We start from the raw sequence: 115,343 nt of genomic DNA, 5'->3' as shown, positions 1-115,343 counted from the left end.
CTGATTCAATTAAAAGTTTGTCTCCTGTTTCATGGCCTAAAGAGTCATTTATTTTTTTAAAATCATCTAAATCCAAAAACAGTACTGCCGCTTTCTCGTTATTTCTTTGTGCTTCAATAAGTAATTGCGACAAACGATCAAGTGCTAAAAAACGATTTGGGAGTAAAGTTAGACTATCGTAATACGCTTGATGTCTAATTATTTCATCTGATTTATGCTGTTCTGTAATATCTCGAATAATAACCATTAACTGGTTATGTTCTGTTATTTTATTTATTCTTGCTTCAAAAAAAACGAGCCCATGGGGCAAAGCTAGCTCGTATTTAAAGCTCATCATCTGCTCTTTTTCTAATACAAGGCTGATATAGGTTTCAAATTTTTTGGCTACATCTTGAGGGAGTACATCACCCATTTTTTTACCAATAAATTGCTTTGGCTTGGTGTAGAGATCGGTCTCATTACTGGCATGATACTCAATAATAGTTCCATCATTTTCCATCAAGAAAAATAAGTCAGGAATTGCTCCAAAAATAGTTTTTAGCATATGCTCATTAAATGACGCATCTGCTTGTGCCTTTTTAACCTCAGATAAATCAATATCAATACAGTACATTTGTTTTGTATTATATTGATTTGTAAACATAACATGGCTGGAAAAAACCGATACATTGTTTCCATCTTTGTCTTGTAAGATAATTTCAGATGCTGGAATTTCTATATCTTTTTTTACCCAATCACTATGTGCGTTAATAACTAACTCACACATTGGCTCTGGAATTATAAGGTCTTCTATTTTTTGTCCTATGGCTTCTTCTTTGGTATATCCATAAAGTCGCTCACTGCCTTCATTCCAATAAATAACACGACGTTCATTGTCATAACCTTGAACAGAAATAACATTTACCGCATCAAATAACTGATGCAAATAGTCGTTAATTACAAATTGATGGGTTAAGTTTGAAGTCGGGTTATCTAATTTCATTTTGAGGCTATATCCATAAATAATTTTATTTAATAATAGAGAAATACTAAATAATAATTAAATTTAATTTTAATATTAAATTTCCATGTACATTATATACGCCATTATACAAAACAAAAAAAGAGCCGAAGCTCTTTTTTAATAATTGTTAACTATATTTAAACGCTATAAAAACTGAATTTATTTTTTTGTCACATCATTTGGATGTTCCACGCCAATCCATGCTTTGAATAGTGCTTTTTGCTCAGGCGTTGCCTCTTTATCAGCAACTACTTTTTTAGGCTTATCAAAATCTTCTGATAATACTAATGTTAAGCTTTCAAGAGCATCGCGACGAAGATAGTCAATGGTTACTTTATCGCCTTTTTTAAACGTTTCTAAGCTGGTTTTTAAATCTTTACCTACGTGATGTTTGTTTATAGCGACAATTTTATCATCGGTAGTTAAACCTGCTTTCCACGCACTGCCACCACGGCGAACGTAACTTAACGTAAGTAACTCGCCTGTGTTTTTAGCGGTAGCATCAATGCTTGCAAGCGCTTTTGCTTTTTCAGGACGTTCAAATTTCAAGCCTACTTTAGTAAGTAAGTCGTCAAAGTTAATACTTGCAGGCGACTCAACATTTTCTTGCCACCAGCTTGAGTAATCACGTCCTGTTAAATCTTTTAAGATATTAAGTACATCTATATCTGTAAAACCAGCTGGCATTTTATGATTGTTATAAAGTGATTTGTGAACGTCTCGGTAACTTATTTTACCTTGGCTTTTTTCTAGCAAGTCGATATCTAAAACTAATGAAAGTAATGAACCTTCTGAATAAATATTAGTGCTGTAGTTACGTGCATGATCGCCACCTTGGTTAATCCATTTATCAAAGCTTGTTTCGCTTGCGCTTTGCACTTCACGGCCCGGTGTTTGTAAATGACGATTAATGGTTTTACTCATCACTTTAAAAAATTCATCTGTGGTTTCAATACCAGAGCGAACCATTAAATGATCTTCAAAATAACTTGTTGAACCCTCTGCAATCCAAAGCAGTTTAGAGTAATTCATATTAGTGTAATCGTACGGCACTAAACCTTGAGGGCGGTATGCTTTAACATTCCACGTATGAACAAACTCATGCGCAGCGGTGCTAATAAAGGCTAGGTAATCTTCGCGGCTACCAAATCTATCGCGTGGACGTTGAATAATTGTTGAGTTTAAATGCTCTGTTGCACCACCAGCACCCGACGTAGCGTGTACCATAAATACATAACGTTCATACGGATAGCCATCCCAAATTACATTACCAGTGGCAACTAATTTTTTAAGATCGGTAAGCATTTGCTCTACATCGTAGTTACCGTCGCCCCATATAACTAAATCGTATTCACGGCCATCTACTTCAAATGTGTGTAGTTGGTTAATACCCGTTTCGATTGGAGAATCAACAAGTACGTCGTAATCTGCTGCTTTAAATGAATTTTTGCCTTTTAAATTATCCATACCCGATACAGAGCGCCACTTTTTAGGCACTTCTAAATTAACGGTTACTGGCTCTTGGCGAAATGATTCACTAAACATAAAAAAGCCTGATGCATCTATAAATGCATGGCTGTCGTCAATGTGGCGAGCGCGCTTACCAAGCTCATTTGCATACACCTGGTAGTCAACATTAACTTCTGTTGGCTCATTAAGGTGTACACGCCATGTACTGTGATCAATTTTTTCCCATTTTAACTCTTTGCCATCTTCATCTTTAGCTTTGAAGTAACGAATGCCATTGGCAAGGTTTAGCATTTCATAGCGACCCGTTCGCCATGCAGGAAGTTTTATATCAAGATGTGCTTGCGCTGTTTTTGGAAACTCAACACTTACATCGCCTAAATGATGTTGTGGTTGCGAAATTTCTAAAGAATAATTTACATCGGCAAATACAGGTGCTGAACATGCAGCTAAAATAGATAGGGCTAATAACTTTTTCATAGAAACTCTTAGTGGAAACTTAATTGCCTGCAAGACTAGCAAGCCCCTATTTAAAAGTGAATTAAATACGACAAATTGCCCCGTATACGAGTTTATACGTAGTAGCTTATTAAAATTTCTAAGTTTTTTACTAGATAACTACACATAATAAAAATTTGTTGTAAACTGAAGATAATAAAATTAATTTGATGGCGGTACGCTTAGGTGTCTGAAAGATCTAATCCAACAGATAAAAAACTCAAACAAGCAATTGATGCTCGTATGGCTATTGAGAGTGCACGCAAACATCAAGTGGATATTTTGTGCGACTTTGCAGCTAAACTTTCGCTAAGCTGTAAAGGGCTTGATATTGAGTTAGATAATCGCCTTGCTAAATTTAGAAGTGCACTCAATAAAGGTATGAGCTTTGAAGACCTCTCCCCCCTTGTTAGTGAAACTTTGATATTACTTAAAAATCAAGAATCGATTCAGCAAGCTCAGCAACGTGATTTATTCAACAGTGTACAAAATGCAGGTAAACAGTTACAAAAAACTAAAGGTTTACCTGACGATACTCGCAGAGCCCTGAGAAATTTACTCGATCAAGAGATTAATAACGTTCAGTCAACCCATGGTTATATTCCGCTACTTGATCAACTTATTCTTTTTTATCATGAAGCATTGCTAACTAAGCAAGACCCTCAAGCCGATAATCAGCGCCCTGTAAAACAAGCTCGTGCAAAAAAACTACTTGAGCTAGCTAATGAACTTATACTTGAAGAAGAAGCTACACTACAAATTAATAGTATAAAAAATAATATTACAGAAAGTGACACAATCGATGCATTACTCGATGTTGCGATTAACATAATTGAAGTCGTAGTAAAAAACATTAGCAAAGAGCGTAAATCTGCACAAAGCTTTTTAGTTTCATTAAATCAAACCCTCGAAGATCTACATAATTCTATTGTCTCTACTAGTAGACACTCAGAATCGATGAGTATTGAGTTTGATTCGTTGAATAAAAGCATTGAACTAAAAATTAAAAACCTCAACGAACAAACACAAAAAGCAACGTCAATCTCATCTTTAAAAGAACTCGTAGATAACGAATTAAAATCACTAAGCGAAGATTTTCTAGCAAAAGAAAAGTTAGAACGAAAAGATAGAGAAATGCTTAGCACTAGCTTTAGTGAAATAAACAAACGAATTGTTACTTTAGAAGATAAGTTAACAACGTATAAAAAACGCTTAAACGAACAGCGCTTTAAAAGTTTACTTGATGGGCTTACAAAACTGCCTAACCGAGCTGCATTTGATGAACGTTACAGTCACGAAATGCATTTGTTTAATGTGCAGCCATCAGATGTTACGCTTGCGGTTATTGATGTTGACCACTTTAAATCTATCAATGATAGATTTGGCCATACCGCAGGTGACATTACCTTACAGGTCATATCAAAAGCGTTGCAAAAATCGGTAAGAAAGTCCGATTTTATAGCGCGTTACGGCGGTGAAGAATTTGTATTGTTAATGCCAGGTGTATCGCTTGAAAACGCAACATTACCTCTGGATAAAGTAAGAAAGGTAATTAAAAATATACCTTTTAAATTTAGAGAAAAACAAATTGAGATCACTATTTCGGTAGGTGCAACTCAGTTTAAAAAAGGCGATACTCTGTTAAAGGCATTTGATAGAGCAGATGATGCTCTTTACGAGGCCAAAAATTCAGGACGAGATAGACTTTGTACCAGTAAATAATGTCATAGCCATTATAAATTTTATGACAAGTAGTTTTTTACGATTTAGCAGTAAGGAGAACGTCTATGTTAATACAGTTAAACCCAACTGGGGTTTTAGATTTACTGTCGCAATTAGAAGTTGATTTATTAGAGCAATCTTCTGCTAGTGAGCGTTATAAGTTATTTAGAAACTGCGTACTAGCAGTGCTTAATGTAGGTAGCCATACCGACGAAAGTAGCGATATATACGACAAATACAAAGATTTTGATATTCGTTTAGTAAGCCGCGAGCGAGGCATTAAAATTGAGCTTGAAAACCCACCCGAAACCGCATTTGTTGATGGCGAAATAATTACCGGAATTCACGAGCATATATTTTCTGTTATTCGCGATATTTTGTTTATTTGTCAAAAATACGAAAAAGATTTAAAAGAGCAAAAAGCCATTACTCATATGGTGTTCGATATGCTCAGAAATGCAGGTGCATTGCGTGTTAATAGCGAGCCAAGTATGGTTGTATGCTGGGGCGGACACTCAATAAACGAAGTTGAATATAAATACACAAAACAAGTAGGTTACGAACTGGGCTTACGTGGATTAAATATTTGTACTGGTTGTGGCCCTGGTGCCATGAAAGGCCCAATGAAAGGTGCCACTATTGGCCATGCAAAACAGCGCAATACCAATAACCGTTACTTAGGCCTAACAGAGCCAAGCATTATTGCTGCAGAGCCACCAAACCCTATTGTTAACGAATTAGTTATTTTACCTGACATTGAAAAGCGCCTTGAAGCTTTTATAAGAACAGCTCACGCTATTATCATTTTTCCTGGTGGCGCAGGTACTGCAGAAGAATTGCTATATTTATTAGGCATATTACTGCATCCAGATAACACCAAACAATGTTTGCCTGTAATTTTAACTGGCCCTAAAGAAAGTGAAGCGTACTTTAAAGAGCTGTGTGAATTTGTTGAAATGACGCTTGGTAAAGAAGCATTAGATAAGTTTGAAGTTATTATTGATAATCCTGAGTTAGTTGGGCAAAAGCTAAGATCGGCTATGGCCAATGTTCGTGATTACCGTAAAAGCGAAGGCGATGCCTACTACTTTAACTGGACGTTAAAAATCGATAACGATTTTCAACAACCTTTTGCACCAACACACGAAAATATGGCAAGTCTTGATTTACATCTTGATCAACCAAAGCAGTTATTAGCGGCTAATTTACGCAGAGCTTTTTCAGGTATTGTAGCTGGAAATGTAAAAGACGAAGGCGTTAAAGCCATTAAGCAAAACGGTCCATACATTTTAAGTGGCGAGCCTGCCCTTATGGAAAATATGGATACGTTATTACAAGCATTTGTTGATCAAGGCCGTATGAAACTCCCTGGCAGCAAATACATTCCGTGTTACAAAATAAAAGCATGAGTTTTATAGTTTGAAACCCCATTTACTTCTTATTGATGCGCTTAATTTAATTAGGCGCATTTACGCCGTTGACGCTAATCAAAAACATCACAGCGATGAACAAATGATACAAACGTGCTGTGCACGTGTAGCTCATGCGTGTAAAAAGCTTTTAGATACAAGTAATGCAACCCATGCGATTGCGGTATTTGATGGTGACAAAAGCTGGCGTTATCATTTTTATAAAGACTACAAACACTCCCGTGCCCCAATGCCTCAAGTGCTAAAAGATGCCTTAGAGCACTTTAAAACCGCAATAGAAGAAACCGGTATTGTTGTATTTGAGCCTATTAACGATGAAGCCGATGACATTATTGCAACGCTTGCGTTTAAAGCATCAAATAATCAAATAGCTAATACTGTTGTCTCTACTGATAAAGGCTTTTTACCCTATATAGGCCCCTACATTACAGTTTATGATTACTTTAAAAAACTCTATTTAGATGAGACAAGTATAAAAGAGCGTTTTGGTGTTGAGCAAAATAAACTCGTTGATTTTTGGGCTTTGGCTGGTGATAAAACAAATGATATTCCGGGAGTAAAAGGAATAGGTACTAAGTCTGCGCAGCAAATAGTTAATAACTATAATTCAATTGAGCATGCGGCCGAAGATGAGTCTCTAAGCCCGAGTATTAAAGCAAAGTTAGCCGCTAATATGGATATGTACGTAATCTCAAAGCACTTGGTTAGTTTACGCACCGATATAAATTTAGGCTTTAGTTTAAAGCAGTTAAGACTTAATTAGTCGCAAGTTAATAGCCTCTAAACATTACAAAACGTATACTATTATTAGTTACCGGAGTCAGAGTAAACCATATTGAAAAAATTTATCCGATATTTAATCTTAGGTTTAGGGCTATATGCACTGATAGCAGCCTTGGTGATCACTTTTTATAAAGACGATCCTCAGGCTATGATCTGGCAAGACCGAGAAGCTTTTAATAAACGTTATATCGAAAAACTATCACTTGAGCAGCCAACAACACTAAATACTGTGCTTGATTATTTAGGCAGCCCCGACCTTACTTATGCCAAACGAGATGGTGAACAGGTATTTCAGATTGTTTTTTACCGCACACAGCATAAAACATCTGACGGTATAACCACTATGGATGAATGTACTGGGTTATTATTTAAAAATGGGCAGCTATTTTTATGGGGTCCTAGTGCATATAATAAATATCAAGAACAAAATTAGGTGAAGGTTTAATGGATGAAGCTGTTTCAACTACTTTAGAGCAGCTGCTTAATAATACGCAGCTGTTTTTAAGCTATTATAACAATAAACAAAAATGGACAGCCTTATACCCCATGGCAAGTAAGCTAGCTGAGCAATATAGAGTGCTCTATAGCGAACAGCCATTCGCATTACAAGCTCGTTTAACACTTTATAATCCTAATTATTCTTATGCCACCAACTTAGTTGTTAGCCAGAGTGTAATAACCGCTGCACTTTGTAAATCTCAACACTATAACAATGCCCTAAGCGAGCTATACATAGCGGCTTCACTCATTGAGCATTTATGTGTTGGAGCGCAATTAAACAAGCTCTGTGAGCAAACACCTTTTCAAGACTCTGATAAAAACATATGGAAAATGCGTCATCAGTTAGCTGCTAAAGTAATGTTATCCAGTGGCGATTCTGCCAAACCCGTTACGCAATTATTAGCTAAGTTAAGTAAATATAAACAAGCATTGGTAAGTGCTCCTAAAATAATGCTTTACGATGGGGGCATAACACTAATTGCTTTAGCAAATATTATTAGTATGAACATTACTAGTAATACGGCTAATAAACACATGAGTTTATTTAAAGCACTTACTGACTTGTACATTCGCACACCAAATTTGTTTGCACTGCAGCTAATCAAATCACTTATAGCTCATTTGGGGCCACTGTTACCGGGAAGCCGCGTTTTTTATGCCGAGCAAACCATGATTTATTTAGCGACTGATGCGCAGCAAAAACATATTTTAATTAGTACCGCTAATCCAAATAAATTGGCTTGGTTTAGCGTTAAAGCAACGCTTAACGACAACCCAAAACAATGGCATTGCGCTGATAAAACCATTAGCTTCAAAGTGTTTAACAGTGAACATGTTAAGTCAAAAAGTGTGGTTGACGTTGATAAAGCACAGTCTTTACTTGAACTAATAAGTAATATTAAGTCACAGCACGAATATAGCTATAAAGGGCTAAGCCAGCTAATGGCGGCTCACCCTCAGGTAGTTGCTAATTTATGTGAGGCAGTAAAACCTTATAATAAGGAGCATCAGGCCGCTAAAGACTTAAAGCATAGTTTATCGATGGTCGGTTATTATAATGCGCCTGCGATAATTCAAAGAGTTGTTTTTGAGCAATTAGTTAATGTTACCCCACACCCTCTGCAAGCCTACGTTACTAACAGATTAAATGGTTTAGTGAAAATAATGGCCTTATTAGTCAGTAAAAATAAACATGACCAGTTTGAACACATTACATTACCTTTATATGCTTATGCTCATTTTTTATTAACGCAATGCAGTACACAGCTTTCTCGTAAAACGCTGATTGACGACACACCAAATAAAACATTGAGTGCCCCTATTTGCTCATTTTTTGGTGTGGATTCAATTAATAACGAGCAACTAACGCAACAGCTTACTCATTTATTAAGTGACAACCCATGGACAACGGCACTTTTAGAAGCAGAGCAAACACCTAAAAAACACTTAACTGATTCTCATAAACTCTGGATCACACTTAAAATTGTTGCACAGAGTGTTTTTAAACCAGAACTTGCGCTAACAGCGTGGCAACTGCAAACATTAAACGAACAGCTGAAAATACTAAATTGGCAAAACCCAACTGATTTTAATCAAAAATTAGAATCTCTCGCGTTATTTAATAGTATTTAATTTATGGGACCCTATTTAACGTCTTTATACCCATTATAACTTTGGTGTATACCCAGTATTTCTTGTATAAACTAGCAAAATGGGTGATAAGTTGATATAAATGCGCCCTTAAATTTTCAAGCACGTTCACATAAATGATCTAACAAGCGATTATCCTCTCAGGGTAATAATTTATGTGCAAATCAAACTCTTTAAAGGAAAAGTCAATGGCCAAACAAACCATCACAGTGATCAAAGGCGACGGCATCGGTCCGAGCATTATCGACTCAGCACTTGAAATATTAAAAGCCGCAGGTTGCGACTTTGATTATGAATTTGTTGATGCTGGCCTAGCTGCACTTGAAAAAACAGGTGAGTTACTTCCACAAGACACGGTTGATACAATAGCTAGAAACAAAATCACTCTTAAAGGCCCATTAACAACGCCTGTAGGTGAAGGTTTTACGTCTATTAACGTAACACTTCGTAAGCAATTTGGTTTATACGCTAACGTACGCCCTGTTAAATCATTTGTTGGCACTAAAGCACGTTACGACGATATTGATATCATTACTATTCGTGAAAATACGCAAGGTATGTACTCAGGTGCAGGCCAAATAGTAAGTGAAGACGGTAATGAAGCAGAAGCAAAATCGATAATTACGCGTGAAGGCGCAGAAAAAATCGTAACTTTTGCATATGAGCTAGCGGTACGTGAAGGTCGTAAAAAAGTAACTGCTGTTCATAAAGCTAACATTTTAAAATCAACATCTGGTTTGTTTTTAAAAGTAGCACGTGAAGTAGCTGAGCGTTACCCACAAATTGAATCAAATGAAATGATTGTTGATGCAACGTGTATGAAACTGGTAATGACACCTGAAGAGTTTGACGTAATTGTTACGACTAACTTATTTGGTGATATTTTATCTGACCTTTGTGCTGGTTTAGTTGGCGGTTTAGGTATGGCTCCAGGTGCTAACATTGGTGAAGACGCTGCAATTTTTGAAGCTGTACACGGTAGTGCACCAGATATTGCTGGCAAAAACCTAGCTAACCCAACATCTGTAATTTTAGCGTCTATCCAAATGCTTGAGCATTTAGATATGGGTGATACAGCAGAGCGTATTCGTAGTGCTGTTGCTGATGTAATTAAATCAGGCGACCGTACAACTCGCGATTTAGGCGGCAGCCACGGTACAACTGATTTCACTCAATCAGTAATTGACCGTTTATAATTAATATTTGTTATTAATTTAAAAAGCCCGCTAATTTAGCGGGCTTTTTTTTATTTGCTAGCTGCGCTTTATCCTAGGTAAGCATAAAAGTAATAACACTAATAAACCTGCCAATGATCCGCCACTTGAACCCGAACTACTTTGTTGCTTTTGCACTGTAAGAGATAACTCTTTAGCAAAAGTGTCATTTGTTTGAGTGTCAGTAACATTCAACGTTACACTAAATGCCCCGCCAGTTTGATAAGTATGCCTTGGGTTTTGTAAGTTTGATACCGCACTGCCATCACCAAAATCCCAACTGTAAGTATAACTATTAAAGCCGCCGGTTACTTGCGCATTAAATTGAGCGCTTAAATCATTTACTGTAACGTTTGCGTCTATGCTAAGCGGAACAGTTGCCGTTACATCAACCGCTTTAGTTTGCTCCGTGCCTTCGTTATCTGTCACTGTAAGCGTTACTTGGTAATCACCAGAGTATAAATAATTATAAGTGAGCGATTGCGTCGTTAAAGTACTTCCATCCCCTAGCTGCCAATTATAAGTATACGGTGCGACTCCACCTGTAAACGAAGCTTGAGCTGTTAATATTCCTTGGTTTATTTCATATTCAATTTCATTTACAGATAATGGCTCAGCTAATGTAACTTGAGCTACAGCTACTTGCTGTGAAGTATCATTACTTGCCATAAACTCAACGCTATAGGTGCCATAATCTTGGTATTCATGAGTAGGCGTTAACTCTGTGCTTGAGCTACCATCGTCAAAATTCCACGTAAATTTATCCGCAGGCGTGAGTGCAAAACCTTCTACATTAAAATTAACGATTAAACCTGTTTTGGTAAAATTAATACCTTTAGTAACATCGTAATTAAGCTCTACTTCTATATCTTCACTATCAGCTGACTGGCTTATAATATTAAACCCAAAGCCAACCTGTGGAAGCACAACGCCCGATGACTGTTGCGCTGAAAAACTATAGTCGGTTTTATCAGTAAACTCTGTAATAGCTGATAAATCATCATCACCTAACCCAGCTCGCTGTGGATATAAACTAAAAGCAGCATCACGAATTTGAATTGCTGAAGCAGCCGGAGTTTGCGTACTGCCTTTATTTATCGAGCGCTGATCAGCATCTACCACTAATGCAAAACCACTACCTGGATGCTCTGTCGTGTTGTTATCGGCTTGAGATTCATTGCTATACCACAATAATAATCCCGGTGAGTACTGCTCTGCTTGCAAACTACTGTCAACACCTGTGTATGAACGCAATTGTAAATAGTAATGTGATGGCGATGCATATGTGTAACTACCTATTTTTTCAAAGCCATTAAACTCGGTGTTAATTTGATCTTGTGCATTATTTTGCCAAATTAAGGTATCACTTTGCACAATACGCATATCATCCACAACAAAACCATAATAATGTGTGTTCGCATCTGTTATGTATTCAATTTTTAGATCAATCATTTGCCCAGCATAAGCTGATAAATCAAACTCATGAGTTAAATAGCCGTTAGGCTGCTTAGCATCACTATTAAAAAATGAATCACCTGATATATACGGACCAATGTCACCATAGTATGGGTTTATTGCTTGGGTATAATTACTAGCAATAGGCTCCCCATTTACTTTTACCTGTACTAAATCATAGTCGCGCTCAATACTGTAATAAGCAATAAAGCTTAAAGTAAGTGCCTCAGTTGTGTTTGGTAGCGTTACTGTATTAACTAAGCTGTTACTAACATTGTCGCCCGTATTTGAATAGTATTGAAAATCGCCTTCTACTGGCGTTTTAAATTTTTCGAGTCGAGATGGCAGTGTTATTTTTATTTGGCTTTGTAGTTGTGAAGTACTCGCAGTATTAATTAATGTTTGCTGTGCGTTAGCATCTATCGCATCCATATCAAGCGTGAGCTGATTAACCCAATTACCCTGGTATCGATTTTGTAAATATTCAAGCGCATAAGGGCTAAACATAACAGGCTCAGAGCCTCGTGGAGAACCTGCCCAACTTCCTGTCGACATAACTGACCAAGACGCGACAGGCTCACCTACCGTGTTAGATTGTAAGTCGTATTCATCTAATAATCCCAAGTCATGCCCAAACTCATGCACCACCACGCCAATCCCAGCATCAATTGGATTAATTGTGTAACCAGAGAGCTTAATACTGCTGCCTGCAATCTCGCTCGGCCCGCTATTTTCATCAAATACATAGTAGCGGTGCGACCAAATAGCATCAGTGCTTAGGTAACCGCCACCTGCTTCCTCGCCAATACTTGAATGAAAAATCATTACATGGTCAATAATGCCATTGGGTTCGTTAATAATTCCATCGCCATCTACATCATCTAAATCAGTTAAATCATAGTCCGTTAAATTAATATTAAACTTTGCAACCGCCTTCTCCACAGCCTCTTTGACTAAAGCGGGCGCATTTTTATCACGTGTACTGCCTTGGCGTTCACCATATATTTTTGCATTGTTATCAGCGGTTACCCAGCCATATACCTGCCCGTTAAAGTTTAAGCTATTACCAGACGCTGCTTTATAATAATCAGCAGCCGTTGATATGCTTTGTCCATCAGGGCCCGCATAACCTTCAGTATTAAAAAGCATTTGCTGATAGTGTTCAGTTGAATAATCAGCGTAAAACATATCTGTGTCCTGCTCTACAAGTCGATTATCGTCATGATTGAGGTCAGGAAAATCAATTAAGATAGCTAACACTTTTACATCATTAACGCTTTGATCAGGCACTAACGACGTTGAAAAAGCGGCTTGTTGTTTATTTGTGTTTGAAAAATCCGTAGAGGAGGATTTAAATTGCCTAAAGCCATTTTTAATTGAGTGATTGGCAACTTCTTTGTTACTCATATATGACTTAAATGAACTATCTAACTCACTAGAGGATATTTGGTCTCTTTTTTTAAGCCAATATAAAATACGTTCTTCGTTAGTTATACCAACATCATGCGGGCTTAAATTATTAGCCGCTACTATAGGGCTTAATAGCGTAGTTAAAAGCGCAATTAACGTCACTTTTTTCACTGTATTTTCCTCAAACATAATTATGTAGTAATCATACCTAATAATAGAAATTTAAACATGCGATAAAAACATATAGTTAACATGTGCAATAAAAGTTAATGGTCTTTCACACTCTTTTATAACTAAAATCAAACACACAACCTAAAACGCATAATTTCTGCTAGATAACTCAGTTAAATACAGTATTTCTGAAGATTTAAATTAAAAAAAGCTACAAAACGAATTTAAAATGCAAAAAGCCACTTTCGAGGTTGACATAAGGGTTCAAAACCCTTAAAAATAAACCTATACAGAATTTTTAATTTAAAAGCAGTGTTTTGCTAAGTAGAGTAAAAACTATGAACACACAAATTAACCTTTTAGTCGTACTCGTACTGGTCTTAGTTATAAGCCCAGCGGGGATGTATTAAAAGGTGATACTGCTTTTTAAAAACCCTCGCACTACGCGGGGGTTTTTTTATGCATAAAAAAAGCGCACAGAGGAATGAGGATGAGTAAACAAGAATATAATGGCTCTGAACTAGTAGTTCAGGCATTAAAAGAGTTAAAGGTAAAATACATATTTGGCTACCCCGGTGGTTCGGTTTTAGACTTATATGATGCACTTTTTCAGCAAGATGATATTGAGCATATATTAGTACGTCATGAACAAGCTGCCACACATATGGCTGATGGTTATGCTCGTGCTACTGGAGACGTTGGTGTTGTACTTGCAACCTCAGGCCCTGGCGCTACAAACTGTATAACGGGTATTGCAACGGCCTACATGGATTCAATTCCTATGGTTGTATTATCAGGCCAAGTGCCTACAAGTTTAATTGGTGACGATGCATTCCAAGAAACTGATATTGTTGGCTGTTCTCGCCCTATAGTTAAACACAGCTTTAACTGTAGAAGTGCTAAAGAAATCCCAACAATCTTAGCTAAAGCCTTTTATATAGCCAGTACAGGTCGTCCTGGGCCCGTTGTAGTTGAGCTTCCTAAAGATATGCTTAACCCTGCTATAAAGTTTGAATACGAATTTCCTAAAACAACAGAGCTAAGAACATACAGCCCTAATACTAAAGGGCATTCAAAACAAATTCGTAAAGCGGTAACAACTATTCTAGAGGCCAAAAAACTGGTTATCTACTCTGGCGGTGGTATTGTTATTTCAAATACGTCAGAGCAATTAACGCATTTAGTTGAATCGTTAAATGCACCCATTACCAATACACTAATGGGGCTTGGCGGCATATCAGGTGTACATCCAAACTTTGTAGGTATGCTAGGCATGCACGGTACGCTTGAGGCCAACAAAGCAATGGCAAACGCCGATGTGATTTTAGCGCTTGGTGCTCGTTTTGATGACAGGGTAACTAATAACGTTAAAAAGTTTTGTCCAAATGCCACAATTGTACATGTAGATGTAGATCCAACTTCAATTTCAAAAACAATCAAAGCGCATATACCGGTTGTAGGTTGCTTAGCAACAGTACTAGAACAACTACAAACGGGTATTGATAAAAGCCCAATTAAAATAGATCGCAGCGCGCAAGAAGATTGGTGGCGCCAAATTATCAGCTGGCGTGAACAAAAATGTTTAAGCTACAACACAGATGGCGACAAAATTAAGCCACAAGCCGTAATTGAAGCTGTTTATAAAGCCACTAATGGCGATGCTTACGTAAGTTCTGACGTTGGTCAGCACCAAATGTTTGCAGCGCAATATTACCCATTTAAGCATCCTCGTCAGTGGATAAATTCAGGCGGCCTAGGCACTATGGGCTTTGGCTTACCTGCTGCTATGGGCGTAAAATTAGCCTTTCCGGATAAAGAATCTGTATGTATTACGGGTGATGGCTCTATTCAAATGAATATTCAAGAGCTATCTACCTGCTTGCAGTACAACCTAGCTGTAAAAGTTGTATCACTTAATAACCGCTCTTTAGGTATGGTACGCCAATGGCAAGATATGGTTTACGGCGGTCGTCATTCATCATCTTACATGGACTCACTGCCTGATTTTGTTAAGTTGGTTGAAAGCTACGGGCATGTGGGTATTAAAGTAAACACACTTGATGAGTTACAACCTGCAATCGATAAAGCTATGAGCATAAACGATCGTTTAGTCTTTTTAGATATTCTTGTAGACGAGAAAGAACATGTATACCCAATGCAAATCAAGTTAGGTGGCATTGATGAGATGTGGTTACGTAAAGGAGTAAAAGCATAATGCGTCGGATTTTATCTATTCTATTAGAAAACGAACCAGGTGCACTGTCACGTATTGTTGGGCTTTTTTCACAACGTGCATACAACATTGACAGCCTAACTGTTGGCACAACTGATGATCAGTCGTTATCACGTATTACCATTACCACCATGGGTGATGACAGAGTGGTTGAGCAGATCACAAAACAAGTTAACAAATTAGTCGACGTGCTTAAAATTATCGATTTAACAGAAATGAGTCACATTGAGCGAGAGTTATTGCTTGTTAAGGTATTTGCTCAAGACGAGACGACTCGTGCAGCGGTTACCCGCGTAGTTGATGTGTTCCAGGGTGTTATTTTAGATATGGGCCGACAAAGCTATAGCCTGCAACTAGTGAGTAGTACAGACAAAATAGAATCGTTTTTAGACACACTTCGTCATGAAACCGATATTATTGAAGTTGTACGTTCTGGTGCTGTTGGCATTGGCCGAGGCGATAAAGCCTTAAAAGCATAAATTTATAATATAAAGGCATCAGTTGATGTCTTTATTAAACATAAAAAAAAAGAGCTAAATAGCTCTTTTTTTATTTTAATTCGTTAAACCTATTAAGGGTTTACTTGGTCTTTAAGACCTTTACCTGCTTTAAAGCTTGGGATAGTTGCCGCTGCGATTTGGATCTCAGCACCCGTTTGTGGGTTACGGCCAGTGCGAGCTGCACGTTCTTTTACTGAGAAAGTACCAAAACCAACTAATGCTACTGAATCACCTTCTTTTAAAGAAGAAGTTACAGCACCTGTAAACGCGTCAAGAGCACGAGTAGCAGCGGCTTTAGAGATTTCTGCATCAGTAGCAATTTTTTCAACTAATTGAGCTTTATTCATTGTTAGATTCCTATTCGTTATTATTTTGCCTTCGCAAAACCTATCTTTATGCATTTTTAAAGAGTTAGCAACAGCAAATTGCATTTTTTGCTTAAATTCTTAAAAAATGAGTAAAATTTAAATAATTCTCGGTAGAATACAGCGTGTTGGGTTAACAAAGACTTAATTTGAGTACAATTTTGGCGCAAGTTAAGCAACTGGGTAAATAAGCTATATTTTTTCGATAACTAAGGTCACTTCCCCGACCTCGACTCCAAACTTAACAATAGATGTGCGGTTTATCAAGCGCGATTGTGTAACCAGGTACATCCAATCGTCAAAATTCACTTCTAAAGTACTGCCATCGTATGGAAGCTCTACATCATAATTCCAATGAAATACGCTGCCGTCACTTTTGCCTTTTGCTGTACCTATAACATCAGCTGCTGTCCCCGTTAAACTATTGTCTTCATTTAACGTTATTTTCCAGATTCGCTTTTGGGTTTCGCCATCATCATAAACAAAGTCTTCTTCAATAACGCCCTGGTTACCATCCCAAGTCGCATTCATATCTACGACAAGCTTTCGGGTCAATTCGCCTTTAAAGTCTTGTACAACACCATAGGCTTTCAAATTTCCGCTAAAAAACGTTTTAAAGTCGAAATTTGGCGATGTATTTTTATAATGTTCAACATTTGGTGCCGAACAGCTAATTAAAAGTAGAGCCGAGAGGCTCATAACAGCTGCTTTTAACGTGTTTAATATGTTCATATTAATTCCCTAATAATTGCTTTCGTAATTTTGGTTCAGAGGTTTTTTCATCAAGCCAAATAGCTAAAAAGTCACTCGAAAATTGAGGTTCATCAATTTCACCCATTTTTTCATCATTATGATAAAAAGTGCTCATACCTTGCTCATTTGTCACTAATGTTAGTGAGTCACCCTTTTTTATATCAGGCCAAATAGACAACAATTTACTGTCGTATTTATCTGCCAGCCCTGTTTTTCCAAGATGTTCCCACTGCTCATTTGTTGCTTTTACTATTTCTTTAGCGTCAAAGTCACGTAAATAGGTAAGCTTAAACTTAACAGGATGTGTTCCTGCGCTGTAATTACCTGAAGGGGTAAATAGCACAGCGTCATATACATCCCAAAATAAATACTCCATTCGTGCTTCGCCTACTTTATTAAATTGTGTGTTAGCTAAAACAATTGAAGTGGTAAGCAAATAAAAAGTAACTGCCTTTAGTAAAAATTTCAAAATAAGCTCCCTTTGAGTCAATGGGTAATGTTACGAAATAGAAATTGTGGAAGATCAGCGATTGATAAATAACTTGATTTTTTGGTTTATGAAAAGAATAACAGTAAACACTGTAGACCAAAGCGCCCCGTAAACGAGCCAGAATTGCCATAAAGGTAAACCTAAACTTATTACTCCAAAGCGCGCTCCAGCCCAATAACTTGCTGGCGCAAATGCCATACATACCAAAAAGGCCTGCCAAAGCTTTAATTTACTCAAAAAAACCATTGAGGTATTTAAAGAAAGTAGTAATGCAGCCCATAAAAACACGAGCCATAGAGGGAAGGGATAAACTTTAAATTCTAACAAGCCTAACTTTACCGCTATAAATTCTAACAATAGTGCTAAAGGTAGGGCTTTAATTAATAGTAAGGAGTCTTGTTTTTTCTGCTTTGACAAACAAAACATTAAAACAATAATCAAGCCACTAAAAAGTAGCGAATTGGCTTCAAGCAGCAATGATAAAAACCACACTGCTTGAAATAGAACAAAATTAGTAACCGAGCGCAATATCATCGTTATCACTAGTAAAACGAGGTTTACGCGCCATTAAATGTACCGTACTTGTTGCTCTGGCTCTAAACGCACCTTCACAATAAGCAAAATAAAATAACCATAAACGATAAAAGCGTTCATCAAATTTAGAGCGGTCTAAATCAGGCCAACTTTTTATAAAACGAGTTCGCCAATCTGCTAATGTTCGTGCGTAGTGAGCGCCAATATCATTAACAGTATGAATAACCATATCGGTATTATTTTTAATCTGCTCACTCATTTCGTTAAGCGATGGCAAACATCCGCCCGGAAAAATATACTGCTGGATAAAGTCAGAGTTTTTTAAGTAGTGCTTATAACGCTGATCGCCAATAGTAATTGCTTGAATAAGCATGGCGCCATCGTCTTTTAGGAGCTCACCACACTGAGTGAAAAAGCTCGGCAAATAATCATGACCAACCGCTTCTATCATTTCAATAGAAACAAGCTTGTCGTATTTACCTTTTAGTAGTCTGTAATCGAGCTTAAGTAATGTTATTTTACTTTCAAGACCAAGTTCAACAATCTTGTTAGCTACATAATCATGTTGCTCATCAGATATGGTTGTTGTTGTTACATGGCAATCGTAATGTGTGGCAGCATATATAGCAAATGCCCCCCACCCTGTACCAATTTCAATTACTGAATCATTTTTTTGAAGCTCAACTTGCTCACAAATGCGTTTAAGCTTGTATTGCTGAGCCTCTTCAAGTGTGGCTTCTTTTGTAGGATATACAGCACTTGAATAGAGCATTTCTTTACTTAAAAATGATTCGTACAAATCATTACCTAAGTCGTAATGAGCAACAATATTTTTCTTAGAACCCGATTCTGAATTTTTGTTTTTTATGTGATTAAACCGGTGTGCGATATTACTAAAAAATGCGAATTTTTTTTCAAACTCATCAAGTTGCTTTTCATTTATAGCAAATATCTCAATGAATGAAGTTAAGTTGTCACAAGACCAATGTCCCAAAATATACGCTTCGCCAGCGCCAACGCTTCCAGATAACGCAAACGCTTTATACATAGCTTTATCATTAACTGTTACTGTTGCTTTTAACGCAGACGATACATCACCAAAAACTGTACGCTCATTTCCTTCAATTAAAACAACTTGACCTGTTTCAATTGACGAAAAGGCTTTAGTCACTAATTTTTTATATATATTAGTTAACCAACTAGTGCTTTGTTCGCAATTTAAGCTCGACACTTTATCCATTAAAATACCTATTAATTGTCCTGACTACCTATGTGCTTTATGGCTTACCTGAGTGACCTAAAAAAGGCACTCGCTTTATAAACAACTTTAATGCTTGATAATAAATACCTTTGAAAATAGACCATGTCATGGCCGGAAAACGTTTTAACAACTTATTAATCTCTTCGTTAGTGAGTTCTTTACGTTTCAAGCGAAGTGTTGCATCAAATAATAACTCTTCATTTTGCTTATTTTCAATGTGTATCAATGTTTTATCAGGCGATTGTTTAACATGCCAATGATAGTTCATATCTAGATTCATAAAAGGTGATACGGAAAAAACCTTCTTAAAGTTCACTTTTTTTTCTAAAGGGACTAAATAATAATGACGTTCGTTCCATGGTGTATTACTCACTTCAGCTATCATGTACTTAAAATGGGTGTCGTTGTGGCCAAAAAAGTAAAAATTAACAGGACTAAAATACACACCAAAACAACGAAGCTGCCCTAGCATGTAAATATGAGAAAAGGTTTCAGTAATACCTAAATTGGCAAGTTGATCATGCGCACGCTCAATAAGAGGTCGTTTAGCAAGTTGTGAAGTGTCTTTAAGATAATCAGCTTCATTAAATTTTAACGCCTTTAAGCCTGACGTACCTAGGTGTTTATGCACACCATTTAGCTGTTGAGGATTATTTAAATCTACCCACATCATATACAAAGGGTAACTGAAACGATGTTCTTTAACAGCAAAACGGCGATGTTTTACATCGCCTAAATACACTGCACTAGTCAAATTCGACCCCAAGTTGCTTGGCTACATCTACACCACTGTGTACGCCATCTTCATGGAAACCATTGTACCAATAAGCACCACAAAAATAACTATTGTTTTGTCCATCAATACTGTGTTTAAGTTTTTGAGCAGCAATTGACTCTTGGTTAAATACAGGGTGATGATAAGTAAACTCGCGCAAAATTTTACTTTGGCTTATTCCTTCAAGATGATTAAGCGTTACACAAAACTGTGTATCCGATTGTATACCTTGCAAAATATTCATTTGGTAGGTAACAACAGCTGCTTTATCAGTGTTGTTATTAAGTAGGTAGTTCCAACTTGCCCATGCCGCTTTTCTATCTGGTAAAAGGTTTGTATCGGTGTGCAGCACAACTGAATTCTCAGTGTAAGCTATTGCACCCAATACTGACTTTTCTTGCTCAGTTGCATCACCAAGTAGTGCAAGCGCCTGGTCTGAATGACAAGCAAATATTACTTTATCAAACTTACTTAATTCACCATTGGCAAACTCTATTGTTACTTCATCATTTTGACGCGTTACAGATTTAATATCTGTATTAAGTTTAATTTTATCAGCAAAACCTCTGATCAGTGGCTTAATATACTGACGAGAGCCACCTGGTACTACATACCACTGTGGTCTGTTTGTTACATCTAAAAGGCCATGATTAAAGAAGAACTTAACAAAAAATTCAACGCCTACATTTTCCATTTCTTTAATACTGGTAGACCAAATAGCCGCGCCCATCGGAAGGATATAATGGTATTTAAAAAAGTCATTAAAGTGATTGTCACTAAGCAGTTGCCCTAATGATTGATCAGATTGGTAATCATCTTTTTCATGTAGTGCTTTACACAGTTTGTTAAACCTAACAATGTCGTACAATAATCGCCAAAACTTAGGTCTAAAAATATTACGACGCTGTGCAAACAGGCTTGTAAACGTATGGCCATTGTATTCAAAGCCAGTGGCTTCGTTATGAACACTAAAGCTCATTTGCGTTGTTTGTTTATCTACACCAATACGCGATAGTAACTTTTCAAAGTATGGGTAAGTTCTGTCATTAAATACAATAAAGCCAGTATCTATTGCGTATTTTATGCCGCATACATCAATATCAACCGTTGCAGTGTGGCCACCTATATAATCATTTTTTTCAAATACGGTTACATCGTAATGTTTATGAAGCAAATGCCCACATGTTAAACCAGATACACCAGTTCCTATTATTGCTATTTTTTTCAACGGGCTAATCCTTTTGCGATTTTAAGCCAAATTGGGAGTGGTAAAATACGTAATGCTTTTAATATAAGCGTAAAACGGTACGGAAAGTGAACATCTTTTCGGCGCTTATGTATTCCCTTAATCATATAGTCTGCGGCTTTTTCAGCGGTAACGGCCATAGGCATCGGGAAATCATTTTTATTAGTAAGCGGAGTTTTCACAAAGCCAGGGTGAACTAAAGTCACATCAACATCATCTAAATCAACAGCTAAGCTTTTTGCTAAGTAACTTACACCCGCTTTTGATGCACCATAAGCTTCTGAACGAGGTAGCGCAAGATAGGTAACACTTGAGCTGACCAAAACAAGCTGACCACCTGAATTTATTTTAGGAAGTAGCGCCTCAAGGCAATACCCCATAGAGAGTAAATTTACGTTTATTACACGCTCAAACAATGCACTATCAAAGTTTCGTGCGTCATCTATATATTCACAGTTACCCGCGTTTAAAATAACACGGTCAAAATGAGGAAAGCCAATAGTAGACTCTTTAATGTCTTGTAGATTAGTTGCATCAAATTTACATGCTTGAATATTGTCGTATTTAGCAAGCTCAGCGAGCTTTTCACTATTACGGCCACAAGCGATAACAGTGTCTCCCAACTGCGCATATTTAATTGCTAACTGCTCACCAATACCAGAAGTAGCACCCGTTATAAGTGTGATCATAATTAACCTGCCCTTTTATCAATTAGCTTTATAACACTACCAAGTAAAGGAATATGTTTGTACAGCAACTCGCCCACATTAAAGTAGTCTCTGTGCTTGATAATTTTGCCATTTTCAAAAATAAGCTTGCTATGACCTTCTACCGAAATAGTTTTACCTGATGAAAGCTTTGGATGTGCATAGTGCATAGTCCAATAAATAAAAGCATTGTTGCCGCTATTAAACGAATCGCTAATATCAAACTGACAATGCTTAACATTGCTATATAAGTTAGCAAAGTACCTGCGCAATTCTACAATGCCATTAATTTCATGCATTGGGTCTATAAACTGTATGTTGTCACAGTAAATATCACTCAATAAATCAAGATTAGTGCTATCAAGCTGTTGGTATATTTCAACAAATTTATCTACTGGTAACTGGTTATCCATATCACACCTTAAATGCAGCAAGTGCACGTTCTCGTGCCGCTTTATGATCAACTATTGCTGGCCAGTAACATTCCTTATCTTTACCTATTGCGGCTAAATAAGTGTGTGGAAAATGAATGTGTTTATCTGGCACGTTTTCAAGCTCTGGCAAATACTTACGGATAAACTTGCCAGTTGGATCAAAGCGCTCGCTTTGTCTGATAGGGTTAAAAACTCTAAAGTAAGGCTGAGCATCACACCCGGTACTTGCAGCCCACTGCCAGCCACCATTATTTGAGGCTAAATCGCCATCAATTAGGTGCTGCATAAAAAAGCGCTCACCTTCGCGCCAGTCTATTAATAAATGCTTAGTTAAAAAGCTCGCAACAACCATACGTAAACGATTGTGCATCCAACCGGTTTGCTTTAGTTGTAGCATTGCAGCATCTACTAACGGGTAACCTGTACGCCCTTCACACCATGCTGTAAATTCATTTTCGCTTTTACGCCACACTACGGCGTTATACTTTTCGTTAAAGTTATCACCGCGCGAAAGCTTCGGAAATTCAGCAATTAAATGCCTGTAAAATTCGCGCCAAACAAGCTCGTTAATCCACGTAAACGTTTTACTTTTTGACGTAGTTAAAATATCAGGATAACGCTGCTGAATATTAATAAGCAGCTGTTTTGTGCTTACAATACCAAGTGCTAAATACGGGCTTAAACCTGATGTGCCTTTTACGCTGGGTATATCACGCTGATCATCGTAGCTTGTAAGTTTGTCACATATAAAGTTATCGACCACAGTAGAAAGTGTTTCGTCGTCAACCGGCCACTTATCTGAGCATCCATCACTTTTTAGTAAGTCGCTTTCATCAAATTTTATTGAATCAGAAGTTAAAGGCCATTGAGGCAAACTAAAGTGTGTATCTTGATACTGCTTTAACCATGCTCGCTTAAATGGAGTAAACACTTTATACATTTCATTACTTTGGTTTTTAACCGTTCCGACAGGTGCAATTAAATCACCTTCGTACAAAGTAAAAGCAATTGAAAGCTCATCGCATTCGTGCATAATTGCTTTATCGCGGTTTACTTCATTAAGCTCATATTCTGTATTAGCAATTACGTGTTTTACATCGTTTGATTTACAAAAATCAATAAGCTCACGCGTACAATCAGAAAAGCTAGGCGCTTCAATAACATGTAAAGTAATGCCGTAATCAGCAAGCTGAGATTGAAGATAAGTAACTCGGCGCTTGAGTAAGTCAATCTGAATGGGCGCAGTTTGGTGTTGTTGCCACTGTTTTCCAGACACAAAAAAAATGGCGTGTTTAGCGCCATTATTTAGCGCTTGAATTAACGCTTCGTTAGAAAAAAGGCGCAAATCGCGCCTAAACCAAAATAATGTATCCATTAAATACCAAATCGTAGTTTTAAATCGTGAGGGTAAGGGTTAAAAAACACTTGTTTTTCAAGGTACTCATTTGGGTGAACCTTCAAATGATGTTTTAACAAGGTAAGTGGTACATACAATGGCACCAATCCTTCGCGGTATTCATCTATCGCATCACGAAGTTCTTGTTTTTCAACCTTCGATAAATCATTTTTAAAGTAGCCTTGTAAATGCATTAGGGTGTTGCAATTATTTCTGCGAGAAGCTGGCTTTTTAAGACCCGTCATCAAACCTAGGATATATTCATCAGCAACTGCGTTTATATCGTCACCTACATAAGTCCCCAGCAGGTTACCCAAATCACGATAAGCTTGATAGTTATGAGCCATCAACAAGTACTTATACTGAGAGTGAAATTGAGTAAGCTTATGAACCGTAAGCGGCTCTTGTACTAATTTTTGCCAGTTTTTAAATACGTAAATTCTCATTACAAAGTTTTCACGTAAATGCATGTCGTTTAAACGTCCGTTTTCTTCACATGGCAATAATGGGTTGTGCTTCATTATTTGCTCAGCAAAAAAACCAACGCCTTCTGAGGTATTACCTGTTCCTGCTTCATTGTATATTTTAATGCGCTCCATGCCGCAACTTGGGCTTTTTGCACAAAATACAAATCCGCTTAATTCTTTAGCTTGTTCAGTTGCAACTTTTTTACCATATTCAGTAAGTTGTTGGCCTACTTCGCCGGTGCCATCTGGGCGGCATACTTTAATAGTATCGCCCACTTTAACCTGGCGAATAGTTGGACGAGGTATCGGTAAACCAACAGCTACTTCCGGACAAAACCGTGTGTATTCAACGTGTTTACCTAGCTCATCCATACAAAAATTTGACTTTTTATGTCCTGTGTCAAATCTAACTTTTTCGCCTGCTAAGCAGGCGCTTATACCTATTTTTATTATATCTGTATGCATATATTCTCTTAGTAAATCAAATTACCTATTGGATTTAGTAACTTGCTGAAGCCCTTATTAAAATGTAGCGCACTACTGACAACTGTAAAGCATAAACATCCATCTTTCGTTAAAGGTGTATGTTGATGACTACCATCTTGCCAAATAAAGTCGCCTGGTACGTAATTACCATCTTCATCACTAAACTCACCATCTAGTAGTAAAGTAACTTCAAATCCGGTATGTGTATGCTCAGGAATTTCGCCACCGGCATCAATATGTAGCAAGCTAGAACGCAGCGCACCATCATCAAGCGAAACGCGAGATCGTGCCAGTTTACCAACTTGTGTAAATTTGCTATGAGAAATACGTGTTAAAGCACGTGGAAGCTGATAGTTATGCTCATTCACTTTAATAGATACAGGCTCTACTTCGTAAACTTCATCAATAGAATCATCAGACATGATCATATCGAGAACATTTAGTTCAAATTCTTCAAGTAAATCAGATTTCTCAGTTTGAGGTTTCTCAAATTGAGCAGGCTCTTCACTAAATAATGCATTTGCATTACTTGCTTCAATTTTAGCTACTTTAGCTTGGCACACAGGGCACATGTCTACGTGAATAGAAACGGCTAAACTCAATGATGTAGCAAGTGATGCATCGCAATACTGTGTCAGTAAAGTTTCACTCGGGTGATGTTTAATCATGCTGATCTCCCATTTCATTACGTAATTTTTGCAAGGCCAAACGTAACCGTGATTTTACCGTGCCTACTGGAATATTAAGTTGATGTGCAAGTTGCTCTTGCGACATATCTTGAAAATAAACGCCTCTTACCACTTCGCGTTGAGCAATTGGTAATTTGTCTAAATAACGCTTAATTTGCTTATCTTCTAAATGATCACTGTATTCGTGATGCGTATCTTGTGAGTCGTTTAGTAACGGCCAAATATCTTCGCTTATATTTTCTTCTTTATTACTTTTCATTTTACGAAGCATATCGAACGAAGCGTTACGCATAACGGTATAAACCCACGTAGTCGCAGCGCCTTTTTCACTATGATACAAATGTGCTTTACGCCAAACAGACGTTAATGTTTCTTGCACAAGCTCCATGGCTTGGGCTTCAACACCAAACTGCTTAATTCCAAAGCGTTTAATTTTTGGCGCAAAGTATTCAAATAAATATGAAAACGCTTTTTTGTCGCGTGATTGCGCAACATCTATAAGCGCTTGCATGAGCTCTTTACTCGGCGTTTCTGGCATGGCAGTGTACTTACCTGTATTAGGTTCACAACGTGGTGACTGTTGTTGACTTACCATAATAATTTATCCCGTTATTGCTTTTGTATTAAGTAATACGGGCAATAATTAATTTAGGATCATAAAATTTAGGCAAATTCGTTATTAATCACAGTATGGAGGAAATTCAGTAAGTTATCAAAATTCGTTTCAAACGCAAGTTGCTGTTTTTTCTCAATAGAAACAGGTAGGAGTTCAAGCCAACGTGCTGCAATCCATGGAAGCTTGTCAAAATGAGTTTTCTTGTACAACAAATTAAGTTCCGGATTACCTTGAAACACGTTTTTAAGCGCATCGTGTAATAGGTAATGTTCACCAATTTGATTGTTAGAATCTTTGTACCAATACGGCGTATTACAAGGCGATACTAAGCCGTGACGTAATTCGTCTTCGTCTTGATAAACATCATTAATTTGCACATTTTGCGATGCAAATACATCAATTAATAATACATCGTTATCGTCTTGGTCAAAATCAATAATATCAACAAGGCAACCTTGCGCGCTTATATTAAAAGGCGTGTCATGCTCAAACGTACAAAGCACAAACCCTGTATTATTTTTTAATGCGGTTTTAACCATATTTAAGTAGCGAGGCTCAAATATGCGTAATCGCGTATAACCTTCAGGTAACATAAAAATGGGTAATGGAAAAATCGCACGTTTCATAAAGTCTACTTATTTCAAACACTCTGCCTTTATTTACGTGCGCTTTTGCTAAGTCGATCAGCTTTGTATGAATCGAATTAATTACCAGCTATATAATTGGCTAAAGATTAAACCAACCTCCCATAGCTTTAAACACTTGAACCGAGTAATAAGCGCTAATCATACTGACTACGGGTGCTAACATTAATGCAAATAATCCAAGTTCACTGCTCATCGTTTTAATCCTTTAAATAATTTATTTTACGTTTTTTATACTAGTGTCAGTATTTTTAAGCGTTGTGCTATCTGTTAAAACGGGCTCATCTAATAACCCCTCTAAAACAGTTTTAGCATCAAAATAAAGCGTTTCCTTTAGTGATTTTTCAAGCTCGATTGTGGTTTGCTTAACATAGCTTGCTACACTTTGAGTTAATATATCAGTTACATCTAGGTCCACTTCTACTGCATGTACTTGCGCAGAACCTAATACTAATAAACTTGCCATAGCGATTTTAATTGAATGTTTCATAATGGTATTCCTTGTTTGTGTATTGTTTAGACGTAGTTATATACTCAAGGGTTGTGCCAACATAAAAATAAATCTTAACCAATTGTAATTAAAAAACTTTACACGCATTACTTTAATTTAAAAAATTCATCTCTCGTTAATTTAACCATTTAATTTAATTTTTTGACTACTTTTTAGTTAATAAATAAAAGGATTTAAAGGTATTAATACCGTCACACTAAATACATTTAGCGTTTATAAAAACGTCATATCTACCCGCTAAAGTGCACACCACTATAAATAATTCAAAAAGTGCAGTATGACTCTTTCATCACGTCGAAATTTTTTAAAAACCTCAGCAGCAAGCATATTTACCGTCGCAGTATCGAGTGCCATTACAGGTTGTGCTCAAACATTAATAAACAAACCTCTATCGGCTATTGAATTTAAACACGGTGTAGCAAGTGGCGATCCGCTTAGTCATGCTTTAATAATTTGGACACGTGCAACCACTGCTCAATCAAATTTTGAAGTTACTGTTGCTTGGGAACTGGCAAGTGACTCTCAATTTAAAAACATTATTCGTAGCGGGCGCGAACAAACAGATAAAAGCCGAGACTTTACAATAAAAATAGACGTACAAGAACTTGCTCCAAACACAGAGTACTTTTATCGTTTTATAGGTTTGCAAACACAAAGCCCTATTGGCCGGGCTAAAACACTACCAATAAACAATGTTGAACAAATAAAAATGGCTGTTGTTTCGTGCTCAAACTACCCTGCTGGGTACTTTAATGCCTACACAGATGCCGCTAAGCAAAAAGATTTAGATGTAGTACTGCATTTGGGAGATTACATTTACGAATACCCAATGGGCGGATACGCTACCGAAAATGCTGAAAAAATTGGCCGCCAATTAGCAGCCGATAACAGCGGTGAAATTATTACCCTTAGCGACTATCGTAAACGCTATGCTATTTACAGAACAGACCAAGGCTTACAAGCACTTCACGCTGCAGCGCCTTTTATCGCAATATGGGATGATCACGAAGTTACTAACGATACCTATAAAAGTGGTGCTGAAAATCATACCCCAGATGAAGGTGACTTTTTTAAGCGTCGCGCAGCAGCTATTCAAGCCTATTACGAATGGCTGCCAATTAGACCGCCTATGGGCGAACAAAGCCCGCAAATATATCGCACCTTCGATTTTGGTAATTTAATAAGCTTGCACATGCTAGATACGCGCGTAATAGCACGCGATAAACAACTCGCTTACAGCGACTATAAAAACCCCGAGACCAAGCAAATGGATGTTGCGCGCTTTGCCAGTGATTTAAATAATCCAAAAAGGCAGTTACTAGGTAACACACAACTAAACTGGCTTACGAGTGCAATAACTAAATCAAATGCAAAGTGGCAAATATTAGGCCAGCAAGTATTGATGACTAAAATGTGGCTACCAACTGAAATATTCTCGCAATCCGATCGCACTAAAATACCGCAGGTGTTAAAAGAGCTTGTTGCCATTAAAAAAGCCGTGTTAGCAAATAAAGCGGTAACACCCGCGCAACTCGCACGCGTAAATACTTTAATGCCTTACAATTTAGATGCGTGGGATGGTTATCCAAGCGAGCGCGAAGCATTATACAAAAGCGTTACTGCATTAAATAAAAAGTTAGTAGTGGTTGCAGGTGATACGCACAATGCGTGGCATGGCACATTAAAAAATGCAAAAGGCGAAAGCGTAGGAGTAGAGCTTGCAACACCTGGTGTTACATCCCCGGGTATGGAGCATTATTTAGCGCTTAATACAGCACAAGCAAAGCAGATGGCTGACTCGCTTTCATTGCTAATAAACGACTTAAACTATTGTGACTTATCACACCGTGGATATATGTTACTGACGATTACTAAAGAGCAAATCACAACCGATTGGCGCTATATAGATAACATAAACTCCCCAAGCTATAACATAGTTAACCAGCATCAAAGTGTTTATAAAGGCTAATACTTTTAGAAAGAAGGTAAATGTATTATTTACCTTCTTGTATATTTTATAAAACGTGCTTAATTACAAGTATAAAGAAGCGTCCACGAAGCATCACTTCCTGGAAGGCTATTTGTATACCAATTTGCGCTGTATGCATTGCCTTGATATTGCATTTTATCGTCGGTGTTATTGTGAGTAAACGGGCCACCTGAGTAATCTTTGTTCACCCAATTAGGGTATGTATTAATGCCATTACAATCGGTTGAACTTACAACACTGCATCCATTTGTATCAACACTTGTACCAGCGGGTGTATCTGGGCACTGATCAATATCATCATTCACACCATCGTTATCCGCATCGCTTTGTGGCTCAACTACTTCAACAACACAACCTATATTATTAACAGTTTCACCTGCAGGTGTATTAGGGCATTGATCAACACTATCGCTAATACCATCACCATCACTGTCAGTTACTGCACAACCAATACTATCAACCGTTGTACCTGCGGGAGTATTATTGCACTGATCAAGGCTGTTACTTACACCATCCCCGTCGCTATCTAAATCAACATTGCTACTACCACCACCCCAACCTTGAATGATCTCTTTAACTTTAGTGCCTGACGCGGTTAGTGAATTCCAACTACCGCCTGGAGTAAATAACGATGCACCTTCGTTTTTATCGTTTAAAGCCCAGTTAGCGTGACTAATATTGTTTGTTTTAAAAAATGCCATCCATGCATCGGTTTCATTGATATTAACACCACCATTGCCATCAGCATTGACTGTTCCCCACTCTGTGGCGAATAGTGCAATGCCGTTATCGAGTGCTGTTTGTGCTTTATTTCGATACGATTGACCATGCGTGCCAGCATAAAAATGCAGAGTGTAAGCAATATTGGCACGATCAATTGGGTTTTGTGATGCCACATCAACATCTTGCGACCACGTAGGCGTTCCAACCACAATTAAGTTATCAGGATCGATTGCTCTAATTTTATCAATAACTGTTTCTGCGTAAGGCTTAATATCGTTAACCCACGAGATTTGTAACGGCTCGTTATAAATTTCATAAATAACATTGTCGTACTGCCCATATTTGGTAGCTACGTCTTCAAAAAAGCGAACTGCAGTTGCTTGATCGGTATGTGCTTCATGGCTATGAAAATCAATAATAACGTACATATCCTCAACAATAGCTGCGTTTACAACAGTATCAAGACGGCTCATATTGCCCTCCCAATCAAAGTTCAAACTACCACCAGTACTCTTACCATGACCAATAGCTGCACGAATTAATGTTGCATTAAATTCAGTTTTTGCCTTTGCTACTGTTTCTGCTGTATAAAATTTTTCAGCGCCCCACCCCGTGTTACTCCAAAATAGGCTAGGTCCTGCAAAGCTTGTGTTTTCTCCGCCCGCAAGAATTTGATTCCCACTCACCGTTAACTTCTCAACAGCGGCATTGGCCATTGTTGAGCATCCTAATAATAAAGCTAACGATAAGCTCGCCACTTTAAAATCCTTTCTTTTGTGATTATTTGAACTGTTATTCATCGTATTTCCTTAAATTGAAATTATCAGTCGTCATTGCTTGACGTAATAAATTGATAGCAAACCAATACTTAATAGCTAAACAAAGTTAATTTGGCGAGCAGAAAGTATCATTTATTTATTAACATTAAATGAATAAAAAGGTACAAGGAGAAGGATTTCAATTAACTAAATATCAACAAGTGAGCGATTTAACGAGGTTTGAGGATTTTACTGGGTATATACAGGCATTTACACGATATTTACATGGTGCTGGCAAAAAATCTCGGTTACAAAAAATATGTATAAAAATGAAAAGGCGGTAATAATAATTATTACCGCCATCAATAATAGCTAAATATCAGGGTGAAATATTAATAAGCCAACCAAACCGAGTTCTGATTAAGTGGCTTATTTTTTAGTGGGTAGCGCTTTTCTGCCCAAACGGTATGCATCCATCATGCTCAGCACCCAAATTATAATCATTAAAGGTAAATACTTATATTCAGCGAGTTTAGCGCAGGCGTCAGAAGGTTGTTGCGCGGCTTTTAAAATGGCCGTAACCGACATGGGGATTTTTCCGTGTACAATTTCATTTGCAGTACACTGTGCAATCGCAAATATATCTTGAAGGGTTAAAATTAAAAGAACAGAAAATACACCCGCAAAAATAGCGCCTATAAGGTGTTTTTTTAAAGAAAAATGCCCCGCTCCAGGATAAACAATGGCGGTAAGTAAAGCAGCTTTTAGATCTTGTTTCATTTTTACCTAATATAAATTCACTTTAACGTGATCACATAAAAAAGCCACTTTGCAGTGGCTCAATTAAAATATCAAGTAGTTAAATGTATTATTGTCCACCAAACCCGAGAGTTAACTCAATACCAACAAAGCGAGGTGCTCCTGCAACAAATGTTGGGTTGCCAAATCCCCCTCCAGTATTACCTGCATCAACTAAATACTCTTTATCTAATAAGTTACTAGCAAATACACTAACAGCCCAGTCATCACCATTTGCGATACCTAAGCGCGCACTGACTAATCCAAGCCCAGGTTGGCTAATATCTAAGCCTGATATTGGCGCATTTGCTGGCTCAAAAAACACTTCAGAGCGGTAGCTATATATTAAAGAGCTCGTTAAATTAAGTGAGTTCGACAATTCTGTTGAATAAAACAGCCCCGTACTAAACGTCCACTCTGGTTGTAGTCTAAATTTATTGCCTGCGAGGTTACCGTTATTACTATCATCATCTATTTCAGCATCAAGGTAAGCCGCATTGGCAAAAACCTCAAACTCATTATTAATTAACGCCCTTACCTCAGCCTCTGCGCCAACATTAGTGGCAGAGCCCGCATCAGCAGAAAACGCAACGCCTTCATCATCCTGTAACGTAACCTGAAAGTTAGAATAATCTTGATAAAATACAGCTACAGAGTAATCTAAACGCCCGTCAAGCGCTTTGCCTTTAATACCGGTTTCGTAGTTCCAAATAATTTCCGCTGGGACTTCTGATATAGAGGCTTCGACATTTCCTTGTTCGTTGTTAGCCGAACTCACTTCTAGTACTTCCGAACGACGCCCTTTTGAAATAGTCGCATACATATTTGTAGTAGGGTTTATTATATAAAGCGCATTAAAACGTGGCAGCCAATCATCATAATCAGCATCGCCATAAAATGTTTCACCATTTGTATCAACCGTAAACAATGGCGCTTGTGTTAAAACACTATTGGGTGCAGCAGAGCTATAGCCACTGCGCTTTTCTTCTTTTATATAACGAAGTCCCACTGTTAACTCTAATGCTTCAGTAGTAGCATAAGTTACATCAGCAAACGCTGAGTACGCTTTGTTTTCACCATAGTTTGTAAACTCTAGTGAATATGGCAACTCGTTTACTACACCACCTGTTAATGCTGGCGTTAAAATATTAACGCTACCATCATTATTAATACAAGGAACACCAGAACCCAATACGCCTAAGCAATTTAAAAATATAGACTCCTCTGTACTAAATGGAATACGCTGGCTACCATCTTCTTCAAAGTAACTCACACCAAAAATACTAGTGAACTTATTCTGCGTATAAACAGCGCGTAATTCTTGGCTAAATTGATCGCCCTCAGCAGCTTCTGCAAATTCTAAAAACCATGCTTGCGTACCATCAGCATCAAACACTTCTAAAGAATCAAAATTACGCCCTGCAGTAATTGAGGTGATTGTTAAATCGTTACTTACATCCCAATTTACAGTCAAATTTAAATCGTTAACTGTGCGCTCCACACCTAAGTCTTTTTTTCCAAACACAGACTCTGCATACGGACTACCTGGCATTTCAACAAAGCTATATGGACTTGTATCACCACCGGTTGGCGCATAAAGCCCATTTTTAAAAGATGTACCCGAGTCATCATTTTTTTCATACGTATACACCAAATCAATCGTTACATCGTCACTAGGTGTAATACGTAAAGACGGACGATAAGAAAAACGCTCAATAGCATGCATATCATCTTGCTTAAACCCAGCCGGATTTTGGGAGTTACTATTTCCTGCAATATTTTTTATAAACCCGTCACGTTCACGATAAGTAAAAGCAACACGGCCTTGCAATAAATCATTGCCACCCGTTACAAAGCCACTAGCACCTTTGGCCGAGTAATTACCAACGGATGCTTTTAATTGAGCCGAAAAATCTTTTTCTGGTTTACGTGTTGCTACACTAATAGCACCTACAGAAGCTGCTGTTCCAAACAGTGTTGCTTGTGGTCCCTTAACAACTTCAATCCCTTCTACATCAAAAAGCTCAAAGTATGAGCCACGAGAGCGTGATACATCTGCTCCGTTATAATAAATAGACACACGAGGGGATGATTGAGACGACCCACTATCAGACGTAATACCACGAATTACAAAGCCCGGGTTGTTAGGGCTTTGCTCTTGAATAACAAGCCCTGGTGTTATTTCAGATAAAGTGTCGAGTTCGCCAATACCTAAGCTTTCTAAAAAGTCGCCATCGTAGGCGCTTATTGTTACGGGCACATCTTGTATTGATTGCGCACGCTTTTGAGCAACAACCACTATTTCATCAAGTTCTTTATTTATGGTTTGATCTGCAAAACTATTTGTTGATGTAACGCAAATCATCGCCACAGACAATTTAGTAAGTTTAAGAAAAGGCCGTGTTGTTAATTTATTTTTCATGTTTTTCACTGTTCGTCCGGTTAATTGTTTTTAGGAATTACCAGCAATCTAACGAACTATTACGACTTTTTTACGTCTTATTAATTACGCATTGGTTAAATTGATGTTTCAACTTTATGAAAAACAATAAATTATTGTATTCATATAAAAATTATAATATTGAAAAACTCAGCGTACACTTGTACACTAAAATTCATTCAAATAGTGGTAGGATCTGTTATGTCGTTAGAAGCGCCCTATTCTAAAAAAGAAGAACAACTAAACGTAATTAGTCATGCACTTGGTATTGTATTTGCCGCATTTGTTATGTGGGATTTATTTAGCCAAGCCACCAGCACTAACGCGTATATTAGTACTGCAATTTATGGCAGTAGCCTATTTGTACTGTTTTTGTCATCCACTTTGTACCACGCCAGTATTCAACCGCGCTTAAGAGCCTTTTATAAAAAGTGCGATCACTGCGCCATATACTTATTAATTGCCGGCACCTACACCCCCTTTTTATTAATCTCATTAACCGGTGCTTGGTCATGGGCAACACTTACATTTATATGGACTGTGGCACTGGCGGGCGTTGCGTACAAAGTATTTGTAAAAAACGGTAATAAAAAAATATCACTCGCCACCTACTTACTCATGGGTTGGTTTGCACTGGCTATTGTATATCCGCTCTACTCTAGTGTTGATGTAAAAGCACTTTACTGGCTACTTGCCGGCGGTATTTTTTATAGTTTAGGCACTTTTTTTTACAGCGCTAAAAGCACCCAATTTAGCCACGCTATTTGGCACTTATTTGTTATTGCTGGGTGTGTTTGCCATTATATTTCAATTAGCAATTACGTTTATTGATAACGACTTAAAGTGCACAACAAGCAGCACATCGAAATATTTAGAGGATCACATATGTAAAATCGATATAAAGTCAGGCTCTATATCGATTTAAAATACACTAAATTATATAAATTCAAAAATAATGAGGTCTTTACCCAGCATTATCAACTTTTAAAACCAAAGCAAATCGACCGTCTTTATGTGTAAAACCCCAAACAGAGTTATTGTTATAATTATAACCCCACAAATAAGTCCCACAACTGCTGCTTACATCACTTGGCGCACTACCAGCACCCGATTGAAACATAACGCTAAAGTCATCCGAGTAAGAGGTAGCAGTAAAGCAGTTTTCATCTAAAAACGCGTCCCAAACACCCGTTTCTTCATTGTATCGACCAATAGTTAAAGTTGATAAATCAACGCCTTCGGGAGCTGTTATTGCAATCGCCATTGCATCAGCGTCATCTTCAGCGGTGATCACACCATCTCGAATAACATTTGTTGGATTATCGGTTTCCACTGCATCTTTATCAAAAAACAACTCTGAAGGAGAGCTGGTTTGCACAAATCCGTTTGTGTTTTTATATGAGCCATCTTGGTTTAAATTACCATTAATGTACAAAATATCAGATACAGTTGTAGCATCCTCGTCAGTAAACCAGCTCAATGACAATAATTCATTCATTGCTTGCTCTTCTCGAGGAATACTATAAGCATCAGCAAAGATTGTATATTCACCTTTACCTGTACCTAAGTTATCTTGATAGTTTGCATCAACGCCCACCTGCTTTTTATCTTGGGTATCGGTAGTTAACACTTCAACACTGTTATACGTTAAATTAAAACCATCTAAAATAGCCGCTTGCGTACCAATATAACCGGCTTCATCAGGTGTTTTTGTTGTTGCCCAATAAGATTCGTAAGGAGAAACAACACGCTGTAGCGCATCACTCGTATAGCTTGCACTATCACCTACATTCCATTCAATAGGGATAATTTCTTCAATGGTTTTACCTGCTGAATCAACATCATATTGCACCCAAGCATTTTGAGGTTCATCCCAGTATGTACCCATGTTCATATCTGCTTCTGAGAAATTAACCGGTGCATAATAGTTTTTAAACGTAATTTGACGACCATTAACTTCAACAATCACAAATGAAATTTTGTTTGATTTTTCATACTTAGTTAAATCTTTAGTGTACTGACTATTTGTTCCTTCGTAGTCACCTACTTGAGCAAAATTATCCTGCGCTAAACCCGTTTCATATTTATCATGAATACCATAACGATTGTTATACGCTTTCCAAGATGCATTACCGGCAACAATTTGCGTAAAGCCAACGGATGGATTCGAATTATCTGGATGAATTAAGCTACGAGAGTATTGATGATCGTGCCCAGCAATATAGTTAACTTTATATTCACTCAATAAATTAAGGACGTTATCCATTAAGCCAGGTGAAGACTCATCTTGCAGCTGTAAATAACCTAATTGACCAGTATCAAGCCCTAATATACCTGGCTCAGTTTCATCCTCATCTCCACTTGTTCCATCGCTTTTTAACGAACTAATATAGTCAAAATATTCATCATAATCATAAACAGACGGACGCTTTTTGGTTGATAAAGCTTCATGACCAAACATAACGATATGATCAACCGTAGTCCCTTTTGTTTCTAAAACATTTTTTAACCAATCATAAATAAGAAGCCAAGTACCTTCATAGTTAACAGACACTAAATCACTGGCATAAAAGTCTATAGCAATAAATAGGGTATTGTTTTGAACGGTATAGTACATAAGATCTTCAATACCTTCGTAACCCACTATTTCGCCGCTTTCTAACCCTTTGCTTAATAGTTTTCCTGGGTATTGTTGATACAAATTGTACCCTTGATCGAATTCCTGTGAATCTGCATCGGTATATGCATCAATATCATTATCCATATTATTAACAGAGCGATTGTCTGTCGTATCCACTGAAGTAGTAAACCAACTTAGCCAATCATAACCATCTACAATTTCGTGATTACCACGCACAGGTAAAACAGTCATTCCGGCTTCAGTTAAAGGCGTGCCAACCTTATTCATCCATTCAACATATTCATTTTCTGTGCGTACATCGGTCATATCACCTACTGCGAGTACAACTGAAACCCCCTCTTCTTTTATCTTAGAAACAATAGGGTCAACTAATAAAGCGGGAAGGTGTTTAAAATCATAAGGCGTATCTGAACGTTCGCTACTTGCAATTTCGACCGGCACGCCGCCAGCAGTAAGCGGATCTCCATTTTCATCAACAAAAATAGCATTATAAGGGTCAGATACGTCAATCTTCCAACCTTCACCATCAAAAATATCATCATTATTAACGTCATAACCAATATCGACAGATAACGTTATACCATCGTAGGTATGTGTAATTGTTTGTTTATAATCATCATCATCTCGACCTTGAGTATCGGGTATAACCGCAAAGCGCCAAACATTATCACTATTATTTTCTGCAAGTTTATTAGCTCCTTGCGTCACCGTTGTAGTTTCTGTACTTTCATTTACAACTTGCTCAGTACTTTCTGTTGTATCTGAGTTATCAGAACCACACGCAAAAAGAGCATTTGAAATAACAACTATTAGAGCGGTTTTGGTTAAAGCCTTCATTAGGGTATTTACCTATTATTTAATTATAATTTTATGGCAACTTAGCTTCACAGCTGCCAAATAGAAATAAAGTAAATAAGGTACAGGGGAAATATTACAATTTTATAGAAATTAACGTGATATAGACCTGAAATGAAAATTATTAATTTGGGGACAATAAGGAATACGCAAACAAATTAAACAACAATTAAGCAAGACAACCACACCAAAATTTAGGATAGGTGTCATTGTTAATTCACCACTCATAATAACTAAGTGTTAGGATGGACAAATTGTAATTTTAAAAAATCATGGATGATCAATGTATAATTTAAAACTAGTAACTCTTTTCTTTGTTTTAACTTTAGTTTCATTTCAACTTTTAGCTGAACAACAACTACCCACTAAATTTGATAATAACCGCATCTTTCTTACTCCAGAACTGAAAGATGGTCAAAAGCTAAAGTTCTTTACAGATACAGGTGGCGGTTGGAATGCTATATCGAAAGAACTTCATCAACAATATAAATGGCCTACAATTAAAAAAGTAGATGAAGATAATGTGCATACACTGTCAAGTATGCCGGACTTTCAAGCTGGCTCAGAAATTCCTATTGGTGGTTTGCAAAACTTTATGGAAGGCTATTTATTTATAGTCCCTAAGGATGAACTATCAATTGAGGAAGACTTTGATGGTTTTTTAGGTGGCCGATGGCACGCAGAAAAAATTATTAAAATTGACTATTTAAGTAAATCCATGTCGATCCTGCAATCTTTAGATGAAATAAACTTATACAAATTCAAAAAGATAAAACTAGGTTTTCAAAAAGACTCGCAACAAAAATACACCACCGCATTTCCTAGAATCGAAATAAAAGTTCAAGGAATAGAATACCAAATGCTTTTAGATACTGGTGCAACATCAATATTAACCGATGCAGCGGCAAAGCATATACAAGGTACATCAAAGGTAGTAGGTACTTCTTTTATTTCAGCTAGTATTTTTGAAAATTGGAAAACTCAAAATCCAAGTTGGGCTGTTATTGAAAAGGCGGAGTCTAATACTGGAGAATCAATGATAAAGGTCCCTAAAGTTATGATTGCCGAGCAAGTTACAGGGCCGGTTTGGTTTACACGGAGGACAGATAATAACTTCCACAAATTCATGTCATCAATGATGGATAAAAAAATAGATGGAGCTTTAGGTGGTTCGGCTCTTCAATATTTTGAATTGGTAATTGATTATATAGACGAGTCTGCATATTTAAAGAGTGAATTCTGAACAATCAACTTCTCAGCTGGCACGTACCCATTATGTCGGCTTCGAATGCTTGAACTCACACCGAACAACGGATACTCAGAATCAATTGGGATTAGCTAAGCGATACTAAGAGAAAGTTTTCCCCTTTTTTACATAGTAAAATAACCTTTCCTAAGCATAATATTTATTAATGGCAATAACTTACACTATTTGCTATTAATAGAAACTCATAAAATAAGGACGTTTTCGCGCTAGAATAGGGAAAGTGTCCACTGATAAAGCTGTTAGCACGTATGGAGTCATCTATGTCGAAAATTGATCCGTTCAGCCCTCAAACTCTTGAAGCGGTATGTCGAGTTATAGCGGATACTGAGCGTGGACTTACAAGTTCAGAAATTGGTTATCTAATTCAAGATTGTAAATTAAACGATGTATCTCCAACCATGACTAAATGGAAGAGGTTATTTAACACTCTCGTAGAAGCGCAAAATAATTATCAAGTTGGTAATCACTTGATAATGTTTATTAACCGCGCAATGGACCCTGTAAGCTATGCAAGAAACAAAGATACTTTTGAGTGGCGTCGCTCAGAATTAAATGTGGTTTTGTCGTTCTCAGGTTATAGCGTAAGAGAAGATGGAAAAACAATACGAGCACAAGCAGAAACTACTCTTAAAGGTGCAAGGGCAAGAGCTGGTGCACTGAGAAGTACGCTAGAAGATCGAGGCGCTCATATTGAAATATTCAACTATTGCAAAGCTGAGTTATTAGAAGAAAATTATTTTCATGCAGTACTTGAAGCCATCAAGGGAGTTGCACAACGTATCAGAGATATGGCAAGTTTACCTACTGATGGTGCCGTTCTTGTTAATACTGCATTTTCAGTTAACAAACCAATATTAGCAATTAATTCACTTTCTACTGAAACAGAGATCAGTGAGCAGAAAGGCTTTAGCAATATTTTAGTCGGGCTATTTGGTGCAGTACGAAATCCAGTTGCTCATTCGCCGAAAACAACATGGCCAATGACTGAGCAGGATGCTCTGGATATTTTTGCACTTATGTCATTTGTGCACAGGAGATTAGACAACACTAATAAAGTCCCTGTGATCGCATAAAACGTGCTAACGAGCGCATTAAATCTGACATCACGTTTTTCCTAAAATAGAATGACTCAGCGTATGCCTAAAAAGGAGTAGAACAGTGTTAAAGAAAATAGTATCCCTGTTTCAGAGCAAGCCAAAGGAAAATACACAGAATCCAAAGCTAGAAGTTGAAGGCGTAGAAGCTTACTTCAACAAAGAACTTAATGCCTGTGAGCTAATATCAAAAGATAAATATTCTATAGTAATGCAACACCTGCTACATGAAAGTAAGCTTAAAGTCGAAGATATATCTCGAATATTTGGAGCTCCTAGAGAGCAGGCTCAAAAAATCAATGCTGCTATTAATGTAATCTACTGTAAGGCAACGATAACCAGAGCGTGGGATGACAATCTATACAAATGCATTAATGCAGAGGTTAAAAAGTTTTCTTTGTCTAGTGCGATAACAAACGAAGATTGCGAATGGTGTAAATCAATACTTGGTAAAGAGTTGGAGTTAGATAGTACTACTAAGGCTATGTTCGAGAAAAATTGTCAATGCAAACCATACAGAAAATCATTTATACAGCCCAAAATAGAATTCTAAAGGGAATAACAAGTCTCCACTTCGTTTTTGTGCGATAAATATTCACACAAAAACAAGGCTTTGGTATTGGTTGCGCGTTTGTGGTGATAGCAGTTTCATGAGGATTAATGTTGAAAACTATTCAAGAAAAATTGAAAGAACCTTTAAATGAAAGCACTAGATTATCTCGAAAATATCTCATGCTTAGCTCTTTCGTAGGGGTTCTAGTAGGAAACGTCGGTTTAATCCCTGATAAAATTACAGCATTCGGTATTAGCTTTACTTCTTCAAACCAAGCAGCACTGATAACCTTATTATGTGCTGTGGTAATTTACTTCCTAGTAAACTTTTTAACTTTTATTTATTCAGAAAGAATAACTTATAAATTTAGTGAAATTTCTGAAATTATAGAATCTGAAAAAAAGAGGTCAGAGGAAGGCCTTTTAAATCATATTTTTATGCAAGATATTGAAGTTAAAGTAGATCGTGCAGTACTTAAAGTAAAATCAGTAATTAGAATTCGGATGTTAATTGAAGTATTTATTCCAGTGGTTTTTTCAATGTATGCTTTATTTTCTTTAATGTTAAAACTGGCAACTGTTTAAGAAAGGTTCTCACGAGGTTCGATTTTAATTTAGTGTTTACGACATAATGGTATTATTTCACTGTGACGTTACTCACTAATTAACTAGCCGTTAGCAATGTCTGCTGTTGGCACTCTCCAGCCACTCGACAACATAAAACGTTGATAATAATTGGCAAGGTATTTTACTGTGTCGGATGGCGCTTCGCTTATCCGACCTACACTAGCACTTACCTGCCAATAATAGTCATATCACTCCCATCGGCACTCGCGCATATTCACTTTGTCGTTTTTAAATAGCACACCTTCTGATAGTAGCTTTTCGCGCTGTTCTTGGTATTTTTTGCTACCTGCAGGGAATGATATTTTACCTTGGCTATTCACTACCCTGTGCCAAGGTATAACCGAGTCGTTTGGCATCATTTTTAATAAGCGCCCCACCAATCGTGAATTTTGCGGGTAGCCCGCAAGAGCTGCAACTTGCCCGTAACTTGCTACTTTGCCTATTGGTATACCTGCGATAACAGTATAAATAAGTGTTTCTTTATCAATATCAGCGTTCATTTAAATACGCCTCACTAAGTACTTTAAATTGCTCCCAAATAGTACGCGCTACAGGGCCGTGGTGCATTGCATGTTGTCTAAAGGCTCTAATTTGCGCGCTAAATTTATGCTCTCGGTCAGTTATGTGTATTTCTTGAAGTAAGCCTGCTTTTATTTCAGGGTCGCAGTGCTCTAGGCTCATCATTGCCCAACCCGCGCCAGAGAGTAAAAACGATTTTAGGGTCGATACATCATCAATTTTCATCATGGCGGAGCCTTTTGAGTACGATAGCCTGTCGCTGTCGATACTCAAGTCACTTTCAAACATGGCTAAACACGGATACGTTTGCAGTTCGCTATAGGTGAGTTTTTGAGGGAGTACGCCTTTAGCGCTCACAATACCAATATCGAGCCTGCCTATGGGTACGCTTTCTAAATCGCCTGTCGCATGAAATAAATCAAACCACGGGCCAATACCTAATTCGGCTTGCCCACTGTTTACTTGCTCTAATGAAATAAAGCGCTTCCCGCTTGTTAAGCTAAACTCTGTGCTGGTAAATAACCTAAAAGTATTACTTATGATCTCGTTGTAACTCTGCATATGACAAAGTTGCTCGTAACAAACTCTAAATTGGGGTTCATTACCTAATGCCAATTCTTTAGCGAGCTGTGCTAGCTCGTTGTTGGCATGCAGTAGTTGCTGCGCTTCGCGGTGAAAAACACGCCCTTTTTCAGTAAGCTGCAATCGGTACTTACTTCTGTCTAGTAACTCAAACCCTATTTTGGCTTCTAAGTTTTTAATTGCGAGTGTAAGCGCGGGCTGCGTTTTATGTAGCTTTAGTGCTGCTCCGCTTAAGCTTGCGCTTTGCACTATGGCATCTAAAATTATTAATTGATTCAGCTTCATATACCGCTCTGCAACATTATAAGTAAAACTTATTGAGTTTCTAAAATTTAATGATTTTTATTTTATATGTTTGCAGCGTATGCTGCACTTAATTATTTTGCCATCATTGCAACGGAGAAGACATGAAACTCTTTCGTCTATGTTTATTAACAACGACCTTACTTAGCTTAATAGCCTGTTCTGAGCCAGAACAACAAGTTAAAGAAGAGCCTATTCGCCCTGTTAAATTATTCAACATAGGTCATGATACGCAAATTAACATTCGTAGTTTTCCTGCTGAAGTTGTTGCAAACCAAGGCTCGTACCTTGCTTTTAGGGTAAACGGCGAACTTATTAAGTTTCCTGTGCTTGCTGGTGAACACGTTGAAAAAGGTGATTTATTAGCAAAACTGGATCCAGAAGATTTTCAATTACAGTTTGACGAACGTAAAGCGCGCTTTGAATTGGCAAAGTCACAACTTGGCCGTATTGAGCAATTGTTTGAGAAAAAAATCACCAGCCAATCAGAATTAGATCAAGCCACTGCTAATATGCAAATTGCTGAATCTGCATTTAAAATTGCACAAACGAACCTTGAATACAGTGAACTACGCGCACCATTTTCAGGCACAGTGGCTAAGGTGTTTGTTAAAAACTTTGAAAATATTCAAGCAAAGCAAAATATATTACGCTTAGAAACACGCGATTTAATGGACGTAGAAATTCAGGTTCCTGAAAAAATAGTCGCTCGCTTTAAAAAAGGCACCGATTACCACCCTACTGTAAAGTTTGATGGCTTTGACGACAAAGAATACATACTTGATATTAAAGAGTGGGATACCCAAGCAGATCCTGCAACACTTACTTATAAAGTTGTATTTTCGCTACCAGTACCTGAGGACTTTAATTTACTAGCCGGTATGACGGGTAGCGTGCTTATTGATTTAAGTAAAGTAACGCGCTCGCAAGTTGCTTATACAATCTTACCTATCGAGTCGGTGTTTTCTGAGCCGCAAGAATCAATTGAAGATAACGCCTACGTATGGCTTTTTGATTCAAAAACTAGCCAAGTGCATAAACAAGCTGTAAAGGTTGGCCAGTTGCACCGCGATGGTATTGAAGTATTAAGCGGTATTGAAGAAGGCCAAATTGTGGTTTCTGCCGGTGTGCATTCACTAAAAGAAGGCATGAAAGTAAGAGCATGGAATAAAGAGCGAGGCTTATAATTATGAGCTTTGCACAACTCTCCATAGAGAAAAAAGTAATCAGTTGGATGTTTACGCTGCTGCTATTAATTGGCGGTAGTGTGTCGTACTTTGATTTAGGGCAATTAGAAGACCCTGAGTTTACGCTTAAAAAAGCCATGGTTATTACTATGTACCCTGGCGCGTCGCCGCAACAAGTTGAAGAAGAAGTTACTTTTCCGATTGAAAACGCGATTCAGCAATTGCCTTATGTTGATTACGTTACGTCTATTTCATCTAACGGTAAATCACAAATTTCAGTAGAAATGAAAAGTAATTATCGTAAAGAGCAGCTTCGCCAAATTTGGGATGAAATGCGTCGTAAAATTAACGACCTTTCTCCATCGTTACCCAGTGGTGTTTACCCAAGCACTATTTTGGACGACTTTGCCGATGTTTACGGTGTTATGTATTCGGTAACCGGCGATGGTTATTCGTATGATGAGCTTAAAGATTACGTCGATTTTTTAAAGCGTGAACTGGTATTGGTTAAAGGCGTTAGTAAAGTAACCGTTGCGGGGCAACAACAAGCGCAAGTAATGGTTGAAGTTTCTACGCGTAAACTTGCTCAATTAGGTATTGCGCCAAGCCATATATTCCAGTTATTGCAATCGCAAAATACGGTATCTAACGCGGGTAAAATTCGCGTGGGCGATGAATCAATTCGCTTGCATCCTACTGGCGAATTTAAAGATGTAAAAGAGCTCGAAACCTTATTAATTTCAAAATCAGGTGCCAATGAGCTTATTTACTTAGGCGATGTAGCAAAGGTTTACAGAGAGTACGCAGAAGTACCAAATAACATTATTCGTTATAACTCTCAGCAAGCTTTACTTATTGGCGTGTCGTTTATGTCGGGTGTTAACGTGGTTGATGTGGGTAAAAACATAGACAAGCATTTAGCATCACTTGAATATCAACGCCCTCATGGTATTCACATAAATTCGGTATACAACCAACCACAAGAGGTTCAAAAATCGGTTGATGGTTTTATTATCAGCTTACTTGAAGCCATTGCGATTGTTATTGTTGTACTGCTGTTATTTATGGGTTTAAAAAGCGGCATTTTAATTGGTGGTATTTTACTGCTTACTGTACTGGGTACGTTTATATTTATGAAGTTGTTTGCTATCGACTTGCAACGTATATCGCTTGGGGCACTTATTATTGCTCTTGGTATGCTGGTTGATAACGCAATAGTCGTCACTGAAGGCATACTGATAAACCTTAAACGTGGCCAAACAAAACTCAAAGCGGCTGTTAATATTGTTGAGCAAACAAAATGGCCTTTACTAGGTGCAACAGTAATTGCAGTCACTGCCTTTGCGCCAATTGGTTTAAGCTCTGATGCCAGTGGTGAATTTGCCGGTAGCTTGTTTTGGGTGTTGTTTATTTCGCTTTTATTAAGCTGGATAACAGCCATTACGCTAACGCCATTTTTTGCCAATTTAATGTTTAAAGAAAACGAATTTAAAAACGAAGAAGGCCAAGAAGATGAAGACCCGTACAAAGGCTTTATTTTTAATGGTTACAAAGCGATTTTAGATTTAGCGCTGCACTTTAGAAAAACCACGCTTATATTAATGGTTGTTTTACTGTGTACTGCGGTTGTTGGTTTTGGCTCTGTAAAACAGTCGTTTTTTCCTGCCTCTAATACACCTATGTTTTATGTAGATTACTGGCAAGAGCAAGGCTCTGATATTCGCTCAACCCTAGAGGGCGTTAAAAAGCTCGAAGAGTTTTTACAAAAAGAAGACCTTGTTGAAGAAGTAACAAGTACTACAGGCCAAGGTGCACCGCGCTTTATGCTTACCTACGCGCCTGAAAAATCATATCCCGCGTATGGGCAATTAATTATTCGTGTTGCCGACAGAGAAGCCGTAGCAACTGTAATGCAAACAGTGCGTGATTACTCAAGCAATCATGCACTCTCTGCACAGCTTAAAATTAAACCGATGGAAATTGGCCCTTCTACTGATGCAAAAATAGAAGCGCGTTTTTCGGGCCCTGATCCTGTTGTTTTAAGACAACTCGCCGCTAAAGCCGAAGAGCTGATTGGTGAAGACGAAGGCGCGTATAATATTCGTGATGACTGGCGCGCACGTACCAAAATGATTCGCCCGCAGTTTAACGAGCAAAAAGCACGTCGATTAGGTATTAGTAAATCAGACTTAGATAATGTGTTGCTAACGAGCTTATCGGGTAAACAAGTGGGCGTATATCGCGATGGTACACAGTTACTACCTATTATTGCTCGCTCTCCCGCTAACGAGCGCTTAAACGTAGAAAGCGTACACGACCTTCAAATATACAGCCCAGTATTGGGTGTATTTGTACCAGTGACTCAGGTTGTAGACGAATTTGATGTGCAGTGGGAAGACAGCCTAATAATGCGCCGCGATCGCAAACGTACTATTACAGTAATGGCCGATAATAATGTATTAGGGGATGAAACACCTGCAAAACTATTTGCCCGTATTCGCGGTCCGATAGAGAACATGGAACTACCGCGTGGTTACCAACTAGAATGGGGCGGCGAGTTTGAGTCATCAAGCAAAGCTCAAAAAGCAATATTTGGCTCATTACCGCTGGGTTATTTAGCGATGTTTGCAGTCACGGTATTACTTTTTAACTCACTTAAACAGCCACTTGTTATTTGGGCAACTGTGCCGTTGGCTATTATTGGTGTAAGTGCCGGCTTGTTAGCGATGAATGCGCCGTTTAGCTTTATGGGGCTACTTGGTTTGTTAAGCTTAAGCGGTATGCTAATTAAAAACGGTATTGTATTAGTTGATCAAATAAATCTTGAATTAAGGGAAGGTAAATCGCCCTATGAAGCCGTGTTTGACTCTGGTGTGAGCCGTGTACGACCGGTTGCAATGGCAGCTATAACCACTATTTTGGGTATGATCCCGCTGTTATTTGACGTATTTTTTCAGTCAATGGCGGTAACAATAATGTTTGGTTTGGGCTTTGCTACCATACTAACCCTCATTGTAGTGCCAGTACTTTACACGGTTATATTTAGAATTGATTACGAGCCACGTAAGTAGTTAAACATATAATCGGTTAACATTAAAAATGCCACTGGCTCAAGGTCAGTGGCATTTTTATTTAATACCGATGAAAAAAGAAAGGCTACATATTTAGTTGTTAAGAAACTAACCGCAACACTTCTTATATTTTTTGCCGCTACCACATACACAAGGTGCGTTACGCTCTGGTACTTTATCAAATACTTGTGGTGTTGACTTACTAAGCGCAAAGTCTAGTTCGCGAATATCTTCTGGTACGTCTGCTTTAACTTCAATTGAAGCAAACAGCGAATGCTCTTCTAGTATTGCTTCTATTTCTGATTGTCGTTCAGCTGAGTTTACAATTAGCGTTAACGGGTGCAACTCTGTGCCTACCTTTGCAGTACGATTTGGCGCAAATCCATTACTGTTATTTTTACCCATTATGTCGGGCTTACCCATAAAGAAAAATTTTGACATGTTACTTCTATAACCTTTCTACATTATTAAGACGGCGCATCTTAACAGCTTACCCAAAATATAACTAAGGTGTACTTGCTAATGCACAATATAAATCAGGCTTTAGCGTATATACGCCTAATATAGCGACATAATAAGGCCATTTAATGGATTTAGGCAAAATTTAAATTCGAAATATAGTAAAATTATAATGACTCAACTTAGTGGCGTTTTAGTATCTAACTCAATATTATGGAAAAGCATTGGAAAACTTTAAAATTGCAGTACTAATAGCAGGCAGTCTTTTTATAATTTTTGGTTATTTACGCTTTATAACTGACGATAATGGTAACGTGAACTTAAACAACTACCGTTTTACAGGGGGCATATTACTGGTTATTTCCGGTATGGTTGATGGCACACACGACCTTGTTAAGCGCCTGCGCTCTAAAAAAGCATTATCGGCGATTACAATTTATTTAGGTATACTCTTATTTTACATTGGCTTTAGCATTCAATAGCTAAACATTAAGCGCTAATTTGGGCTTTATACAAGCAGCATTTTATAAGTGAATCCCCTGTGACCTTTAAACAACTATTCAACAGCGCCTTATTACTTTTAGTAACAGCACCTCCGCTGGTTTTACTTGCATGGGATGAACAAGCCGATCCCGCTTTTATCCCCAACGGTATATATAACACCTTAACATTTACGTTATTTCCAATAATGACGATCGTGTTATCGGTTGCTTTATTTAGGCACCTATATAAAAAATACAATAATAACTTTGAATTTAAACATACGGTTAAAGATTATATTGTTGAGCACGGGAAATTCCGTTCAGTATTTATACCAATCGGTTTACCTATTTTAATTTACTTATGGTTGTGGACGTCAGTATGTATTTCAGTAAAGTTACTGGCTAATAAATACGGCGATAATATATGGCAGCAAGAATATCAGTTACTCGAAGTAGGTACTTGCCCAGCGGATTATGAATACAGTTGCGCAAAACTGACTGTACTGGATTTAAAAAGCTATAAAAAGCACACTTTTAGATGGTATTTAGATAAAGGTAGATTGGTGAGTTTGCAAAATAACAACGTAAACTTAGTGGGCGTTAAAAGCCCACTTGGTAATATAGTACAAGAAATACAGTGGTAGTAGAATACCACTTAGCTGCACATTATTTTTTTAGACTGAGAATACGGTCCGAGCTTGGTTTTGAGTCTGATTTAGCATTAGACGACTTGTTCTCTTTAATGCTTTTTGGCTTACCCACATACGTTGTAGAACGCTTTTGGTAAGGAGTATTACTGCGCTCATTTTTGCGCTCTGTGTTAGCGTTGCTGCGCTCAGAGTTACGATTTGTATTTCGCTCAGTACTACGCTCATTATTTCGATCACCATTATTAAAGCGTCGTGGGTTTTCGCCCTGAAAATCGCGTTTTTTAGGTGCTAAAGGTACATTATTTTCTGATTGCTTATTAGTATCAAGCGAATGCTCTTGGGTTTTACCAGAATCAGAAATTGAATCGTTTATTTGCGCCATTTCAATATCTGATAGATGACGCCATTGCCCTACTTTTAAACCTTTAAGTGTTACGTTCATTATGCGCGTACGTTTTAAGGTTACAACTTCGTAGCCTAAGTATTCACACATGCGGCGTATTTGACGGTTTAAACCTTGAGTAAGTACTATTTTAAATTCTTTGGGGCCACTTTGCGTTACTTTACATTCTTTAGTAACGGTATCTAAAATAGGCACACCATTCGCCATTTTTGTAACAAACTGACGATTAAGCGGTTTATCTACCGTAACAACGTATTCTTTTTCGTGATTATTGCCCGCACGTAAAATTTTATTAACGATATCGCCTTCGTTAGTTAAAAATATAAGCCCTTCAGACGGTCTATCTAAGCGCCCTATTGGGAATATACGCGTAGGATAATTTACCGCGCGAATAATATTACTTTGAATTTTACTTTCGGTAGTACACGTTATACCAACGGGTTTATTGTAGGCAATGTAAACGCGCTTTGGCGTGGCTTTAAGAGGCTTACCATCAATTAATACAACATCGGTAGCGGCTACTTTTACGCCCATTTCTGGTGAGTAGCCATTAACGCTGACACGACCTTGCTCAATATATTTATCGGCTTCGCGGCGTGAACAAAATCCTGTTTCACTAATAAATTTATTTAAACGTTTTAATTCGGTCATGGCACTTATAGCGTAGTAATTTTTAAGGCGAGTAGTGTAAACCACCCACACTATTTTTTCGCCCCTAATTTACTATTTATAGGCGTTTAAGCACTAATTTTTACTTTAGTTAATTTACGCCATACACATTCAAGCGGACCTTGATTAAAATAGCGGCTGTATAAAAAGGTAAATATGAGCTGCAGCGCAACTAATGCCGTTGCAACTAACCAATAGTCAATACGATCAAAACTGAGCACCCAGTGGGTAAATAGCACTTTATATAACAACAGTTGTATGAGTGTTTGGCTAATATATAAAGTAAATGCTAAGCGCCCTGCTTGTTGAATAAGCTTGCCTACGTGTGCGCTGTTATTGCAAAATTTAACAATTAAATGAATATACAGCGTAGCCATACCTAGGGCCGCAAACATATTTACAAATTCTTGCACCCCATATCCTAAACTGCCATTAAGCTGTGATGCATAAAGCCTGATTCCACAAAAAATAAGGGTCATTACACCGCAAACTATTAATTGCTGAGTAGTTAAGCCTTTACTAAAAACGCCTTGTTTATATAAATAAATGCCAATGAGCATAAGGCCCACGCACATCCACATTGTCATTATTGGCACCATAACAAGCATCAATGTGTTCATAGCGAGGTTACTAATAAAGTAATCAATATAGTGTGGGTTATATAAATCTATAAACTGTGCTGTATCGCGGTAAATTATTTCATCGGGTACGCTAGATACAATAAGCACTGTAGCTACACCCGATAACAAAATAAACTCAAGTCCTCTTTTTAAAAGAACAGTGCTATCACTCTCTAAATATTTAATAACAAACCAGCCAGATACACCGTAAACAAATAAAATATCACCTGCCCAAAGTAAAAAACCATGCGCTAAACCAAAGAGGATTAACCAATAGAGCCTGCTTTTTAACTGCAATTCAGACTTATAACGTTGCCACTGAATGTAAAGTCCGGCACCAAAAAGCAAACTAAACAGCGTTCTAAAACGCCCGTCTACAAACAAGCTGCTAAAGGTATGAATAATTGAGTCGCTAACAGGAGGATTAGTTAAAGAGGTATACCCGTATTCAAAAAGGCCGAAGGCGTAAGCATTCATGTAAACTAGGCCAAGTACGGCAACGCCGCGAATAAAGTCCATATTATAATTGCGCATTAAAGCTATTATCCGTTAAATATTATTCTTATAACTGTCAGCCCAATCGACTGACTGCTGGTAAAGTGGAGGAAGTATAGCACTGTCTATATTTAGCAAAAGTACAGCTTGTTCAAGTGCCCACCAGCTTCCTGTTTCGTATGCTTTAACAACGTTTAAAATATAATAAAGTGTGTTTTTATCCCCTAATAATGCCGTTTTTATTTCATCAGGGAAAGGTAGCTTTTCAACAAGCAAGCTCATTGGTTGATCAAGGATTGCATCTAGCAGTGAAAATAACCCAGTTAAAAATGCTTCGCCTGACTGGCTTTTATTAACCTTTTTTGCTAACAACTCACAAAAACGAGCACGTACAACACACACTTGCATTAGCTCTGCAGGCTTTTTACCCGCTGTATGAGCAGTAACAATAAGGCTCACAAACTTTTTAAGGCGTTCATGGCCTAAATACACAAGCGCTTGCTTTAATGACGATATTTGGCTTTGTATAGGAAAAACACCACTGTTAATTAAACGCAACAATTTATATGCAAGTGCAGCATCAAGCTCAAATAGTCCAGATATAGTTTTTATATCTGGACTTGTTTTCATTATTTCGGCGTAAATAGCGACGACTAAACCATAGTTATAGTCAATGTCATTTTGTTTGATCATGGTGGGTTTTGCAAAAAAATAGCCTTGAAAATAATCAAACCCCATATCAAAGGCGAGCTTATAGTCTTCTTGTGTTTCTATTTTTTCGGCTAGTATTTTTATTTGTTTATGCGCTTGTAACTTATTAATTATGGGCTGTATTTCGCTAAGAGGTGTAATCGCAATATCAAATTTAATGAGCTTCACAAGCTTTAAAAAACGATCCCACTGTGGTTTATATACAAAGTCATCGAGTGCGAGTTTGTAGTTACTATGAAATAAACCTCGGCACAGTTCATAGTTATCGTCGGTGGGTTCTATGGTTTCGAGTAACTCAATCACAACGTCTTGGCATGGTAGGAAAGCACATAAATCGAGCTTTAATGATTCTGGTCCTATATTAATAAGCGCTTTTTTGCCTGATGTAATATGGCGTGTACCTAAATTTAATTGATTTTCCATAATAAGCCTTGCTGTTGCTTGGCCTTCTGCAATATCTGGAAAATAATTTTTTGGACTATCACGAAAAAGTAGCTCATAGGCTACTACTTTTTTACTTCGATTGAATATTGCTTGCCTTGCAACAAATACAGACACATTACCTACTTCTTAGTTTTTATATAATACTAAGTAATTAAACCCTAAGCAGGTACATTTGTCACTAAACTTTAAAGTACAGCAACGATTTACCGGTATAAGGTTGTTATATAATCAGTTGCCACTTGTGGCCACGAAAAACGCATTTTCTCTGCGCTGTGCTTAATTTTATGCCACTTTTTAGGATTTTGCTTTTTAATTAAGAGAGTTTCGTCTAAACAGCTAATTAAATTACTCGTTTGCGTTGCTAACGTATCTCCATTAAAGCTAAAACCATTTTCGTGGTGTTTAACTGTATCTTTTAATCCGCCAACACTGTGAACTAAACACGGTTGCCCCGCACGCATTGCTAGCATTTGGCTAATACCACAAGGCTCAAACGAGCTTGGCATTAAAAATAAGTCACCTAGCTGATACATTAAATCGCCAACACCTTGACCATAGCCCTTCAAAAATAAAAGATTAGAATTACGCGCCATTGCTTTGGTAAATATGCTTTCGAGTTCTTTGTCACCCGAACCTAGAATAATAAGTCTGCCGTTATGTTCATTAATGACTTGGCACACTTTATCAATAGCTAAAGCCTCATTAACCTGCTGGCACAATAACAACACTTTTTGCTCTGTAAGTCGGCCAACGCTTGTGACTAATGGGCCATTATTAACCGTTGCTTTAAATTGCTGTAGTCGTTGGTGGGCAATATAGTAGCCGCTTTGTAACTGCTCGCTATTTGCCATCCAAGTAAATAAAGTATTCTCTGCTTGGCTATAAAAATCAGCGAGAGTTGCTCCTTCAAGTGCATTGCTTGGATATTCGCAGCCATTTAAAATACCGACAAGCTTACCTTGGCTTGCTGCATTTTGCAGATCTTGCTCAAGCCCTTCGCCACCAAAAAAACCATGCTCGTAATTACTAGGTTCAAGAACCTCTTGGCTGTAGGTTGGTGATACAACATGTATTTTATCGCACAGATTTATTGCACTGCGCATAGGATTAAAGCAATGAGGGTAACGCGGGTCGCATAGTTGCTGGCCATTATAACTAAGTGACGGAAACCATGCCTCTAAGCTTGAGTCGTCGTGTTTAAAAGGTCTTATACCTTGCAGTGCAATATTATGCACTGTGTAGGCAATGGGTAAGGTATTAAGTGAGCTATAACGTGGCTCAAACTTAAGTAAAACTGCAACGCAGGCGCTGTGCCAATCATGTAAATGTAGCGCTGTAGGGCGCTTTAATACACCTTGTAATAATGCTTCGCAGACAGCTGCATTAAATAAAGCAAATTTTGTCGCGTCGGTAGCAAAAGGCCTCCCCGGTGCATCGTTACAATATACACTGCCTGATTCACTAAATAGCGGGTGGCTAATAACAATTTGGCTTACATTATTTTGGGCTTGTTGTACTTTAAAAATGGTTAATACATGGGGTTGAGCATTAAATGCAACGGTTACTTCACCTATATAAATACGCTCAAGCGGCTCAAACCCGTAGTCAGGAATAACAACGTCAACCGTTATACCTTGTTTTGCGAGTGCCCTTGGCGCATCGCGTACTACATCTGCCACACCGCCTACTTTTGCGCCTGGTAACGCGTCATTTTCTGCTGCAACCATTAATACATGCATTAATTTACTACTTCCTTTAACCTGTGTGGGCTTGCTCATAAATGAGCAAGCTTTGTTGTCGTGCTTAATATTTAACGTGTTTTACGCTAGCTTTTTATTCTCACGCGCTTGGCGCTCTAACTTTTTTGCAAGCTCAGTGAGCATATCACGAGTAACAAGAACGATGCCTTTCTTAGATACTCTAAAGCCGTTTTCTTCATCTGTTTTTTTGTCAAAACCGATTTCGAGACCTGCCGGTATTTCACAGCTCCTATCTATAATCGCACGCTTAATTTTACAACCTCGATTTATAACCGCACCGGGTAAAATTACCGACTGCTCAATGGTACAAAATGAGCGAACGTGGACATTAGAAAACAAGAGTGACTTTCTAACCGCAGAGCCCGAAATAATACACCCACCCGACACAGTTGAGTCTAATGCCATACCGCGCCTATCTTCGTCATCAAAAATAAACTTAGCAGGTGGTAGTTGCTCTTGATATGTCCATATTGGCCACGTTGGGTCGTATAAATCAAGTTGTGGTTCTGGCATTACCAATTCCATATTAGCCTCCCAGAACGAATCTAGCGTACCTACATCGCGCCAATAAGGCTGCCCTTCTTGGTTTGGATCTCTAAATGGGAAAGCAAATACATTATGCTCTTCTATAATTGCTGGAATAATATCGTGACCAAAATCTCGGCCAGAGCCTTCATTCTCAGAATCTTTTTTAAGTTGCTCAAACAAAAATTCAGTATTAAAAATGTAATTACCCATTGATGCTAAACATGTACCTGGCTTGCCGGGTACGGAGCTCGGCATTGCTGGTTTTTCATCAAAACGACACACTCTGTTTTCTTCATCAACGGTCATTACACCAAACGTATCTGCGGCTTCCTCTACGGGCACTTCAATACAACACACTGTCATATCTGCGCCCTTTTGCACATGTTCAGCTAATAAAGCGCCATAGTCCATGCGATACACATGATCTCCAGACAAAATCATCACATATTTAGGAAGCTCGTGGCGAATAATATCTATGTTTTGAAAAACAGCATCTGCGGTTCCACAGTACCAATCATCACCTTGGCGCTGAGATGCAGGTAGTATTTCAACCGACTCACCAAGCTCTTTTTTAAAGTGGCCCCACGCGCGGTTTACATGGCGAATTAATGAATGTGATTTATATTGTGTAGCAATACCAACACGTCTCACACCCGAGTTAATGCAGTTTGATAGTGGAAAATCGATAATTCGATGCTTACCACCAAAGTAAACTGCTGGCTTTGCTCGCCAATCGGTTAACTCATGCAGGCGAGAACCGCGACCACCTGCCAGTATTAACGCGTAAGTTTCTCTGGTTAGGCTACTTATGTAGCGATTTGCATAATTAGGCATAATACTCTCTCCATTTAGTCTAGGCTGTTAGTGGCATGGCTTTTAGTTGTCGTTAAGTCTGTTTCACTAATATTGAGGGGTTCTAAATGCCAAATATCTTCACTGTATTGGCTTATGGTTCTGTCACTTGAAAACATACCACTGGCTGCCGTATTTAAAATACTCATTTGTGTCCAGTAGGTTTGATCTGCGTAAGCTTTATCAACTTCTTTTTGAGCTGCTACATAACTTTCAAAATCGTGTGCAACAAGCCATGGATCGTGTGGGCTCTTAATTGCATTTGTAATATCGTCAAATAAGCATGGTTCAAACAAGTTAAAATGGCCGCTTTCGAGTAGTTGCATTACATTATTTAAATCGCTATTTTGCGCGATTAAATGCTCAGGATTGTAACGTGACTTAATATCATCAATTTGATGAGCTTGTGCCCCAAACAAAAAGAAGTTGTCTGCACCAACGGCGTCTCTAATTTCAATGTTTGCACCATCCAGCGTGCCGATCGTCAATGCACCATTCATCATAAACTTCATGTTGCCAGTACCAGACGCTTCTTTGCCTGCGGTAGATACTTGCTCTGACAAATCGGTTGCAGGACAAATAACTTCCATAGCGGTTACGTTGTAATTAGGTAAAAAGGCGACGCGTAAATACGGGGCTGCTAACGGATCTTTATTTATAACTTCTGCCACGTTATTAATAAGCTTAATAATTTTTTTAGCCATGTAATAACCCGGTGCAGCTTTACCACCTAATAAAACACAGCGAGGAACAAGCCCTTGGGTATCACCACGGCGAATACGGTCATATAAATGAATCACATGAAGTATGTTTAATAGCTGACGTTTGTATTCGTGGATACGTTTTACTTGTACGTCAAACATCATCGATACGTCAAAATCAACATCGCAGCGCGCTTTAACTAAATCAACTAAACGCTGTTTGTTTTCGCGTTTAGCATTTTGCCATTGCCCATGAAATGCTTTGTCATCGTAAAAACGACGTAGATCGCTAATTGTTGAAAAGTTTTTAACCCAGTCATGACCAATTTTTTCGCTGATTAATTTACTTAAAACGGGATTACAATGTGCAAGCCAACGTCTTGGTGTAACACCATTTGTTTTGTTATTAAACTTATCTGGCCACAGTGCGTAAAACTCTTTAAATAAACCCGCTTTTAACAGTTCGGTATGCAGTGCTGCTACGCCATTTACCGAGTAACTACCTACAATGGCTAAGTAAGCCATACGAATTTGCGGCTCATCGCCCTCTTCAATCAACGACAATGCACGCTGTTTATTAACATCACCCGGCCATTGCTGTGCAACTTGTGCTAAAAAGCGTGCGTTTATCTCGTAAACTATTTCTAAAATGCGTGGTAATAATTTTGAAAACAACGAAACAGACCACTTTTCAAGCGCTTCAGGAAGTAGCGTATGGTTTGTGTAGGCCATTGTTTTAGTAGTGATTTGCCAAGCATCGTTCCAATCAAGTTCGTAATCATCAATTAAAATACGCATCAGCTCTGCAACAGCAATACTTGGGTGTGTATCGTTTAACTGAAAAACATGAAAATCAGCAAAGTCGCTAAAGTTCTCGCCATGTTGGGAAACCCACTGATCAACTACGTCTTGAATACTCGCAGATGATAAAAAGTATTGTTGGCGCAATCTAAGCTCTTTACCATTTTCGCTGCTGTCGTTTGGATACAGCACCATGGTAATTTGTTCAGCTAGGTTTTTTTGTGCGACGGCTTCTGAGTAACTGCCTGCATTAAATTCGGTCAAATTAAATTCATCTGTCGCTTCTGATTTCCATAAGCGTAGCGTATTTACAATATTGTTTTTATAACCTGGAACAGGTACATCGTAAGGTACAGCTAATACATCTTGTGAACTCATCCATTGACGATGCTCTCGGCCGAATTTATCCGTGTAACTTTGCACGTAGCCGCCAAATTTCACACGTTTTGCATGCTCTGGCGCGCTTAGCTCCCATGGGTGCCCTTCGCGCAGCCAGTTATCTGGTTGCTCAATTTGGTTACCATCTTTAATTGATTGGTTAAACATGCCGTATTCGTAACGAAGGCCATAACCAATGACAGGTAACGCTAGACTTGCACAGCTATCTAAAAAACAAGCAGCTAGGCGGCCTAAACCACCGTTACCTAAACCTGCGTCGTGCTCAGCATCTTCAAGCGTTTCTACTGTTGTGCAGTATTCTTGTAATGCAGCAGCAACTTGGTCGTCTAAATCTAGGTTTAGTATTGCATTACCCAGCGCACGTCCCATTAAAAATTCAAGAGAAAGGTAAGCCGTTTTGCGGCGTTTCTCTTGCTTAATTTGTTGATTCGTTTCTCTGCAGCGGGCAACAAGTCTGTCGCGAATAGTCAGCGCTAAAGCATGGTATAAATACAGTCTTGATTCGCCGACCTTATCGCGACCTAGGGTATAATAAAAATGCCGTGTTAAGTCATCTTTAAGCGTACTTTCATCTATAACAGGACCTTCTTGCCAGCCCTTTACTACACACACTTGTTCACTTTGTTTAGCCATGACTTACATCCTCTAAATTAGCACTAAAAACCCAACTACTTTGTGCTGAAATTTCAACCATCGCATCTTCATTACTACTCACAGATGCATTATTTACACTTGATAAAACCATTTGCCACGGCGCATTAATAGGCGAAGGCGGCATTTGGCAAAAAACTGTTTTTTTACTGGCATTAAATACCATCAGTAATGCATGATTGTTTTGCTTATCAAGTAAGCTATACATTAAAAACTGTCTGGTATCTTCATGCCAATGAGCGTCGGTCATGGTTTTACCTTGTTCAGTAAACCACTTAACGGTAAAACGCTCGTCTATATCATCTAAAAATACACTGTGTTTGAACGCACTGTGCGCGCGTCTAATTTTTAAAGCATCGTCAATAAATCGTGTTAACGAATGATTAAGCTGAGAATCTTTCCAGGCAAGCCAGCTAGTGCGATTATTTTGGCAATAAGCATTGTTATTACCCCCTTGAGAGTGCGCCATTTCGCTGCCAGCGGCAATCATGGGAACACCTTTTGAGAATATCAAAGTAAGCAAAAAGTTCTTTTGTTGTTGCAAACGCAGTACGTTTATTTTTGAGTCACTGGTAAAGCCTTCTACTCCACAGTTGAACGAGTGATTTGCACTGTGCCCATCTCTGTTTTGCTCACCATTGGCTTCGTTATGCTTTTCTTCATAACTCACTAAATCGGCAAGCGTGAAACCATCATGACTCGTTATAAAGTTAATGCTATTAAGTGGTCCACGTTGGCTGTGCTCAAAAATATCAAACGATCCATGCAAACGTTTTGCAACGTTGGCAATTATGCCCGTTTCACTTTGCCAAAAACGTCTAATTACATCGCGGTATTGATCGTTCCATTCTCGCCATGGCGGCGGAAACGCCCCAAGTTGATAGCCGCCAGGACCTATATCCCAAGGTTCACTTATTAGCTTAACCTTATTAAGCACAGGGTCTTGGGCTACTGCTTGTAAAAAAGTATGTGCAGAGCTAAAGCCTGCTTTTGAGCGCCCTAAAATGGTCGCTAAATCAAACCTAAATCCATCAACTCCCATTACCTCAACCCAATAACGAAGGCTATCAAGTACAAGTTGCAGTGTTTTAGGGTGATCAATATTTATGGTATTCCCACAGCCGGTATCGTTTATATATACATTAGGCTGACCCTCTACTGTGCGGTAATACGCTAAGTTATCAAAGCCTCTTAGCGATAATATAGGGCCATCGGCCCCCGCCTCTGCGGTATGGTTATAAACAACATCTAAAATAACTTCTATGTCGGCAGCATGAAGCTCGCGCACCATTTGCTTAAACTCGTTTATATCGTCGTTTACTAAATAGTCTTTATGAGGGGTAAAAAAGTTAAGCGTGTTATAACCCCAATAGTTTTGCAGCCCTTTTCCTGTTAAAAATTGCTCACTAATAAAAGAATGAACAGGTAAAAGCTCAACTGCTGTAACGCCAAAGCTTTGTAAGTGCTCAATAAAGCTTGGGTGACTTAACCCTAAAAACTTTCCTTGTAGAGATTTAGGTATTTTAGGATGACGACACGTTGTGCCTTTAACATGGCACTCGTAAATAACCGTGTTTGACCAACGGTGGTTTGGCTTTTTATGCGCATACAACGTAGGGGGTGCTACTTTTGACTTAGGTATATCAATCGCATTATTTACGGTGCTTTTAGTGCCAATTGGCATTTGCCCATAATGGCGTTCGCTCCATGTAAACTCACCAAACAAGTCTTTTGCGTATGGGTCTATCAGTAGTTTATTTTCGTTAAATAGTTGACCATTTTTAGGGTTATATTCACCCTCAACTCTAAAGCCATAAAGTGCGCCGGCGCTTAATGGCGAAATATGAATACTCCAAATACCCCCTTCGTTAATATTCATCGCCATTTTTAGAATTTCTGAATGGCCACTTTTATCAAACAAACACACATAGGCTTGGCTTGCACCTGGCGCATAAAGCGCGAAGTTAACCCCATTATTAATAACACTAGAACCTAGCGGTTCTACATTACCGGGGGCTACATCAAATTGGTTACTCATCATCAACCTTTTGTAAGTAAATAGTTGTTAAGCCACCAATGGCAATTGAAATACTGTGTTTAAAGCCATGATTTGATTCATTTATTGCCTGAACTATCTGCGATGAATCTTTAGTTACTTCAACGCCAGAGCCAAAAAACTGAGTATCGTCTGTATTTAAAATAACTTTATAACGCCCTTTACTCGGTACGCCAATAACGTAGTTTTCATATGACGCGGGGGTAAAATTAGCAATAACAACCACAAAGTCTTTTGCGTTTTTAGCATAGCGAACAAAACTTAAAATACTCTGCTGATTATTATTGTTATCTATCCAGGTAAAACCAGCCGCGCTCGAATCTAACTCATACAACGCGGGTTGGTTTTTATAAACGGTATTGAGCGCTTTTACGGTGTGCTTTATACCGTTATGGCTTTGGTGCTCAAGTAAATGCCAATCGATAGAATGATCGTGTCCCCACTCTTTTCGCTGTGCAATTTCACCGCCCATAAACAAGAGTTTTTTACCCGGGTGTGCCCACATAAATGCGTAGTAAGCGCGTAAATTTGCAAATTTCTGCCAATCATCGCCTGGCATTTTTTCAATTAACGATCCTTTACCGTGTACTACTTCATCGTGGCTTAATGGCAATATATAGTTTTCACTAAAAGCGTATACCATCGAAAAAGTCATTTCGTGATGATGATGCTGACGGTATAAAGGGTCATGCTGCATGTAATGCAAACTATCGTTCATCCAACCCATATTCCACTTATAGCCAAAGCCTAAGCCGTTGTGATCAACACTTTGGGTGACGCCCGGCCACGCTGTTGACTCCTCAGCCACCATCATAATGCCTGGGTTGTTTTTATAGCTGCGCATATTGACTTGCTTTAGGCACTCAATCGCACCTAAGTTTTCGCGCCCGCCGTAACAATTAGCAATCCACTCGCCTTCTTTTCGGCTGTAATCTAAATACAACATAGAAGCTACGGCATCTACACGCAGACCATCTAAACCAAATTGATGTAACCAATACATAGCATTTGAAATCAAAAAGCTTTTAACTTCAGGGCGGTCGTAGTTATAAATGTAGGTATTCCAATCAGGATGAAAACCTTGGCGCTTATCGGCATGTTCATATAAATGGGTGCCATCGAATCGATGTAAGCCATGCGGATCGCTGGGAAAATGCCCAGGCACCCAATCAAGTAAAATACCTAAATTAGCTTTGTGGCATTGCTCTACAAAGTATTTAAAGCTGTTGTAATCGCCAAAACGGCTGGTAGGTGCAAATAAACCAACAGGCTGATACCCCCACGAACCATCAAACGGGTATTCACTTATTGGCATAAGTTGAAGGTGGGTAAAATTCATTTCAAGGGCGTAGCTAACCAGTTTGTCAGCAAGCTCTGTGTAACTTAAATAGCGGTTGTTTTCAGCGCGTTGCCATGAGCCTAAATGCACTTCATAAATACTAATTGGCGCATCAATATGATTACGCTTTTGTCGGTTTTGAAGTGCCTGAGCGCCGAGCGTTATAGGTTCTGGTTTATACTGCAGTACACTTGCAGTACCCGGGGCTTGTTGCATTTTAAATGCATAGGGGTCGGCTTTTTCGAGTACTTCTCCACTTTGAGCGGTAATTGCAAATTTGTAGCACATGTCGGCTTTAAGGCCTGGTACGAATAGCTCCCATACACCACTTGCAGGATGAAAACGCATAAAGTGGCGATTAGCTTGCCAAAAATTAAACTCACCAATAATAGAGACACTTGCAGCATTAGGCGCCCATACACAAAAGCGCACACCCTCTACATTTTGTTGAGTGCTAAAATGTGCACCAAAATGAGAGTACGCATGTTCAAGGCTGCCTTCGTTAAATAAATACATTGCCTCTGCATCAAGTGTGCTTTCAAAGCTGTATTCATCATAAAAGGTAGTGCTGCTATTTGTGTACTGAGCAATGCATTGATAAGGCGCAGTGGGCAGCGCATCAACTTTGACTATAAATAAGTCACTTTGTTGGTAGCGCTGCGCCTTAATACTTTTATTGTTTAATGTAACACTCACACTTATTGCACAAGGTAAGTAAAAACGAATTTCAACCTCAGCATCCGTTTTATGTGCCCCTAAAAAGCTAAATGGGTCTTTAAATCGTCCGGTATTTAATGCATGTACTTGTGCATCGTAACTATTTTCATGTACTGAGCTGTCCTGTAATGAATTAGCAAGCTCTGAGCTGTCCTGCGCTGAAGATTTTTTATTAATTGTACTGCTCATTTAACCTTTCCTTATTGAATCGATTGCAGCTAAAAGTGAGCCATTTTTAGTAAAAATTTCTTCACTGGTATGCGTTAATACACGTCGCCAATTAGGATATTCTTTATCTGTCCCGGGGATATTAACCGGATACTTCTGCTCATCTAAGTCATCTATTTGTATTGCAAATAAACGCGATTGAGAGCCTGCTAAACACAATGCAAGTGCGTTATATACTTCGACTGAATTACTATGTAATAGAAGCTCGGTTGTATTGGTATGGCGATTAATAAATCGTAGTATCCTATGTTGCTCTTCTATTCGTTGTTGCTTTAATTGCTCGTATTCATTGCAAGTAATAAGCTTGTATTGTTGCTTAATATTTAAATCAGCATGCTGCCACCAACCTGTAAAAGGCGGTACATCATGATTGGCTATCATTAACAAACACTGTGTTGCTAGCTCATCAGTCGATAAAAACTCACCACTGTGTTGTTTTTCAAAATAAAATAAGCTGTTAGAAAAAATACCGCTAGATGCCAAAGCCTGCCTTACCTCTGGCGGCACAACGCCTAAATCTTCTCCAATAACAATACTCTGATTAATATGTGATTCAATTTTTAAAATGGCGAGTAAGTGCTCAAACGGGTAGTAAACATAACAGCCATCTTGTTCACTATTGCTTTCAAAGCACCACCATAGGCGCCTAATAGCCATTACGTGGTCAATTCTAAGTCCACCTACATTTTGCATGTTTGCGCGAATGAGCGAGCGATAGAATTGGTAGTGATTATTACTAAGACTTTGAGGATTTAGTGCTGGAAGCCCCCAGTTTTGGCCAGCTTCGGCCCATGGATCTGGTGGAGCACCTACACTTGCACCTTGGCTAAACAGTGGCTTTTGATTTTTAAACTCGGCCCCATCACCCGCACAACCAACAGCTAAATCATTGATTAAGCCAATAGCCATACCTCGCTCTGCACAACTTTGTTGACACAGTGCCAATTGCGTATGCGCTTGCCACTGCAGGTAATAATCAAATGTTAAGTTATCTGATTCGAGGGTATTTAACGTAGTTGAATGAGTATTACAAAAATCAGTAAACGCTTGGCGACGCTCATCACTTGCCGTTAATTCAAACTGATTATAAAGCGCTTCAAATAACGCATACTTTATATGGCTTACATTTTCATAATCTATAAATTGATCATTACTTTTTATAAGTGTAATTACATCGTCTCGTTGCATGAGGTCATGCAGAACTGTGTTATTTTGTGCGTCTTCGCTTAATACTATAGAAATATAAAGAGGGTTTAATAAAGCCCGACTACTAGGGCTATAAGGGCTTGCACGCTCTGGCATATCAGCAAATAACAAATGCAGTGGATTAAGTAATATGTAATCCATATTTTGCGAGCTGCATAATTTTGTAAGCGTTAGTAAATCGTCAAAGTCGCCAATACCTAAATGCGCTTTATTTTTTAATGTGTAAAGCTGAATAGATAACCCTGTGCGCTTTGTGTCTTCAACTTGATAGACTTGCTCAGGCACGCACCAAATTTGTGTAATAGCGTGTTGCTCACCTACCTGAACATTAGCGTCATGATAGCCAATTGGCATAGTTTCTATGGGTAGTGCCAGCTCAATATAGCGAACGCCATGTAAGTAATATTCACCTGTAACTGCCAAATTATAAAGGTTCTCAACCGCTATATTAATCCCAAGAGAAGGGACATTAATGTTGGCGGCTAAATACTGCTGACGTTCGTCTATACGAAGCTTTAAAGCGCATTTTTTTTGGTCAACCAAACTCACACTGGGTACTAAATCCAGCCAAAGCGATGCATCTAAATCATAAGTTAGTTGAGTTATTTCGGCTTCGTTATTTGTATCAACACCGCAACATTGCAAAGCACGTTTACGCGTGTCTTCGCTAAAAAACACCTGTTCACCTGTATACTTAGTGAATTCAAAGCCAATACCATGCAGGTAAAACAACTGCGAAAGAGCATCCATTGAATCGCCTTAATTAATGCGTTGAGTATTTACTATGCTGTTTTCTGTGCCAAATGTATTGCCAATATAACCATCAGCTTGGTGGTCGTTATCCCAAATGTCTCCATTTATTAAATAACGAAAGTGAAATTGTTGATCGATAGGTAAGCGTTGTTTAAATTTAAACACACCTTGTTTTTTATTAAGCTTCATTGGCACAGGTTGCCAATCATTAAATTCGCCTAATAAGCAAACTTCTTCAGCCTCTGGGTGAGAAAATTCAAAGGTTACTTCAGCTTCATCTTTTGTTTTAAAAAAACGTTTATTCAACATAGCAGGCTCCAACTAAACCAAAAAGGGTACTTAATCTTTGCCACAGGCCATACAACTAAACAAAAAGGCGATGTGGATTCCATTCAAAATCATTAAACACGTTGTAAGTTAACCAAAACTTTATTTACGCATTATTACAGTGCAACAATTCATTTTTTCTGCACTTAAAAAGTGCGGTTAGTATATAAACAATCTTTTTTAAAAAGCTCAGTAGTACAGAGCAATATTTGAACCAACTAAGCGTACATCACATATTATTTATTTAATCGAATTTAAAGTTAAATAATCCAAAAGTATTGCCTAAATTTATAAAATTCTTTTGTTCTGTACTTTCATCAGCGATAATACACAGCATCTTAATACTCTGAAATATCATAATTTTCATGTTGAAAAAAAGCATTTTAATAACTATAGCCATCATCTTTTTAATAATAGCCACACTTGTTGGTTCTTCAATCTATACCCTTTATAGTAAAAAAGAAATCTCAGTTGATCCTAAATTAAAAGAAATCTCAGGTATTGAATTTGATAAACAAAAACGTCTATGGGCTATTAACGACGGAGGCAATGAACCCAAGCTTTACCGCCTTAACAAAGATGGTTCTATTGCCAAAGAAATTTTGGTTGAAAACGCTAAAAATATTGATTGGGAAGACATGACCCAAAACAAATTTGGGCACTTTTTTTTAGGGGATTTTGGTAATAACAAAAACGATCGTAGATGGCTCACTATTTATAAAATAGAAAACCCAATAGATATAAAAACAAACACAACCCAAGCCGAAATAATTAAGTTTACCTACCCTGAAATGGATGGCAGTCCAATAAAACCCAACGACCGAAATTTTGATTTAGAAGCATTTGTAGCACTAGGTCGTCACTTATATTTATTTACTAAAAACCGCACTGAACCTTTCGATGGTATTACTAAAGTGTATAAAGTGGGCGATCATGCAGCAAATTTTGATGCTGAGCTAATTGACTCTTTTAAAACGTGTACCACGCTTGAAAAACTATGCTGGATAACCTCTGCGGCGCTCAGCCCCGATCGTAAAAAATTAGTCTTACTTGATTCAACCAGTCTTTGGTTATTTGAAAACTTTGAAGGTGATAAGTTTTTCTCTGGTGATGTATCAAAAATAGACTTAGGGATAGTTACTCAAAAAGAAGCTGTCACCTTTTTTGATGACAATACGATTGTATTTACAGATGAAGAGTTTAAAGGCATAGGCGGTAATGCTTATTTTATAAAGCTTGATAAAGCCAAAAAAGAAGTTATAAGAAAAAAACCTATTTCAAAAAAAACACTTCCATAGCATCTAGTTAGCTAACCTAAAGCATTAAAGCTTAGCTAACTTATGTGAAAGGTAATGAGTTAATTACTCTTTTCGTTTGACGAATGAAGTGCTTTTTCTACATCAACACCTAAAATCAACACTCCAATATGACTATTATTATCATCTAAAACAGGAAAACTTAGCTGAACTTGAAAATGATGTGTTGATGCATCATATGTGACGCTATCAAAGTTAAAATCTTTTGACTGTTTAAATGTTTTAGTAAATTTATTTTCATCTCCTTGCCAGTAGTCACTGGTTAGCTTACTAATAGCGATGTTTTTTCCTTGGTTATCAGTCAATATTAGCTCAGTAACAACACCTTTGAATTGAGATTGCCATTTTTTAAATACTTTAGATAACGGTAAATTAAGCATAGCTAATCCATCTGGGTGCTTTACTTGTTTACTTTCTTTTATCCATAGCTGGTCTAGTCTTTTAATTTCAGATTCACTTAAGGGAGACCCATTACTTATTTGAACTTGTTCTACTAAACTAGGTAAGTTTAGTAAGATTTTAGCGCTACTGGACAATCTATCAAGTATTTGCTTTTCTTCACTTTGTGATAGTGAAAATGGAGCCTGCGCGCAAGTATTTATATTTTCATCAAACTGCTGCATAAATTTAGGGAAGCGTTTAATAAGTGAATGCGAAGCAAATAATCCCAAAGGTACATACCTAAAAAATTCTCTTTGATACTCATCTTTATTAATCCCTAGCTTAGAGGCTGCTAATTCAAAATCGTCTAAATCAAGTAGAATTCTATCAATCCGCTTATGGTGCATAACATTTACTATTTCTTCTAATGAATTTACTTCTACCTCAGCAATAATATTCTGAGTTTTAAACCAATTAGCCTGATAACTCCCTCTTACTGCACCATAACGCATTTTATTTTTTGGTTTATTAATGCTCTCTGGATGAGTAAACCAGTACCAGCTTTCTAAAAAGATGGGGGATGATATGCGCCCATAGGCCTTCATTTCAGGCATTAAATGAGTTGTGAAATAACCATCTAAGCGGTCTAACTTTACTTCTCGACGTGCACGTAACCATGGCAAGGTTTGTAGCTGAAAAGGGGCTCCCATTTCAAATAAAATACACTCAACTTGGTTGACTGCATTATCAGGTGCAGTGGTGGGTAAGTTTGTTCCAAACTGAAGAGGCTCAGTTAAACCCAATAAGAGGGTAAAAAAATATGCAGGCATAATCCATTACTAAATATTGTACAAATTAAAATGAGTATAGTCATCCATATTAAAAAAGCATAAATTCTCCTTACAAAATTTTGTATCTTATCAATGGCTTCAATATTTAAATCTATGTTCTACTGCTATTAGCTTATAAAAAGTACACTTAAATATTTAAATTAATGCATTTATATCTAGGGTCTGTTGATCTTTGAGGATTAAAATCCGTTCAAACTAGGCGCTATTTAATCGCGGCGCGAGATTTGTAACCTAGTGGGCTCAATAACTGCTCCTGCGTTGTTCTAATGGCTTACATCCATGTAAGAATAAGTAAAAACCGAGCAAAGCTTCCGCGTCTTGCTCACGCCCCTTACCTACATCCATGCAGGCAACAAAGAGTAAATAGCGCCTAGGAAGGACCCTTTGAGCAGCGCCTGTTTGGCATTAATGCTACGTTATCGCCCATTTATGGGGAGTAACCACACTGCATAGGCTCTGCCTTGCCTGAATACTAAACAGGCTACTGAAATTCAACCTTGAAAGATCAACAAACCCTAGCCTTTCTATTACTTACCTAAAGTATACCGAGTGTTCACTTAACGACTAAAACAAAAACTCACTGACTCTAGCGCTTAAATTTAGTTTCTAAAATAACAGAAGATGTTGTGCGCTCTACTCCATCCAGATTTCCTATATCGTCTAGTAAATGGCTAAGCTGCTCTAAATTTTGAGCCTGTACTACAGCAATTAAATCAAACTCACCACTTATGGCATAGAGCTGCGAAATTGCATCAATTTGCTTAAGCTCGATATTTGTTTTAGTTGTTAATTTTTGTCTTACTTTTATAGACACATGAGCTGATACCATTTTACTGAGGTAGTCGTCACCATAATCAACGCTATAGCCTTTAATTACACCCGTTTCTTCTAGTTTGAGCATACGGCTTTGTACCGTTGAACGAGATAAGTCAAGCATACGAGCAAGGTCAGAAATACTCGCTCTAGCATTTGTTTTTAGTACAGAAAGTAGCTTTTCATCTTGTGGAGTTATCATAATGGTTATTTTCTTCGTTATTTTGACTTTTATTTTAATCATTTTTCACAAAATAGCACTGCAATTTTAACAGCTAACCTTCGATAATGACCTCTACAAGAAATAATAACGTGTTTGCTGAAGAATAAAGGCTATATTCTTCTTTGAGTTAGCAACTAATCTTTTATCTAAGCCCATTAAATTTAGGTGTAAAAATGCAAGTAACAAGAGACTTATTTAACGACGTAATGGTACCAAACTATAATCCATCAGCAATCATTCCAGTTCGTGGTGAAGGTTCACGCGTTTGGGATCAAAATGATAACGAGTTTATCGATTTTGCTGGTGGTATTGCCGTTAACTGTTTGGGTCACTGTCATCCTGCATTAGTTAAAGCATTAAAAGAGCAAGGCGAAAAAATTTGGCATTTATCGAATGTTATGACTAATGAGCCAGCACTTCGTTTAGCTCAAAAAATGGTTGAAGCAACATTCGCTGATAAAGTTTACTTTGCAAACTCAGGCGCAGAAGCAAACGAAGCAGCGCTTAAGCTAGCGCGTCGTTATGCACTGGACGTATATGGCGCTGAAAAAACGCAAATAATTGCATTTAATAAAGGTTTCCATGGTCGCACATTCTTTACAGTAACTGTGGGCGGGCAAGCTGCATATTCTGATGGCTTTGGTCCTAAACCTGCTGACATAGTACATTGTGATTTTAACGATATAGCGGCATTTGAAGCGCTGATCAGCGATAAAACATGTGCTGTTATGATGGAACCATTACAAGGTGAAGGCGGTATTATTTCACCAACAGATGAATTTGCTAAAAAAGTACGTGAACTTTGTACTAAACATAACGCGTTACTTATTTTTGATGAAGTACAAACGGGTGTTGGTCGCACAGGCGATTTATACGCTTATGAAGGTTTAGGGGTTGTTCCTGACATTTTAACAACGGCAAAAGCATTGGGTGGTGGTTTTCCAATTGGCGCTATGATCACTCGTACACCAATTGCTGAGCATTTAAAAATTGGTACTCACGGTTCTACTTATGGCGGAAACGCACTTGCTTGTGCTGTTGCTGAAGCGGCATTTGATACAGTAAATACACCAGACGTACTAAACGGTGTTAAAGAGCGCGAGCAATTATTCCGTGACGGATTAAACGCAATTAACGAAAAATACAACGTATTTAGCGAAGTACGTGGTAAAGGCTTATTAATTGGCGCAGTACTAAATGACAAATTTGAAGGACGTGCACGCGACTTTTTAGTAGCAAGTGCTAATAATGGTTTAATGAACCTTGTAGCTGGCATGAATGTAATTCGCTTTACACCGTCTTTAGTTATCCCGTTTGAAGATATTAAAGAAGGCTTAGCGCGCTTTGAAAAAGCCGTTAGCGATGTAGTAAACGGTTAATATAGTTTAAATTAGCACGCCTACAGGCGTGCTATTGGAGCAAGCAATAAATGCAAGTATTACGTCCTATTACTGCCAATGATTTTGACGCGCTTAAACAAATAGCGATTGAATCCGGTCATGGGTTTACCTCTTTACCTGTGGACGATGCACAGCTTAAAGAAAAAATTGAACGTGCTGAAAAAAGCTTTGCCAAAAACATTAACCAGCCACTTGATGAAAGCTATTTATTTGTTTTAGAGGACAGTGAAACAGGTGACGTTATTGGCACAACCGCTATAGAAGCTGCGGTAGGTTTATCGGTGCCTTTATATCATTATCATTTAGGTAAAACAGTACACCACTCGCCTACTTTAAATGTATATAACACCGTTGATATTTTGAGCATGTGTAACGACTACACAGGTTGCTCTGAAATATGCACATTATTTTTGCGCGAAAATAGCCGTAAAGGTTTAACGGGTCGATTTTTATCGCGTTCACGCTTTTTATTTATGGCTCAGCATAGCGAGCGTTTTGCCGATACTGTTATCGCAGAAATGCGCGGTGTTAGCGACGAAGACGGCCATTCTCCTTTTTGGCAATGGCTGCAAGAGCACTTTTTTAGTATTGAATTTCCAGAAGCAGATCACTTAGTTGGCTTAGGCGATAAGGTATTTATTAGCGAGTTAATGCCTAAATACCCTATTTATGTGAACTTGCTTAGCAAGAAAGCCCAAGCAGTTATTGGGCATGTGCATGAAAAAACGAAACCTGCGCTAAAATTATTAGAAAAAGAAGGTTTTGAGCACAGAGGCTACGTTGACTTATTTGACGCAGGCCCAACGGTTGAAGCAAAGCTTGGTAATATTCGCAGCATTCGCGACTCTCAAGTTTGCCCTATTACTATTGGTGAGCTTGATCACATATCACAAAATAGCTCTGATACGCTGGCTGTATGTAATCAAGGCGTAAGTGGCTTTAGAGCAACATTTACCAAAGACGCACATTACAATCATGCAAAACATACTCTCGTCATTAGCCAAGATGTGGCTAAAGCACTTAATTTAAGTCAAGGAGATGCAGCGCGATTTTTCCGCCTGTAAATTATTTATGAATACACACCTAATTAATAACCAGTGGCATGTGGGCCTTGGTCCAGCATTTGGGTCAATCAATCCAAGTAATGGCGATGTGGTATGGCAAGGTAATGGCGCAAACGCTGATCAAGTAGATTCAGCTATAAAAGCAGCCAGAGCAGCACAGGTACAATGGGCAGATAAGCCGCTTGAAGAGCGTATAGCCATTCTTGAAAACTTCGCAGCTCAATTAAAAGAACACAGTGAAGAATTTGCGACCATAATTGCACGCGAAACAGGTAAGCCATTATGGGAAACCCGCACCGAAGTGGGCGCAATGACAGGCAAAGTAGCTATATCTGTAAAAGCGTACCATGAGCGTACCGGTACAACCGAAAACCCAATGCCCGGTGCTAAAGCGTTTATTAGACACAAACCGCATGGCGTTGTGGCTATTTTTGGCCCGTATAACTTTCCGGGGCATTTACCAAACGGGCATATTGTTCCTGCAATTTTAGCAGGCAACACCGTAGTATTTAAGCCATCAGAACTAACACCGCACGTTGCAGAATTCACCCTCTCACTTTGGCTAAAAGCGGGTTTACCAGCAGGTGTTATTAACCTTGTCCAAGGTGAAATTGAAACAGGCAAAGCGCTTGCTTCTCATAAAGATATAGATGGATTGTTTTTTACCGGTAGCTCAAACACAGGTCACTTACTACATAAGCAATTTGCAGGACACCCTGGCAAAATTTTAGCACTTGAAATGGGCGGTAATAATCCTCTTATTGTAAAAGATGTGAGTGATGTAAGCGCTGCTGTGCACGATATTATTCAATCAGGCTTTATTACCTCAGGTCAGCGCTGTACGTGTGCACGCCGCTTATTTATTGAAAAATCGCTCAATGGCGATGCTATTTTAGAAAAGCTAATAAGCGCGACTAAAAACATAGTTGTAGACGACAGTTTTGCTACAGAGCAGCCTTTTATGGGTGCAATGATAAGCGAAAAAGCAGCACTGGGTATGGTCGCTGCGCAAAGTGAATTAGTGTCAAAAGGCGCGCAAATCCTTGTTGAACTTAAGCAATTAAAATCAGGCACCGGTTTTGTAAGTCCAGGTATTGTTGATGTAACAAACATTACCGACATGCCAGATGAAGAACATTTTGGACCGCTTATTAAAGTGTATCGTTACAACGACTTTGACAGCGCAATCATTGAAGCTAACAACACAAGCTTTGGTTTATCTGCAGGTTTACTTAGCGACAGTGAAGATGATTACACTCACTTTTTAAAGCGCATCCGTGCAGGTATTGTTAACTGGAACCGCCCTATTACGGGTGCCTCAAGTGCAGCTCCATTTGGCGGTATTGGCGCCAGTGGTAATCACAGAGCAAGTGCCTATTACGCCGCTGATTATTGTGCATACCCTGTAGCATCTGTTGAGTCAGACAAAGTGAGCTTACCGCAAACCCTAGCGCCAGGCTTGGTAATTGAATAAGCAATAAAACCAAAATTTTAGATTTAAGGATTTAACATGCATACTGATGTAAACACATTATTTGAGAGCCTTTGGAAAAACTACTTAAACGTAACACCATCGGCAGACAAAATTCATGACCTTTTAGGGTCAACGCAAAAAGATGACATTATTAACGATCATATTGCGCTGCGTACGTTTAATATTGGCAAAGTGGGTCTTGAAAAGCTCGCTGCTCACTTTTTAGCTATTGGTTACAAAGAATGTGGTGAGTACCACTTTGAAGCTAAAAAACTCTATGCAAAGCACTACGAGCATAGCGATCCTAATCAGCCAAAAGTGTTTATCTCTGAGCTATTAGTTGAAAAATGCTCGCCAGAGTTACAAGCTATCGTAACCGACATGGTTGATAAAATTGATGAAAGTGCTGTTACTGCTGATAACTTTTTGTATTCAGGCACGCATTGGCAAGTAAGCACTGATACTTATAAACAACTGCTAGCTGAAAGCGAATATGCAGCATGGATGTCGGCGTGGGGTTACCGTGCTAACCACTTTACTGTAAATATTAATACGCTTGCTAAGTTTAATAACATTCATGATGTTAACCAAGCCCTAAAAGACGCCGGCTTTTCGCTTAATACGTCAGGCGGTGAAGTTAAAGGCTCACCAGAGGTGTTACTAGAGCAATCGTCAACACTTGCTGATGAATACTCTGTTACCTTTAGTGACGGTGATATGAGCATCCCTAGCTGTTTTTATGAGTTTGCTATTCGTTACCCTAAAGCCGACGGTGAGCTTTATACTGGTTTTGTTGCAGCCTCAGCTGACAAAATATTTGAAAGCACCAATGCTCGATAGCAAAACCTAAAGTACTTTATTTAAAAAGCCCGTTATGGGCTTTTTTTATGTCGGTAGGTTATGTTGATTAATTATAAAAATAACGGTTTATAATCGTTTTCTAACTTTTCAAACGATAAATCGCCAATAAAGCGGCCAAAGCTCAACCAAGTTGCCAAACCGCGTAAGTCTTTAAAGTGTGGTGGCACAAATTGCGGGCTCTCAATTACACCTAAATCATGAAGCTGCGATATTAATCTAAAATCATCTATCGATATTTTACCTACCAGTAATAAAGGGAGTCTATCGATTCGACCAAGCTGTATCGCCACGCGTATTAAGTTATAAACCAGTACAAAGCCTTTAATGTAGGCAATATCTTTTGTAAAAGGCAGGCCTGTTGGCGTACTGCCTCTAAATACACGCTGCGCGAGTGTGTAGCTGTCATCTTTTGATAAACCTTGCGCTACATAGTCACGGTAAATATCTACAAATTCAGCGCCATCTATTACCTTTGTAACCGCTTGAATACGGTTAACTAATTTAGATAAACGCCTTGGTGTCGATTTTAAAGTAATAATTTCGGTTAATACTGCTAAGCCTTCTTGGGTAATAGTTGAGCTAGGCGTGCCTTTACTCAAACATGTTAAATACGGCTGTGCTAAACCATTTTGAGTGGTACCTACGTGTATCCACCCTTCGTGAACTTCTAAAATATCAAGTTCACGCTGAGAAAACTTAACATCTTGATTAAGCTTTATATTATTAGCACCTGCGGCTGCATCACTGACAATACCATCGCTAAGCATTACCTCTACGTTTATGCCTGCCATACTGGCATTTACTTGCTCAGACAAAATACGCACAGCATCAACAGCATCAATATTTTTAGGGTCGTCAGGCAGTATGTCGGCTATAAGTAAATTTTGCAGCGGTTTATCTAGCATATTAGCTAGCTCAGAAAGTGAGGGCTCACCAGCATGGAATAAATCTTTAGGGTGTCCAAATAACTCCACTGATAAGTCATGAAACTCTGGCGTTCCACGATACTCAAGCATACTTAATACCGTTTTATACTCGGTGCACATTTTTCCCATATATTGAGCAATCGGATTTAACTGTCCCAATTGGTTAATAATGTTACGGTGCAAAGTAGAAAATGCTTGGCGCAGCTCGCTAGGTACAAAACCAAGGTCGCGCTGTTGATAATATGCACGATCGATGAGTGGGTTTTTTTGACATTTCTGTCTAAAAAACTCCTCTTTAGTTTGTTTATCCCAATTAATAGCATCGAGTATCCTAATTGGAGTTTGCAATGCAATTAATTGATCCGATAACTCACGAGTTTTTAGTAGTAACGCCTTGTCTATCATGCTCTAAGCTCAACAATAAATGAGCTTTGAGCATAATTTAAAAAAGCGAAATTACAAAGCAATATCACACTTTTTTAGCTATTGTTTTTAAGATGATCGACCCTCATATCTGTATCGTATGAGTTACTAAACGAAGGGCATAAAACATGAAAAACGAAATCGACAATAAACAGATTTTAGCCGTATATGAACGTATAATTCAAAAAGGTGAAATGACTGATGAAGGCAAGCATTATCAAGGTGTTACTGCTTATTCAGACGTAGATGGCTACACAGTATACCTACAAGGTAGCGGCGTTGAACTGCGCTTTGGTTTTCATAATACTTACCACCTTGACTACGAACATGAAAAGCATAAAGACGACTTTTTGAAAAAATTATATAACATTGCAAACGAGAGCTAATGCACCCACGAAAACGCAGACACCGCCCTACCAGTAAGCTCAATACTACTTTTATAAACCAAGTAGTAGAAGAGCTTAGAGCTGATCCAAGCAAAGTCTCAATTATTCAAGAAAATTTAGAACAGTACCGTGCTCAAACTCATTTAAAGCGTGGTTTTTTACTGGCTATAGAGCGCTTTGATTGGGTTTTTGAAGCAAGCAAAGATATAGACTTTATTTGCCAACAAATTTTAGCTGATGACTATATTGGCAATAGACTAAGACGTTACCCCCTACTTTTTAAAGGCGTTATTAATAATGCCTGACCTTTCAAAACCAAGCGCTTTAAAACGATAAAACCACAAAGTTTACTCTCTATATAAATTTATTAGAGCACTAAGCAATTGCAGGTTTAGTGCGCTTTTGTATTAAATTAATACTATTAGTACTCTAACTATTACTGCACTAATGATTATTGATCATTTTATTCATTTATTGCTGTAAACAAATCATTACTATTATTTAATTTCAAAATAAAATTCACAAGCCTTTGTTTTAAATAAAATAAAACAAAGTAAAACCTTATCTCCTTTATCGCATTAGTTGCGCTTTTATTAATGATTAATCTACATTTTGGCATCTAGATATTTACTTCAGCCTTGAATTGTTAGAGCTATTACCTTAAGCTTATGTTTATTGAACGTTCAATTAATAAAAATTATGCCTAAAGTCGGAATGGAACCTGTCAGACGTCAGCAGCTAATTGACGCGACTATAGAGTCAGTTGCAACTAATGGACTACAAGGCACAACTATAAACAGCATTAGTAAAAATGCCGGTTTATCGTCTGGCATTATTAGTCATTATTTTGGTGGTAAGCAGGGGTTAATTGAAGCCACTGTTAGATACTTACTAACAAGCTTAAAACAAGGCTTGATAAGTAAAGTAAATAACCAAACGAATGCCATTGAACGTTTAATGATTATTATCGAAGCCAACTTTGCGCTTGTACAACAGCGTAATGATACAACCCGAACGTGGTTAAGTTTTTGGGCGCAATCGATGCATGATGAAGAATTACACAGACTACAAAACGTAAACAGTAAACGCTTGCAAAGTAATTTAGCATTTTCTTTTAAGCAATTAATGCCTATTGAGCAAGCAAAGCAAGCTGCAGAACTTAGCGCCGCAATGATCGATGGCCTATGGTTAAGAGCAGTACTGAGTAAATCAGACAATAATCAGTTTAAACACAGTGAAAAGTTAGCAAAAAGCTACGTACTTTCACTTATCAAGCAATATGGAGCCTAGCGTGACTACACCTGTCTATCAAAATTTTATTAACGGCCATTTTCTTGCAAACCAGAACGGCAAAACATTTGATGTAACAAACCCAGCAACGGGCGAGGTTATTTACGCAGTAGAAATTGCCGACGAATTTATTCAAAACGCAGCCATTGCCAGTGCAAAGCAAGGTTTTGCTCAGTGGTCAGCAATGACACCCATTGAACGTAGCCGCATTTTATTAAAAGCAGTGGCTATTTTACGCGAGCGCAACGATGAGCTGGCACTTGTAGAAGTACTTGACACCGGTAAACCAATGCAAGAAGCAAATTGTGTTGATATTGAAACCGGCGCTGATGTAATTGAATACTTTGCAGGCCTTGCGCCAGCACAAGTAGGCCAACAACAAATGGTTGGTGATGACTTTTACTACACACGTAAAGAGCCATTAGGTATTTGTGCGGGTATTGGTGCATGGAACTACCCACTACAAATTGCGTGTTGGAAGTCGGGCCCTGCCCTTGCAGCTGGTAATGCATTTATATTCAAACCATCTGAAGAAACACCACTTGGCGCACTTAAACTTGCAGAAGTCTTTGTTGAAGCTGGCGTACCTGCAGGTGTGTTTAATGTTGTTCAAGGCGCGGGCGATGTAGGCCAGTGGCTAACGCAGCATAGCGATATTGATAAAGTATCATTTACGGGTGAAGTAGGCACAGGTAAAAAAGTAGTAGCAAGTGCTGCCGGTACTTTAAAAGATGTCACGATGGAACTTGGTGGTAAATCTCCACTATTAGTATTTGATGATGCCAACATTGAGCAAGCGGTTAGCGCTGCTATGTTAGGTAACTTTTATACGCAAGGCGAAATTTGTACTAACTGTACACGTATTTACGTTCATAAAAATGTATATCAGCAGTTTATTGATGAGCTTAAAGCGCGCACTGAGAAAAACATTATTGCTGGCGACCCACAAGATTTAAATACTAACTTTGGCGCACTTATTTCTAAAAAGCACCAAGAACTAGTAATGAGCTACGTTAATAAAGGCATCGAAGAAGGTGCAACGCTATTAACCGGTGGTACAACGCTTTCACCTAAATCTGCACCTAATGGCTATTTTGTAGCACCGACTGTGTTTATTGATTGTAATGACGATATGACTATCGTTAAAGAAGAAATATTTGGCCCTGTAATGAGCGTGCTTGTTTTTGACGACGAAGACGATGTTATTGCACGCGCTAACGGGACTCACCTAGGCTTAGCCGCAGGCGTATTTACTAGCGATATTAAACGTGCGCACCGCGTTATTCATAAGTTACAAGCCGGTATTTGTTGGATTAATGCATACGGTAACTCACCTGCTGAAATGCCAGTTGGCGGTTATAAGCAATCGGGTATTGGCCGTGAAAATGGTATACAAACGCTTGATCAATACACGCAAACTAAGTCTATTTATGTTGGTATGGCCGACATAGAAAGCCCATTTTAAGGCGCCCTACTATGAGTAATCATTACGACTATATTATTGTTGGCGCGGGTTCGGCCGGTTGTGTTTTAGCAAACCGTTTATCTGAAGATTCAAGTAACCGCGTGTTACTACTTGAAACTGGCGGTAGCGATAAAAGTATTTTTATAAAAATGCCAACCGCGTTATCTATTCCTATGAATAGTGACAAATACGCATGGCAGTTTCATACGCAGCCTGAGCCTCATTTAGATAACCGTGAAATGCATTGTCCTCGAGGCAAAGTATTAGGCGGCTCATCATCTATTAATGGCATGGTATATGTACGTGGCCACGCAAAAGATTTTGACGAATGGCAGCAACACGGTGCAAACGGCTGGGATTACCAATCGTGTTTACCGTATTTTCAAAAAGCAGAAAGCTTTTACCTTGGTGAAAATACTTACCGTGGTGGCAAAGGCCCGCTTGGCGTTAATAACGGCAACGAAATGAAAAACCCGCTTTACCGCACCTTTATCAAAGCAGGTGTACAAGCCGGTTATGCTTCTACAGATGATTATAATGCGTCGCAGCAAGAGGGTTTTGGCCCAATGCACATGACCGTAAAAGACGGCGTGCGCAGCTCTGCTTCTCGTGAGTATTTAGACCCTGTTAAATCGCGTAGTAATTTAACAATTATTACCGGTGCACTAGCACAACGCGTGATTTTAGATGGCAAAAAAGCCACTGGCATTGAATACAAAGTAAATGGCGACGTTAAAACTGCACATGCTGCAAAAGACGTTGTACTAAGTGCAGGGCCAATTGGCTCTCCACATATTTTACAACTCTCTGGTATTGGTGATACTCAAGTGCTTGAAAAAGCAGGCGTTGAAGTACAGCATCATCTACCAGGTGTTGGTCAAAACTTACAAGATCATCTTGAGTTTTACTTTCAATACAAGTGTAAGCAACCTATCACGCTTAACGGCAAACTAGGCATTGTTTCAAAAGGATTGATTGGCGCGCGCTGGTTATTAACGCGTTCAGGTTTAGGTGCAACGAATCATTTTGAATCGTGTGCGTTTATTCGCTCAAAACCAGGTGTTGAATGGCCAGATATTCAGTATCACTTTTTACCAGCGGCTATGCGTTACGATGGTAGAAGTGCATTTGCAGGTCATGGTTTTCAGGTACATGTTGGTCATAACAAACCAAAAAGTCGCGGTAGTGTCACTATTGCTTCTGCGAATCCTGAGCAACCACCAACCATTTTATTTAATTACCTTGAACACCAAGACGATATTGAAGGTTTTAGAGCGTGCGTTCGCTTAACACGCGACATAATCGAACAAAGTGCCTTTGATGAATACCGCGATGAAGAAATTCAACCTGGTAAACATATTCAAACAGATGAAGAAATAGATGCCTTTGTACGCCAAGCCGTAGAAAGTGCCTACCACCCTTCTTGCTCATGCAAAATGGGTGAAGATGATATGGCCGTTGTTAACTCAAATACGCAAGTACATGGTATTGAAGGACTACGTGTTGTTGACTCATCTATATTCCCAACTGTTCCTAACGGAAACTTGAATGCGCCTACTATTATGGTTGCCGAAAAAGCAGCTGACATAATTTTAGGTAAAGACCCATTACAGAAATCGGATGTGAATGTTGCCATAACAAAAAACTGGCAAGAAACACAACGTAGTACGGAGATCTAACTTTAGCCACATGCTTAGGTTTAGTCTCGTCGGGCTAAACCAATGCGTGCCTTGCAGTGGCACACGATGTAAATAGGTTACGTTGTGTTAATGCGAGAATAAAACAATAAAATACGGAGTGCTTATGAATTATTTTTATTCATTACTGGAGGGTAACAATGACTATTTGGCTTAATGCAGGGATCATTTTTACCTTACTTGCCATTATCACTATTTTAATTAAATGGGGTAATGTTCGCGTAGTAGGTGTAACACCAGTTCGAACCTTTACGTTTATAGCAATACTATTTACTTCTGGCCTGGATGTTGGCCTTATCATGTTTCCTTTAACTGAGTTTGCAGGTTATGCAGACATAAAAGCAAGCCCAGAATACGCGTTTGCAAATCCACTGGCTATTGAGTTTGGCTACTGGGGATTTTTGATCTGGGGATTTTACTTTCTTACGTGCTTTTATTTCTGTGTAATAGAACCTAAAGTGAAATTTTTCGAAATTCCTTGGGTTAAATTTATCAATAACGTTGTAATTATTGGTACATGTGCATTTACCGCTTATTTGCTGCTTACAAACCTACCGTGGTATTTACCCGAACTAGGTGATGGAACAAGTATAGTTTCTGAGTTTTACTTGATTGTGTTTGCGGCTATCTGTTTTGCTGTGTACTCAAGTACTGATATTAAATATGTACGTATTTTAAGTATTTCTACTACCTGGTTATTTTTAGCTTTAATCGCCTTTATGTGGGCTGGCGCATTTGTGATTGGTGATAGTCAAATGTCAGCATTTACAGATAACTTAGGCTCTATTGGTACTTACTTTGCGAACATTAATGAATTTGTTTTACCGCTTAATGATTACCATGAGTTCTACTTATTCTGGTGGTTTGCGTGGAGCATAATGATTGGTCAATTTACATCACGCTTTGTTGGTGGACTTAAAACATACCAAGTATTAGGTGCTATGTTGATTTTCCCTTCTATTCCTATTGCGATTTGGTTTAGCGTACTTTATCACTACCATGAAGCGGGTATTCCAACTCAAGGCATTAAAAACTTTGCAATGGTATTTGTAGGTATTGTATTTGTAATTAACTCACTCGATTCGTTAGTGCGTTTATATACAGATAACCTAAACTTTACCGTAAAGCGTTTTGGCAAAATGAAATACATGATCGGAAATGTTGTCGCTTTATCGTTACTTACACTATTGTTTAAATTAGAATTTTTACAAATTCAGTGGGTAGGCGCATTGGTTATTGGATTGTTCTTTATCTGTGCTGGTTTTATCGGATACAGCAAGTTTAAAACAGTTACAAACATAGACAGCTCACCAAAAGCAAACGAAATTGATTACACAAAAATAGACACAGTACACTAGGGATTAATAATGAATAACAAACTAAAACAACTTGTAGTAGCACTACCATTTGCAGTTTTATCAACAACCGCAGCTGCTGATTGGTCAACAACAATCACTGCAGCATCTGACTACACTTTTAATGGTGTAACACAAACAGATAGCGATCCTGCAATTCAAGGCAGCTTAGACTATGCCTTTGATAGCGGTGTTTACGCCGGTGTATGGGCTTCAAATGTAGATTTTGGTGACGACACTGATTTTGAACTTGATGCTTACGTAGGTAAATATGTACAACTTGATGAGCAATTTAGCGTTGACTACGGTATTGCTTATTACACTTATCAAGGTAATAACAGCGATGGTAACTACGCTGAAGCTTACACTAAGTTTGGTTATGCAAGTGAATACGGCCAGACTGAGCTTAACTTTTGGTACAGCTGGGACTACTTTGGTTACGATACAGGCCACGTTATTTCGATGATCGCTCACACTTATGAGCTAGCTCCTAATCATGCACTACGTGCAAGCTTTGATATTTCAAACTCACTTGATGGTGATAAGTTTGAATGGGATCAAGCTAAGGGAGACAAATCGTATTATCACTACCGTCTAGCATACCAAACAAGCTACGAAGGTTTTGGTATTGAAGTGGCTGCTGAAAACACAAGCTTAGATTACGATTATGCTGATGAGCGTATTGTACTTGCTGTTTCACGCACATTTGATCTTTAATACAATAATTACTGATTAAACAAAAAATGCCACTCTACTTAGAGTGGCATTTTTATTTGTAAACTAACTAACTAACTAACTAACTAACTAACTAACTAACTAACTAACTAACTAACTAACTAACTAACTAACTAACTAACTAACAATATCCCACGCACTTGTACCCGATGCTGAAAGGTTACTGGTGTTATTGCGTAATACTTTATTACCTACATTAACTGATGACTCAGGTCGACTTACTAAATAACCCTGAACAGAACTCACACCCATTTTTTTAACAAGTTCAAACTGCCCTATTTCTTCAACGCCTTCAGCTACAATTTTAAGGCCAAGCTTTTGTCCAAGCTCACTAATTGTATTTAATATATCATTATATTTTTGGCTTTTATTAGCTTGAGCTATAAACGAGCGATCAATTTTAATAACATCTATTGGTAAATCCGCTAATGTACTTAAAGAACTAAAACCTGTACCAAAGTCATCAATAGCAATAGTGATACCTTCTTCTCTTAGCCTACTTAGCTCTTTAATAATTCTTGGACTGGCTTTAATGAATGTTGATTCTGTAATTTCAAGCATTAAAGACGTCGCCGGTAAACCGGTTTTTTTGAGCTTCTTCATTATCCAATCATAAATGTCACGGTGCTTTAATTGAATGCCCGAAACATTTACTGATATTTTTACTTTACGCATACCTGCATTGTGCCATGCAGCCATTTGCCTACACGATTCAAGCATAATCCAATCGCCAAGTTCTAATATTAAATTAGACTCCTCTGCTATTGGAATAAATTCTGAAGGGGGGATCATGCCCTCAACTGGGTGGTCCCATCGGGTAAGTGCTTCGAAATAATCAATCATACAATCTTCAACATGCACAATTGGCTGAAAAGATAAGTAAAAATCTTTACACGCAACCGCTAAACGCAGCTCTTCAAGTAAATAATGGTAACGGCGCATTTTGTTACCCATTTCTGGCGAGTAAACTTTAAATATTCCCTTACCATCACTTTTAGCTCTATACATAGCTACATCGGCTAATTGTAAAAGCGCTTGAGGCGTTGATGCACTTTCTGGGTAAGCCGCAATACCAATACTGGCACTAATTTTTACTATTTTATTGCCAAGCACAAAGTCTTTTTCAAGCTCACTTAGCACATGCTTAGCAATTTCAACGACTCTGTCGCTATCATCAAGTAATTCTATAAAAATGGAGAACTCATCCCCTCCTAACCTTGATAAGTTTTGCTCTAATTGGTTAGCACTATTTATGTTACTTAATTTATGGTGGCGTAATACATTCGCAAGTCGGCTAGCAACTTGAACTAATATTTCATCACCAAAACTGTGACCAAACGAGTCGTTTACTTGTTTAAAACCATCAAGGTCTATAAACAGGAGCGCACACTTGAGATCTTCTTGATTAGCATGATTAATTTGTCTGTCGATATGTTCAATATATGCATGACGGTCAATTAATAACGTCAGTTTATCTTGGCATATACTGGTTTGAGTTTGTTTTACATAATTAGCCACATGCGTATTTAAACTATTTATTGATTGGCTTAAGCTGCTTACACCCAAAGGGTTCTCTGCCGGTTTTACTTGCAAATTAAATGCAGTGAGTAAGCTATTGGCTTGAAGATTAAGCTCCGCTATTTGATTTTTATAATGACGCTTTCTACGCTCTCTGCGTAAGTACAGGCCAGAACCAAATATTAAGATACATAAAAGTAAAAAATTAATAGGTGATGCAAGTGTCATTATAATTAACTTACTTGAATCAGCAGCTACAAACTGGGTGTCAGTGGTTTTAATAAGCAAAAAATCAGCTGTGGGCTGCTCAATTATATAGTGGCCATTTAAGATCGGATTATACCAAGGAGCCATATCAAGAGTGGTATTCGTTATTTCGAAATTTCGTATATCAATACTGGTACTAAATAAATTTATACGATTAATCTGATTCGTTAACTCTATGTTTATGCAAAAACAAAATAGAATTATGATTAGGAAAATAAAACCGAGCGGCTTAAGTTTACTCATAAAAAAAATCCATCTACTTTGCTTCTCCTATCAAACCTATTACCAAAAACGGATTATATCGCTTGCATTTAGTACTACGCAAGCATTGATATAATCCTAAGCCATTAGAATAACAAAAAATTGTAACAATAACGGATTAACTAATTATATTTGATATATAGTATAGGTGGGATTAACAAAAATAAACAAAAAGGTTCTAATTGTTTAAAATTTAATACATACCGTCAATAAGCTCTATAATTTTTTCTTCAGCGTCTATAAACTTATCCAATCCACCACCGGTGCGATAAGATGCTTGTGCTATTTTTTCATTCGTTTCAACGTCTTTAATCCAAATATTTGCGTATGCCATATAGAGCGCTATATCCCAACGCCAATTTGCTACGTAGTAAGCCACTGCATTACATCCTGTCGTATCCGCACCTGGTAATTCGGTCTGGTAGTCTTGGTGTTTCAATACATAATTGGCTGGAATTACCCGAGTTTCAACATCATGCTTTGCAAAACCTTTTTTCATTGCATCTATAACACCAGCTTTAACAGCCTTATGTTCAGCAATACATACTGTTTTAGGTATGTTTGTTTCAAATCGAGTAATGTCTTGCTTTGCAGCACAACCGGCCAAGGTGGCAACCATTGCTGCTGCAACTGTTATTTTTAACGTATTCATATTTATTCCTTTTTTATTTTTAATATTTAAAGCTGCCATGCATAGCTAACTTTTGTAAAAAATGTACGCTGATCTCGCTCAATATTTTTAAGAGAATCGTCTTGGTAACCTCTATCTGAGTAACCCAAATAAAACAGTGTTTGCGCATTAATTTTATATGAGTAAACAAGCTGGCTGCCATAGTCTTTATTGATTTGACTAACTTGGTAAAAGTAGGCGTTTTCGTCTCTATCAATGTCTTCAAATTGTAAAATTAATTTAAGAATTGAACGCATGCTAAATTTATAATGAAGTCTAAAATCGACCAAGTTAGCAGTAAAAACCCGCTTCCCTTGCGGGTTATCTAATTGACTGTAGTTATGCTTTACATCGAGCTGCCAGTGGTCGTTAATATCCCATATAACTTGTGTTTGAGCGTTAAACACATCACCAAGCTGTTCATTTGTATAGTCAATACGGCTTGCATATTCGGTATATAAGGTGAGCTTTAAATCTTTAGTCGGTTTAAACCCTGTGTAAATATAACCAATATTTTGATTGTAAAAATTGCCATTAAAGTTTTCATAACGGTGCACTAAACCAATTTCAAAAATAGATTGTTTTTGGCCTTTAAAGCTTAAAAAGCCTTCGTATTCTTCTTCAAGTAAGTCGCCGTTTTGCGCCCACGTTTTATCCCAGTCAGCTTCGTATGACCATGAGGTAAGTAAATCAGATTCATCTCTGTACCATGTTTGTCCGCCACCAAAGCCTACTTTTTCATAATCAACTTTAGCTTGATAACCTAAATCGGTGCGGTAGTCCTGCCCAATATTTTCATAAGATGCAAATAATTTGTAATCACGTTTATCGCGGGTAAGTTCCAGGGCATATGCTTCATCTGACTGAGTTTCAGATAAGTTATAATTTTGAATTAAAAATTCAGAGTTACGTGTATCAGCAGATGATACTTGATACAAAAGAGTATCCGATTGATTAAACCAGTAGCTACCATCCACTGATAATACAGTGTTGTGATAGTCATCACTTTCTCTGTGCGTGCTTGAAAGGCCAATAGTACCCTGCTGACCTAGGTCATATTGATAACGCCCTGCGGCCGCATTCGTTTTTTCGTTTAAGCTTGCAAAGCCAGAGCCCTGATTCGTTGGCAGTAAAATATTACTATTGTCGTCATCAGCGAGCATTAACGCATAACTATGATCACCCGTTTTACCCGTTAATTTTGCACCTAAAGTAGGCTCTGCAATTGTACGTGTATATAAAAGCTCAAATAAGCTGCTTTTAAAGTAAGAAGCTCCATCTAAAAAGAAAGGACGTTTTTCAGCATAATAAATAGAAAAGGTTGTATTTACATCGAGCTCTAAAGAGTCTGTTTCTACTTGCGAAAAATCTGGGTTGATAGTCGCATTTAAAACAGCGTCCTTGGTTAAACCCCAGCGCAAATCTAAGCCCACTTCGGTATCTATATCACCATTATCCCAGTTACCCGGTAATTCAGATTTATTATCGTTACGAAGTGCTGTCAATGTAGGGGTTAATTGAATATTTTTACTCGATTCAATATCGCTAAAACCCACTAACTTATCAAACTGACAAAGGCTACATTTTATATTTCTATCAAATCCCATATTTGATAGCTGATATAAAACATCACGTTGGTAGTTTCTCATGACTGAAAAACCCCACGTTAGCTCTTTTTTATTTTCAGGAAAGCGCAGTGCCTTAAAAGGAATACGCATTTCAACAATGTAACCTTTCTCGTTAATTTGTCCCGCGCTATCCCAAATAGCATTCCATGAGGTATCTGAGCTCCATCCATCAGTATCGGTCATTCTTATATCGCCTTGTGCACCAAGGGGATTCACATGAAATTCATAACCACTGCGTTCATCATTAAATGTATCAATAACAAGAATGACTACGTCGTCTTCCCATAGCGTATCGCGGTCACGAAGTGATGCACGAATTTGTTCAGGGTTTGGATCCTCTGCAATGAAGGCAACATATAAGTTTGTGCCATCTTCGTAAATAAAGGCATCAGTTTTTACAGGAGGTGTGCCTTTTTCGTTAGGCTCATCTTGGTAGAGTAGAGGTATACGTGTCGCATTTTGCCAGTGCGCTTCATCCATAACACCATCAATAGTGATATTTGAATCAATACGAGATAAGGATACTTGCTGTTTACTAGCCGCTACATCAAGGCTTGAGAGTAATAAAACGAAACTTAAAAATAGGAAGGTAAATTTTTTTATTATAGTTATAAAGTACTGCATAAACATCCATTTAGACTGTAATTACTCATAGGGAGTAACTTAAGCTGGGGATTGTAATTTATCCAGGTACATTTGTTAATACTTTGAAATAAAAAATTAACTATTTAATGATAAAGGAGTAACTAATTGTTACGTATTATGTTTCGAGTAGTTTAAGTTTATCGTCTATGCCATTCCATATATCAGCGTCCTCTGGTGCAGGTTTAACCTCTGTAATGCGCGGCCAGACCAGTGCAAGTTCAGCATTCAATTCAGTAAACTCTTTTTGAGATTCTGGTAATTCATCTTCTTGATATATAGCATCAGCTGAACACTCAGGGACACATAAACCACAATCGATACAATCAATCGGGCTAATTGCTAAAAAATTAGGGCCTTCAAAAAATGCATCTGCTGGGCACACTGATACGCAATCGGTGTACTTACATTTTATACAATTTTCGGTGACTACAAACGCCATACTATTTTAATACCTAAGATTTTAAACAACAGTTGTGGATCATACCCATCCACTCCAAAAATACAATAAATAAGTGCCATATCACCCTATTTTAACGTAAAATACGCGCCTTATGTTTGCACACCCGTTGTGCCCTGCATCCCCTTATTGTGAGCGGTAATAATACCCCGCTATGACACCTAAAAGAGATATAAATGATACGTTTAACCGAAATAAAGCTGCCACTTGATCATGACGAAGATGCAATTGGTCAAGCAATTGTAAATAAACTAAAAATCCAACCAGAACAATTGCACAGTTTTAATGTGTTTAAGCGTGGTTATGATGCACGTAAAAAATCAGCTATTTTACTGATTTATACACTCGATATAGAAGTTGATAACGAAGCCGAGCTACTCGCGGCATTTGAAAAAGACCAACATGTAAAAGTAGCGCCAGACACAAACTATAAATTTGTAGCCCAAGCCAGCGAAAATATAACAGAGCGCCCTGTTGTGATTGGTTTTGGCCCTTGTGGTTTATTTGCAGGCTTATTACTTGCTCAAATGGGCTTTAATCCCATTATATTAGAGCGCGGTAAAGAGGTACGTGAACGTACAAAAGACACGTTTGGCTTTTGGCGTAAACGCACACTTAATACCGAATCAAATGTACAATTTGGTGAAGGTGGCGCAGGTACATTCTCAGACGGTAAGTTATATAGCCAAGTAAAGGATCCAAAACATTACGGTCGTAAAGTCATTACTGAATTTGTAGAAGCAGGCGCACCCGATGAAATTTTATACGTAAGTAAGCCACACATTGGTACGTTTAAACTTGTCACCATGATTGAAAAAATGCGCGCTCGTATAATAGAACTAGGCGGCGAAATTCGCTTTAGCACACGTGTTGACGATATTCATTTAGACGACGGGCAAGTAACAGGTTTAACGCTTTCAAATGGCGAGCAACTAAACACTCGCCATGTTGTATTAGCCGTTGGTCACAGCGCACGTGACACGTTTGATATGATCCACAAAAAAGGGATTTATGTTGAAGCAAAGCCATTCTCAGTCGGTTTTAGAATCGAACATAAACAATCAATGATCGATGAATGTCGTTTTGGTACAAATGCAGGAAACCCAATTTTAGGCTCTGCCGATTATAAACTTGTTCATCATTGCGACAATGGCCGCACAGTTTACAGCTTTTGTATGTGCCCAGGCGGCACAGTAGTCGCTGCAACCTCTGAAAAGGGCCGCGTTGTTACCAACGGTATGAGCCAATATTCACGAAGTGAGCGCAACGCTAACAGCGCTATTGTGGTAGGCATATCACCAGAGCAAGATTTCCCAGGTAATCCACTTGCTGGAATAGACTTACAACGTAAACTTGAAGAGCAAGCGTATGAGCTTGGTGGTAGCAACTACGATGCACCAGCCCAGTTAATTGGCGACTTTTTGAAAGGTAAATCATCAGAAAACTTAGGTGAAGTACAACCCTCTTACACACCCGGTATTAAGTTAACTGACTTGAGTAAAGTGTTACCACAATTTGCTATTGATGCCCTTCGCGAAGCGATACCAGCGTTTAATAAACAAATTCGTGGCTTTTCAACTAACGACGGTTTACTAACCGGCGTTGAAACACGTACTTCGTCGCCTATTAGTATTAAGCGTGATAAAACATTCCAAAGTATTAACACCAAAGGGCTTTACCCTGCAGGTGAAGGCGCAGGCTACGCTGGCGGTATTTTATCAGCGGGTATTGATGGTATTAAAGCGGCTGAAGCGGTCGCACTGTCTATGTTAGAAAACGCTTAAACCTCTTTTTTAAGCTGTTTATCGAAAAGCCTCACTTTGTGAGGCTTTTTTGTGCTAAATGTATAGAAAATAATAACACCTTAAGCACCTCAATAATGATCAAAACATTTACCTTTTCGTTGCTTAGTGTATTGGCAATTTTTAACGCTAAAGCACAAGAACTAAAAACCATCGATGAAATTCACAGTGCATATAAAAATAATTCTATTAATGCACAGCAACTCACCCAAAATTATATAGACCGAATTAATAAACTTAATTCACACTATAATGCGGTTATTAGTTTAGAGCCTACAGCGATTGCTCAAGCTAAAACGTTAGATGAACTTGCCGTCAAAGGAACTTGGGCTGGGCCATTACATGGAATACCTGTACTTCTTAAAGATAATATAGAAACTAAAGGCACACTTCCCACAACGGCTGGCTCTTTAGCACTTAAAAATAACGTTACTGATAATGATGCTTTTGTTGTTAAACAACTGCGTAATGCGGGCGCTATAATTTTAGGCAAAGCTAATTTAAGTGAATGGGCAAATTTTCGTTCATCCTATTCATCTTCGGGCTGGAGTGCTGTAGGCGGACAAACACATAATGCGCACGATGTAACACGTAACCCATGTGGTTCTAGCGCAGGTTCTGCTGTTGCGGTAGCACTTAACTTTGCGCCTATAGCATTAGGGACTGAAACAGACGGTTCAATTACGTGCCCTGCCTCAGTAAATGGAGTTTATGCAATAAAACCGAGTATGGGCCAAGTATCACGCTCAGGCGTTGTGCCTCTTTCAAGTAGCCAAGATTCAGTAGGGCCGATGGCGCATTCACTTAAAGATTCGCTGCTGGTTTTATCTGTTTTGCAAGGTGAAGACTCCCTTGATGCGACAACTACAGGGTTTGAATTAAAAACAGGTAATATAAAACTAAAATCATCACTTATTATTGGTGCACTGCCTAGCGACAAATTTACAGTTGAAACGCAGCGCCTTTATGCCAAGCAGTTACAAGCATTAAAACAGGCTGGACACACTGTTATTAATGTAGATATTACTGATAACTTAGATACGCTATTTGTTGATGAATACTATATTTTACTTTATGACTTCAAAGCCGAAATTAATCATTACCTCGCAAACACTCCAACACAAGTGGCTGTTAAAAGCCTAAAAGCACTTATTAATTTTAATATTCAAAATAAAAAAACAGAAATGCCCCACTTTGAGCAAGACATCCTAGTTCAATCACAGGCTATTGATTTAACTAACAAACAAAAATACCAGGAGACTAAAGAACGCTATCGCACTTTAGCAACGACAGCCATTGTTAATGTATACAAAAACAACAAGCTTGATATTGTTATAGCGCCTACAGTATCCCCCGCCTGGAAAACTGACTTAGTTAATGGTGATAATTTTAATGGCAGTAGTAGTTCGTTATCTGCTATTGCTGGCACAACGCACATAACCCTACCGGTCGGAAAAGTAAGTGGTTTACCGGTTGGTTTGTCCATAATAGCAAATAAAGAGGACGAGCAAGCGGCTTATTTATACGCAAATATTATTGATGAGGTGTTATCACCAGGCACAAAAAAACCTGAGTAAACTCAGGTTTTTTTAAACTAAACGGCGTTAACTATGACTTTTTAAGTGACAGTTTTTCGCCTTTTAAGCTTTTACGAACGCTTGAAATACGTGAGCGATTTACTGCTCTCGCTTCACCAGTTGCTTGTCCTGATAACTTGTTAGAACGTGTACGGCGTAAATGCGCTGGTTTTTTACCAATTTTATCAATTAGTACTTCACGGTTACTTACTTCATAACCTTCTAAATATACACGTTTGATTTTTTGGCCGATTAGCGTTTCAATTTCAAACAAAGTGTTTTCTTCTTCACGGCTAACAAATGAGATTGCTTGACCTTGGCGACCAGCACGACCTGTACGGCCAATACGGTGAACGTAATCTTCTGCAAGCCAAGGTAAATCAATATTAATTACACGAGGTAAGCCATCAATATCAATACCACGAGCAGCGACTTCTGTAGCCACTAATACGCGTACCTTGCCTTCTTTAAATTCACGTAAAGCACGACGACGGTTACCTTGAGATTTATCACCGTGGCAAACGCCTGCCGGAATACCATCAAGGTTAAGCTCTTTAACAAGCTCATCAGCTGTTTCTTTCATGTTTACGAAGACAAGCACTTGTTGCCAGTTTTTCTTACCAATCAATTCAGAAAGTAGCTCTTGCTTACGACGTTCTTCAACTGGGTAAACAACATGCTCAACGGTGCTTGCTGTACTGTTAGTTTGATCAACACGCACTATTTCAGCTTGTTTCAATACTTTAGATGCAAATTGTTTAATTGCTGCAGGGAATGTAGCAGAGAAAAGTAAAATCTGGCGCTCTTCTGCACAGCTTTTAATAACGTTTTGCATATCTTCAATAAAGCCCATATCAAGCATACGGTCAGCTTCATCAAGAACAAGGTGCTTAACACTTGCAAGGCTTAAGTTACCTAAACGAATATGATCAAATAAACGACCTGGCGTTGCAACAACAATATCTACACCTTCTTTTAAAGCATTTGCTTGGCCGGCAGTGCTAACACCACCAAATAAGCTAACGACTTTAAGTGATGTATGCTTTGCAAAATCTCTAAAATTATTTGCAATTTGTTCTGCAAGTTCACGCGTTGGAGCAAGTACTAATGCATGAGGTGCATTAGTTGTGCTGAGTTCAGACTCAACCAATTTTTGGATGATAGGTAAAGCAAACGCGGCAGTTTTGCCGGTACCAGTTTGTGCACTGGCTAAAACGTCTTTACCTTTACGAACAGCAGGAATTGCTGCGCGCTGAATGGGCGTAAGGGTGTGATAGTTAAGTTCGTCCAACGCCTGGATGATTTCAGGAGCGAAACTAAAAGATTTAAAATTCATGCTGTATAACCTACGGCCACATTATCAAGGGTCGCAAATTATACAGTAAAAACGAGCTAACAGTTAGTCATAACTTATCTTTTAACGTGTTTAATCTACTTTATAGCGTTTAAATATTAAAGAGGTGTTAATACCACCAAACGCAAAGTTATTACTCATCACGTAATCGGTATTAATCTCACGCCCTTGATGCCTTATGTAATCAAGCTGAGCACATTCGTCATCAACGTTATCTAAATTAATTGTTGGTGCAAACCAGTTATCAGCCATCATATTAATGCTTGCCCATGCTTCTATTGCACCACAAGCACCTAATGTATGCCCCAAATAACTTTTTAACGAGCTAATAGGTTTGCTGCCCAATGCTTTAAACGTTGCGTGAGACTCGGCAATATCACCTTTATCTGTTGATGTACCATGAGCATTAACGTAACCAATTTTTCCTGGTTCTAAATTGGCATCTTGCAGTGCCATTTCTATCGCTAGTTGCATTGTTTTTGATGCTGGTTGAGTAACATGCTGTCCATCAGAATTACAACCAAAACCAACCACCTCAGCTAATATTGTTGCTCCGCGCGCTTTTGCATGTTCGTATTCTTCTAAAATAAGTGTACCCGCGCCTTCGCCTATCACTAAGCCATCGCGATTTTTATCAAAAGGTCTTGGTGTTTGTTTTGGTGTTTCATTTTTTGTAGATGTTGCATAAAGCGTATCAAATACGGCGGCTTCAGTAATACATAACTCTTCAGCTCCACCAGCCACCATTATTTTTTGTCGGCCAAACTTAATCGCTTCATAGGCGAAGCCTATTCCTTGAGATCCCGATGTACAAGCAGAGCTTGTTGTTATAACACGCCCTTTTAAACCAAAAAAAACACCAACATTTACAGGGGCAGTATGCGCCATCATTTTAATGTAACTCGTGGCTGTTACACCTGACATCGACCCCGTTTCCATCATATTTGCAAAGGCGAGTAGTGGCTCAGTAGAGCCCGTAGATGAGCCATACGCTATGCCCGTAGAGCCATCTGTTAGACTGTCGTGCTCGAGTAGTTTGGCTTGTTCAAGTGCGCATTCAGTAGCACGAGTTGACATAAGTGACACTCGCCCCATTGAACGGATTTGTTTACGTTTGTAATGACTTGGTCGCTCAAAGTGTTTAACTGGCGCGGCTAAACGAGTATTGAGGTCGTCAGCTATATCCCACTCTGGCATAGTAACAACCGCATTTTCGCCTTTAATTAAGGCTTGTTTGAATTCAGACCAATCATCACCCAATGCAGTGACCACCGACATCCCTGTTACAACAACGCGTTTAATCAAACCATGCCACCATTAACCGAAATCACTTGGCGTGTTATGTAAGCTGCATCATCAGACATTAAAAAAGCGACTGTTCCCGCAACTTCTTTAACGCTCCCCATGCGTTTAAGGGGTATCATTTTCATCATTTCATCAATAGGTAATTCATCAGTCATCGCGGTTTCTATTAAACCAGGTGCCACACAATTAACTGTGATTTTGCGTTTTGCCAATTCTAATGCAAGTGCTTTAGTGGCCCCAATAATACCGGCTTTTGCTGCACTATAATTTACTTGTCCTCGGTTACCTGCAATACCTGACACCGATGACATTGTAATTATTCGCCCACCTTTACGGCTTTGTACCATAGGCATTACAGTTGGGTGTACTACATTATAAAACCCATCAAGGCCTGTACGTATTACACAATCCCAGTCTTCCCCTTGCATAGCAGGAAATGCCATATCGTTAGTAATACCTGCATTACACACCACGCCATAATAAGCGCCATGCTGAGCTATATCTTCTATTATTTGTGCTTTGGCCTGCTCTCTGTCGCATACATCAAATTGTAATAAACTGGTGGCTCTACCTAATGCATTAATTTCATCGCATGTTGCTTGAGCTTGCTCAACACCCGCTCTGCAATGTACGGCAATATCAAACCCTTGCTCAGCAAGTTTTAACGCAATAGCTTTACCAATACCACGGCTTGAACCCGTAACTAAAATTCTTTTTGTCATTGATTTTCTCTTATAAATTCCAACGGGTTTTCAGGCTGAAATACATTAATTTTTGCTTGGCAAAGTAGAGTTTCACACACGAGTATTTGGCATTCAAATACACTTAAACCTGACTCTTCTTGATATAGCTTTTTCACTTCAATAGTCAGCTTACTGCCGTTTTTAAAACACGGTTGATAAGTTTGATATTTTCGCGTGCCAATTAAAAAACCAATTTTTACAGGTTTATTTTCATCATTCGCTAACGCACCAGCGTAAGCGGCAATAGACTGCGCCATGTACTCAACACCAATATAGCTAGGTACGCCGTTAATTGCAGGACTAAAAAAAGGGCTTTGCTCAGAGATAGTAACGCCGCATTGAGCTTCATCTTCGCTGTGTGTTAAAAGGCTATCTATTAAAATCATAGGCGCATCATGCGGGACTACTTGCTCTATAGGGTAATTAGTCAACGTTAACTCCCAATATTAAGCTGGCATTATTACCGCCAAACGCAAATGAATTAGATAAGCAGTATTTAAGAGCGGGCTTAAACGCTTGTTTTATTATTTTTATATCAGCCAAATCACTGCCTTCTTTAATCGCGTTATACGGCAGCATATGTTGGCCGCTGTCTTTTAATAATAACCAACATATACCGGCTTCAATGGCGCCTGCAGCACCAAGAGTATGCCCTGTTAAATGCTTACTTGAGCTAAGCGGGGTATTGTTGCCAAACACGCGATTAATTGCAAGTGCTTCCATTTCGTCATTTTTTACAGTAGCCGTACCGTGAGCGTTAATATAATCAATATCACCACAGGATAATTTTGCGCTTTTTAGTGCTTTTTCCATTGAGGCTTGGGCGCCCATCCCATTAGGATCGGGGGCTGACATATGATGCGCATCTGAGCTTTCGCCACTGCCTAGTAACGTAACGCCGTTATTTGTTATTGGCTTATTTTTAGTCATTACAAATAAAGCGGCCCCTTCACCAATATTAATGCCGTCTCTGGTGCTAGAAAAAGGCTGGCATAAACCCGAGCTTAAAGAAGCGAGCGAGTCAAAGCCATTAATTGTTAATTGGCACAAACTATCCGCACCACCACAAATTACCACATCGGCTAAATCAGCATTTAGCAAAGCTCGAGCGCTAATTAACGCTTTGCTACTCGACGTGCACGCAGTAGAAATACTGTAACAAGGCCCTAGAGCCCCTATTTTATGTGCAATGTAATGAGCGGGTGTTGCTAACTCTTGATCACTGTAACTAAAGTCATCAGGCCAGAGTTTTGTACTTTCATAGCTTTTACGTGCTCTTTCGCCATCATGAATACCTGATGTACTAGTACCCATTACAATTGCGATACGCGACTTATCAATATGCGAAAGTTTATCTAAGGTTGGCTTAATCTGCTCTAAAGCTAGATCAATAAATGTATTGATACGTTTATTATTTGATAAAGCAATAGACTGAACTTGCCCGACATACAGCGGGGTTTGCTCAGCACTTAAACTTTTATTTAAAGTTAATAAAGGAGTTGCAGGGTTATATTTATTTAAGCTTGTTGTGGTTGCATCTTGGCCTATGCCCATCGCACTCACAATGCCTAAATCATTCAGCCAATATGTCACTGTTCTACCTTTTTAAATGTTATTTGATACTGATGTAAAATATTGTTCAACGTTGTCGACTCATCACTATAGTCAATGGTAATAAATGTACCCTCATCGTTAAATACTTCCCGATTAGAGCCAACCTGCTCTATTAAAGCACCCTCTAACTGCTTTTGTAAAAATGCTACTGGCCAATGTACTAATGCAATATCCGCCAAGATATAATGAGGGTCTATCCCTTCTACCGCCAGCATATTTCGTGTTTTTACCGGGCCATTTAAAGGTTTTTCAAGCTCCATAATTGGAAAGCCTTGTACTGTCATTAACAATAACTTAATTGCACCTTTGTCATTTATAGCTAATTGGGCAAATACAGTATGTGTTTTTTGCTGATTCGTAATATACAAAACATGCTGCCAAGACTTATCAAACATTTGTGCTGGCACGCTATTAATATTTAATTGAATATTAGGTGATAGATACACTCTATTTTTAGATGCTGTAAAACTCGTACATGCGCTCAATACAGCAAATATGAATACACTACACACCGCATACTTAATTAATTTTGACATAACTGAGCCAACACATTTAAACGGCGTTCACTTTGTGCAACAAATGGGTTATTTGTATCCCATGCGTAGCCCGCTAAAATAGCACTAATCATTTCTCGTACCTGAGTATTTTGCTCAGAGTAAAATATTACATCCTGAAAACGCGTATCGTACCATCCTGTTACAAATGTTCTAAAACAACCGACTCCAGCTTGTAATGGCTGTGCATAGTGAGCGTCAAAATCGACGACTTCGTTTTTTAAATAGCTATCAACAAGTGGGGCAATTAAATTTGCAGATTTGAGTGCAATTGTTACACCTGATGAAAATACCGGGTCTAAAAATTCCCCCGCATTACCCAATAAAGCAAAGTGCTTACCATATAACTTACTCACATTTGCCGAGTAGCCTTTTATATTTTTTGCTGGAGTTAATAACTCACGCTGTGCTAACAGTGTTTTTAAATAAGGGTCTTGCTCTATAAATTGATTTAGTAAATCGCTAGATTCATCATCATTAAAACGCTCTGACTGCGCCACAACCCCAATACTCGCAGTACCATCACTAAAGGGAATAAGCCAATACCACACGTCTGAATATTGTGGGTGTACGGTAATCAAAATTTTATTTCGATCGAAGCTTGTATCACTAATATTGTCTTTAAAGTGACTAAAATAAGCGCTTCGAACAGGAAAGTTAGAAGGAAGCTCTAAATCTAACAGTTTTGGTAATACACGCCCAAAGCCACTTGCGTCCAATACAAATCGGGCATTAACGCGATAAGCTTGCTGCTGCTCATTGTGTACCACTAATGATGCACCATTTGGCTCATCACAGTAGTCAACCACCGTGTGCTTATATCTGATTTCTACGCCTTGTCCTTGTGCTTTGTCTGCTAATAATTTGTCAAAGTCGGCTCTTTTCACTTGATACGTAGTGCCTGGGCCTTTAGTAAATTTTTCAGTGAAATTTATAGTTGTATTTTGCCCTGCCCGATGAAAAGCAGCGCCATCTTTAAACTGAAAACCTAAAGCCGCTGCATTGTTATGTAGTGTATCGATTAAGCCCGCGTCTTCTAAGTACGCCATACATTGCGGCAGTAAGCTTTCACCAATTGAAAAACGTGGAAACGCCTGCTGTTCAAGTACCAGTACCCGCCATCCCTTTTGAACTAAAAGACTACTAGCCAATGCACCAGAAGGCCCAGCGCCAATAACAACAACATCGTACTGCTCAAGGTTATTCAAATTATTGTTCCTTTTGAGGCTTTAAAACACTCAGCGGTGATAAAAAGTAAATAGCTAAAATCCCTACCATTACACTCAGCCCAAAGCTAAAAATAGCCGGTGTATCAGATGCACTCAACATGCCAAATACCCACATTGATGACGCAGCCGATAAGCTAATCGCTAACACATTTTTGGGCTCTAACTTATTTATTTGATAAAAAACGAGGTAATCAATTGCTAAGGCAATAACAAGTAACGCACCGAGTAAATTAAATAACGACAAGCTACCTTGAATCGCATTACATACCCAAAGCATGTTCAACACCACAACAGATAAAATGGTCACCTGCAGCAGCGCTATCTTAATCGTAAATCGCCAACTAAAAAGCAGCCAACTAATAAAACCCGCAAGCACCAGGCTTAATAGTAAATATTCACGGTAATCACTTAATAAAGCACTAATTTGTTTAGGTTTATTATAAAGGTAAATTCCATTGTTTTTTTCAACCTCATTAATTAGTTGATCAGATGAAATACCCGAAATAGACACCCACGTTATCGATTGTTCTGACTCAACAACCATTTGAGAAAGCAGTAATGGTTTAAATGTACTCGTGGCGAGTGTTTCATAAGTTAATAACGGTGCCTTTGTACTTACTAACGCTTGCCCTGTAACGCGCTCTGCAATATCCAAAGTCCCTTTGTTTTTAGCCTGTTCAAACAAGGCTTGGTTATCGCTCTGCTTTTGTAAACTAGGCAACCAATGGCTAATGCTATTATGTTTAAAATTAGGGTTTAGTTGGGTTAAGCGTTTTAAAAATTGTTCTTGTTTTTGTAAAAGCGCTTCGTCGCTATCTGCAAACATAAAAACAATTTGGGTGTCCCATTGCCCAAGTAATAACAAATGCTTTTTTTCGTTTAGCATTAAATGTTCGGAGCTTGCATTTAATAGCTTTACATCATCATTAAAGCTAATAGGTTTTATTAAAAATAACGCACTTATAAGGACTAATAACGTAATGAGTATTGGTTTCTTTAAACTATTGCAGTATAAAAAAACCTTAATGAGCTTTTGACTCATCAATAAACTCGAAGGCGATAACCTGAGTGTAGATTGCCACAATGGCAAAACTAAAACTGTAAATAGCCAAGCACTCACTAAACCCGCAATAACAAACACGCCAACTTGAGATAATAACGTTAGTGGCGCACCTAGTAAGCAGCAATAACCCAACGTAGTCGTAATAAGAGACAGTAAAAGCGCAGATTGAGTCCCTTTGCTGTAGCCTTTTTCATGCTCTTTTTTGGCTAAGTCAGTCATACCATGAAATGCATAATCAATGGCAATACCAATCAAGGTAACTGCAAAAACAAGCGTTAATAAATGAATAGTCTTAAACAGCAACACCATAGCGATAGCGCCGCCAATAAGTGCACTCAGTACGGTAAAGCTTGCTAATAAAATACTGTTTAAACGCCTAAACACCCAAAATACCATAGCAATAAGGGCTAATAAGCTAATGCCACCAAACAGGCTCATCTCGTATTTAGCTTGTTTAGCATTTTCAGCCGTATGAAATAGCACACCAGAGTAAGTAATGCTTAAATCAGGGTAGGTTTTATTAAGTATATTGATCTGTTTAATTATCGAGCCAGCTAAATCAATTGATTTATTAACCCCTAAATTTTCAGGCGCTAAGTTTGCCAAAATGACACGGTATTCAACGCCTTTTAAACGTCGAGTTAAACGACCTTGTTCAAGCGTAAACAATTGGCTTTGTTTTAAGTTATCTTCTATAAATGCCGCTAAGCTCAAACTTGTATCTTTGCTTAAGGTAGCACTTACAAATGGGTTGCCTAACTGATTTAATTGCTCAAGGTAATAATGTTCAAACGTTGTTTTTTTGCTTAATGTTTGCTTGTAAGTATCACTTAATAACGCATGTTTGAAAGGTGAGAATGTTTGCGCTAAATCGTTAACGGACGGAAAGTTAAATGTGCTTTTAATTGCATTATCGTCAAGCCATTTTTGGAAATCATCAAATGCTTTATTTTTATTATTTCCTGCAAACGAGAACATAATACGGTTAGCATTTTGCTGAAAAAAAACATCTTCCGCATGTGCAATTTGGGAGTGCGACTTTGGCAATAAGCTAAACATATCGGCGCTAAACGTTGGTTTAGACAGCCAAAAAGCTGCAGCAAAAAGTAAAATTAAACTGCTAAACCACCCTACAATAACGGTAATTCGTTTTGTCACTGCACTATTCCCTTAATTAACCACTGCATTATTTAAAAACATAATTTTATTTGGAATAAGTAAACTCAATTTTTGTGTTATTTCCTGAGTGCTCATTTAGTGTAATACTGCTCACTTGCTTAGCAGTTTCACATAAAATAAAATCACTAAATAATTGCTTTAGCATAGCTTCTTTTGGTATTAACTGTGTGCAACTGTCTTGCATTTTAGCAATGTCAAAACGTGTTTCCAGCGCACTCATATTTACGCTAAGTAAGTCACTCAGTAATCCTACAAACTGCTCGCTACCGGGTTGTGGTATTAACTCACCATTGGCATTTTGTGCAAGCACTTTGCCGTTTTCTATTATGAGCATACTCTCAACAGGCATTTTCACTTGCCAAATTAGCTTTTCATCAATTAACGAAAAAACACCCGACGAAATAAAAGGCTTAGCAAATCCATTAAATTGCTTATATTGCTTAAACTCACCTTTAATAGCTGCTGCATTTACTACAGAGCAAAACAGCAAAAAGCTAATGGCTATGCTCAATGTAAAACATTTTAAAAAATTCATTTAATCGCCTATAAAATAAAAATTTAATTCAAAACCGCTTTTAACTTATTAAATAAAATAGCGGGTGATTCAAATTGCATTTCTTTGGAGCTAACCTCAACCGCAACTTGCGTGGTTGAGGCTTTAGTAAGGCGCTTATTAGTTAGCGAGTCAGTGATTACGTAATCAATCCGTAGTCGGTTCTCGTATTCTTTTAAGTAAGCCGCTACTTTAATTTTTTGAGTAAATACTGCTGAGGCAACATACTTTATTTGCATATCAACAATTGGCCACGCGTAGCCCGATTCATGCATTTGCGGGTAATCATAATCAAATAAACGCAGTAACTCGCAGCGCGCTACTTCTAAATAACGTGGGTAATTTCCATGCCATACAACATTCATTGGGTCGCAGTCATGAAATGGAATTTCAATTTCTACCACATGCGTTAATAATGCACCTTTACTATTCATACAACGCCCAACGTTTAGTTTGAATATACCCTATTGTTTGCCTTAGCACGGCTTCCATTGGTCTATCCTCAGTGAGGTTTTCAAAGTAATCAGTTATATCGGTATACATGTTTTGCATATCTTGCGTTAAAGTCGAAAACTCAAGATCGCCTTGTTTTATACGCAATCTAACACCTTGAATACTTGCTAATAACGTACTTGCTAACACTTGTTCTGTTAGCTGTAAAATACGTAAACAATCGCGAGACGCAATAGTTCCCATACTCACTTTATCTTGATTATGACACTCCGTAGAGCGAGAAAAAACGCTGGCCGGCATGGTTAGCTTTAATGCCTCTGCTGTGTAAGCACTACAGCCAATTTGAACCGCTTTAAAACCATGATTAATATAACGGCGCTCTGGTGCACTATCAGACAAATTTGAAGGTAGCCCATTGTTGTACTTAGTATCAACCAAAGAAGCGATTTGTCTGTCGGCTAAATCAGCAAGGTTTGCAACGGCTGTTTTCATGCTATCCATTGCCATTGCAATATGGCCTCCGTAAAAATGCCCGCCGTGTAATACATGCTCACCTTGGCCGTCAATTATTGGGTTATCGTTTGCTGAGTTAAGCTCGTTTTCTATCATGTGCCTAAAAAACGGAAGACTGTCTTGCAGCACACCAATAACATGGGGTGCACAACGGATTGAATACCTATCTTGAAGTCTGTCTGCATTACGAGGGTGATCGTGATGGTTTAAATCGTCTCTTATCCAACGTGCAATTTGTTGCTGCCCAGGATGTGGCTTAACTGAAAATAATATCTCATCAAAATGATGGCTATTTCCTTTAAGCGCTAAGCTTGATAATGCAGTAATACGGCTCGCCAGTTTAGCTAAGTAATTAGCCCTATCAAACGCTAAACACGCTAATGCAGTCATTACCGCTGTGCCATTCATAACGGCAAGACCTTCTTTTGGCCTTAGTGTTAGTGGTTCTAAGCCAACTTCTTTCATAACTTCTGCACTGTTACGTACTTGGTCTTTGTAAAACACATCACGCTCGCCTACCATCGCACCTGCAACGTAAGATAACGGTGTTAAATCGCCACTGGCACCTACTGACCCTTCTTGCGGGATCACAGGCACTATATCGTTATTTAAGTAATCTTTAAGTAGGTGCAGCATTTCCCAGCTAATACCAGAGTAGCCCTGTGAAAGTGATGTTAAGCGGGTCGCTAAAATTGCACGCCCTTGAACTTTATTAAATACATCCCCGAGTCCACAACCGTGAAAGCGAGTTAAATGCAGAGGTAATTCATTAACTAAACCAAGGGGTACAGCCACCGTTACAGAATCACCGTAACCAGTAGTAACGCCGTAAATCACGCCATCTTCTTTTAAAAGTGTGTCTAAAAAACGCAAAGCGCTATTAATTTTAACGCTAAAAGTTTCACAGCTATTTAATTGCACTTGTGTTTCATTAAAGGCAACTCGAACAATATCTTCAATTGATAATCGCTGATTGCCAAAAAGCTGTATATTTTGTTCAGTCACACTTGTTCTCCATTGATTGATCGCGTACTACCTGCTGATCACTTTTCCAAAAATCGTAAAAATTAAACCACTGATAAGGATATAAAGCTGCGTAATAACTCAAACGCTGTGCATAGTCAGTAATAATAAGTGTTAGCGCCTGCTGTCGCTCTCGTCGAGGCATTTTTAATGATTGGCTGTAATGTTCAAATATCACTTGATACTTTTTGCTTTTTTTATCTTTTAAACAAAACAAAAAGTAAATAGGGCAATCAAGCAGCGCGGCTAATATAAAAGGCCCCTGTGAAAATGGGGCATTTTTGCCTAAAAACGGTACCTGTACCGACCGAGAAGCCGTTGTTGTGCTTGTTCTGTCACCAACAATAACGATTATTTCTCCCTGCTCTACTTTTTCTTTTAGTAAAATAGCTAAGTCAGGCCCCATATCAGTCACTTGTATTAAATTAACCGACACATCTGGGTTAATCTTTTTAAGCATTTTATTAAATTCAACAGCGTGATGGGTAAACACCAGTACATTTATTTTTTTACTGCTGCGGTGCTGGCTAAGTGCCCTGCACACCTCTAAATTACCCAAGTGGGAACCTATAAAAATAGCCCCTTGATTTTGCTCATCTAGCTCAGCAAATAAATGCTCATTAGTGTATTTAATATCACGTTGAGTTATTCGCCCAAGCCAAGCATCAATTTTATCTAATGCGCTATCTGCAAAACTGCAAAAGTGCGTTAATTGCATTTTAAACGTAACAGGTTGTTTGCAGCCTTGGTAAACATTAACTTGCTCTAAAAACACTTTAGATGCTACACGCGCTACTTTTCCTGTTAAAAAAAGATAAAAAACCACAGGAAACAAAACAATCCACAGCCCTTTTCTACCCAGTAATTTATGAGCAAATAACAGTATTTGAATACCTAAAAAATTACCGCGTTCTTGCATTTTAGACCAGTGTTTAGCGGCCATAACGCCTCTTTAATTTATGCCAAATTAACACAGGAGAGCGAATCAACATTCCAAAAAACAAGCGGGTGTGTAACCACGAAATACGCACGTTATCGTGTAATGGTTGAAAATGAGAAAGCCCATTTTCGGGGTAAATTACTTGGCTAGGTAAAAATACAAAAGGCACATTGCGCCAATATAAACGCACTAAAATTTCGGGGTCAAAATCCATGCGTTTTCCAAGCGACACCTCATCAATTAGCTTTGTACTTTGCTCAAGCGGATACACTCTAAAGCCACACATCGAATCTACAATTGTAAAACTTAACGTTTCAATCCATACCCAAACATGCGTTAAATAACGTGCTAAATAACGGTGTTTAGGCACTGAATCGTCATATATTGGGCAACAGCTTATAAGCGCTTTAGGCTGAGCGTTTGAAAGCGCTATTAGTTTTTTAATATCAGATAAGTCATGCTGACCATCAGCATCAACCTGTATCGCATGCGAAAAACCTAGCTTATGTGCCTGCTTTAAGCCTGTTTGTACCGCGCCGCCTTTGCCTTGATTATCGTCGTGGGCAACTACACTCAACTGCGCGTGTTTTGCATCGAGCTTACTGAACACATTTTTAGCTTCGGCGTTGCTTGCGTCATCAACCATAATAATAGGAAGATTAAATGACGATAATTGGCTCAGTACATCATCAATAACCGTAATGTGATTATAATTTGGGATAACAATACAAAAATTATTCATTTATTAGGCTATCAAAAACAACACGGCCAGATGCATGCTGTCCTTTGTTTGAATTATACGAAAAGGTATATTTATTCTCTGCCTTTTGCTCAAGCAATAATTCGATTGTTATACCTGGGGTAATCACTACCTGAAACTTTAATACTTCAACATTTTTAACAGATTGCTGAACATTATAATATTTACAAATTGCAGCCACAGCCCAGTCTAATTGCACAACACCTGCGAGTATTGGGCCATCCGTAAAATGTCCTTTGAAATAATCTAAATCATGAGGAACTAATAAGCTTAATTTATACTTTTGCTCTGCTTTTTCACAAGACAGTAAATCAGGCTGTGTTTTAGTCAACTTTTGCAAAAAGACTCTCCAATGCTTTTAAATTTAACTTTGCCTGTGAGTTGTATGGTAATTGCTCTACAAAACGCCACTTTTTAGGGATACAAATTCGCTCAAAGCGCGCTAATGCATGCGCTTTTAATAAATTATTTGTAGCTAACTTACCGTCACCATTAAAAAACATCTGCCCTTTATGCGTAAGCACAACAATAGCGCCTACAATTAATCGCTCACCAGGCAAGGCGATTACTTTAGCTTCACTTACCCACTCACTAGTACACAAATGTTGTTCTAGCTCATCTAAACTTAATCGCTTTTCTTCTAATTTTATAATTCGGTCGAATCGGCCTAATAATCTAAATTGACCATTTTTAAGTACTTCGCCTCTATCATCTAAAGGGTAATTTTTGTCGCGAACGAGCGGTGAGTTTAAAATTAAACGCTGATCGTCCAAAGCCCGTACTTTAATACCCGAAAATGGCTGCCAAAGGCTAACCTTTTCAAGTGAAGTAACTTGTCGATATGCAATACCACCGGTTTCGGTACTACCAAAAACTTGTGTAACTGGTTTATTTAATTGCGTAAACAACGATACAGCATCTTCGTTTAATAGCGGTCCACCTGATGAAAAAATCCATTGTAAATGAGACTTATCATCCACTAAAACATTATCAATACATAACCGTTTTAACTGCGCTGGGCTTGAAACAAACACTACTTTTTTAAATAACTTGAGCTTTGTAGCTATATGTTCTGGGTAATGCAATAGCTCTGTATTTACAACCTTTCCTGCACGTAATGGCCACAATAATCTAAACAATAAGCCGTATATATGCTGATGCGAAACACTCGCTATAAAAATAGGATTATCAATCAGTGCGTAGCTATTAATTAATGTACTTAATTCTTTATTTATTACCTGCCACGTTTTTACAATTGGCTTTGCTTTACCCGACGAGCCCGACGTGTAAAAAACAATTGTGCCTTCTTGAGGCCATTTAATTGTTTCAATAGATACAAAGTGGGGTTGATTGACTAAGGTTCCTATATCTAAAAAATCAGCCTCTAAATCGGCTACTAATTCAGACTCACCAATAAAAAAAGGTGTTTGTTTAAGCAAGGAGTTTAACGTTGCAGGTTGCCCATTAGGCGGCAAAATCACTGTATTTCCGTGTAGTGCCAAAGCAAATAAGTACACGGCAAATTTGTAGGTGTCTGTGGTGTATAAAACAACCGATGATTTAGCATTTAACGTTGATAGCTTTGCTAAAACTTCGTTTATATCACTAACAAACTGACGCTCCGAAATATCATTATCAGTATGATTAAAACATGTTCTTATCGCATTACTTTGAAAAGCATTAAACACCGGCGTTCCTTTTTACTTTTTGTCTGACTAGCCACTCTATAGCAAACAATGTGCCCATAGCTAAGTAAGCAATAAAACCATTATAAAAAGCCCAGGTTTCTAGGCTACTAAAAATACTGGTGTACAGGGCAATACCACCGTTTAATACAAAAAAAACACACCACACTAGCGTTACTTTTTTTGTATAAATCACACCGTTTTCATCAAGTGAGGGCTCAGTAATGCGCGCAAAGGTTTCAATAATAGAAGGCCCTTTATACAAAGAATACGCAAACACAACTAACATAACTAAATTAATGATTACGGGATACAAACGCAGCCCTAAGTCGCTATCCATTACCTTGGAAATCAAAATAGTAATGGCTGCTAAAAATGTAGCGGGCTTTAACCACGGCATTTTATCAAATAAGGCTTTGCTTAACCAAAGTCTAAGCCCGAGTAAAAATAGCAGTAATACTGTAATAATCTGACTATTAAAACGCGTAAGGCCTACGTACACAATAATAGGGTAGCAAGCCAAGCAAATCATAATTAACGTTGTTAAAACTGCTTTTAACATAGTATTAGTTAACTAACTTTTCTATTTCGGTGACTATGTCTTGCACTGTGCGCACAAGCTTAAAGGCATCAGGCTCAATTTTTTTACCTGTGATTTCTCTTAATTTCACAACTAAGTCAACTGCATCAATACTGTCTAAATCAAGATCTTGGTACAGGTTAGCCTCTAAGCTAATATCTTCTGGGTCTATTTCAAATTCGTTTTCTAAAATGCCGTGTAATACATCATAAATTTCAGCAGCGGTTTTCATCTTTCTTCCTACTTTTATATATTAAGAACGTGCTTGTTCAATAAATTTTGCTAAAGAATTAACTGAGGCAAAGTGCGCTTTAGTTTGATCAGAGTTTGCATCTATTTTCACATCAAATTGCTTCTTTATCGCAAGACCAAGCTCTAATGCATCTATGCTGTCTAGTCCTAGGCCATCTACAAATAAAGCGTCATCATCTTGTATGTCAGCAGTGGTCATGTCTTCAAGGTCAAGGCTTGAGATAATCAGTTGTTTTATTTGTTCTTTTAATTCGCTCATATATTTTTTAGCTCTTGTGTAAAATAATGTTGTAAATCTTTAGTCAATTGGCGTGATTGCATCGCAGGCATATCGCTGTCGTATGTTGCACAATTAAACTGCTGGCTCGCAAGCCCCATTGTAAAATGCGCCTGATATGGCGCGACCTTATACCAAGGTGTGCCTTTGGTTAAAGTGTTTGGCTTCATTTTAATTAAAAAAGTAGTAATGGGCGCATGACATCTAATTGCAATATTTGCAGCGCCTCGTTTAAACTTTAATGTTTTGTGAGGCTCTGTCCGTGTCCCTTCAGGAAATACAATTAAGTTATTACCCTTTTGCAAACTGCGCTCGCATTCTCGTAATAGCTCCTGCGGATCGTCATTACTTATATAGCCGGTGCTTTTAATAACGCCGCGCATAAAAGGATTTTTAAATAAATGCGCCTTTACTACGCAATCTGCATTTTTTACTACCGAAATTAAAACAACAACATCAATTAAAGAAGGATGGTTTGCTAATATCAGTTGCCCTTTTAAGCCTTCAATTTTTGCTTTATCGTTGACATGAAATCGAATAACGCCCGTTACATGCATTAAACTAACAAACCATTTGAAGCTGTAATGTACTGTCTTTCGAGCCTTAATCTTTTGTTTAACTGAGTCACTTTGAAATAGGCGCTGAGCAGGAAAAACAATAAAGGCTAATACTAAACCACCAACCCCAAAAACTGAAAAGCAAAATGCAGTAGCAATAATCCGCCAAATCAACCCACATAACCTTTGTACATTTTTAAGCATGGTATGTAAGCTGCCAATCGTGCTCAAGCGTGTTATGAACAAGTAATATATTGCTTCGCTCATACAAAGCTTTAGCGCATTGAATACTCATTGGTAAGTCGCTTTTTTCCATGCCCGTATTAAATACTTTGTTTAAACTAAAATGGGGTTCGCCTTTTTGCGGCGCTCTTATTATTAAACCAATAGAGTGTGCTATTTGCTGTTCATCGGCGTACTGAGCGTAAATATCGGGGAGAGTCTCGTCGGTATGAACTATTAACATGTGTTGCTGATCGTTATCAGCAAGTCTTACAAAGCCATCTACGAGTGCATAAATAAAGCTTTCGGCTCCTGCAGCTATAGCATTTGTAGCACTTGTATTACCCTGTATTATCCCAAAAAGTCCCGATGCGGCATTATGCACACTTAACCCAAAACCAGTGGGCGACAGTGGCTGATCATTTACTACATCAATAAGTAAGTTAGACGTTTTGTGAAAATCACCGTGGCGAGAAGAAAAAACACTCGGTAAATTAACATAGTTACCTTGAGTGCTTACTTGATGAGCACTAAAGAGTGCCATTTTAATAAAGGAAGTCATTCGGCGTCGCTGCATAGCAGGCACCCAACTAAGATTTAATACGGAGGAATCAAACCAATTACTCTCTTTTATTTGTCGCTGTTCGGGCTTTATCCATATAGCGAGTTCTTCAACAACAAATTTCACAGCTCTGCATATTTTATAATATATAAGGGAAGGAATTTTACCGATTTTAGCAATAGAAGTAAATAATCATTAACAAAAAGCACTGAACTAACACTTTGTTCAGTGCTTGCTCATATTGCTAAGAAAGAAGAGCTATATCATTCTGCTTTAAACACTTAGCTATACCGCCAACAACATCGTTATTATTTAACTCATTAATTAACACTTCGCCTTGAGCTTGCTGCTCATCACTAAGCGGTAAATACGGTAATCTAAATACAGGGTTTACTGCACCTGTCATCATCAACGCGGTATTAATAGCAATCGGGTTTGGTTCACAGAACAACCAGTTCATTAATGGTTGTAACGACGCATTTAGCTCGTTACTTGGCGTATCCATTAACTGACGAAATAACCCAGGTATTAAGTTAGAAGTAACCGAAATAACACCGTGCGCTTTATGTGTGTGGCGCGCATCATGACTTTCGTCATCGTTACCCGACCAACATGCAATACCTTGTTGTTCATAATGGGCAATACGTTCATTACCGCCACACTCTTTTACACCAATAAAATATTCATGCTTAGCGAGTGGCTCAATAATATCAGGTGTTAGGTCTTGACCTGTTCGCCCTGCTACGTTGTAAATAAAGGCAGGTCCAATATCAAGTACGCGCTTAAAGTGCTCTTTAACACCCGCAATAGACGTACGTCCGTAATATGGATTAATTTGCAGTGCTGCATCCATACCGCTGGCAAAGCCATATTTAGTTGCTTTAATCGCTTCACGGGTGTTGTTACTACCGGTATTACCAACAATAACCAGTTTGTCACCATACTTGTTTGCACTGTGCGCTATAAGCATTAAATGCTCTTCCCAGTTCATTAACTGGCCTTCGCCTGTTGTGCCACCAACTACAATGCCGTCAACGCCTGCTGCAATTTGTATTTCTACGAGTTCATCGTACTTTGCTAGGTCTATTTCACCGTTTGCTAAGTATGGCGTTTTAATAGCTGTAATAAGGCTTGCTTGTTTAATTTGGTCTAGGGTGCGCATAAAAAATCATTATTTATAAAACTTGCGCTATTTGTAACATAATTGCCGGTACTTTTGGAGGTGTAAGCCTACATTTAATTATAAAATTTCTTGTGTTATTAAGTTTGGTAATACAAAATGAATAACTGTATATATGAACAGTATTTTATTTTTAACGATACCAGAGGCTTTATGCGTTTATCTGACTACTTAGCAACTCATTTTTATAACACCGATGAACTGTGCCAAGCATTAAATATAGATGCAGATACACTTTTAGCTTGGCAAGAGCGAAGTGTTTTCCCAAAACCAAGTTACTGTATTAAAAGTCAACTTAGCTGCAGCTCATATTCAGGTTTGTATGAATGCGAAGAGTATGACGACTATTACCCGCGCGGCTGTGTTAATTGGGGGCAAGGTCTTTTAAAACAAAAAATAGAATCATCAAGCCATGCTTTTAATTATTTTGCGCAGCAATATACTGCAAGCCTAACTAAACTCGCTCAGCAAGGATTTACGTTTAGCGAAGAGCTATTTGGCTGCGAAATAGACGAGCACTTACAGCAAGTTTGGCAACAGTTTTTATGCAGTAAATATGGCGTACTTACTCAAAATGGATTAATAGACGAAATAGTCTCGGTAGATATTGGCAGACTATTAGTTGACGACATTACCGAACTGCGCAGTAAAGCGAGTTTAAACCAAGAAGAAAGAACGCTACTGCACCCCGCCATGAAGCTTTTAAACAAAGCATTAGGGCATGGCGCCGATCATGAAAAACAACACACATTACGCACCCGCTATATAGATGCACTTATTTTAAAATACGACTTATCTATTAAATAGTTTTGCATTATTTTAGGATTATTTGACGAAAAACAAGATCTGTTAACTTAATTGTTACGAAAAATGTAATTTAAAGGCACTGACTCAATGACAATCAAAACAAAAATAAGTGTAATTTCTGCTGCAATCACTATTCTGTCTTTTAATACGCTAGCTAAAGCTAACCACGAAATAGCAAATGACGACATAATAAAAATGCAGCGTGCAGCACTTGCTAAAAACACTGCGAATAAAGGCTTTGGCCCACAATCTCCACGTAATATTGATAATTATAAAGGCGAAAACACCGTAGTTTTCTCTCATGCCCCAACTTCATCAAACATGAACTTATGTAATATACACTTTCATAAAAATGCTGAACATGCCGGTGGTGAGTTTAGTAAATATGCCGGAAATGGTAATGGAAAAGGCTTTAAAAGTGGCTACTTATATTCAGGCTCTTTAACTAAAAGTGAAAGTAAACCAGCAAAAATTGAAATTTGTCCAAGCGATCACGGCGCGCTTTTAGTTGGCGATACCATTGAGGTTCATAACGTTCATACGTCAGCAATTGTAAAACCAGGCCCTACCTTGGGTAGCTGTTTAAGTGATTCGATTAAAAATCCGCAACTACGTGTTGAAGCTCAAGTATATGTATTAGTAAACGATGCTAACGCACTTGATTTTGCTCAAATAAGCACCGTGTCATCTGTTAATGGTTACTATCAAGCTATTGCTACACCTACAAATACGGGTAAACCGGTTGTTTATAGCGGTTCAACTACTGGTCCTAGTTACAACGAGACAGGCTCTCCTTTTCAAGTAACATGGTCAGTTAAACCAAAAGTAGCAAAGGTTGATATAAACAGTGTTGGCAAATGGTGTGAAAGTAACACCTTTAATGAAGATCATGCTCACGGCGTACGAAATCTCGTAATAAATCCTGCATTACTCTCTAAAATCAATAATTAAAATTTAGCCAAATAAAAAATAACCCGCTAATTAGTGGGTTGTTTTATTATGACCGTTAAAATGAGTATTACGCTTAATGGGATAAAAATGTCACATTAAATGTATTTAAATCTTCATATGTAATACATGTTTGCTCATTGGTATTAAGCTCAACAACACCACAGTAAGAACCAGTTATAAACACTTGCCCTGCTTTTAAGTTAATTCCCTTTGCTGATAAGTAATTAACTGCCCAATAAAGTGGAAGCTGCGCAAGTTCTGCAGGATGCACACCTGCTAGGTTTAACTCCAGCTCAGTTTGCTTAACGTTAATATTTACAGTACTTGCGTTATACGCTTTGGCTTTATCTATTTGTGGGCCTAAATACACGCCTTGATTAGATAGGCCATCGGCCAGCTTTTCAATGTGCGTGCTTGGAGTGTCTTCATCAAACCTTTTTTGGATAAGCTCAAGTGCCAAGTGGGCGCTGGCAAATGCAGTATCCACGTCTTCATTTTTATAGGTCTTATTACTTGGTAAATCGCTTTGCAAAATAAATGCAATTTCTGGTTCAACAAGCGCTTTATTGTTTGTTGTATACAGTGGGCAATTTTCAGCTTGTTTTATAGGTGCATGTAAAAGAGGCGCTAATATAATTGAGCCATTATCTAAAGGCAGCATACACTTCCAGCCATATACCGTTTGATCATTTAAGTAAATCATCAACTTTTGTACTTCTATTGCATCGTCAGTCGAGTCTAGTACTAACTCTTTAGGAAAGTTTGAACGTGCTGGGTTTTCATCTCTTTGTGCTAATAGATGAGTAGCAATTAGTTTTAGCTGTATTGAGTTGTTCACATAAATCTCTTTAAAATACGTTACTGGTTAAGCAGTAAATAGGAAGGATTACATTATTAATGTATTAGCTTAAGCATTAGAACATCATGTTAAATGCCTATAATTAAAATTGTATTTAAAACAAAGCGTGGTAATTATTTAAGTATCAATAGATTTAAGCGATCGTAAAAATAGTCCTAAGCCGCCAAACGCTAAAATTATAATAACAATCAAATCAAACGACGTCATAGTTCGCATACTAAATCGAACACTCGATATAACGCCAAATATGAGTGCGGTTAACGAACCTAGAGATAGCACCCAGCCTAAAATATTTTTAGAATTGTAAAAAATCAGACCCACACCAAAAATAAATGGGATCATAACCATGCCGCCTGTAACGCCAAAGCCACCTAAAGCATTAACACTATAAATGCGAGAACTTAGTCCAAAATTAGAGGTCACCGAAATTGCGTTTAGCAGCATATAAAAGCCACCGCACATCATAATCAAACCAATAAAAAAATGCCCAATACCACCAGAGCTTCCACCCGCACCTTTCATTATTAATTATTCCTTTTATATTTTTAACTTAATCGTTTTAAATGGTAATTACTCGACTATTAACATTGACCGCAATCTACATAATCAATCAGTGCACACGCGAAAACACTTATCGCGTAATTACATGCCAAATAACATAAAACCAAGATAAAAAACCATGCAAAATTGCCCATAACACAGACTCGTTAGCACTCCATGAAATAGCAATTGCTAGGGCTGTACCAAAAGAGACTCCATATTTTACTATTTCATTTCTTGAGTTTCTCATTAATTACATTCCTAATTTTTAACTTATTAGCTGCTTGATTTGCTTACTAAAACTGAAAGCTCTTTACCATCAATACTGATACTTGCTTCTTTGCCTAGTTCAACAACTAAAGAGGGTGCCATATGTTTTTCACCTAGTTTCAGGTCAGTTGCTAAACTAACAGTAGAATCATCAATTGGCGTTACTGTAAGAGCAAAACTATACGAATTATCAACTGAAATTGATGCCTCTTCATTTGAATTTACAACTAAATTAGTTGAGCCAATTAGGTTTTTATTATCATAAAATTTGGCATTCACTACAAAACTATCATTAGCTTGTGCAAATGAAGCAAAGCCTAACAACGCTATTATTGCGATTAATTTTTTCATTATTATTTCCATATAAATTGATACAGCTAAAGGCTATTAAAGCTTTATTAGCTGTGATTTTTCAGCTAGCAATTTACCAACTAATGATTAAAAAACTTATGTTTTAGCTCTGATGAAGTAACCAACGCCCAGCGAACTAATATAGAACAACACTCCAAATACACTAATATCAATGAGTAGCTTTAGAATGTCAAAAGTATCTGTAAACACAAGATACTCAAAAGTAAATAAGTGAAATATAACTTTTGATCCGAAATACGCAGTTAATAAAGGGATTACAAAAATAAGAATAGATTGATTTGATTTATTAATTTCCATACCCATGTCTCCATTATTAGTTTAATTAACTCAGCTGTAAAATAGGTAAGTACTGAAGGACGAAAATTGCCAGCGGCTAGCCTCCCTTCTCGCCTTAATTACTTATACGGTGCTACCTTGAATTCTCTGCTTTGTAATTCATGGTAGTTATTTATCTTTGCAACTGCATTTTTGACTTGATCAGAAGTTGCACTTTTACAGAAGTATAGAACATATCCTCCCGTAATATCTTTATTAGAACTGAATGCATATTCAAGACCGAACTTTTCACACAATACGTCTTCAATATAATCCTTGTGATCGTAATCAATTAATTCAATTGATGCACCCCATTCAACGTGTTCTCTAACTTCAATTTTTGACAAGATATATCTGAATTCATCAAACATGTCACGTATACCTTACGTCTTATAATAGAAAGTGGTTAGTTAAAATATGCAGAAGTAAGGAGCCTATTAACAACTACCAGGCTTATAGTTAAATTACTACCTAAGATTTACCCTACTCTAATTCCCATCGTCATAGGTGGATAAACATGTCTGATAACAAAATTTTTTTCATTATCAAAAGTTAGTGTAAATTGATTTACTACGCCTTCACCTAAATGATCACTTTCAACAATGTCGCATATTCGGCTCGGCAGTTTTGAAATATTAAAAGGGTACAATAATTCAATTCTTTCTACAGGTTCTATACTCAAGCCTAAACTTGGGTAATAACCAATAGCGTCAACTTCACACGGTTTAATTAAATAAGTTTTGCCATCTTCAAATTCTAAGGTTATTTCATAGCAAATCAAAAAACCTTCATTACTCTTATCTTGCCATGCTAGGTGAACTTTTTCGTGAATATGACTTAATGAAACAGCTATAAGAACTTTTCCTTTCAAACTATTCAAGTCGAACATATATGCTTAATGCCTTAAATTACATCTTTCTATATTTACACCAGAGAATTTTAATGTAAACAACAAATTAAATAGGCTATTTATTAGAGTGGGTTGTGATATCAAAACGACTTTTAATAAAGTTATGAACCTCTTTTGATTTCGACGCACTACGAATGCGAATTAACAAAAAAGAGTCCTAATAGGTTTCATTGATATTGGCGAAGTTGAGTATTTAGGCAGGTTGGGCTGTAAGAATGAAAGGTGATGTAGGTTAACAGCACCTATTTGAGTATTTACTTTATGATATGTAATTTAGCTAAGTATTTTAATACGTACCATAATAGGCACTATAAAAAGAATTTAACCAATTGATTTATATACATCAATACTACTATTGGTTAAAAGCCCAGTAACTTGCGTACCAAATGCTTTAAAGTGTGGCTCGTTTTTATGCGCTTCAAAGTGCTCGTCAGACGCCCACTGTTCGCTAACAACGTAGTCGGTATGTTCATCATCACTTTTTACCGATAGTTCATAACGTAAGCACCCTACTTCTTGGCGCGATGACTTTTGTAAGTTTTCAAGTGCTGTAAGCATCACATCTGCATCAATATTTTTGCACGACAGTGCAGCTATAACCGTTAACATGTGTATTCCTTCTTAAAAGTTAAGGTGTAGATAATCTACACCTTAAAATATTTAGTTTAACTTTGCGTTTGAGGTAAGTTTACTGATCCCACTGCGGCGCAAATTCTGGTGTTGCTTGGCGGTCGCCACAATCTAGGCCATCAATGCGGGCTATGTCTTCATCATCTAATTTAACGTGGTCGTTAAAGTTATCTTCTAAGTTTTTACGCTTAGTTGATGATGGAATTGTCGTCATACCGCTGGCGTTAACCCATGCTAAAACAACTTGTGCTGGACTTGCATCGTGCTTTTTAGCAATATCGATAATGGTTTGATCTTTAAGTACTTTGCCTACTACAAATGGCATGTACGCTGTTACATGAATGTCGTGCTGAGCACAAAATGCGCGTAATTTAGTATTAGTTAAATATGGGTGCACCTCAACCTGATTGGTAAATATTTCACGCGAGTCAAGCGTTTGCATTGCTTCATTTAAGTTTGCAATGGTGAAGTTTGATACACCAATGTGCTTAGTTAAACCAAGCTGCTTCGCTTTTAGTAATTCAGTGAGGTATTCACTCATTGGCTCGTCGTTAGCAGGCGATGGCCAATGAATTAGCAGTAAGTCGACCGAATCAACTTGTAGCTTTTCAAGTGACTTTTTAACGCTTGGGATAAAGTCGCCTTTATTTAATTTGTTATTCCACACTTTGGTGGTTAAGAATATTTCACTGCGCGGAATATTACTATCTTTTATAGCTTGGCCTACTTGCTCTTCGTTGCCATAAATTTGTGCAGTATCAATATGGCGAAACCCAACTTCGAGTGCCATTTTTACTGAGTTATAGGCCGTGTCGCCCTCTAAGCGGAATGTTCCCATACCGAGTTCTGGCATTTCTATTACACGTTTTGTCATGGTTTATCCTTATAAAATAATCGGTTTGAAATACAAACTTTTAAAAGTTTTACGAAATACACCTTTTACTTCTTATTACGACTGTCACTTAAAAATCTATGACCTCATAACAGGTATGAGGTCATTAATTTTAGTTTCAAGGTTAGGGTCTGTTAATCTTTAGAGATTACATTTGCAGCAGTGTATTTGGTATTTAGGCAAGGCAGAGCCTATGCAGTGTGGTTGTTCCACATTAATAGGCGATAACGCAGCATAAATGCCAAATACGCGCTGCCTGTAGGTTCTTCCTAGGGTGGATTTACTCTTTGTCCCTCGATTTTTACTTAGCCCACTAGGTTACAAACCTCGCTCCGTGATTAAATCCTCCCTAGATTGAACAAATTTAATCCTAAAAGGTCAACAGACCCTGCTAAGGCTTTATGCTTGCTGAATTTCACGTTTATCAAGCATACCGCTGTAGCGTGTAACACCAAGTGCTAAAACAGAGATAACGGCGCCTATCCATGCTGTATCTTGCAGGGTCATGTTCTCTACTACGCTACCACCAATAATTGAGCCAAGTGCAATACCAATATTAAATGCGGCTATGTTTAAACCTGATGCAACATCTACCGCATTTGGCGTGTGCTTTTGTGCTTGCTTTACTACATAAAGTTGCAAGCC

106 protein-coding genes (2 of these 106 running past the window's edge) are annotated in these 115,343 nt (G+C 38.1%); 34 read left to right on the top strand and 72 right to left on the bottom strand.

What is annotated here, in order from left to right; translation table 11 throughout:
• Positions 1–982, bottom strand: the start of a protein-coding gene (locus I6F47_RS08235; protein ID WP_197100485.1) for a bifunctional diguanylate cyclase/phosphodiesterase. Its footprint begins 1,109 nt before the window's first position; 982 of the gene's 2,091 nt are visible here — the first part of the coding sequence; its start codon is at positions 980–982; the stop codon falls past the left edge of the window.
• 180 nt (positions 983–1,162) lie between these two features.
• The gene (locus I6F47_RS08230) at positions 1,163–2,950 is read right to left on the bottom strand and encodes a M61 family metallopeptidase (RefSeq protein ID WP_197183669.1); all 1,788 of its coding nucleotides are present in this window, start codon (positions 2,948–2,950) and stop codon (positions 1,163–1,165) included.
• Positions 2,951–3,154: 204 nt separating this feature from the next.
• On the opposite strand from I6F47_RS08230, the gene I6F47_RS08225 reads away from it, so the two are divergent.
• The 6 genes from I6F47_RS08225 to I6F47_RS08200 all read left to right on the top strand — a co-directional run bounded on the left by I6F47_RS08225 (position 3,155) and on the right by I6F47_RS08200 (position 10,250).
• On the top strand, positions 3,155–4,690 hold the full coding sequence (locus I6F47_RS08225) for a GGDEF domain-containing protein (RefSeq protein ID WP_197183668.1): 1,536 nt from the start codon (positions 3,155–3,157) through the stop codon (positions 4,688–4,690).
• Between the two features lie 65 nt (positions 4,691–4,755).
• A complete protein-coding gene (gene ppnN, locus I6F47_RS08220) occupies positions 4,756–6,099 on the top strand; it encodes a nucleotide 5'-monophosphate nucleosidase PpnN (protein WP_007580678.1) in 1,344 nt (447 codons plus the stop codon).
• Positions 6,100–6,109: 10 nt separating this feature from the next.
• Positions 6,110–6,883: a flap endonuclease Xni gene (xni, locus tag I6F47_RS08215; protein WP_024609155.1), complete on the top strand. Its 774-nt coding sequence runs from the start codon at positions 6,110–6,112 to the stop codon at positions 6,881–6,883.
• Positions 6,884–6,952: 69 nt separating this feature from the next.
• The gene (locus I6F47_RS08210) at positions 6,953–7,336 is read left to right on the top strand and encodes a DUF3192 domain-containing protein (protein ID WP_024591078.1); all 384 of its coding nucleotides are present in this window, start codon (positions 6,953–6,955) and stop codon (positions 7,334–7,336) included.
• A gap of 11 nt (positions 7,337–7,347) precedes the next feature.
• Complete coding sequence (locus I6F47_RS08205) at positions 7,348–9,036, top strand: hypothetical protein (protein ID WP_101216952.1); 1,689 nt, start codon at positions 7,348–7,350, stop codon at positions 9,034–9,036.
• A 206-nt stretch (positions 9,037–9,242) separates the two neighbouring features.
• Positions 9,243–10,250 carry an isocitrate dehydrogenase gene (locus I6F47_RS08200; RefSeq protein WP_007580684.1) on the top strand — a complete coding sequence of 336 codons (1,008 nt, stop codon included), beginning with the start codon at positions 9,243–9,245 and terminating at the stop codon, positions 10,248–10,250.
• A 57-nt stretch (positions 10,251–10,307) separates the two neighbouring features.
• Here I6F47_RS08200 and I6F47_RS08195 read toward each other — a convergent pair whose 3' ends face one another.
• On the bottom strand, positions 10,308–13,304 hold the full coding sequence (locus I6F47_RS08195) for an immune inhibitor A domain-containing protein (RefSeq protein WP_197183667.1): 2,997 nt from the start codon (positions 13,302–13,304) through the stop codon (positions 10,308–10,310).
• 490 nt (positions 13,305–13,794) lie between these two features.
• Here I6F47_RS08195 and I6F47_RS08190 point away from each other — a divergent pair, with 490 nt between their 5' ends.
• Positions 13,795–15,519 carry an acetolactate synthase 3 large subunit gene (locus I6F47_RS08190; RefSeq protein ID WP_010552970.1) on the top strand — a complete coding sequence of 575 codons (1,725 nt, stop codon included), beginning with the start codon at positions 13,795–13,797 and terminating at the stop codon, positions 15,517–15,519.
• Entirely contained in the window at positions 15,519–16,016 is a 498-nt protein-coding gene (gene ilvN, locus I6F47_RS08185) for an acetolactate synthase small subunit (protein ID WP_007580691.1), read from the top strand. Before I6F47_RS08190 ends, ilvN begins: the two co-directional genes overlap by 1 nt.
• 92 nt (positions 16,017–16,108) lie before the next feature.
• Here ilvN and I6F47_RS08180 read toward each other — a convergent pair whose 3' ends face one another.
• The 15 genes from I6F47_RS08180 to I6F47_RS08110 form a co-directional block, all read right to left on the bottom strand.
• Positions 16,109–16,384: an HU family DNA-binding protein gene (locus I6F47_RS08180; RefSeq protein ID WP_002962474.1), complete on the bottom strand. Its 276-nt coding sequence runs from the start codon at positions 16,382–16,384 to the stop codon at positions 16,109–16,111.
• A gap of 210 nt (positions 16,385–16,594) precedes the next feature.
• A complete protein-coding gene (locus I6F47_RS08175) occupies positions 16,595–17,134 on the bottom strand; it encodes a DUF3833 domain-containing protein (RefSeq protein ID WP_010552971.1) in 540 nt (179 codons plus the stop codon).
• Position 17,135: 1 nt separating this feature from the next.
• The gene (locus I6F47_RS08170) at positions 17,136–17,624 is read right to left on the bottom strand and encodes a chalcone isomerase family protein (RefSeq protein ID WP_010552972.1); all 489 of its coding nucleotides are present in this window, start codon (positions 17,622–17,624) and stop codon (positions 17,136–17,138) included.
• A gap of 54 nt (positions 17,625–17,678) precedes the next feature.
• Positions 17,679–18,179, bottom strand: a complete 501-nt coding sequence (locus tag I6F47_RS08165; protein ID WP_197183666.1) for a DUF2878 domain-containing protein — start codon at positions 18,177–18,179, stop codon at positions 17,679–17,681.
• Positions 18,157–19,419, bottom strand: coding sequence for an SAM-dependent methyltransferase (locus tag I6F47_RS08160; RefSeq protein ID WP_165735776.1), 1,263 nt, complete (start codon positions 19,417–19,419; stop codon positions 18,157–18,159). Before I6F47_RS08160 ends, I6F47_RS08165 begins: the two co-directional genes overlap by 23 nt.
• A gap of 37 nt (positions 19,420–19,456) precedes the next feature.
• Positions 19,457–20,194 (bottom strand): DUF1365 domain-containing protein, encoded by a 738-nt coding sequence (locus I6F47_RS08155; protein ID WP_197183665.1) that lies wholly within the window; start codon positions 20,192–20,194, stop codon positions 19,457–19,459.
• Positions 20,187–21,443 (bottom strand): NAD(P)/FAD-dependent oxidoreductase, encoded by a 1,257-nt coding sequence (locus I6F47_RS08150; RefSeq protein WP_197183664.1) that lies wholly within the window; start codon positions 21,441–21,443, stop codon positions 20,187–20,189. The genes I6F47_RS08155 and I6F47_RS08150 overlap by 8 nt, the downstream gene beginning before the upstream one ends.
• Positions 21,440–22,150 (bottom strand): SDR family NAD(P)-dependent oxidoreductase, encoded by a 711-nt coding sequence (locus I6F47_RS08145; RefSeq protein WP_024591087.1) that lies wholly within the window; start codon positions 22,148–22,150, stop codon positions 21,440–21,442. Before I6F47_RS08145 ends, I6F47_RS08150 begins: the two co-directional genes overlap by 4 nt.
• Before the next feature lie 2 nt (positions 22,151–22,152).
• Positions 22,153–22,581: a nuclear transport factor 2 family protein gene (locus tag I6F47_RS08140; protein WP_007580706.1), complete on the bottom strand. Its 429-nt coding sequence runs from the start codon at positions 22,579–22,581 to the stop codon at positions 22,153–22,155.
• Position 22,582: 1 nt separating this feature from the next.
• The gene (gene phrB, locus I6F47_RS08135) at positions 22,583–23,977 is read right to left on the bottom strand and encodes a deoxyribodipyrimidine photo-lyase (RefSeq protein ID WP_197183663.1); all 1,395 of its coding nucleotides are present in this window, start codon (positions 23,975–23,977) and stop codon (positions 22,583–22,585) included.
• The gene (locus I6F47_RS08130; RefSeq protein WP_165722968.1) at positions 23,977–24,930 is read right to left on the bottom strand and encodes a YbgA family protein; all 954 of its coding nucleotides are present in this window, start codon (positions 24,928–24,930) and stop codon (positions 23,977–23,979) included. The genes phrB and I6F47_RS08130 overlap by 1 nt, the downstream gene beginning before the upstream one ends.
• 8 nt (positions 24,931–24,938) lie before the next feature.
• The gene (locus I6F47_RS08125; protein ID WP_024591091.1) at positions 24,939–25,619 is read right to left on the bottom strand and encodes a ChrR family anti-sigma-E factor; all 681 of its coding nucleotides are present in this window, start codon (positions 25,617–25,619) and stop codon (positions 24,939–24,941) included.
• Positions 25,612–26,235 (bottom strand): sigma-70 family RNA polymerase sigma factor, encoded by a 624-nt coding sequence (locus I6F47_RS08120; RefSeq protein WP_010552978.1) that lies wholly within the window; start codon positions 26,233–26,235, stop codon positions 25,612–25,614. The genes I6F47_RS08125 and I6F47_RS08120 overlap by 8 nt, the downstream gene beginning before the upstream one ends.
• Before the next feature lie 68 nt (positions 26,236–26,303).
• Positions 26,304–26,882, bottom strand: a complete 579-nt coding sequence (locus I6F47_RS08115) for an LON peptidase substrate-binding domain-containing protein (RefSeq protein ID WP_024591092.1) — start codon at positions 26,880–26,882, stop codon at positions 26,304–26,306.
• Between the two features lie 235 nt (positions 26,883–27,117).
• Positions 27,118–27,390: a hypothetical protein gene (locus tag I6F47_RS08110; RefSeq protein ID WP_165722969.1), complete on the bottom strand. Its 273-nt coding sequence runs from the start codon at positions 27,388–27,390 to the stop codon at positions 27,118–27,120.
• Positions 27,391–27,688: 298 nt separating this feature from the next.
• On the opposite strand from I6F47_RS08110, the gene I6F47_RS08105 reads away from it, so the two are divergent.
• A complete protein-coding gene (locus I6F47_RS08105) occupies positions 27,689–29,380 on the top strand; it encodes an alkaline phosphatase D family protein (RefSeq protein WP_197183662.1) in 1,692 nt (563 codons plus the stop codon).
• A 59-nt stretch (positions 29,381–29,439) separates the two neighbouring features.
• On the opposite strand, the gene I6F47_RS08100 is transcribed toward I6F47_RS08105, so the two are convergent.
• The 3 genes from I6F47_RS08100 to I6F47_RS08090 all read right to left on the bottom strand — a co-directional run bounded on the left by I6F47_RS08100 (position 29,440) and on the right by I6F47_RS08090 (position 34,102).
• Entirely contained in the window at positions 29,440–30,924 is a 1,485-nt protein-coding gene (locus I6F47_RS08100) for a cellulase family glycosylhydrolase (RefSeq protein ID WP_197183661.1), read from the bottom strand.
• 387 nt (positions 30,925–31,311) lie between these two features.
• Positions 31,312–31,662 (bottom strand): hypothetical protein, encoded by a 351-nt coding sequence (locus tag I6F47_RS08095; RefSeq protein WP_101216961.1) that lies wholly within the window; start codon positions 31,660–31,662, stop codon positions 31,312–31,314.
• Positions 31,663–31,750: 88 nt separating this feature from the next.
• Complete coding sequence (locus tag I6F47_RS08090; RefSeq protein ID WP_197183660.1) at positions 31,751–34,102, bottom strand: TonB-dependent receptor; 2,352 nt, start codon at positions 34,100–34,102, stop codon at positions 31,751–31,753.
• 219 nt (positions 34,103–34,321) lie between these two features.
• Here I6F47_RS08090 and trhA point away from each other — a divergent pair, with 219 nt between their 5' ends.
• Positions 34,322–34,951 carry a PAQR family membrane homeostasis protein TrhA gene (gene trhA, locus I6F47_RS08085; protein WP_197183659.1) on the top strand — a complete coding sequence of 210 codons (630 nt, stop codon included), beginning with the start codon at positions 34,322–34,324 and terminating at the stop codon, positions 34,949–34,951.
• Positions 34,952–35,084: 133 nt separating this feature from the next.
• On the opposite strand, the gene I6F47_RS08080 is transcribed toward trhA, so the two are convergent.
• Positions 35,085–37,598 carry a metallophosphoesterase family protein gene (locus tag I6F47_RS08080; RefSeq protein ID WP_197183658.1) on the bottom strand — a complete coding sequence of 838 codons (2,514 nt, stop codon included), beginning with the start codon at positions 37,596–37,598 and terminating at the stop codon, positions 35,085–35,087.
• Between the two features lie 301 nt (positions 37,599–37,899).
• On the opposite strand from I6F47_RS08080, the gene I6F47_RS08075 reads away from it, so the two are divergent.
• The 4 genes from I6F47_RS08075 (at position 37,900) to I6F47_RS08060 (ending at position 41,114) form a co-directional block, all read left to right on the top strand.
• Positions 37,900–38,859, top strand: a complete 960-nt coding sequence (locus I6F47_RS08075; protein ID WP_197183657.1) for a hypothetical protein — start codon at positions 37,900–37,902, stop codon at positions 38,857–38,859.
• Between the two features lie 284 nt (positions 38,860–39,143).
• Positions 39,144–39,956 carry a TIGR02391 family protein gene (locus tag I6F47_RS08070; RefSeq protein ID WP_197183656.1) on the top strand — a complete coding sequence of 271 codons (813 nt, stop codon included), beginning with the start codon at positions 39,144–39,146 and terminating at the stop codon, positions 39,954–39,956.
• Positions 39,957–40,041: 85 nt separating this feature from the next.
• Positions 40,042–40,530, top strand: coding sequence for a hypothetical protein (locus tag I6F47_RS08065; RefSeq protein ID WP_182752947.1), 489 nt, complete (start codon positions 40,042–40,044; stop codon positions 40,528–40,530).
• Between the two features lie 107 nt (positions 40,531–40,637).
• Positions 40,638–41,114, top strand: a complete 477-nt coding sequence (locus I6F47_RS08060) for a hypothetical protein (RefSeq protein ID WP_197183655.1) — start codon at positions 40,638–40,640, stop codon at positions 41,112–41,114.
• A 230-nt stretch (positions 41,115–41,344) separates the two neighbouring features.
• Here I6F47_RS08060 and I6F47_RS08055 read toward each other — a convergent pair whose 3' ends face one another.
• On the bottom strand, positions 41,345–41,656 hold the full coding sequence (locus I6F47_RS08055) for an MGMT family protein (RefSeq protein WP_197183654.1): 312 nt from the start codon (positions 41,654–41,656) through the stop codon (positions 41,345–41,347).
• Positions 41,646–42,542 (bottom strand): LysR family transcriptional regulator, encoded by an 897-nt coding sequence (locus I6F47_RS08050; RefSeq protein WP_197183653.1) that lies wholly within the window; start codon positions 42,540–42,542, stop codon positions 41,646–41,648. Before I6F47_RS08050 ends, I6F47_RS08055 begins: the two co-directional genes overlap by 11 nt.
• 122 nt (positions 42,543–42,664) lie before the next feature.
• Here I6F47_RS08050 and I6F47_RS08045 point away from each other — a divergent pair, with 122 nt between their 5' ends.
• Together I6F47_RS08045 and I6F47_RS08040 are read left to right on the top strand one after the other, a co-directional pair.
• Positions 42,665–43,747 carry an efflux RND transporter periplasmic adaptor subunit gene (locus tag I6F47_RS08045; protein WP_197183652.1) on the top strand — a complete coding sequence of 361 codons (1,083 nt, stop codon included), beginning with the start codon at positions 42,665–42,667 and terminating at the stop codon, positions 43,745–43,747.
• 2 nt (positions 43,748–43,749) lie between these two features.
• Entirely contained in the window at positions 43,750–46,818 is a 3,069-nt protein-coding gene (locus I6F47_RS08040; protein WP_197183651.1) for an efflux RND transporter permease subunit, read from the top strand.
• A 108-nt stretch (positions 46,819–46,926) separates the two neighbouring features.
• On the opposite strand, the gene I6F47_RS08035 is transcribed toward I6F47_RS08040, so the two are convergent.
• A complete protein-coding gene (locus tag I6F47_RS08035) occupies positions 46,927–47,259 on the bottom strand; it encodes a PBPRA1643 family SWIM/SEC-C metal-binding motif protein (protein WP_010552992.1) in 333 nt (110 codons plus the stop codon).
• 242 nt (positions 47,260–47,501) lie between these two features.
• Here I6F47_RS08035 and I6F47_RS08030 point away from each other — a divergent pair, with 242 nt between their 5' ends.
• Both I6F47_RS08030 and I6F47_RS08025 read left to right on the top strand, forming a co-directional pair.
• Positions 47,502–47,759 (top strand): MetJ regulator of methionine regulon, encoded by a 258-nt coding sequence (locus I6F47_RS08030; RefSeq protein ID WP_165722761.1) that lies wholly within the window; start codon positions 47,502–47,504, stop codon positions 47,757–47,759.
• A 59-nt stretch (positions 47,760–47,818) separates the two neighbouring features.
• Positions 47,819–48,403 carry a hypothetical protein gene (locus I6F47_RS08025; RefSeq protein WP_165722760.1) on the top strand — a complete coding sequence of 195 codons (585 nt, stop codon included), beginning with the start codon at positions 47,819–47,821 and terminating at the stop codon, positions 48,401–48,403.
• A 22-nt stretch (positions 48,404–48,425) separates the two neighbouring features.
• Here the strand turns inward: I6F47_RS08025 and rluF are convergent, their stop codons facing one another.
• The 10 genes from rluF to I6F47_RS07975 all read right to left on the bottom strand — a co-directional run bounded on the left by rluF (position 48,426) and on the right by I6F47_RS07975 (position 64,051).
• Complete coding sequence (rluF, locus tag I6F47_RS08020; RefSeq protein ID WP_165722759.1) at positions 48,426–49,463, bottom strand: 23S rRNA pseudouridine(2604) synthase RluF; 1,038 nt, start codon at positions 49,461–49,463, stop codon at positions 48,426–48,428.
• An 86-nt stretch (positions 49,464–49,549) separates the two neighbouring features.
• Positions 49,550–50,620 carry a DUF418 domain-containing protein gene (locus tag I6F47_RS08015; protein ID WP_165722774.1) on the bottom strand — a complete coding sequence of 357 codons (1,071 nt, stop codon included), beginning with the start codon at positions 50,618–50,620 and terminating at the stop codon, positions 49,550–49,552.
• A gap of 30 nt (positions 50,621–50,650) precedes the next feature.
• Positions 50,651–51,865, bottom strand: coding sequence for an HDOD domain-containing protein (locus I6F47_RS08010; protein ID WP_165722758.1), 1,215 nt, complete (start codon positions 51,863–51,865; stop codon positions 50,651–50,653).
• An 89-nt stretch (positions 51,866–51,954) separates the two neighbouring features.
• Positions 51,955–53,490: a glycogen synthase gene (locus tag I6F47_RS08005; protein WP_165722773.1), complete on the bottom strand. Its 1,536-nt coding sequence runs from the start codon at positions 53,488–53,490 to the stop codon at positions 51,955–51,957.
• Between the two features lie 81 nt (positions 53,491–53,571).
• Positions 53,572–54,873, bottom strand: a complete 1,302-nt coding sequence (gene glgC, locus I6F47_RS08000; RefSeq protein WP_002958601.1) for a glucose-1-phosphate adenylyltransferase — start codon at positions 54,871–54,873, stop codon at positions 53,572–53,574.
• 14 nt (positions 54,874–54,887) lie between these two features.
• On the bottom strand, positions 54,888–57,425 hold the full coding sequence (locus I6F47_RS07995) for a glycogen/starch/alpha-glucan phosphorylase (protein WP_121954772.1): 2,538 nt from the start codon (positions 57,423–57,425) through the stop codon (positions 54,888–54,890).
• Complete coding sequence (gene glgX / locus I6F47_RS07990; protein WP_165722757.1) at positions 57,418–59,481, bottom strand: glycogen debranching protein GlgX; 2,064 nt, start codon at positions 59,479–59,481, stop codon at positions 57,418–57,420. The genes I6F47_RS07995 and glgX overlap by 8 nt, the downstream gene beginning before the upstream one ends.
• On the bottom strand, positions 59,474–61,744 hold the full coding sequence (gene glgB, locus I6F47_RS07985; protein WP_197183650.1) for a 1,4-alpha-glucan branching protein GlgB: 2,271 nt from the start codon (positions 61,742–61,744) through the stop codon (positions 59,474–59,476). Before glgB ends, glgX begins: the two co-directional genes overlap by 8 nt.
• Entirely contained in the window at positions 61,745–63,739 is a 1,995-nt protein-coding gene (malQ, locus tag I6F47_RS07980; RefSeq protein ID WP_165722755.1) for a 4-alpha-glucanotransferase, read from the bottom strand.
• 9 nt (positions 63,740–63,748) lie between these two features.
• A complete protein-coding gene (locus I6F47_RS07975) occupies positions 63,749–64,051 on the bottom strand; it encodes an isoamylase early set domain-containing protein (protein ID WP_007580752.1) in 303 nt (100 codons plus the stop codon).
• A gap of 383 nt (positions 64,052–64,434) precedes the next feature.
• Here I6F47_RS07975 and I6F47_RS07970 point away from each other — a divergent pair, with 383 nt between their 5' ends.
• Positions 64,435–65,367 (top strand): hypothetical protein, encoded by a 933-nt coding sequence (locus I6F47_RS07970; RefSeq protein ID WP_101216977.1) that lies wholly within the window; start codon positions 64,435–64,437, stop codon positions 65,365–65,367.
• Between the two features lie 59 nt (positions 65,368–65,426).
• On the opposite strand, the gene I6F47_RS07965 is transcribed toward I6F47_RS07970, so the two are convergent.
• Both I6F47_RS07965 and I6F47_RS07960 read right to left on the bottom strand, forming a co-directional pair.
• A complete protein-coding gene (locus I6F47_RS07965; RefSeq protein WP_197183649.1) occupies positions 65,427–66,596 on the bottom strand; it encodes a cache domain-containing protein in 1,170 nt (389 codons plus the stop codon).
• A gap of 607 nt (positions 66,597–67,203) precedes the next feature.
• Positions 67,204–67,632 carry an Lrp/AsnC family transcriptional regulator gene (locus I6F47_RS07960; RefSeq protein ID WP_002958609.1) on the bottom strand — a complete coding sequence of 143 codons (429 nt, stop codon included), beginning with the start codon at positions 67,630–67,632 and terminating at the stop codon, positions 67,204–67,206.
• A gap of 194 nt (positions 67,633–67,826) precedes the next feature.
• Here I6F47_RS07960 and I6F47_RS07955 point away from each other — a divergent pair, with 194 nt between their 5' ends.
• From I6F47_RS07955 to I6F47_RS07940, 4 genes are read left to right on the top strand one after another with little or no spacing between them, the layout of a single operon-like run.
• Positions 67,827–69,032 (top strand): aspartate aminotransferase family protein, encoded by a 1,206-nt coding sequence (locus I6F47_RS07955; RefSeq protein ID WP_007580760.1) that lies wholly within the window; start codon positions 67,827–67,829, stop codon positions 69,030–69,032.
• Positions 69,033–69,082: 50 nt separating this feature from the next.
• Positions 69,083–70,117 (top strand): arginine N-succinyltransferase, encoded by a 1,035-nt coding sequence (gene astA / locus I6F47_RS07950; protein WP_007580762.1) that lies wholly within the window; start codon positions 69,083–69,085, stop codon positions 70,115–70,117.
• 7 nt (positions 70,118–70,124) lie between these two features.
• A complete protein-coding gene (gene astD / locus I6F47_RS07945; protein ID WP_197183648.1) occupies positions 70,125–71,591 on the top strand; it encodes a succinylglutamate-semialdehyde dehydrogenase in 1,467 nt (488 codons plus the stop codon).
• Positions 71,592–71,627: 36 nt separating this feature from the next.
• Complete coding sequence (locus tag I6F47_RS07940; RefSeq protein WP_197183647.1) at positions 71,628–72,431, top strand: DUF1338 domain-containing protein; 804 nt, start codon at positions 71,628–71,630, stop codon at positions 72,429–72,431.
• A gap of 71 nt (positions 72,432–72,502) precedes the next feature.
• On the opposite strand, the gene I6F47_RS07935 is transcribed toward I6F47_RS07940, so the two are convergent.
• Positions 72,503–73,783, bottom strand: a complete 1,281-nt coding sequence (locus I6F47_RS07935; protein ID WP_008169642.1) for a flavohemoglobin expression-modulating QEGLA motif protein — start codon at positions 73,781–73,783, stop codon at positions 72,503–72,505.
• 146 nt (positions 73,784–73,929) lie between these two features.
• On the opposite strand from I6F47_RS07935, the gene I6F47_RS07930 reads away from it, so the two are divergent.
• The 7 genes from I6F47_RS07930 (at position 73,930) to I6F47_RS07900 (ending at position 80,711) form a co-directional block, all read left to right on the top strand.
• The gene (locus I6F47_RS07930) at positions 73,930–74,187 is read left to right on the top strand and encodes a DUF3081 domain-containing protein (RefSeq protein WP_002958616.1); all 258 of its coding nucleotides are present in this window, start codon (positions 73,930–73,932) and stop codon (positions 74,185–74,187) included.
• The gene (locus I6F47_RS07925) at positions 74,187–74,492 is read left to right on the top strand and encodes a hypothetical protein (protein ID WP_165725464.1); all 306 of its coding nucleotides are present in this window, start codon (positions 74,187–74,189) and stop codon (positions 74,490–74,492) included. Before I6F47_RS07930 ends, I6F47_RS07925 begins: the two co-directional genes overlap by 1 nt.
• A gap of 409 nt (positions 74,493–74,901) precedes the next feature.
• The gene (betI, locus tag I6F47_RS07920; RefSeq protein ID WP_010553010.1) at positions 74,902–75,477 is read left to right on the top strand and encodes a transcriptional regulator BetI; all 576 of its coding nucleotides are present in this window, start codon (positions 74,902–74,904) and stop codon (positions 75,475–75,477) included.
• Position 75,478: 1 nt separating this feature from the next.
• Positions 75,479–76,942: a betaine-aldehyde dehydrogenase gene (betB, locus tag I6F47_RS07915; RefSeq protein ID WP_024591762.1), complete on the top strand. Its 1,464-nt coding sequence runs from the start codon at positions 75,479–75,481 to the stop codon at positions 76,940–76,942.
• A gap of 11 nt (positions 76,943–76,953) precedes the next feature.
• A complete protein-coding gene (gene betA, locus I6F47_RS07910) occupies positions 76,954–78,621 on the top strand; it encodes a choline dehydrogenase (RefSeq protein ID WP_101216984.1) in 1,668 nt (555 codons plus the stop codon).
• Between the two features lie 158 nt (positions 78,622–78,779).
• Positions 78,780–79,997 (top strand): BCCT family transporter, encoded by a 1,218-nt coding sequence (locus I6F47_RS07905; RefSeq protein ID WP_024592192.1) that lies wholly within the window; start codon positions 78,780–78,782, stop codon positions 79,995–79,997.
• A 9-nt stretch (positions 79,998–80,006) separates the two neighbouring features.
• Entirely contained in the window at positions 80,007–80,711 is a 705-nt protein-coding gene (locus tag I6F47_RS07900; protein ID WP_197100546.1) for a TorF family putative porin, read from the top strand.
• Positions 80,712–80,846: 135 nt separating this feature from the next.
• Here the strand turns inward: I6F47_RS07900 and I6F47_RS07895 are convergent, their stop codons facing one another.
• From I6F47_RS07895 to fdxA, 4 genes are all read right to left on the bottom strand, one after another.
• Positions 80,847–82,601, bottom strand: a complete 1,755-nt coding sequence (locus I6F47_RS07895; RefSeq protein ID WP_442960278.1) for a putative bifunctional diguanylate cyclase/phosphodiesterase — start codon at positions 82,599–82,601, stop codon at positions 80,847–80,849.
• A 367-nt stretch (positions 82,602–82,968) separates the two neighbouring features.
• Complete coding sequence (locus I6F47_RS07890) at positions 82,969–83,427, bottom strand: Sbal_3080 family lipoprotein (protein WP_007580787.1); 459 nt, start codon at positions 83,425–83,427, stop codon at positions 82,969–82,971.
• Positions 83,428–83,453: 26 nt separating this feature from the next.
• Entirely contained in the window at positions 83,454–85,697 is a 2,244-nt protein-coding gene (locus I6F47_RS07885) for a carbohydrate binding family 9 domain-containing protein (protein ID WP_024591757.1), read from the bottom strand.
• A gap of 136 nt (positions 85,698–85,833) precedes the next feature.
• Positions 85,834–86,157, bottom strand: coding sequence for a ferredoxin FdxA (gene fdxA / locus I6F47_RS07880; protein WP_007580791.1), 324 nt, complete (start codon positions 86,155–86,157; stop codon positions 85,834–85,836).
• A 194-nt stretch (positions 86,158–86,351) separates the two neighbouring features.
• Here fdxA and I6F47_RS07875 point away from each other — a divergent pair, with 194 nt between their 5' ends.
• Positions 86,352–87,959, top strand: coding sequence for an NAD(P)/FAD-dependent oxidoreductase (locus I6F47_RS07875; protein ID WP_024593013.1), 1,608 nt, complete (start codon positions 86,352–86,354; stop codon positions 87,957–87,959).
• Between the two features lie 95 nt (positions 87,960–88,054).
• Positions 88,055–89,554, top strand: a complete 1,500-nt coding sequence (locus tag I6F47_RS07870; RefSeq protein WP_197183645.1) for an amidase family protein — start codon at positions 88,055–88,057, stop codon at positions 89,552–89,554.
• Between the two features lie 31 nt (positions 89,555–89,585).
• Here I6F47_RS07870 and I6F47_RS07865 read toward each other — a convergent pair whose 3' ends face one another.
• The 21 genes from I6F47_RS07865 to dapA all read right to left on the bottom strand — a co-directional run bounded on the left by I6F47_RS07865 (position 89,586) and on the right by dapA (position 108,134).
• The gene (locus I6F47_RS07865; protein ID WP_002958629.1) at positions 89,586–90,890 is read right to left on the bottom strand and encodes a DEAD/DEAH box helicase; all 1,305 of its coding nucleotides are present in this window, start codon (positions 90,888–90,890) and stop codon (positions 89,586–89,588) included.
• 90 nt (positions 90,891–90,980) lie between these two features.
• Positions 90,981–92,210: a beta-ketoacyl-ACP synthase gene (locus I6F47_RS07860; protein ID WP_197183676.1), complete on the bottom strand. Its 1,230-nt coding sequence runs from the start codon at positions 92,208–92,210 to the stop codon at positions 90,981–90,983.
• The gene (fabG, locus tag I6F47_RS07855; RefSeq protein WP_007580797.1) at positions 92,210–92,935 is read right to left on the bottom strand and encodes a 3-oxoacyl-ACP reductase FabG; all 726 of its coding nucleotides are present in this window, start codon (positions 92,933–92,935) and stop codon (positions 92,210–92,212) included. Before fabG ends, I6F47_RS07860 begins: the two co-directional genes overlap by 1 nt.
• Positions 92,932–93,387, bottom strand: a complete 456-nt coding sequence (locus I6F47_RS07850; protein WP_024599920.1) for an ApeP family dehydratase — start codon at positions 93,385–93,387, stop codon at positions 92,932–92,934. Before I6F47_RS07850 ends, fabG begins: the two co-directional genes overlap by 4 nt.
• Positions 93,380–94,549, bottom strand: a complete 1,170-nt coding sequence (locus I6F47_RS07845; protein ID WP_121954593.1) for a beta-ketoacyl-ACP synthase — start codon at positions 94,547–94,549, stop codon at positions 93,380–93,382. Before I6F47_RS07845 ends, I6F47_RS07850 begins: the two co-directional genes overlap by 8 nt.
• A complete protein-coding gene (locus tag I6F47_RS07840) occupies positions 94,546–95,106 on the bottom strand; it encodes a DUF3261 domain-containing protein (protein ID WP_121954592.1) in 561 nt (186 codons plus the stop codon). Before I6F47_RS07840 ends, I6F47_RS07845 begins: the two co-directional genes overlap by 4 nt.
• Positions 95,094–96,332 carry an NAD(P)/FAD-dependent oxidoreductase gene (locus I6F47_RS07835; protein WP_197183644.1) on the bottom strand — a complete coding sequence of 413 codons (1,239 nt, stop codon included), beginning with the start codon at positions 96,330–96,332 and terminating at the stop codon, positions 95,094–95,096. Before I6F47_RS07835 ends, I6F47_RS07840 begins: the two co-directional genes overlap by 13 nt.
• A gap of 1 nt (position 96,333) precedes the next feature.
• Complete coding sequence (locus I6F47_RS07830) at positions 96,334–98,574, bottom strand: MMPL family transporter (RefSeq protein WP_197183643.1); 2,241 nt, start codon at positions 98,572–98,574, stop codon at positions 96,334–96,336.
• Positions 98,575–98,620: 46 nt separating this feature from the next.
• Positions 98,621–99,130 carry an outer membrane lipoprotein carrier protein LolA gene (locus I6F47_RS07825; RefSeq protein WP_197183642.1) on the bottom strand — a complete coding sequence of 170 codons (510 nt, stop codon included), beginning with the start codon at positions 99,128–99,130 and terminating at the stop codon, positions 98,621–98,623.
• A gap of 23 nt (positions 99,131–99,153) precedes the next feature.
• Positions 99,154–99,582 (bottom strand): acyl-CoA thioesterase, encoded by a 429-nt coding sequence (locus I6F47_RS07820; RefSeq protein WP_007580812.1) that lies wholly within the window; start codon positions 99,580–99,582, stop codon positions 99,154–99,156.
• Positions 99,575–101,119, bottom strand: coding sequence for an HAL/PAL/TAL family ammonia-lyase (locus I6F47_RS07815; RefSeq protein ID WP_165735811.1), 1,545 nt, complete (start codon positions 101,117–101,119; stop codon positions 99,575–99,577). Before I6F47_RS07815 ends, I6F47_RS07820 begins: the two co-directional genes overlap by 8 nt.
• Positions 101,112–102,080, bottom strand: coding sequence for an LpxL/LpxP family acyltransferase (locus tag I6F47_RS07810; protein WP_197183641.1), 969 nt, complete (start codon positions 102,078–102,080; stop codon positions 101,112–101,114). Before I6F47_RS07810 ends, I6F47_RS07815 begins: the two co-directional genes overlap by 8 nt.
• Positions 102,070–102,819 carry a glycosyltransferase family 2 protein gene (locus I6F47_RS07805; protein WP_197100555.1) on the bottom strand — a complete coding sequence of 250 codons (750 nt, stop codon included), beginning with the start codon at positions 102,817–102,819 and terminating at the stop codon, positions 102,070–102,072. Before I6F47_RS07805 ends, I6F47_RS07810 begins: the two co-directional genes overlap by 11 nt.
• Positions 102,812–103,177, bottom strand: a complete 366-nt coding sequence (locus tag I6F47_RS07800; RefSeq protein ID WP_197100557.1) for an ApeI family dehydratase — start codon at positions 103,175–103,177, stop codon at positions 102,812–102,814. The genes I6F47_RS07805 and I6F47_RS07800 overlap by 8 nt, the downstream gene beginning before the upstream one ends.
• Positions 103,161–104,525 (bottom strand): AMP-binding protein, encoded by a 1,365-nt coding sequence (locus tag I6F47_RS07795; protein WP_024593024.1) that lies wholly within the window; start codon positions 104,523–104,525, stop codon positions 103,161–103,163. The genes I6F47_RS07800 and I6F47_RS07795 overlap by 17 nt, the downstream gene beginning before the upstream one ends.
• Entirely contained in the window at positions 104,518–105,084 is a 567-nt protein-coding gene (locus I6F47_RS07790; protein WP_165740774.1) for a hypothetical protein, read from the bottom strand. The genes I6F47_RS07795 and I6F47_RS07790 overlap by 8 nt, the downstream gene beginning before the upstream one ends.
• A gap of 4 nt (positions 105,085–105,088) precedes the next feature.
• Positions 105,089–105,334 (bottom strand): acyl carrier protein, encoded by a 246-nt coding sequence (locus I6F47_RS07785; protein ID WP_002958648.1) that lies wholly within the window; start codon positions 105,332–105,334, stop codon positions 105,089–105,091.
• Positions 105,335–105,355: 21 nt separating this feature from the next.
• On the bottom strand, positions 105,356–105,613 hold the full coding sequence (locus I6F47_RS07780; RefSeq protein ID WP_007580830.1) for a phosphopantetheine-binding protein: 258 nt from the start codon (positions 105,611–105,613) through the stop codon (positions 105,356–105,358).
• Positions 105,610–106,392, bottom strand: coding sequence for a lysophospholipid acyltransferase family protein (locus I6F47_RS07775; protein WP_180961397.1), 783 nt, complete (start codon positions 106,390–106,392; stop codon positions 105,610–105,612). The genes I6F47_RS07780 and I6F47_RS07775 overlap by 4 nt, the downstream gene beginning before the upstream one ends.
• A complete protein-coding gene (locus I6F47_RS07770; RefSeq protein WP_197100563.1) occupies positions 106,385–107,098 on the bottom strand; it encodes a beta-ketoacyl synthase chain length factor in 714 nt (237 codons plus the stop codon). The genes I6F47_RS07775 and I6F47_RS07770 overlap by 8 nt, the downstream gene beginning before the upstream one ends.
• Before the next feature lie 118 nt (positions 107,099–107,216).
• A complete protein-coding gene (gene dapA, locus I6F47_RS07765; protein WP_165722736.1) occupies positions 107,217–108,134 on the bottom strand; it encodes a 4-hydroxy-tetrahydrodipicolinate synthase in 918 nt (305 codons plus the stop codon).
• A 171-nt stretch (positions 108,135–108,305) separates the two neighbouring features.
• Between dapA and I6F47_RS07760 the strand changes: the two genes are divergently transcribed.
• Both I6F47_RS07760 and I6F47_RS07755 read left to right on the top strand, forming a co-directional pair.
• Entirely contained in the window at positions 108,306–108,959 is a 654-nt protein-coding gene (locus I6F47_RS07760; RefSeq protein ID WP_165722769.1) for a DUF6058 family natural product biosynthesis protein, read from the top strand.
• 87 nt (positions 108,960–109,046) lie between these two features.
• Entirely contained in the window at positions 109,047–109,910 is an 864-nt protein-coding gene (locus tag I6F47_RS07755; protein ID WP_165722735.1) for a delta-class carbonic anhydrase, read from the top strand.
• 73 nt (positions 109,911–109,983) lie between these two features.
• Here the strand turns inward: I6F47_RS07755 and I6F47_RS07750 are convergent, their stop codons facing one another.
• The 9 genes from I6F47_RS07750 to I6F47_RS07710 all read right to left on the bottom strand — a co-directional run.
• A complete protein-coding gene (locus I6F47_RS07750) occupies positions 109,984–110,748 on the bottom strand; it encodes a 2-keto-4-pentenoate hydratase (protein WP_165722734.1) in 765 nt (254 codons plus the stop codon).
• A gap of 138 nt (positions 110,749–110,886) precedes the next feature.
• Complete coding sequence (locus I6F47_RS07745) at positions 110,887–111,291, bottom strand: hypothetical protein (RefSeq protein ID WP_002958658.1); 405 nt, start codon at positions 111,289–111,291, stop codon at positions 110,887–110,889.
• 109 nt (positions 111,292–111,400) lie between these two features.
• Positions 111,401–111,559, bottom strand: a complete 159-nt coding sequence (locus I6F47_RS07740) for a hypothetical protein (protein ID WP_007378675.1) — start codon at positions 111,557–111,559, stop codon at positions 111,401–111,403.
• Positions 111,560–111,585: 26 nt separating this feature from the next.
• Entirely contained in the window at positions 111,586–111,930 is a 345-nt protein-coding gene (locus I6F47_RS07735; protein ID WP_197183640.1) for a hypothetical protein, read from the bottom strand.
• A gap of 416 nt (positions 111,931–112,346) precedes the next feature.
• Positions 112,347–112,637, bottom strand: a complete 291-nt coding sequence (locus I6F47_RS07730; RefSeq protein ID WP_165722732.1) for a hypothetical protein — start codon at positions 112,635–112,637, stop codon at positions 112,347–112,349.
• Positions 112,638–112,744: 107 nt separating this feature from the next.
• Positions 112,745–113,155: a hypothetical protein gene (locus tag I6F47_RS07725; protein ID WP_197100571.1), complete on the bottom strand. Its 411-nt coding sequence runs from the start codon at positions 113,153–113,155 to the stop codon at positions 112,745–112,747.
• Positions 113,156–113,497: 342 nt separating this feature from the next.
• Positions 113,498–113,785 carry a putative quinol monooxygenase gene (locus tag I6F47_RS07720; RefSeq protein WP_002958660.1) on the bottom strand — a complete coding sequence of 96 codons (288 nt, stop codon included), beginning with the start codon at positions 113,783–113,785 and terminating at the stop codon, positions 113,498–113,500.
• A gap of 79 nt (positions 113,786–113,864) precedes the next feature.
• Complete coding sequence (gene dkgB / locus I6F47_RS07715) at positions 113,865–114,680, bottom strand: 2,5-didehydrogluconate reductase DkgB (RefSeq protein ID WP_165722730.1); 816 nt, start codon at positions 114,678–114,680, stop codon at positions 113,865–113,867.
• Positions 114,681–115,097: 417 nt separating this feature from the next.
• Positions 115,098–115,343, bottom strand: the end of a protein-coding gene (locus I6F47_RS07710; protein ID WP_024593033.1) for an MFS transporter. Its footprint extends 927 nt past the window's final position; only the last 246 of its 1,173 coding nucleotides appear in the window; the start codon falls outside the window, past its right edge; its stop codon occupies positions 115,098–115,100.

It is taken from the genome of Pseudoalteromonas sp. NZS37 (assembly GCF_015864265.1).
In the GTDB taxonomy this organism is placed as follows: domain Bacteria; phylum Pseudomonadota; class Gammaproteobacteria; order Enterobacterales; family Alteromonadaceae; genus Pseudoalteromonas; species Pseudoalteromonas arctica.
The sequence above is the reverse complement of the archived record's forward strand: the minus strand, read 5'-3'. Positions and strand labels throughout refer to the sequence as shown.

Excerpts from the sequence above, each read along its gene's own strand:
- astA (WP_007580762.1), top strand. The coding sequence starts at position 69,083 with ATGCAAGTATTACGTCCTATTACTGCCAATGATTTTGACGCGCTTAAA.
- I6F47_RS08125 (WP_024591091.1), bottom strand. The coding sequence starts at position 25,619 with ATGATTAAACATCACCCGAGTGAAACTTTACTGACACAGTATTGCGAT.
- I6F47_RS07840 (WP_121954592.1), bottom strand. The coding sequence starts at position 95,106 with ATGTCAAAATTAATTAAGTATGCGGTGTGTAGTGTATTCATATTTGCT.
- I6F47_RS07965 (WP_197183649.1), bottom strand. The coding sequence starts at position 66,596 with ATGCCTGCATATTTTTTTACCCTCTTATTGGGTTTAACTGAGCCTCTT.
- dapA (WP_165722736.1), bottom strand. The coding sequence starts at position 108,134 with ATGCGCACCCTAGACCAAATTAAACAAGCAAGCCTTATTACAGCTATT.
- glgC (WP_002958601.1), bottom strand. The coding sequence starts at position 54,873 with ATGCCTAATTATGCAAATCGCTACATAAGTAGCCTAACCAGAGAAACT.
- I6F47_RS08110 (WP_165722969.1), bottom strand. The coding sequence starts at position 27,390 with ATGAAACATTCAATTAAAATCGCTATGGCAAGTTTATTAGTATTAGGT.
- dkgB (WP_165722730.1), bottom strand. The coding sequence starts at position 114,680 with ATGACAAAACGTGTAATAGAAATGCCAGAACTCGGTATGGGAACATTC.
- I6F47_RS08070 (WP_197183656.1), top strand. The coding sequence starts at position 39,144 with ATGTCGAAAATTGATCCGTTCAGCCCTCAAACTCTTGAAGCGGTATGT.
- I6F47_RS07905 (WP_024592192.1), top strand. The coding sequence starts at position 78,780 with ATGACTATTTGGCTTAATGCAGGGATCATTTTTACCTTACTTGCCATT.
- I6F47_RS08145 (WP_024591087.1), bottom strand. The coding sequence starts at position 22,150 with ATGATCACACTTATAACGGGTGCTACTTCTGGTATTGGTGAGCAGTTA.
- I6F47_RS07960 (WP_002958609.1), bottom strand. The coding sequence starts at position 67,632 with ATGATAACTCCACAAGATGAAAAGCTACTTTCTGTACTAAAAACAAAT.
- glgB (WP_197183650.1), bottom strand. The coding sequence starts at position 61,744 with ATGAGCAGTACAATTAATAAAAAATCTTCAGCGCAGGACAGCTCAGAG.
- I6F47_RS07885 (WP_024591757.1), bottom strand. The coding sequence starts at position 85,697 with ATGCAGTACTTTATAACTATAATAAAAAAATTTACCTTCCTATTTTTA.
- ppnN (WP_007580678.1), top strand. The coding sequence starts at position 4,756 with ATGTTAATACAGTTAAACCCAACTGGGGTTTTAGATTTACTGTCGCAA.
- I6F47_RS07720 (WP_002958660.1), bottom strand. The coding sequence starts at position 113,785 with ATGTTAACGGTTATAGCTGCACTGTCGTGCAAAAATATTGATGCAGAT.
- I6F47_RS08045 (WP_197183652.1), top strand. The coding sequence starts at position 42,665 with ATGAAACTCTTTCGTCTATGTTTATTAACAACGACCTTACTTAGCTTA.
- astD (WP_197183648.1), top strand. The coding sequence starts at position 70,125 with ATGAATACACACCTAATTAATAACCAGTGGCATGTGGGCCTTGGTCCA.
- I6F47_RS07975 (WP_007580752.1), bottom strand. The coding sequence starts at position 64,051 with ATGTTGAATAAACGTTTTTTTAAAACAAAAGATGAAGCTGAAGTAACC.
- I6F47_RS07970 (WP_101216977.1), top strand. The coding sequence starts at position 64,435 with ATGTTGAAAAAAAGCATTTTAATAACTATAGCCATCATCTTTTTAATA.
- I6F47_RS08190 (WP_010552970.1), top strand. The coding sequence starts at position 13,795 with ATGAGTAAACAAGAATATAATGGCTCTGAACTAGTAGTTCAGGCATTA.
- I6F47_RS08205 (WP_101216952.1), top strand. The coding sequence starts at position 7,348 with ATGGATGAAGCTGTTTCAACTACTTTAGAGCAGCTGCTTAATAATACG.
- I6F47_RS08115 (WP_024591092.1), bottom strand. The coding sequence starts at position 26,882 with ATGAAACGTGCGATTTTTCCATTACCCATTTTTATGTTACCTGAAGGT.
- I6F47_RS07925 (WP_165725464.1), top strand. The coding sequence starts at position 74,187 with ATGCACCCACGAAAACGCAGACACCGCCCTACCAGTAAGCTCAATACT.
- I6F47_RS07930 (WP_002958616.1), top strand. The coding sequence starts at position 73,930 with ATGAAAAACGAAATCGACAATAAACAGATTTTAGCCGTATATGAACGT.
- I6F47_RS08120 (WP_010552978.1), bottom strand. The coding sequence starts at position 26,235 with ATGGTAAGTCAACAACAGTCACCACGTTGTGAACCTAATACAGGTAAG.
- I6F47_RS08075 (WP_197183657.1), top strand. The coding sequence starts at position 37,900 with ATGTATAATTTAAAACTAGTAACTCTTTTCTTTGTTTTAACTTTAGTT.
- fabG (WP_007580797.1), bottom strand. The coding sequence starts at position 92,935 with ATGACAAAAAGAATTTTAGTTACGGGTTCAAGCCGTGGTATTGGTAAA.
- I6F47_RS08175 (WP_010552971.1), bottom strand. The coding sequence starts at position 17,134 with ATGAACATATTAAACACGTTAAAAGCAGCTGTTATGAGCCTCTCGGCT.
- I6F47_RS07755 (WP_165722735.1), top strand. The coding sequence starts at position 109,047 with ATGACAATCAAAACAAAAATAAGTGTAATTTCTGCTGCAATCACTATT.
- I6F47_RS08055 (WP_197183654.1), bottom strand. The coding sequence starts at position 41,656 with ATGAACGCTGATATTGATAAAGAAACACTTATTTATACTGTTATCGCA.
- I6F47_RS08060 (WP_197183655.1), top strand. The coding sequence starts at position 40,638 with ATGTTGAAAACTATTCAAGAAAAATTGAAAGAACCTTTAAATGAAAGC.
- I6F47_RS08050 (WP_197183653.1), bottom strand. The coding sequence starts at position 42,542 with ATGAAGCTGAATCAATTAATAATTTTAGATGCCATAGTGCAAAGCGCA.
- I6F47_RS08130 (WP_165722968.1), bottom strand. The coding sequence starts at position 24,930 with ATGCATACAGATATAATAAAAATAGGTATAAGCGCCTGCTTAGCAGGC.
- I6F47_RS07895 (WP_442960278.1), bottom strand. The coding sequence starts at position 82,601 with ATGGCTCCTTGGTATAATCCGATCTTAAATGGCCACTATATAATTGAG.
- I6F47_RS07790 (WP_165740774.1), bottom strand. The coding sequence starts at position 105,084 with ATGTTAAAAGCAGTTTTAACAACGTTAATTATGATTTGCTTGGCTTGC.
- I6F47_RS08230 (WP_197183669.1), bottom strand. The coding sequence starts at position 2,950 with ATGAAAAAGTTATTAGCCCTATCTATTTTAGCTGCATGTTCAGCACCT.
- I6F47_RS07995 (WP_121954772.1), bottom strand. The coding sequence starts at position 57,425 with ATGGCTAAACAAAGTGAACAAGTGTGTGTAGTAAAGGGCTGGCAAGAA.
- I6F47_RS07785 (WP_002958648.1), bottom strand. The coding sequence starts at position 105,334 with ATGAAAACCGCTGCTGAAATTTATGATGTATTACACGGCATTTTAGAA.
- malQ (WP_165722755.1), bottom strand. The coding sequence starts at position 63,739 with ATGGATGCTCTTTCGCAGTTGTTTTACCTGCATGGTATTGGCTTTGAA.
- trhA (WP_197183659.1), top strand. The coding sequence starts at position 34,322 with ATGTCGTTAGAAGCGCCCTATTCTAAAAAAGAAGAACAACTAAACGTA.
- I6F47_RS07745 (WP_002958658.1), bottom strand. The coding sequence starts at position 111,291 with ATGAAAGGTGCGGGTGGAAGCTCTGGTGGTATTGGGCATTTTTTTATT.
- I6F47_RS08035 (WP_010552992.1), bottom strand. The coding sequence starts at position 47,259 with ATGTCAAAATTTTTCTTTATGGGTAAGCCCGACATAATGGGTAAAAAT.
- I6F47_RS08090 (WP_197183660.1), bottom strand. The coding sequence starts at position 34,102 with ATGAAAAATAAATTAACAACACGGCCTTTTCTTAAACTTACTAAATTG.
- I6F47_RS07780 (WP_007580830.1), bottom strand. The coding sequence starts at position 105,613 with ATGAGCGAATTAAAAGAACAAATAAAACAACTGATTATCTCAAGCCTT.
- fdxA (WP_007580791.1), bottom strand. The coding sequence starts at position 86,157 with ATGGCGTTTGTAGTCACCGAAAATTGTATAAAATGTAAGTACACCGAT.
- I6F47_RS07805 (WP_197100555.1), bottom strand. The coding sequence starts at position 102,819 with ATGAATAATTTTTGTATTGTTATCCCAAATTATAATCACATTACGGTT.
- I6F47_RS07955 (WP_007580760.1), top strand. The coding sequence starts at position 67,827 with ATGCAAGTAACAAGAGACTTATTTAACGACGTAATGGTACCAAACTAT.
- betA (WP_101216984.1), top strand. The coding sequence starts at position 76,954 with ATGAGTAATCATTACGACTATATTATTGTTGGCGCGGGTTCGGCCGGT.
- I6F47_RS07890 (WP_007580787.1), bottom strand. The coding sequence starts at position 83,427 with ATGAATACGTTAAAAATAACAGTTGCAGCAGCAATGGTTGCCACCTTG.
- I6F47_RS08080 (WP_197183658.1), bottom strand. The coding sequence starts at position 37,598 with ATGAAGGCTTTAACCAAAACCGCTCTAATAGTTGTTATTTCAAATGCT.
- I6F47_RS08165 (WP_197183666.1), bottom strand. The coding sequence starts at position 18,179 with ATGATATTGCGCTCGGTTACTAATTTTGTTCTATTTCAAGCAGTGTGG.
- I6F47_RS08040 (WP_197183651.1), top strand. The coding sequence starts at position 43,750 with ATGAGCTTTGCACAACTCTCCATAGAGAAAAAAGTAATCAGTTGGATG.
- betI (WP_010553010.1), top strand. The coding sequence starts at position 74,902 with ATGGAACCTGTCAGACGTCAGCAGCTAATTGACGCGACTATAGAGTCA.
- I6F47_RS07865 (WP_002958629.1), bottom strand. The coding sequence starts at position 90,890 with ATGAATTTTAAATCTTTTAGTTTCGCTCCTGAAATCATCCAGGCGTTG.
- I6F47_RS07875 (WP_024593013.1), top strand. The coding sequence starts at position 86,352 with ATGATACGTTTAACCGAAATAAAGCTGCCACTTGATCATGACGAAGAT.
- I6F47_RS08015 (WP_165722774.1), bottom strand. The coding sequence starts at position 50,620 with ATGGACTTTATTCGCGGCGTTGCCGTACTTGGCCTAGTTTACATGAAT.
- rluF (WP_165722759.1), bottom strand. The coding sequence starts at position 49,463 with ATGACCGAATTAAAACGTTTAAATAAATTTATTAGTGAAACAGGATTT.
- I6F47_RS07940 (WP_197183647.1), top strand. The coding sequence starts at position 71,628 with ATGCATACTGATGTAAACACATTATTTGAGAGCCTTTGGAAAAACTAC.
- I6F47_RS08180 (WP_002962474.1), bottom strand. The coding sequence starts at position 16,384 with ATGAATAAAGCTCAATTAGTTGAAAAAATTGCTACTGATGCAGAAATC.
- I6F47_RS07825 (WP_197183642.1), bottom strand. The coding sequence starts at position 99,130 with ATGAATTTTTTAAAATGTTTTACATTGAGCATAGCCATTAGCTTTTTG.
- I6F47_RS08160 (WP_165735776.1), bottom strand. The coding sequence starts at position 19,419 with ATGGATAAAGTGTCGAGCTTAAATTGCGAACAAAGCACTAGTTGGTTA.
- I6F47_RS07730 (WP_165722732.1), bottom strand. The coding sequence starts at position 112,637 with ATGTTTGATGAATTCAGATATATCTTGTCAAAAATTGAAGTTAGAGAA.
- glgX (WP_165722757.1), bottom strand. The coding sequence starts at position 59,481 with ATGAGTAACCAATTTGATGTAGCCCCCGGTAATGTAGAACCGCTAGGT.
- I6F47_RS07900 (WP_197100546.1), top strand. The coding sequence starts at position 80,007 with ATGAATAACAAACTAAAACAACTTGTAGTAGCACTACCATTTGCAGTT.
- I6F47_RS08095 (WP_101216961.1), bottom strand. The coding sequence starts at position 31,662 with ATGAAACAAGATCTAAAAGCTGCTTTACTTACCGCCATTGTTTATCCT.
- I6F47_RS08105 (WP_197183662.1), top strand. The coding sequence starts at position 27,689 with ATGACTCTTTCATCACGTCGAAATTTTTTAAAAACCTCAGCAGCAAGC.
- I6F47_RS07760 (WP_165722769.1), top strand. The coding sequence starts at position 108,306 with ATGCGTTTATCTGACTACTTAGCAACTCATTTTTATAACACCGATGAA.
- I6F47_RS07870 (WP_197183645.1), top strand. The coding sequence starts at position 88,055 with ATGATCAAAACATTTACCTTTTCGTTGCTTAGTGTATTGGCAATTTTT.
- I6F47_RS07725 (WP_197100571.1), bottom strand. The coding sequence starts at position 113,155 with ATGTTCGACTTGAATAGTTTGAAAGGAAAAGTTCTTATAGCTGTTTCA.
- I6F47_RS08140 (WP_007580706.1), bottom strand. The coding sequence starts at position 22,581 with ATGGATAACCAGTTACCAGTAGATAAATTTGTTGAAATATACCAACAG.
- I6F47_RS08200 (WP_007580684.1), top strand. The coding sequence starts at position 9,243 with ATGGCCAAACAAACCATCACAGTGATCAAAGGCGACGGCATCGGTCCG.
- I6F47_RS07735 (WP_197183640.1), bottom strand. The coding sequence starts at position 111,930 with ATGAAAAAATTAATCGCAATAATAGCGTTGTTAGGCTTTGCTTCATTT.
- I6F47_RS07810 (WP_197183641.1), bottom strand. The coding sequence starts at position 102,080 with ATGGCCGCTAAACACTGGTCTAAAATGCAAGAACGCGGTAATTTTTTA.
- phrB (WP_197183663.1), bottom strand. The coding sequence starts at position 23,977 with ATGGATACATTATTTTGGTTTAGGCGCGATTTGCGCCTTTTTTCTAAC.
- I6F47_RS07740 (WP_007378675.1), bottom strand. The coding sequence starts at position 111,559 with ATGAGAAACTCAAGAAATGAAATAGTAAAATATGGAGTCTCTTTTGGT.
- I6F47_RS07820 (WP_007580812.1), bottom strand. The coding sequence starts at position 99,582 with ATGAATAGTAAAGGTGCATTATTAACGCATGTGGTAGAAATTGAAATT.
- I6F47_RS08100 (WP_197183661.1), bottom strand. The coding sequence starts at position 30,924 with ATGAATAACAGTTCAAATAATCACAAAAGAAAGGATTTTAAAGTGGCG.
- I6F47_RS07775 (WP_180961397.1), bottom strand. The coding sequence starts at position 106,392 with ATGCTTAAAAATGTACAAAGGTTATGTGGGTTGATTTGGCGGATTATT.
- I6F47_RS08005 (WP_165722773.1), bottom strand. The coding sequence starts at position 53,490 with ATGCATGTATTAATGGTTGCAGCAGAAAATGACGCGTTACCAGGCGCA.
- I6F47_RS07935 (WP_008169642.1), bottom strand. The coding sequence starts at position 73,783 with ATGATAGACAAGGCGTTACTACTAAAAACTCGTGAGTTATCGGATCAA.
- ilvN (WP_007580691.1), top strand. The coding sequence starts at position 15,519 with ATGCGTCGGATTTTATCTATTCTATTAGAAAACGAACCAGGTGCACTG.